This window comes from Ktedonobacter racemifer DSM 44963, from assembly GCF_000178855.1.
GTDB classification, from domain to species: domain Bacteria; phylum Chloroflexota; class Ktedonobacteria; order Ktedonobacterales; family Ktedonobacteraceae; genus Ktedonobacter; species Ktedonobacter racemifer.
This window is the reverse complement of sequence record NZ_ADVG01000004.1, coordinates 2,075,992-2,191,334: the sequence shown is the minus strand read 5'-3', so window position 1 is coordinate 2,191,334 and position 115,343 is coordinate 2,075,992. Positions and strand designations below refer to the sequence as shown.

The following is a 115,343-nucleotide window of genomic DNA, read 5'->3' as shown; positions in this document are numbered from 1 at the left end:
GTGGGGAGTGGCAGGAACGCGCGCAATTTCAGCCCGCGCAGAACCAGGATGTTTTGGAGTCAACGCCGATATGGCTGGGCATTCGTCTCAACCTGGCACCAATCATCTTAAACTTCATTCTCATTCTCCTATGTTTTGGGGCCATCCTCCTATTACTCTGGTCACTTTACTCCACCTGGGCCACCTTGCTGAACGACTATGGCGGCACAGCGACAGCACTGGATACCTGGCTCAGGTTTGTCGTTCTTGCAATCATCTTGTGGGTAGCCTGGACCGCCCTGGGAGTCTTTGTAAACTTGAGGATGCGTCGCTGGCTCTGTCCAGAGCTTGAAGCGACGGAGGAAGGCTTGACAGCCTGGTATCCTGGCGGGGAAGTGATTCTCCTATGGGGCGACGTTCGCTACTTCGCGCTTGTCAAACAACATAAATCATCATCAGATCCAAACAACTGGACCTACGAAATCGGCGATGGCGAGAAGAGTATTCGCTGGCAGCAGCCATACGTAGCAAAGCGCATGTACTCACTCTACGTCTCAGAGCTCCCGCGAGACCAGTATGAGCAAGAGTTTGCCAATCTCCTCTCACTGATCGCAACGCAAACGAGTCGGCCACTGCTTGACATGCATTTAAAGTAATATTATACAGATCAGGCATCCATGCGGCTAGTTTCTGGGGAGGGCAGGCCTTGCTCTGCTCCTCCCTGTTTCTGCGCAAGTTGAGCGTAGAGTTCCCGAGTCGTGACTGTTTTAGGGTGTTCCTCTCCCAAAGACTGTGAGCGAATCTCCAGGGCTCGCTCAGCAAAGGAGAGCGCTTTGCGCAAGTCGCCCTGCTTCTGCGAGAAGATGGCCATGTCATGCAATGTTTGCGCCGTCTCTGGATGCTGCTGCCCAAGCTGCTGCTCTCGGATGGAGAGTGTCTGCTGATAGAGGGGCTCCGCTTCCGCGTACTTGCCCTGATCACGTGCGAGGTTCGCTAGTTCATTGAGTACCAGAGCTACATAGGGATGATCTGCTCCCTGGCTCTGTTCCCAAATATGCAACACTCTTTGATAGAGCGCCTCCGCTTCTGCAAATTTGCCCTGATTTTGATAGAGTGTGGCCAGGCTATTAAGTGTTTCAGCAACACTAGGGTGATCAGGGCCATGAGCCTGTACACGAAGGTGAAGGACCCGTTGATAGAGTGATTCTGCCTCAGCATATTTCTCCTGTATTAGGCTGAGTTCAGCCAGGTTATGGAGTGCTTGGGCTACATCGGGATGCTCAGATCCCTTGCTCTGCTCCCAGATGTGCAATGCGCGCTGAAAAAGGGGCTCAGCCTCCGCATATTTGCCCTGTTCTGCATAGAGAATTGCCAGGTTATTGAGTGGGTAAGCAATATTCGGGTGATCGGGATTCAGAGCCTGCTCCCAGATATGCAACGCGCGCTGAAGGAGCGGTTCCGCCTCGGCATACTTGCCCATCTTCCAATAGAGAAGTGCCAGATAATTCAGCGTCGTGGCCACATCAGGATGATCCATATCCAAGGTCTTTCCCCTGATGAGCAATGCACGCTGAAGGAGCGGTTCCGCCTCGGCATACTTGCCCATCTTCCAGTAGAGGACTGCCAGATTATGGAGCACGCTGGCTGTTTCATAGTGATCTGGCCCTAGTATCTGCTCCCGGATATGTAATGCGCGCTGATAATATGGCTTTGCCTCTCCATATTGTCCACGTTCCCGCAAATACTGAGCTGTCTTGTAGGCTAGGGAAGCCAGAGCGAGAGAGTCTTCAGAGTCTCCAGCTCGATGTAAACAGAGCAGCACATGCGATATCAATCGATCACACTGCTTCTTCCAGGTGGTATACTCTTTCATCGGTTGCTCTTCTGGAAACACCGCGTCGAGCGCTTCAACAACGCGCGAGGCCCACTCTTTCCGCTCTGCCTCCGTCATAATATCCAGGAGGACCGCCTGCACGAGCCGATGGATGGACAACGCCTGCGCCTCTGGTTGGCGCAACAGCAAGGAATAGGAGCATGCGACGGCAACCACCTGGTTCCAGTCCAGTGCGTCACCACAGGCGGCCTCCAGCATTGCGCCAAGATGCCTCGCTCCCTGGCGAAAGAGTTCATCGGGAATAGCGTCTGGTTGGAGTAGCGCGCAGACTCGCAAAAGGTCCCATACCACCGGGTGGCGTTGAGCCGTTACCGTGATTGCCAGGGTAAACGTGGTGGAAACGGACGCCGGATGATCAAGCGCCCCCTCTCCTCGTTGTTGGAGCAGAATGGCACGCCGTGTGCGAAAGAGATCCAGGTAGGCTGGCAGACCGCACTGCGTTTCTTCCAGGTAGGCCCCCGCCTGATCGAGCGCCAGGGGCAATCCTCCCGTGGCTGTGACCAGTTCCACCCCCGCCGCATACTGAAGAGACATTTGCGTAGAGAGCTGACGCACCTGCTCGCTGGTGGCTTGCGCTTTCACTACTTTGGCGCGACGCAAGAGAAAGAGTATTCCTTCCTCATGCTCCATGGGCAACAGATTTATGCCTTCCGCAGATGTTCCCAGCGTCCGCAGGCGTGTCGTGAACAGGATTGCTCCTTGCCGTGCGGGCGGGAGGAAGCGCTTCAACATACCCAGGTCTTCTACATTATCGCAGATCAATAGCCACCGATCATGAGTCGTGAACCAGTGGTGGACTGCTGTGATCACCTGCTGCTGGTCCTTACCGTCTCGCTCAGGTACCTGAAGGGATTCAGCAATACGTAGCAGACCGAATATGATGCTCTCAGCAGTCTCTGCCCCGATCCAGAAGACCGCCTGGTACTCCTGCGCGTAGCGATAGGCATATTCCAATGCAATTTGTGTCTTGCCGACTCCACCAAGCCCCTGGAGAGCATACGCCTGAGTGAATGCAATCTGCTCAACGTAGAGGGACGTATGGAGTGTCGTGAGGATCTCTTCTCGACCCGTGAAGAAGGGGTTGCGCGGATAGGGGACGTTCCAGAGAGGCTCATGAGGGGTCTGCGTCTCCTCATCCTCAAAAAGCGCTTCGGAGCGAAGGCCGAAAAAGCGACTAAGCTGGAGCCGGACCGAGGCTTGAGGAAGAGCCTGCCCTTGTTCCCAACGACGGATACTTCTGGCGGAGATCGCCAGAGCCTCTGCTAGAGCTTCTTGCGATAAGTGAAGGCGCAAGCGCTCCTGACGCAACCGGTTCCCGAAGTGCATGGATACGTTTCATCCTTCCACATATGCAGCATGGGCTGACGACATTCAAGACTATTCATACAGTATAAACAAAGGAAATCGGCAAGTAAAGCTATTGGGGCAAAATGTCCAGAAGTGTCCTCCTCCTGTCCCGGTCAAAACCGCCCTTTCCCCATACACTTGAGATGTTACATGTTGGTTAATCTCTACAGAGAAAGGCAGGAAGTGAGTATGACTTTGAAGAATAAGGATCTCCGTGATGATTGTGATGCGTTCGAAGTGGATCTAGATCGAAGTGATGATGGCTTTGAATTAGACCTGCGGGTCTACGCTCACCAGGCAGTCGAGTGGTTAACGCAACCAGACAACCCGGTCATGCCTCTGGTCGTCCTTGGAGTCGCGATAGGATTAGGGATACATCACCCCAATATAGCCTGCTGCTAAGAGCCTGGAAATGAACCACTGTCTTCTCCCTTCTCTGTATCATCCACAAAACGCTGTGGCAGAGAGAAATTTCCAAAGCTCCCTCCTTCTGGAGATCTGGATGCAGAAATCGAGAGGACACCACCGCTAAACAAGAGTAGTGCCGCGTTCCTCATTAGCGCTATTATTAAAAATAAAGCGATGTGGCTCTACGAGTCCATCCCTTTTGTTATCACCAATGAGGAACATAGCAGTAGGCGTGGCAAGTCGCTCGCTCTTCGATGCCATTGAGCGCCAAGCGCTCAGCCCTCGCGCTTCCTTACGCCGCGACAACAAGCTGCTGCGCTATCTTATTCGCATGTCTACCCTACCTACTCCCTACGGGCTCTTTGCTGGAGTGGCTCTAGGAGACTGGGGGCTGCGACGAATCTGTCCATTGCTCATCCCCATGGCGCACCTTCAAGTAGGCCTGGATATGGGGTGGCTGATGCCTCTCGTCTGGAGGCTAGAGGCGAGCCCACAAGTGCGCTGCCATCTGCGCGTCTTCGCCAATTCTGCTGCCTACTTCCGCACCGGGCAGGTGTTTCTACATGAGCGAGGGACCGCTGATGCCTCAGACGAGATGCACGAAGTTTCTTTGCGCGCGACACGTGTCGTGAAACATACGCTTGAAGTAGCACGCCACTCTATCGCTTACACTGATCTCACAGCACCTTTGCTGGCATCAATCCCAGGGGCGACCGAGGAGAAAGTAGAAGCGCTCCTCACGCTCTTATGGCAACGCCTCACAGATCTCCGTCCGCCGCTCACAGGAGAGGCTCATCCAGCCTCTTATCTCCAGCGTCGCCTCGCAGCTCTTCCTCCAACGACCGCCCTGGCCGAGCAACTGGCAGCCATTCTTAAGCTGCTATTTGACACGCTGTATGAGAAACACTGGACAAGGCGACGCATCAGCTCAGCCCAGGCACGGGCTGTCCAGTAGCGATTCCAACTCTGCTGTCGTGTTGATCCAGAGAACCTAAAGCCGGGAAGCGAGGGGATGATCAGGTGGAAGGCCTGGTTTTTCTTCCCTCCATAAGAAGTGGAATGATTTCTGTTATTCGACATCACCCCAGAACCCTGATGTCATTTTACTTCCACGCTCAGATCTCTCTCGCTTCGCTGATATTGTGTGTTCTTCGGCTTAAAATGTGCAAAGTCCAGGTATCTTTTCGTCAACAAAACACCGACAGGCCTGATGATGTGCTCAACCAGTGAAGCTTCTCTGGATTGACCACCCCGTAGATCTGGCAGATCCGCTCTCCCTCGACCTCACACATCATGACTCCACAAGGGTGCCCATGGAGGTAGCCGATAATGGCCGGCTGGCCGTTGACTTCTTCAATACGGGCCTGTATCTCGGGGGAGAAGAAGCGCCGGCCACCTGTTGTTCCGCGAGCCACCTTATCGGGACCGTGAACGGGTTTAAGCGCAATAGGCACCTTGCCCCCCCCGTCGCCAACGAACACAACATCTTCCTTCAAGAGATTCAGCAGTCCTTGCATATCCCCACTCGTGCTGGCACGCAAAAACAGCTCTGTGAGGCGTGTCTGTTGTTCGCAGGACACATCAAAACGCTTACGGTGCTGATCCAGATGTTGGTGAGCACGGTGCAAAATCTGGCGGCAATTCGCCTCGCTTTTGTCCACTATCTCGACTATCTCGGCATAGTCAAATTCGAAAACTTCTCGCAGTAGAAATACTGCTCGTTCGAGTGGCCCCAGGCGTTGCAGCAGCAGCAGGAACGCAAAGGAGAGACTTTCGCTCTTTATAGCTGTCTCAGCCATCTCAATGTGGTGGCTGGTGAGGATCGGCTCTGGCAGCCAGGAGCCCACGTACACTTCGCGTTGTGCCCTGGCAGATTCTGCCTGATTAATGCACAGCCGTATCACGATGGTTGAGAGGTACGCTTTGGGCGATTGCACTCTCTCATCGCCTGCCTGAAGCCAACGTACGAAGGCTTCTTGCACGATATCTTCGGCGTCTGTCCCGCTTCCCAGCATTCGATACGCAAGCGCAAAGAGGAGTCCGCGATACTGATTGAACGCCTGTGCACTCTGTTCTAATACATTCACGCGAATATCTACCCTCGACACGTTTTGACTCCTTCTATTCTACACCATTAGAAACGTTGAGCTATCATTATCCTGGGAAGAACAAGGTCAGTATCTCTTCCTCTCGTGCTTCTCTGTTGCTTTTTTGAGGCTGGTACAACTGCGGGTAGCAAGTTAATTAACGTAAGCCAGATGTTGTCGTGAGCGAATGCTCATGTTGAATCAACCGGGCTACCTGGCGGGCACTTTCCATACAAGGATCAGCAAGGAAGCCTGTACCGATCCAATCGCCAGCAAGGTACAGGTGCGCGATGCCGGGTACCTCTGGTCCAGGGCGCCCAGCATAGCCACCACCGCTCGCTGTAGGTAGCATCCCGACAGCTTCGATGCGAGGCAGAAAGCTACGTTTTACCAGCACATTACGCCAGCCGGGTTGCGCCGTGTCGAGCAGATCTTCCAGGTCACGCTCATCCTGCTTCTGGTCAGTCAGGTGCAGAGGATCAAGCTGCTTGAACGTTGAGATCAATGCGCCATCTTCCGGTGAGACACGCGTGTAAACCGACTGTGCAGACATAAAACGTGGGTGATCAAGATCCTGGACAACCGGGTAGCGTGGATCTGGTAGGCAACTCAGGGCAACATCCAGACAGGCAACTCGTGCTGGCACCAGGGAATCGACAATTGTACGCAGAGGCGAGTAGGCTCCATTATCTATCAGTTTCACGGCCTCCTGTGGGCTAGTAGCCAGAACCACGCTTGAGGCAGCCAGCATGCTCTCATTGCTCAGTCGCACACCTTGAACGCGACCATGCTCATATGCGACAGAGGTAACGCGCTTACCAACCTCGATGTGTATACCGGCCTGCTCCACGACACGACGCAGCCCATCTACCAGCGTCTGCCAGCCGCCATCAACATAGTGAACAACCGGATGTTTGAGTGTATGTTGCAGTTTGGTAACGAATACCTCGGCGCTGACTAGGTCGAGCGCCGAGCTATAGACAAAGACACACGCGGTCGTAGCCATGAGCTGACGGACCAGAGGGCGCTTGATTGTTCGCTGCAACCACTCCTGCACACTCATAGATGCCAGATCTTTCGCATTGATCCGTGGAAGCGTGCTAAAGAGACGAACGAGTTCGAATTTGTCGCCAATTGTAAGTAAGCGATTCGTTAGAAGCGAGGATGCGCTCGCTGGAAACGGATACATCTGGCCTCGGTGCAGCAAAAAGGTATCTTTGGGAACGCCATAACGGTAGGTAATCCCCAGGTCCTGTAACACTTCTGAGAGGGCTCCCCCGGTATAGATGGCATGGATGCCACGGTTGAAAATGTAGCCATCGTGGTTCTGGCTGGCTGCACGCCCGCCCAGGTTTGTTGATTTCTCAAAAAGTGTCACGGACAAACCGTCTCGCGCCAAATAACAGGCGGTACTTAGGCCCGCTAATCCGCCACCAATGACAACAACATCTGTTTGCTTGAAATGCGTTTCCATTTCTGTCTCCATTTTACTCTCATTTTTCTCGTCAATGATCATTTGTACAAACAAGACAGAAAGGAACTGGCATTTGTGACACATTACAGAGAACTGCCATGCTGAAAAAGCCCTTTGTAAAATGTGGGTAAAAGACAGACTTAAAAGATGGAGGCTTTCTCGCCACGATCTCTATAATAAGCACGCCTCTCTCATCATATTCTCCATAGACCTCTTCGCATTCATGCCTTGCAGAACGCCAGCCCCAGCCTTGAGGAATTTTTTACAAATCTCTACCGCTTTTTTCATACTTTTACGCTACTATAGTCTTGGCAATTTGAAGCTATACTATTATCATCAACATTCTCATAATATCCATGCTTCTCTATATAAATTTACAATTTCGCTGGAAGGAAGCGGCAGACAATGAAGAAGCTCACGATTGCGGTCTTTATTATTGGGATCTTTATTTTGTACAGTTTCACGTATAACCAGGCGATAGCTCTGCTGCCCAATCGAACCAGGTATTCGATAGGTGTGGCTGGAAATGATAGTCTCCCCTCCACCAGTACGACACCTGCATCTACCACCACAAGCACAAATGGTACGCAGTATAAAGATGGCTCTTTTACAGGTGATGTTGAAGATGCGCACTGGGGCAATATCCAGGTCAAGGCCATCATTCAAAATGGCAAGATTACAGATGTGCAGTTTCTCCAGTTTCCCAATGAGCGGAATCGCTCTGTGGTCATCAATAACTATGCCGATCCCATTCTTACTAACGAGGCCATCCAGGCCCAGAACGCCAATGTTGATATCGTCAGCGGAGCAACTGATTCCAGCGAGGCGTTTATGCAGTCGCTCACAACGGCTCTCTCTCAGGCGAAAGCATAACTATGGAAGAAACACGTCTGATTATGGGCATGCCCATTACGATCGCCATACTAGATGCAAGTGCCACACAGGCTGACCTGGATACAGTGTTCACCTACTTTGTGGCCGTGGATAACATCTTTAGCACCTATAAGCCTGAGAGCGAGATCTCTAAGATCAACCGGGGCGAGCTTCTTCTGACACACGCTAGCGAGGAGATGCGCGAGATTTTCGCATTAAGCGCGCAGACAAAAAAAGAGACCGGTGGCTACTTTGATATTCAGCATAACGGAGCGTATGATCCCTCTGGCATTGTCAAAGGCTGGACAATTCGTAATGCCGCCGACATGCTTAAAACTTGGGGCTTTCAGAATTTCTATATCGATGCTGGTGGCGATATTCAAGTAGCTGGGGGGAAAAATGGTCAACCATGGCGCGTCGGGATTCGCAATCCCTTCAATCGGCATGAGCATGTCAAAGTGCTGGCCCTCACAGACCAGGGAATCGCGACCTCAGGAACCGCCATTCGCGGACAACACATTTATAATCCGCACAATGCCGATGAGCCACTGTCAGATATCGTAAGTATGACCGTTATCGGACCAGATGTGTATGAGGCTGACCGCTTCGCGACCGCAGCATTTGCCATGGGAAGAAACGGTATCCAATTTATTGAGAAATTGGCAGGTTTTGAAGGCTATATGATCGATGCACATAAGCGAGCAACCCTTACGAGCGGCCTTGAAAGGTATGTACTCCACCAATGATGAATAAAATAGATTATTACTTAGATCGCATAACCATGTATCGCCTGGTGTTGTATGTCCTACTGGGCTTTATTGGCCTGGCAACTATTCTGGCCTATATCAAGGTTCTGCCATTCTCCCCCCTGGCGCTACTTGCCTCAACCGCGTTCTTGCTCGTCATCTGCTGGGCGATGAATGTCATTATGGAGCGCGTCTTTAACGTTCCAGCAAACATCGAATCCTCTGCGATCACGGCGCTTATTCTGGCTATCATCATTGATCCCGCGCAGTCACCAACTGCCTATGCGTTCCTTGGCTGGGCCGCGATTATAGCGATATGCTCAAAATATATCCTGGCTATACGCAAAAACCATCTCTTCAATCCCGCCGCCATCGCGGTTGTGATCACATCGCTGGTGCTCGGACAGTCCGCTAGCTGGTGGGTCGGCACAGCCAGTATGGCGCCATTGGTGCTCATAGGTGGCCTACTGATAGCCAGGAAAATACGCCAGGTAGACATGGTCGTGAGCTTTTGTGCCACTGTAATCGTAAGTACTCTGGCTATTACTCTAGTCCAGAAGCAGTTGGTCTTTGTAGAACTCAGCCACTTGCTGCTGCAATCACCGCTCTTTTTCTTCGCCTGTATCATGCTCACCGAACCGCTGACCGCGCCTCCAACAAAGCAATTGCGAAGGCTCTATGCTGTGCTTACCGGTATCCTCTTTATCCCTCAGATTCACATCGGCCCCATTTATTCAACACCCGAACTGGCACTCGTCCTGGGCAACGTCTTCTCTTACCTGGTTAGCCCCAAACAGAAAGTCATTTTACGCGTAAAAAAGAAGCTTAAACTCGCGCCGAACACGATTGATTTTGTCTTCAAGCCTTCACAAAAGCTTGTCTTTCTCCCCGGACAATACATGGAGTTCACGCTCGCGCATCCTCGCGCCGACAGCCGAGGCAATCGCCGCTACTTTACCCTGGCCTCATCTCCCACCGAGGGTGAGGTTCACCTGGGCGTGCGCTTTTATGAGCAGGGAAGCAGCTTCAAACAGGCGATGGCAAGCATAGATGGAAGCGCGAAACTGATCGGCGCCCAGGTGGCCGGCGATTTTACCCTGCCACCACAGCCCCAGCAGAAACTTGTTTTTATCGCGGGTGGCATCGGCATCACGCCTTATCGAAGCATGTTAAAGTACCTACTCGACACACAACAGAGGCGCGATATCATCCTGTTCTATATCAACAAGAGAGCAGACGAAATTGTCTACAAGGATGTCCTAAGCGCAGCGGCAGCAAAGCTGGGTGTCAAAACCTTCTACACATTGACCGATGCCACTACTGTTCCACCCAACTGGCCGGGATTAGTTGGCAGAATCAATGAAGAGACCCTCGCGAGAGCGGTCCCTGATTTCCAAGAGCGCCTCTTCTACCTGTCTGGGCCACCCGATATGGTGAGAGCGCAGGAGCACATCCTGAAAAATATGCAGGTTAAAAGCGATCACATCAAAAAGGATTTCTTTCCCGGCCTCGTATAGTTCCTTTATGAGAAGCAGAGAACCCGTTCACGCTATAGCGTGAACGGGTTCTCTGCTTCTCATAACATTGAAGGATTATTTTAGCTGTTTGGCGGAGCTACCGGCTGAATAGCCTGGGCCTCTTCTACGGCGAAGCCTGCGGCGCGCAAGACCTGAAGTAGCTCTTCACACTGGGCGCGGTTCCTCGTCTCCAGCGTGATCATCGCCTCATGCTGCATAAAAGGCAACTGGGCGGAGACATGCTGGTAATGGACATCGATGATATTGACGCGCATGGCCGCGATAATGTTCAGCATACGCGCCAGTTCTCCCGGCCGATCAGGGAAGCTGGCACGTAGGGCAAAATGGCGGTTGGCATTGATGAGTCCATGTTCAGCGAAACGTCCCAGCAGATTAGTGTCGATATTTCCTCCCGTCAAGGGAATGAGCACTTCTTTGTCTGGCAGTTGCAGCGTACCGCTCATAAGGGCCGCAACGGCGGAGGCGCCCGCGCCCTCTACCAGGATCTTGTGCTTCTCCATCAGAAACAGGGCAGCATGAATAATCTGCTCATCTGTAACCAGCACAATATCATCCACAAGGTGCTGGATGATGGGGAAGGTCACTTTGCCAGGCTGCTTGATGGCGATACCATCGGCAACAGTCGCCAGGGCGGGCAGGGTTGTCAGATTGCCCGCGCGAATTGAGGCGCGCATGCTGGCAGCGCCATCAGCTTCAACGCCGATAATCTTGATCGAGGGCTTCATGGCGCGCGCCGCGATGGCGATACCGGCAATCAGGCCACCACCCCCAATGGGAACGACGATGGCATCCGCGCTGGGCACCTCGTTCAGCATCTCCAGACCCAGTGTACCCTGGCCCGTAACCACGTCGATGTCGTCAAAGGCGGGAATATACGTCGCGCCAAGCTCTTTCTGCATCTCCACACAGTGCTGGACGGCGTCATCATAGGTCGCGCCCGCCAGGATAACCTTCGCGCCATAACTCTGGGTCGCCGTGACCTTGGTCAGCGAGGCATTCTCGGGGACGACAATCGTGCATGGAATCCCGTATGAGGCGGCGGCGATAGCCACTCCCTGCGCATGGTTTCCGGCTGAGGCTGTGATCACACCCGCCTTGCGCTGTTCCTCCGAGAGCCGCGACATCTTATAGATCGCACCACGAACCTTAAATGATCCACCCCGCTGCATTTGTTCAAATTTCAGGTGTATCTTCGCGCCAGTCAGGGCGCTTAAGTCCCGCGAATAAACCAGGGGAGTGTGCTCGATAAGGGGGAAGAGATACTGGTTCGCCTGCCAGATATCGGCGAAAGCAACAGGCACCCGATAGGCTTCATGGGTTTCTTCAGAGACAGGTGCTATTTGGGCATTGAGAGATAGAGCATTTACATTGTTTGATGTTGAGTTTTCCGTAGCAGACATAAACGTTGATAACTCCTCCGTGGAGATTATACTTGTGGAGAGCGCGATGGGTAGAATTTTTTCTTCCAGGCTTCCTCTCGCTCTTCCTTGAGGACGAGATAGACAATGAAGAGGCCTATACAGCTCTTACGAGGCCTGGCCGCCTCTTCCTCTGATGTATTCTAGCAGTATTGGACCTTCTACGCTAGAATTTAGTGGCTATACTTTTCCAGGGTTTACTTCGTATTTATCCAAAACAAATAACATGTTTTTTTGAAGAACAAAGAACATTGCCGTGCCAGGATCACCAAAAAGCGTTTTAAAGGACTGGATCAACCGCCACACTATAAGCTCACCGACCGTGCAGTATACCTATGGACGCGACTACACCTTTCGGTGCAACCAGCAGATCAGTATTGGAACACTCAACGGGCGGATGGTATTGTCCTATCAAGGCTACGAGGAGCATCTCGCGCTTCTCCGACTACGCTTGATCCCGCCAACCAGAACCAGACCGACGACTTCACCGGCTTTATCGCGCATAGCTCCAACCTGGCAAGGGCATCCTGGGCATTGGGGCCATGGGCCAGGTGGCAACCTTTGCGGGCAACACCTCCGGCGCCCAGTACTACGCGGGGCAGGCCAGCAGCTATATTAGCCAGTGGGTCACCAGGTCACAGGACTCCTCAGGGCAGCATCTCAAGCTGGCCTATGACCAGGATGGGACCTGGAGCCTCAAGTACAATGCCTTTCCGGATAAGCTGCTTGGCCTTAATCTCATTCCCTCCTCGGTCATCCAGGAAGAGGATAGCTGGTATAGCGGCAAAGAGAACACCTATGGTATTCCGCTCGATAACCGCCATTCCTACACCAAGGCCGATTGGGAGATGTGGACTGCCGCCTCCGCCAGTAATCTGCAATTACGGCAGTTCTTTGTCGATCCACTTTACAGTTTTGCTAACACAACTAGTTCTCGCGTCCCCTTCACCGACTGGTACGACACCATAAGCGATACCCAAAACGGCTTCCAGGCCCGCCCCGTCATCGGCGGCCTCTTCTCCATCCTCGCCCGTCTCAAGAGTGGACACTAGCAGACACAAAGCCACATATGCCAGTAGCAGTCCTGCTACTGGCATATGTGGCTTTGGTTCGGTTTATTTGACATTGCCAACTTGGTGAGGCCATCTTCAAAAAATGAGCAAGATAGGAGAAGTTTTTTTGTTGATAAGAGATGATACTTAATATGGACATCTTTAGTGGTAAAGAGAGGTGAGCAGATATGTCTTCCGTCACAGTCATCTTCCCATCTGTGCTTCGTGCAAAAATCAACAACAATTCCTCCATAACGGTTATTGGTCACACAATTCGCGAGGTCATTGAGGCGCTGGAACAGTACGCTCCTGGGATGCAGTTCAACCTCTGTTATGAAACAGGTGAACTACGCCCCTATGTCAATATCTTTCTGGAAAAAGAAAATATTCGCTTCTTACAAGGCCTTGATACGCCGGTACCCGCTGGAGCACGTATCCGCATTTTACAATCGGTAGCTGGTGGTTAATACGAACATTCAAACAACCTTTCTCAAAAAGGAGCTATTCATGACACACCATCATAAGTACCCCGCAGGGACTGTTATTGTCGGACTGGGCACGAAGTGTGGATTATTTCTGCTGACCTCCCAGGATCGTGTGACCTGGAATATTGAAGCAACCTCCCTGAGCAAAGGGCGCATCTTTTCGGCTATCTTCGATCAACGTAACGGTTGTCGTCTCTTTGCCGCCGAGAATGGTGATTTTTTCGGCTCGTTCATACGTTACAGTGATGATTTTGGCCAGAGCTGGCAAGAGCCCAGGCAAGGTATCCAGTTTCCGCCTCAGAGTGATTTGAAACTGCAGAATATCTGGACTATTGTACCCGGTCGTACAACGGAGCCTGATGTGGTCTATGCTGGCGTAGATCCAGCCAGTCTTTGGATGAGTACTGATCAAGGTGAAACCTGGGAACCCAATCCCGCTCTCTTGTCCCATCCCAGCCGCTCACAATGGGGACCTGGTGCTGGCGGACTCTGCCTGCATACCATTATTGCCGACCCCACACGGCCCTCGCGCATGTGGATAGGTATCTCCGCTGTTGGTTGCATGCGCACAGATGACGGTGGAAGAAGCTGGGTCTTCGCAAATAAAAATACGCGTGCCGGTTTTCTTCCTGACCCTTATCCTGAGTTTGGGCAATGCATTCACCGCCTGGTCCAGCATCCTACCCAACCAGATGTCCTCTATCAGCAGAATCACTGTGGTATCTATAAAAGCCTCAATGCTGGGGAAGATTGGATCGATATCCAGCACAACTTGCCATCTGAATTTGGCTTCCCTATTGCCCTTGATCCACACCATCCCGAAACTCTCTTCGTCGTTGTGGAAGACCCCGAAGGTCGACATAACAGCGGAACACATTTCACGGTGTATCGCACAGAGAATGCCGGAGAGCAGTGGACTCCTCAGACCCATGGTTTGCCTGAGGGGCAAGGCGTGCGAATGGGAGTCCTGCGACATGCCCTCTGCACTGATAGCCTGAATCCATGCGGCGTCTACGCCGGCACCAAAACAGGTCAGTTGTTTGCCAGCAATGACCGTGGAGAAAACTGGCAGTTGATCGCTGATTTTCTGCCCCCCATCTACTCTGTCACAGCCACAGTCTTGCTATAATAAGAGAAGTCATCCTTATCCTGTTATGCATCCCATAGACAGAAGGTGAACTGACCCGGTTTTGGTGGAACACTCCACCAAAACCGGGTCAGTTCACCTTCTGTCTACTGCTCGATAAACTTTAGCCCTCTAGCCACATGTTCCATAAAATCTGCTGGATAGGTATGTATTAAGCCGGGCAGCAGTTGCAGCTCACAGGAAAGCTGGTGCTCGTTCATTAGCTCGGCAAGCCTGCGTGATACTTTCAGGTATCCATTTTGTATAAGCAACCATCACAAAGTATCATCATCTCTTGCATATCTCAAGCAGATAGAGTATACTTGGATGTATGAAGTTATCGAGTTATGCCAAGAAGATTGGGATCAGTTATAACAGCGCCTGGCGTATGTGGAAACGCGGCCAGATTCCCGGCTATCAATTGCCCACCGGCACCGTGATCATTGATCCGCCGGAGCTTCGCTCGGTTCCGGTCCACGCCGTCGCTGTGTATGCTCGTGTTTCAAGCAGCGAAAACAAAGACAACCTGGAAAGGCAAGCCGAGCGGCTGGTGACCTGGTGCAATGCCCAAGGCTGGTCGGTCAGCAAAGTCGTCAAAGAGTGCGGCAGTGGCATCAACGATCAGCGGCCCAAGTTTCTGGCGCTGCTGGCAGATCTCAAAATCGGGCAGATCGTGGTTGAACACAAAGATCGCGCTTCTCGCTTTGGCGTGGCCTATATTCAGACCTTGTTGGCTATGCAAGGACGGAAACTGGTCATCGTCAACACCGCTGATACTGCCGAAGATGATCTCATGGGCGATTTTATCAGCATCATTCCCTCGTTTTGCGCTCGTCTTTATGGTCGCAGACGAGCCAAACGCAAGACGGAACAAGTGCTAGCGGCTTTGCAGCAGAATGGACCCGCCCGTGAGCAAGAAGCCCCAAAAAGCCTCGCTTGATGAGAAAAAAAAGCGCAAGCGCAAAAAGAAGACGAAGCAGACCATCACTCGAGCGGTGACCCATATCCGTCTCATTGAGGCCAATCCTGGCAAACTTGAGGCGCTCGATCAGCTTGTGGCGGTTTACTTGCCGCTGTGCCAACAGTACACCACCCTGTTTTGCGAGGCCGAGACAAGCCCGGACAAGTACCAAGAAACCGTCTTCAAAACCGATCTTTCCGACCGCTTGCATCGAGTGGCAATACAGCAAGCCGCAGGCATTGCCAAAAGCGTTCGCACGAATCGAGCGAACGCCTATCAGGCGTACCTGGAAGATGTGGCTGATTACGCTCAGGCCAAGGCTCAGGCGGAAGGCCGGATGTCCGCCTTCAAACGCCGCGAACCGACCTGGACCGAATGGGATCTCCCTGTGCTGCGTGTGCCAGTCATCCAAGCCAATGTCAACGTGGTGGTGCTCGAGAAGTCGGAGGACTCCACGTTCGACTACTGGCTGCGCGTGTCCACCTTAGATGTCGGGAATCCGCTTCGAGTCCCAGTCAAACTCGCCTCCTATCACAAACGAGCACTCGAAGGCCGCACGCTCAATGCATCCACAACACTTCACAAGGCGCAATGGAGTCTGGTGGCTGACGCTCTCCTTTGACGAGGACGTTCCTCTTCAAACCAAGCCTGACGCCCCTACAGTAGGCGTCGATGTGGGCATTGCCCATTTCCTCACGACCTCCACCAATAAAGCGTATGGCAGTTTTCATGGCAAGATGGCCCGACAGCACAAGCACGATCGGGAAAAGCGTCGCCGCAAGGCGAAACTGCGAGCCTGTCTGGAAAAGAAAGGCGTCCCAAAGGGCAAGCTTCCTTCGACAAGTTCTGAAACGTCGCAACGCTTGAGCCGTCACGTCAAGCAAGAGATCAACCGGGCGGTCAATGCGTTGGTCAAAGATCATCGAGATGCCAGACTCATTTATGAGGACCTCAATGTGGCCTCGATGCGCTTCAAAGCAAGGGTGATGAACAGTTATCTGTATGCTTCTCACCTGGGGCATATCCCAGAGCAGCTGGCCTGGGCCGCCGCCAAACAGGGCATGGCAGCCCACACGGTCCGAGCCGCCTATTCCTCTCAGGAATGCCCCCGCTGCCATTATGTCGATCGCGCTAATCGGCCGAACCAGAAAACCTTCAAGTGCCTGGTCTGTGGTTACGCAGACCAGGCCGACCGCAAAGCCGCACAGACGCTCGCGGGACGCTGGGGGGATCGGAAACTGGCGGCATGTCGCTCGACCTCGGAGGTCAAGGCGCTCCTCATGACGCGGCATGAAGCGTGGAAACAGCAGAATCAGCAGAGGATCCAGGATGCCGGGCCTCCCGTCCAGTTGAGCTTCTGGGATCCCCCAGAGATGTTCCTGGAATCATCTCACGAGTGAACATCTCTCAGTAGAGAGAGGTGCATAGGATGCTCGTAGTGCATCCTCCCGCCTAGTCCGCTGTTTGGTAAACAGGCGTAGGTTAAAGTGAGAAGGATAATCATTGCAATAGATGGTTATGCTTTGATCAACTATACACTATCCTCCTGGCCGACGATAATATAACCGCGCAATCCAGTTGGTTGCTGCTGTGCCAGTATAGCGGGCAATTTTTCGAGTTCTTCATCAGTCAAATAAGGTGCCAGAACGACAAAACCACAACATGGAATAGCTTGGGTGAGCGCCACCCAGACTGCCAAACCTCCACCCATCGAGAAGCCACCAAGCACTACACGTTTGGAATCAACCTCATGTTCGCCATTCAACATGGTCAGATGTTGATATATTTCTCTCCCACCAGCTTCTCGATCATTCCAGATAAAGCAACCTGGGCCATCAATTTGAGAAGAGGTAGGCACGCTCAGAAGCCATCCCTGAGCGGTAACGCCTCTCCATTCCCCAAGCGACTCGTAAGCATTCCCTTGATTACCATGAAGCGCTATTAGCAGAGGCAGAGGCCTGACCTCTGCCTCTGGTTTCACGATATGTAATTCGGGCTGCGCCTTGTCCTTCGCCTGTACCAGGCGTTGACGACATACCTCTAGCATCTCCTGAAATTCCGCCAGTGGACGCAGTTCAACCAGGTCCAGGTCTTGCTCTAGCATAGAGGGTCCAAACCAGTCACCTCGGTCCAGAGTCTCGTGGAAAATCTGGAGCGCCTCCTTCTGCTTGCCAAGCAAGGCATGAAAGCAGAGCCGCCAGTAGGCAATTTGAGCTGATTGCTCAGGGAAGTCAGCATACTTTTCCTCAATAAGTGCAAAAGCTTGAACATACTCATTGGCATAATAGAGTCTATTGACTTGTTGCTGAAAGGTGTAAAAAGCTGTTTTGCTCATGTCGCTGTTCCTCAATTTCTGTATGGCTTCATCAATGCCTGTATGCCTGCCAGTATAGGCTATAATGGTGACAAAGAGTGGCGCTATTTTGAGGAGCGAGATATGTCACGAACGGAACGCCTGCTGGAGCTGATGCTGCGCCTGCGCACGATGCGCCATTTTACAGTACAGGAGTTAGCGCATGAGTTACACGTTTCCAGGCGCACGATGCTCAGAGACCTACAAGCCCTGTCCATGATGGGAGTGCCGCTTGCCGCGACTCCTGGGCCTCATGGCGGCTACTTCTTGCTGCAAAAGCAGCTCCTTTTACCACTGTCACTCACAGAAGACGAAGCTCTGGGCATGCTCCTCTCTTACGAGGCACTTGTGGAATATGCCGATACTCCCTTCGCGGTGCAGAGTCTCTCAGCCATTACCAAGCTCTGCAACGCCTTGCCTCCAGACGTCGTCCGTCGTCTGGAACGTTTGCGCGCACACCTCGTAATATCTGGTACACAACGCGACTATACAGCCCCGCTCCTGACCGAGCTACTACAGGCAGCCATCGACGAGGTTCATCTAAATATAAAGTATGAGTCGCGCTCCCAAACGACTGAGCGCCTGATTTATCCCTATGGATTGTATGCAACTGATGGCTTCTGGTACTGCGCCTGCTTTGATCACAGGCGCCTGCTGCATGTCTCGCTGCGCGCCGATCGCGTGCTATCGCTCCAGCGTGTAGAGGGACTTACGCAACCCGCTAAAATGTCGCTACGCGCATGGCTCCAGGTGAACGATCCCGATGAAGAGCCTCTGCTTGAGTTATGTGTGATAATCAATAAACGAGGGATGAAACGCCAGGGCTTGTGAATTATTGCTGAGAGCAGGAGACTCCAAGATCTGCTACGATAGACATTCCAAACCGATCTATCGAGAAGAAGGAGCCTCCGATGTCTTATTCTACTGCATTGTCACTGACCTTGCCTTCACTGACGAGTGATGCTCGCCACCAGTTATTGGAAAAGCAACCATTGCTGAGTTTGTACGAAGTGTTTGCCACCATCCCAGATCCCCGTTCCAAGCATGGATTGCGCTATGAATTGGCGTACGTGCTGACCTGCCTGGTAGCGGGCTTCCTCTGCAATTGTGACTCGACCCTGGCAGTTGCAGAGTGGTGTCGTGATCAACGTCTTCTGCTCATCCGACTCTTCGGACCACGTCGCTTCCTGTGCCCCAGTGATTCACTCTACCGCAAACTCCTCCCGCGCCTGGATGCCGAACAGATCGAGTGCGCCCTGGCGGACTGGATACGTCGGACTCTGCAAGCCACCCTCGATGATCCCATTGCCTTAGATGGCAAGACGGTTCGTGGGGGAAGATCGGACAAACATTCTGCTCCCCATCTGCTCTCCTTTCGCACACATCACAGCCAGGAAACACTGCTGCAAGTTGCCGTTTCCGAGAAGACGAATGAAATCCCAGTCGCACAGGCCCTCTTGCCCTGCTTGCCTGTCGATGGACGCGTCTTCACCGCAGACGCTTTGCACACGCAGAAGGATTTCATGAGGTGCGTGGATGCCTTGGGTGGCAAAACCGTTCTCACCGTCAAAAACAATCAGCCGACCCTCTACGCAGATCTCACCGCCTATTTCGCCGATCCACATGCTTCTTTTGCGCAAGACTCCACGCTTGATCAGCATCGAGGACGGATTGAAAAGCGTTCTATCCGTGTGAGCACCGAAATGAATTCCTACCTGGCTGACTGGCCACTCATCGAGCAAGTGGCCGAACTGACACGAACCGTCACGGTTCGCAAAACGGGAAAAACCAGCCACGAAGTGGTCTATCTCATCACGCCTTTGACTGCTCTTGAGGCCAGCCCCCAGCGCTTACTTGCATTAGTACGGGGACACTGGAGTATCGAGAACTCCTCCCATTATGTCCGCGATATGACCTTTGGTGAGGATCGTTCTCGCTTGCGCTCTGGGCAGGCACCTCAGATCCTGGCAACGTTCCGCAATTTGGCGATCACCCTTATTCATCGTCAAGGGTCTTCTCAGATTGCTGCGACCAGACGCCACTTTGCTTCTCATCCTCATCTTGCTTTTCGCTTCTTGCTTCCCAGGAGCGTCGCTCAGCAATAATTCACAAGCCCTGGATGAAACGCCTCAACTGGCGCGCCTTTCTATCCAACCTTGCTCTCGATAACGACGGCAATGGCATCATTCAGCAACATATACCGCTCAAAGAACTTGATTTCTATGCCCGCCAGTTCCTCCCTCTCGGCAGTGATGCAATCATTACCTCCCCTCCAGAACTTATTGAAGCTATCAAACAAGAGGCACGCACAATTCTAGCCTGCTATGAGTAAATAAGAGTAGCGTTGCGTGCTGCCTGCTGCGGACGCATGTCCGCAGCAGACAGCACGCAACGCTACCCCCTGAGTACCGCAAGTGCGAAGATACAAAGAGAGAGGGCACGCCTCCTATATCTTGCCTTCGGCTATGCACGTATTGACAATACGATATATCTATATTAAACTAATAGATAGGTTCCCTAATAAATTAGTTTCCAATCTTTTAGCAGCACCTTCAAAGGCGGATAACCTCTTATGGATTCAGACACCAATGCGACAGCAAGGAAGCTTGCGCAGTCACTGATGCGGTTCAATAAGACCTTTATGCAATTCCATCGTAGCGAACTGCATCAAAACTTTACCGGGTGCAAACCCAGCGAGGTGGGAGTGTTATTCGCGATCCGGCATGGAGTACAGGGCAATGGTCGCCCAATTAAGGTCTCAGAGATCAGTAAGCATATGCATGTGACCTCTCCAACGATCACACAATTGCTGAATAGCCTCGAAGCCAATGGCCTGGTTGAACGCCATACCGACCCGACAGATAGGCGTGCCGTAGGTATCGCGTTAACAGAACATGGAGAACAACTTGCGCAGAAGGCCGAAAGTGTCTTGTTCGAGACTTTTCAAAACCTGAGCGAGTACCTGGGAGATCAACAGAGTAATCAACTTGCGGACTTATTGATAAAAGCATTTCAATACTTTAATGAGAGGGACACTAATGGTTACTTCTTTCCATGGAAGGGAGAAGAGGCATGATTAAATTGCTACGGTTTATGAAACCGTTTAGATTGGCCATCGTTCTCATCTTGATCCTTGCTTTTGCCCAATCTATGGCAAACCTGTATCTACCAACTCTTATGGCGGATATCGTGGACAATGGTATCGCCAAAAGCGATACAAACTACATCTGGAGAATCGGCGGCCTGATGCTGCTGATCACGCTTGGTGGCACAATCTGTGCCATTATCGGTAGCTTTTTCTCCTCCAGGGTCGCGACTGGCTTTGGTAAGATCATCCGCGGCAACATCTTTACGCGAGCAGAGGCATTCTCGCTGCATGAGTTCGACACGATCAGCACCGCGTCACTGATTACACGCACCACCAATGATACGACTCAGGTCCAGCAAGTCTATGTCATGATTCTTGGCATGATGATTACCGCTCCCATGATGGCTATTGGCGGCATCATTCTGGCCCTGCAACAGGATGTGGGCCTCTCCTGGATCCTTGTCGTCGTCATTCCTATCCTGGTCGGAACCATTCTATTGATCATGACCCGGGCCATCCCGCTCTTCCAGTCGGTGCAGAAGAAGCTGGATAAAATCAATCTGATTGTCGATGAAGGACTGACCGGCGTCCGCGTTATTCGCGCCTTCGACCGTGTGAAGTACGAGGAGAAGCGCTTTGATGACGCCAACCTTGATTTGACGGATGTCTCAATCAGGGTCAACCGAATCATTGCCTTCTTGATGCCTGTCATGATGCTGGTGCTTAATGTCTCCAGCGTGGCCATCCTCTGGTTTGGCGCCATTCGCATCGATAACGGCCAGATGCAGGTGGGAGCGCTCATCGCCTTCTTGCAGTACGCGATGCAGATTCTCTTCGCCATGCTGATGGTCTCAATGATGTTCATTATGGTACCACGCGCCGCGGCCTCCGCTGACCGCATCAATGAGGCGTTAGCCATTAAACCTGAGATCAAGGATGCAGAGCAGGTAAAACTGGCCAACGCTCAAAGTGGTTACGTCGAGTTCCAGGATGTCACCTTCAGCTATCCTGGCGCGGAGGAGCCTGCGCTCTCTCACATCTCCTTTAGCGCAAAGCCCGGCCAAGTGACCGCGATCATCGGTGGCACCGGCTCAGGTAAGTCAACCCTGGTGAACCTGATTCCGCGCTTCTACGATATCGATAGCGGTAACCTGCTTGTCGATAACGTCGATGTACGCGAGATGTCCCAGGAACACCTGCGCGAGAAGATTGGCTTTGTGCCACAGAAGGCAATCCTCTTCTCGGGTACGATTAACGAAAACATCCGCTTCGGCAAGCGCGATGCCACCGATGATGAGATTCGCCGTGCCGCCGAGGTCGCTCAGGCCAGCGACTTCATTCAGGACATGAAGGATGGCTTCGATTCAGCCATCGCCCAGGGTGGTACTAACGTCTCTGGTGGCCAGAAGCAGCGTCTCTCAATCGCCCGCGCCCTGGTCCGTCGACCAGAGATCTACATCTTTGATGACAGCTTCTCGGCGCTAGACTTCAAGACCGATGCCCGGCTACGCGCCGCGCTCAAACAAGAAACTCAGGAAGCGACAGTCCTCATTGTTGCCCAGCGCGTCAGCACCGTTATGGATGCCGATCAGATCATTGTCCTGGATGAGGGTCGTATGGTTGGTATTGGTACACATCACGAGCTGATGCAGAGCTCCGAGGTCTATCGCGAAATCGTCACTTCTCAGCTCGCTCTGGAGGAAATCGCATGAGCCAGGCACGCAATGGACAGCGACCCGGTGGGGGACCCATGGGTGGCGGCCCAATGGGCGCTATGGGACGACCAGTAGAGAAACCAAAAGATTTTCGAAAAACCTTTAATCGCTTACTCGGTTACTTTGCGCCCTATAAAATCCGTTTATCGATTATTCTGATAGCAGCCATCATTGGTACGGTCTTCAACATTGTCGGACCGAAAATTATGGGCCTGGCAACAACAAAACTCTTTGATGGCCTTATCGCGAAATACCAGGCATTTCTCAGGCATCAGCCTGCCCCTGGTATCGACTTCACCTATATCGCGCAGATCCTTCTGCTCCTGCTCGGTCTCTATGTGATCAGCGCCATCTTTACCTATATCCAGCAGTACATCATGGCCACAGTCGCGCAGAGGACTGTCTATCGCCTGCGCCGCGAGATTGAAGAGAAGCTCTCGCGCCTACCGCTGAAGTTCTTTGACGGACGCACACATGGCGAGATTCTCAGCCGCGCCGTCAATGATATGGATAATATCAGCACAACGCTCCAGCAGAGCATCACTCAGTTGATCACTTCAGCAGTTACGCTGGTGGGCGTCATTGTGTTGATGTTCTCTATCAGCTGGCTGCTGAGCCTGATCGTATTGGTGACGCTTCCTTTGAGCTTGCTGGTGACGGTGGGCATCGCCAAACGCTCACAAACCTACTTCCGCAATCAGCAGCGAGCGCTGGGGCACCTCAATGGCCATGTTGAGGAGATGTACTCTGGGCACAAAATTGTCAAAGCCTTTGGCTATGAGGATGAGGCCCTTACTCAGTTCGCAGCATTAAATGAAGAACTCTATGAGGCTGGCTGGAAGGCGCAGTTTATGTCGGGCATGATCATGCCCCTCATGCGCTCGATTGGTAACCTTGGCTACGCCTTTGTGGCCGTGATTGGCGGCATTATGGTGACTCAGCGAGGCATCACCATTGGTGACGTACAGGCTTTCATTCAGTATGCCCAGCAGTTTACCATGCCAATCACTCAGCTCGCGAACTTCGCTAACGTGATTCAATCCACGATGGCCTCGGCCGAACGCGTCTTCGAACTCCTCGATGAGTCAGAGGAAATTCCCGATGCCATGCCTGCTGCGGTCATCGAGGAGCGTCAGGGCGCGGTCGAGTTCCAGCATGTACGCTTTGGCTATAAAGAAGACGCGATCCTGATGGAGGACATGAATATCCATGTCCAGCCTGGACAGATGATCGCCATCGTTGGCCCCACGGGCGCGGGCAAGACGACCCTTGTCAATCTGCTGATGCGCTTCTACGAGGTCAACGGCGGTAGCATCCTGGTCGATGGCGTGGATATCACACAGCTGAAGCGCGGAGATCTGCGCCGTACCTTCGGTATGGTGCTCCAGGATACCTGGCTCTTCAACGGTACCATTCGCGACAATATCGCCTATGGACACGAGGGAGCCACGGAGGAAGAGATCGTACGCTCGGCCAAAGCGGCCTACGCCGACCACTTTATCCGCACCCTGCCCGAGGGCTATAGCACGATCCTTAATGAAGAAGCCAGCAACATCTCGCAGGGTCAGAAGCAGTTGCTTACCATCGCACGCGCCTTCCTGGCCGATCCCGAGATCCTAATCCTGGACGAGGCCACCAGTAGCGTCGATACTCGTACCGAGATCCAGATTCAGCGAGCCATGGGCGAGCTGATGAAGGGCCGCACCAGCTTCGTCATCGCGCACCGTCTCTCCACGATCCGCGATGCCGACCTGATCCTGGTTATGAATCACGGCACGATCATTGAGCAGGGCACCCACGAGGAACTGCTGACGAAGAAAGGCTTCTACGCCGATCTCCACAACAGCCAGTTCACCAGCCAGGCCCCCATCAGCGAAGCAGTATAGTTTGAAACAGAAAAGAGGGAGAGGAGGGCAAACTTGCCCTCCTCTCCCTCTTTTCTGTTTGTCATATTGTATATTTGAGGCAGCACCCATTTCTTCTCTCTTATGCTGCTATCTTCTTTAACTCAGGCACTGCGCAATGGCGCACCAATCAGGTGTAAGTATTGGAGAATCTCTTTGAAGGACTGGGTGATATTCGTTTCATGATAGGGGATAGCACGCTCCTGGCAGAATGCTTTCACAATCCCCTGTGCTTCTTTCAACTTATTACGCGGCATGGCAGGGAACAGGTGATGCTCAATCTGATAATTTAAGCCACCATACACAAAATCGGTAAGTGGATGCGCATGGATGTTACGCGAGGTCATCACCTGGCGCTGCAAGAAGCTGGCTTTACTTTCTTTTTCAAGGACAGGCATGCCCTTATGGTTGGGAGCAAAAATCGATCCCAGGTAAAATCCGGTGGCAGCCTGGTGGATGGCAATGAAGAGGATACCCGCCCAGAATGGTACATGCGAGAAGACAAATGCGAAGTAGAAAACATAGTGGGCAACCAGAAGAAGCCACTCGAGGCCTTTGTACCTGGCCTTCTGGTGCAACAGAAACTTAATACTATTATATTGCAGGCCCCCTGCGACCGTCATCAAGGCTGGAAAGAAGAGCAAGGCCTGGTGTTTGACCAGAAATTGTCTAAACTTGCCCATCTGCCGCACATCTTCCATGCCTGTAAATTCAAGAAAAGGGATTTCAATATCTGGATCCATATCCACTTGATTGGGATGGCTATGGTGCTTATTATGCTTATCAAGCCACCAGCCATAACTCATGCCGATCAAGAGGTTTCCTCCCACCAGGCCCAGAAGATCATGTTTCCATGAACGAGCAAACATCTGGCGGTGGCCTGCCTCATGGCTTACTAAGCCAACCTGAGCAAAAACAAAGGCCATGTAGACCGCGTCAAGAAGTTGTAACCAGAGCACATTAACAAGCAGGAAAAACACAATGCCAATGAGAAGGAGCCCCAGAAGAAGGGCAACTCTATATGTATAGTAGGCGGGCTGCTTTTCCAGAAGCCCCCTCTGCTTCATCAGATGTTTAAGCTCGGCATACTCATTACTGGCTTCCTTTGGCGTAGTAGGGCGTTTGACAGGGGACGGCTTGAAGTCATCGTTTGATAACACCATCGTGGTGGATCGGTTCACTGTCATAAAATGCGTTTCCTTACGGAGAAGTATACGTTCTCCTTATTTCTTATTACCTGCGCCTCAGTGACGCATGGGATATAAGAGCGAAGTCAGGGGGAATTTGTTTCAGAGTGGTACTTTGTCTTCTAGCAGTACTAGCGAAAAGGGTCCATCACTACCAGACGAGGGGTATCTTTCTCACTATGTGTTATCGACAAGGACTGAATACAGCTTTAAGCGTCTTTCATAGGTCCTCCCCAAAAAACGCCTGCCCTAGCTGGTCATATAGTACCCAATACCTGGCTCGGTCATGATATGCGTTGGGCGAGAGGGATTGGCCTCCAGTTTGCGCCGCAGGCGTCCAATATAGACACGCAAATATTCGGACTCGCTGCGATACTCTACTCCCCACACCCGGCGTAATAGTGCCTCATGAGTAAAGATTTTCCCTGGATGCAGGGCCAGTTCCTGCAGCAGGTGAAACTCGGTTGGCGAGAGCTTGACGGGATCGCCGTCGCGCCAGACCTGCTTCTGCTCAAAGTCGATCTCCAGGCCGCCAAAGCGCTTCACGCCAGCCGAGACAGGCACTTCATCAAACGCCCAGTGACTTCGTCTGAGCACAGCCTTCACTCGTGCCATCAATTCGCCCACGCTAAAGGGCTTCGTCAAATAATCATCGGCGCCCTGATCCAGGGCCGCGATTTTGTCGGCGTCCTCTCCTAACGCGGTTAACATGACTATGGGAACAGTGCTCTTCTGCCTGATACGGCGACAAACTTCTAAGCCATCCATGTTAGGCAACATGATATCCAGGATCACCAGGACCACGTTAGCCTGGTCAAAGTGCGCCAGGGCCTCTAATCCATCGCTGGCAAGCAAGACCTTGAAGGCACGCAATTCCAGGTTGCGCCGGATAAAATTGCGAATCCCCGGCTCGTCATCAACGACGAGAATATATTTCTCCTGTGGCATACAGTAACACCTCTCTGGGTTACAAAATATTGAGCAAGGCAAACGTGTCTGGCTGCGCGTCAGGAGGGTAAAGCACACGAGGCGGCAACCAGATATGAAAGGCTGCGCCTGTTGCTCCATCGGCCCGGTTCTCGGCCCAGATTCGCCCTCCATGTGCCTCGATAAAGCCACGACAAATGGCCAACCCCAGCCCCACACCACTGCTGCTACGTCTACGTCCACTATCAACCTGGTAGAAACGCTCAAAAATACGCTCGGTCAGATCCGCTGGAATACCGGCGCCATTATCAATCACACTCAGATAGAGTCCGCCCTTTACCTCGCCATCTTCCTGTTCATACCTGACCACGATCTCGATGAGCGCATCGGCGCCAGCATAGCGCCGGGCATTCTGGAGCAGGTTACGCAAAACCATCTCAATCCTCTTCCCATCTACGTCAATCAGAGAAGGTTTCACTGGCAGCCTGATTCGTACCTTTTCTCTTTCCTGTTCTGGCAGAGCGTGCTTGATTAATACATCGAGGGGATAGAGACCGGATGAGAGCTTGAGCGTCCCAGCCTCGATTTGCGACATATCCAACAGGCTCGTTACCAGCTCCGCCATACGATCAGTCTCAATTACAATCCCGCGCAGAAAATCCTCCTGTATAGCGCTCTCCATCTCAACATCGGTTTCAAGCAAGCTCGTAGCATAGCCTTTGATAGACGTTAACGGCGTTCTCAACTCGTGCGAAACGATGGCGAGCAGGTTCTTCTTGATAAGCTCCGCCTCGTTGGTACGCGTCACATCTTGAAAGACCTTTCCGCGTCCAATAAGCGCGTCTGCCTGGTCGCGCACCTGGAACACGCGCAGGCGAACAGCCCTGCGCACAGGTATATATTGTCCAATTGGATTATGGTAGCCGCGTACATAAAATTCAATCACATCGGGTCCGCTCCTGGTCTCGGCTGCATACACAGCTTGCTGGTACACATCGGGATCTTCAATCAGCGAGAGCAGTGCGTCCTGCGCCTTATGCTCATCGAAAATAGGGGGTAGGAGATCATTGGGCGAGAGACCCACAAACTGGGTAAAGCGCTGATTGGCATAGATGATATGCCCATCGGGAGCTTCGAGGAGCAGGCCTTCATTCATACTATGCATAATGGCGTCCAGGGTGTACAGGCGCGCCTGGCTTGTCGCATCGCTTTTGCGAAAGAGGTCATGTACCTCGTCCTCCATGGCGGAGAAGGCCGCGATGACCTGCCCAATCTCGTCGATACGCTCCCGCTCCCTGACAAGGAGTTTACCATCCATGACCTTCGCCTCCTGATCTGGCTTGATCATGATGACCGCCTGCGCCAACTTCTTCAGCGGCGCGACCACTCCCCCATGCATCGCGAACCAGAAAAAGCTGGCCCCGATAAGCACCATAAAGAGCGCGATACCCAGGCTATTACGAAAGCTCACGACTGTGGCAAATGTGCTGTCAGTTGGCCTCTGGATCACCACGGCCCAGTAACCACCGTCCAGACTGACAGGCATATAGCTATAGAGCCAATCGCGGTTAGACTCCTGCGCGATCAGGCTCCCCTGCCTCCCCTGTAAAGCCTCCTTCACTCCAGGCAATGACACGCGCGAATCGGCCGCGAAAGGCCCCTGTCCAGGCTGTACTATGGGATGGCCTTCGCGGTCGACCACCCAGGTACGCAGCTCGCCACTTGTATTCCATTGCTTCTCCATCGATAGCAGGCGCGCCGCCAGTTGCTCAAGCTGGAGGGTCACCAACATGGTCCCGACCACCTTTCCTCGATCATCACTAATGCGCCGTGCAAGCACGACCAGAGACCCACCTGAATTGAGACTAATACGACTGATAGAGATAAGTGATCCATTTGTCTGCACCGAAGGCAGGAAGTGGCGGCACAACTGGCTTTCACTCAAGTTGTGGGCCTGGCTCTCTGGCGACACAAGCAGCAGGTTTCCAGATACATCGCAGACCGCATAGAGATTGCTGGAGGGCTGCGAGAGTGCTGCCAGGGAGAAGGCAGCAGCGAGTTGCTGCCGATCAAGCCTCTTGGCTTCCTGGCTATAAGATAGGGTGGTATCAATATTTATCGCGGGGCCAATAATCGATTCGACATCAAGGGCAACTGCCTGGGCAAGACTCAAATCCGCGCGCGTGGCATTCTGCTGGAGCGCGTTGCGCTGAAAGAGATACAACTCGACACCGCCCAACAGCAAGGGTAGCAAAAATAAGCAATAGAAGACAAGTAGTTGCAATGTGATGCTTCGTTCAAGTAATCGCAGCATAATCATCCTCGCCAGGGCTGGCCCTAAACATCCCGCCTCAGTATGCTTAGTATGCCGGAAACATCTATGTATTGCAATCCTCTCCCTATAGTCACCTTCCAACTTGTCAGGGTATTTCATTGATCTTATCAACTATTGACAATATCAATAGTTGATGATATAAATACTTTGACCGCAGTTAGTTTCTTCTCATAGGAAGCGCGTTGGATTAGTGCTTGGAGGTAACGCAAGTTATGGATACTCTTGAGGATACTCTCTTTCGACAATTGTCATACGCCTGTTCTGAAGCCAAGCAGACCTTCGCTCAACATCTTGGTATGAGTCAGGCACGATGGCAACTCCTGATGCTTTTGGAGCGTCAGGGCGAGATTAGCCATGCTGATCTCCAGCAACATTTATTGCTTGATGGCGCCACGATTACCCGCCTAGTCAAGCAGTTTGAGGCAGAAGGAGTACTCAGTCGTCGCCTCGATCCACAGAATAATCGCTACACGCTCGTCTCTTTGACTCCTTCCGGGCATGCGATCACCGCTGGAATTCGCGCAACACACAGCGAGTTTCAGACACGATTGCTCGATGGCATCACCAGGGAAGAGCGGGAAGCCATGTTGCAAGCCCTTGAACGGTTGCGTACAAACATACGCCTTATCCAGCAAGAAGACCTAGGGCATGAATGAGTTCTCCTTTCTGGATCTGATGTTAGGAGAAAAAGACATCGCTCAAACGTCAAAACGACGGGTGCAACACAACAGACTTTACAGAGAACATGGCGAGAAAGCCCCGGTCTTGATGCCTGTCTTTTACCCACAATTTACAATCGTATAGAATGGAGAGATGAAAACGCAAGAGATTCTGGACCCAGAGCAATGGGCAGAAGCTACCTTTGGACAGACGCAACTGAAAGACATGCGCCGCACGAGGCGGGCCGTGACGACAGCGGCTCACATGGCCGAGGAGCCCGCAGCCTCGCTGCCAGCCCAGGCGCAGACCTGGAAAGATGCAAAAGCCGTGTATCGACTGCTTGATGAACCCAATGTCACCTTTGATGCGCTGATGCAACCCCATTGGCAACAGACACGCCTGCGCATGGATACCTTGCCACTTGTGTTGCTGGTACAGGATACGACGGACCTGGATTTGAGCCATCGGCGCAAAATGAGCGGCTTGGGAGAAATCGGCAATGGGAATGGGCGTGGGATGTACCTGCAAACCGTCCTGGCCGTTGAACCGGACAGCCGGGCGGTGCTGGGGTGTGCCTATCAATGTCCCTTCATTCGCATTCCTGCACCCAAAGGCGAAACTCGAGCGCAGCGGTGCAGGCGCGAGAAAGAAACCGATATCTGGCACCAATGTGTCCAGCACATTGGACCCTCTCCCGCATCGAGTGTGCGGGTGCAGGTAGCAGATCGTGGAGCCGATATCTTTGAGTTCCTGCACGTTTGCCGAAGCATCGATACGCACTTTGTTGTGCGTGCGACGCAAGATCGGCGTGTTCAAACCCAGGAGGGAACGCTCGGGTATCTCTTTGAGCAGGTCCGTTCGCAGCCAAGTTCGGACGTGCGTCCGTTTGATCTTCCCGCTCGGCATGGGCACCAGGCTCGTTCTACCACGTTGTATCTGTCGTGGACCTCTCTTGAACTGCTGCCACCGCGCAATGATAGCCGTCTCAACAAACTTCCTCCCTTGCCTGTCTGGGTCATTCGGGTGTGGGAAGAAGGGGCTCCAAAAGGCGAAGAGCCGCTCGAATGGATTCTGTTGACCTCTCTGGTCGGGACAACTTGTGAGCAAGCCTGGCAACGGGTCGAGTGGTATCGCGCTCGCTGGCGGGTGGAGGACTATCACCATTGCCTCAAAACGGGATGTCGTATCGAAGAGCGGCAAGTCCAAAGCGCCGAGCGCCTGATCCGCTTGCTGGGAATGCTCTCTCCTCTCGCCGTGCGTTTGTTGCAAGTGCGTGATCTCTCCCGTCAAGCGCCAGAAAGCCCGGCCCATGAGGTCATCGAGCCAGAAACGCTCACGATCCTGGCTGCTCACGTCGGTCTCTTGCCTTCCACCATGACGGTTGAGACCTTCTGGACAGAGATTGCGCGCATGGGAGGGTTCTTGGCGCGTCGAGGTGACGGGCCTCCTGGCTGGAAAACCCTTTGGAAGGGCTGGCTCCACTTGCAGGCACTGCTTGAGGGCGCTCATTTGGCTTTTCACCTCCGTTTGTAAAATGTGGGTAAAAGACAGGTCTTGATGCCGGGGATGAATCGCCACTCCCGCGTGAGCGTGAGGGCCGGAAAAAGCCAGCCTTCTAGAACTTGTGTTCTTCCCGACTCTCTGGTACAATAGCCGTGTGAGGATCGATCGCACGTATGAGATTGAAGGAGGAGCGGGTATGCCAAAGACATGCCGGGGACAACGCAAGAAGAAGGAACAGCAGGAGAAACGGCCTGCCACTCCCACCTTCCTGCTCGAACTGCCTCTGGTCGTCGATGCAGGGCAAGCCTCCCGCTTGCGTGCCCATTTGGAAGCTGCTCGTCAACTCTACAATGCCATCCTCTCCCAAGGCCAAAAGCGCTTGCGTCGCATGCGCGCTGACCCTGCCTGGCACGTGGCTCGTACCATTCCTCGCACCCAGAAAGCCGAACGGGCCGCTGCCTTCTCCGCCTTGCGCAAAGCGTATGGCTTCACCGAAGCCGCGTTGCATGAAGCCGTCAAAGGATTACGCGTCGGCTGGATTGCCGAGCATATCGAGGCGGTCCTCGCGCAAACCCTGGCGACCCGTGCCTATCGCGCCCTCAACCGCGTCTGCCTGGGCCAAGCCAGGCGGGTGCGTTTCAAAAGCCGAGGACGCGGCTTCTCCAGCATCGAGAACAAACGCAACGATACCAGCCTGCACTTTGTGTTGCAACCACCCGAGGAGGGAAACGCAGGGTCTCTGCTCTGGAACGGAGACCAGTTGCCCGCTCTCATCGATTGGAAGGATGAAGTCGTGACCCATGGGCTCAGGCACCGCATCAAGTACGCTCGCCTCATCCAACGTCCCGCCAGCAGCCCCAGAGCGGCGGGCGCTGATGCCCAGGGCTATCGCTACGTCGTGCAGTTGGCTCTGGAAGGCAAACCCCACCGAAAGAAAAAACACACGGTTGGCAAGAGTATCGTTGGCGGTGACCTTGGTCCCTCCACCCTGGCCCTCTTCCCCCAGGAGGGAGAGGCGAGCCTGGAGGTGTTCTGCGCGGAACTGGCTCCTGAGGCCTGTGCCATTCGTCGCTTGCAACGGCAAATGGAGCGGCAACGAAGGGCGGCCAATCCTGAGCACTACGACGAAAAGGGGCGCATCAAAAAGCAAGGCAAGAAGAAGCTGCGGTGGAAACAGAGCAAGCGCTACCAGGTCACCCGACGACGCAAGGCGACCAAAGAGCGCAAGTTGGCAGCGCACCGCAAGAGCCTGCATGGGCGCAAAGTGCATCAGGTAGTGAAGCTTGGCAGCACCATTATCATCGAAAAGATTTCCTACAAGGCATGGCAGAAGCAGTTTGGCAAGAGTGTGGGACTGAGATCACCTGGGATGTTTGTAGAGCTGTTGAGACGCACCGTTGCAAGCACGGGCGGCATCCTCGTCGAAGTTCCCACGCGCACGACGGCCCTGAGCCAATGGTGTCACGGATGTGGCAGACGGGTCAAGAAGCCGCTTTCTCAGCGCTGGCATCACTGTGCATGTGGCGTGGGGCCCGTGCAACGCGACCTGTATTCGGCGTTTCTTGCCGCCTCCCTCGATCCAGCAGATCCCATTCCCTCGTGTGCCCGATACCAGGAGTATTGGGAGGGTGCGGAGGCGCGCCTGCGGGCAGCACACGAGCGTACAGCACAACGCGCGAAAGAGGGGCAGATCTTGCCCCGAAGCTTGGGGGTGACTCGAGCCAGAGCGCGTCTGCCGAAAAGTCTGAGGGAACCCACACAAGAGCCAGCCTCTCTAGGAAGGCTGGAAGCGTGAACGGAACGCTCAGACCCCCCGCTGCTTTCGCACGGGGAGTCTTCAGAGGAAGGGCTTATCCATCTCTTCCACAAAGAAAAAGGTACAAATGGAAGATCTTACAGCAGAACACCAACAAATTACTCGTGGCGCCACCACACTGCACTATTGGCTGGCAGGACCGACTGATCGCCCGTTAGTGGTTTTTACACAAGGAGATTTCAAATGACAGCAGCAGACACCAGGGCTTTAGGATACCGTGTCTATGAAGCCATTAATGCGAGAAACATTGCGGCATTGGAGGAACTCTTTGATCCACGCGTCATCAGGCATGCAACAGGAGAAATAGGCATCGAGAGCGTAAAAAATGCTGTAGCGCATGCCTTTCCTACAACCTTTCCTGATAAGTGCTTCGTGGTCGAAGATGTACTGGTTGAAGGTGACAAGGCAGCTCTTCGAGTGACTGTTCATGGCGTCCCGGTGGCTTCAGGACAGCCTCAGCCCGTCATCATAGAGATCTTTCGGATCGAAAACGGACGTGTTGCTGAAGTATGGGGTGCTGGTACCTCGCGTTAGCCCAAGTCTAATTCATTCCCCAGATAACAGAGTGCCAATCGTGGAAACGCACCAGTGATGCCTTGCCTACCCTGTTGTGGATGAGATATCTCTACACATACTTCATGATTATGAGACGGCTTATCCACAGCAGAGTTATGCTGTTTTCTCCGTTGCCATTTCAATGTTTATATTTTTGTTTATATTCTCTTGCCTTTGTTTACGTGATATTTACCCTCCGGCCTCTACACTTAGCATAATCAAGTACAGTGTTGTACAGCAGAGCTTATTTATTCGCACTGGAGGGAAATATGGCGACGGCCAATGACAACATCGCACGCTCACGCATGGGACCTGTTATCTTTTCAAGCACTCTGGGCACAGCTATTGAATGGTATGATTTCTTCCTCTATGGAACGATGGCGACCCTCGTCTTCCCTAAGCTTTTCTTTCCTGGCTCGAACCAGGTAGTTGGTACCCTCCTATCTTTGTTCACCTTCCTGGTTGGCTTTATCGCACGCCCCTTTGGAGGTGCGCTCTTTGGCCACCTCGGTGACCGCATCGGTCGCAAATCCACACTTATCGCGACGCTCTTGTTGATGGGTATCTCGACGCTGCTCATCGGTTTCTTGCCTGGCTATACGGCGATAGGCATTGCCGCACCCGTGATCCTTGTGCTGCTGCGCCTGGGTCAGGGTCTGGGTGTAGGCGGCGAGTGGGGTGGCTCGGTCCTGCTGGCGCTTGAATATGGTCATAAAGAACGCAGAGGCTTCTGGGCCAGCTGGCCACAGATGGGCGCCCCCCTTGGCCTGGTGCTCTCCACTGTCGTGGCCAACATCGTCCAGTCCTCTACAGGAGCCAGCTTCCTCGACTGGGGTTGGCGCATCCCCTTCTTTGTCAGCGCACTCCTGATCATCGTCGGCCTCTACATCCGCTTAAGCGTGCTGGAGACCCCGCTTTTCGCGCAGCTCAAAGAGCAGAAGCGTGAAGCCAAAGCTCCGCTCGTCGAGGCTTTCCGCTACAGCACACCCGAGATCCTGCTCAGCGCGGGCTCCCGCTTCATTGAGCAGGCGCCTTTCTACCTGTTCGTAACCTTTGTCATCACCTATGGCCTGGATAAACTGGCCCTGGATAAGACGTTTATCCTCAACGCCATCACAGTCGGCTCCATTCTGGAGATGATCACCATCCCACTCTTTGGTCACCTCTCCGACCGCTTCGGGCGGCGCAAATGGTACCTGATCGGCTGCGTGCTTATGGCGCTTTTTGCCTTCCCGTACTTCTTGTTGATGAACGCCGGAACGGTTACCTTCTTCATCGCGGTCGTTCTCTCTCTCGCTATCTTCCACTCCTGGGTCTATGGTCCACAGGCGGCGCTCATCGCCGAGCGCTTTGGCACCCGCTCTCGCTATAGCGGTGCCTCGCTTGGCTACCAGCTAGCCGCGCCCTTCGCTGGTGGCCTGGCTCCGATCATCGCCCTCTTGCTCTTGACCGGTAAGAACAACCTCTCTGCCCTTGGTCTGAGCAAAGTCGTAGTCAACATCGGAACGGGTTCCTGGCAGGCGGTCGCAATCTACATGGTCGTACTTGCCGTCATCTCCTTTGCCTCGGTTCTGGGCCTTAAGGAAATGACAAAATCAGATATCTCAGGTGCCGAGGCGCCTACAGCCAATGAGCCTGAGATAACCCTGGCTCCCGCCGATTAACATTACCACGTCCGGCATAAGTTTTCGCGCCTGCGGCGCTCATAGGTAAGCGATGGTGGTGTGATGGATGGGCAATTGCCCATCCATCACACCACCATCGCTTACCAGAGGCGAGCTTGCGAGCCAAGAAGCCCAGTTGACGCAGACACAAGTATTGACGAAATGCATGTACCTCTGGTATGAATGTCATCAAGAAGACGTATACGAACTATTTCTAGCCGGAAGAAGGTGCAGCACAGTGGCATTACCTGCGAAAAACACGACGCCTATCACCTTTCGTGAGATGCTGCCCCTGATCAGCGCCAGCACTATTGGCGCCTCTATCGAGTGGTTTAATTTCTTTCTGTATGGCTTCCTGGCGGTGACGGTCTTTCCCCAGCTTTTCTTTCCAACACTCGATCCCTCTGCCGGCGCCATCGCGGCCTTCACGACCAACTTTGTGGGCTTTGCCGCCCGCCCTATTGGCGGAGCCTTCTTCGGCTGGTTTGGTGACCGCATTGGTCGCAAGTCTACCCTGGTCGCGACCCTCTTGCTCATGGGCACAGCTACGATCTTGATGGGCATTTTGCCAGGTTACGCGGAAATCGGGATCGCGGCCCCCATCCTGCTCTCGCTGCTCCGCTTCCTTCAAGGTATGGCCCTTGGTGGAGAATGGAGCGGCTCAATCCTCCTATGTATGGAACATGGTGATGATCAGAGGCGCGGCTTCTGGACAAGCTGGCCGCAGACAAGCGTGCCTATTGGCCTGGCCCTCTCCGCGCTCGCCGTGCTGCTCTTTCAGCAGCTCTATCCAGGTGAGGCCTTCACCAGCATCGGCTGGCGCATCCCCTGCCTCATGAGTTCTGCGCTGATAATCATTGGTCTGTACATCCGCTTGCACATCCCAGAGACTCCAGCCTTTCAGCGTATTAAAGGGGCGCAGCAGATCGCTAAAGCGCCCCCGCTTGAGGTTCTTTATTATCACTGGCGCGTGGTTTGCCTGTGCGCCCTGCTCCGTTCAGCCGAGAATGCTCCCTTCTACCTCTTTACCGTGTTTGTACTCTCTTATGGGGCCAACGTCATCCAGCTAGATTCCAGCCTTCTCTATACCGGGATCTTCTTTTCGGCAATCATTACCTTCGTCACCATCCCTATTTTTGCCCTCATCTCTGACCACATTGGACGCAAGCGCTGGTTCATGTTGGGCGTGATTCTTATGGCACTCTTCGCCGTTCCTTATTTTGCCTTGCTTCAATCTAGAAATCCGCTCCTGGTGGTCTTCGCCATCGTCTTCTCCATCGGCATCTGCATTAGCTGGCTCTATGGACCGGAGGCAAGCTTGATCGCGGAGCACTTTGGCCCCCGTTTGCGCTACAGTGGCGCCTCACTGGGTTATCAACTGGCTTCTATCACAGCGGGGGGGCCAGCGCCTATCATCGCTACCTACCTGCTCTCACTCCACAGCCCGCTTACTGCTGACCTTCCACCCTATATACTCATTGCCTTCTATATAATGTGTATGGCAGTCATCTCACTTCTGGCCGCCCTCTCACTCAAAGAGTATGCTGGCCAACAACCTGCGGATGACTGAGACACGAAACAAGCTTCTAGCCCACACGCTACCTAGTGGAGGTCTGGTGTCGCCTCACGCGCCACCGAGAGAAAATTTTGGATAAGCCTGGAATGGGCATCGCTCCGCCAGGCCACAGCCACCTCCGTTATGGGCGCCTCACCCTCCAGTTCGCGATAAACCACGCCCTGGCTACGAATATTTTGCGTCGAGAGGGGCACCAGGGAGACGCCAATGCCAGCGGCAACCATACCCACAATGGCATGCATCTGCGTGACCTCCTGCACGACATTGGGCGTAAAACCATAGCCCAGGCATAGCTTCATGAGGTACACATGATAGCCCGATCCCTGTTGACGAGATTGCAAGACAAAGGGCTCCTGCGCCAGCAAAGTGCCTGGAATTCGCTCATGGGCTGCTAACGGATGCCGCTCTGGCAGAACACAGACAATGGGTTCGCGCCGCACAACCTGTACGCTTACCCATGGCGCGTTAATAGGCAGGCGAATAAGTCCAATCTGGATGGCGCCCTCCTCTAAAGCACGCAATTGCTCATGCGTCGTCAATTCCCGCAGGGCTACCTCAACCTGCGGGAAGCGCTCACGAAACAGACGCAACATCAAGGGCAAGACATCATAGGTACTGGAGCTAATATAGCCAATAACGAGCCGCCCCGCCTCGCCACGGTGTGCCCTCTGGGCAGCCTGCTTCGCCTCCTGTACCTGGAGAAGCACCTTCCGTGCCGCATCAAGAAAGACGCTACCCGCATCCGTTAATTCTACCGAGCGCTTCGTTCGCCGGAAGAGTGGGAAGCCCAGCTCATCCTCCAACTGCTGAATCTGCTGACTCAATGATGGCTGCATAATTGATAAGCGCGTTGCGGCCCGCCCAAAGTGTAGCTCTTCAGCAACAGCCACAAAATAGCGTAAATGCCGTAGTTCCATTCTTGTAAATTCCCTCTCATAGATTTTACCTATTAATCTTACCAGATTTATCTATTGGACATATACATGCTGAGAATTTTACACTTAAATAACCACAGCGTATGCAAAAGCACCTATTAAAACACACATGGGAGATCTCTATGCCCTATAGCTATGAACAAGATACTGTGGATCACATATGCATGTTAAAGCATCTTCGCCTGCGACCCCAGTCCAGGAACCGCCTTATACAGCCATCGAGACCAATAAAGACCTTGAGACATCATCCCCTTCAGTCAATAAATGGATCATTCTGGCTCTGGCCGCATCGTCCAGCTTTATGACAACACTTGATGGCTCTATTATCAATATTGGTCTGCCTACTATCGCACGTACCTTTCATACCGGCATCAGTGGATCTACTGAGTGGATCATCATCGGTTATCTCGTCATCATTGCCGCGACCCTGCTTACCTTTGGTCGCCTGGCTGATATCCTTGGACGCGCAAGGCGCCGGTACGGTACGATTCTGGTCGATCTCGAAACGCATCGGCTCTTGGGGCTCTTAGCCGACTGTGAGGCAGACACGGTGGCTGCTTGGTTCCGTCAGCATCCAAACGTGCAGATCGTCACGCGCGACCGCAGCCCAACTTTCTCTGATGCGATTCGACGCGGAGCTCCCCATGCGCTTTACATTGCTGACCGCTTCCATCTACACATGAACGCGATGACTTGTCTGGAAACCGTCCTGATGAGGGAACAGATCACACTCCGCTGGGTAGCTGCCACCCTGCGAGCGGAACGATGAATGACCGTTAGCTCCTGGCCAGTGCGCACAATAACCCATCGTGAAGGAATGTCTGCTGCGTTCACTTCTCTGTACAGCACAATGGGGTGGCACAGAGAAGTGAACGCACGGTGGGAAAAGCACGGGCACTTTTCGTCCTTCTTTATAGTATGGCATGTAGGTTATCATTGATAGCCTGCTGCGCGCTATCCGCCGGTTCTAGGTTGACGACAATCGGCTCCTGGCCGGTGCGCGCAATGACCCATTGCGAGGGGATGTCGCCGGCATTCATCTCTTTGTGTGGCACAAAAGGCGGCACGTAGATGAAATCGCCCGCTTCAGCATTGGCCTGGAACTCCAGATTATCGCCCCAGACCATCTGAATGCTCCCGGTGGCGACATAAATGACGGTCTCCTGCTCACCATGATGGTGTTTGCCAGTTCCGACGTGTGCCCGTACGTTTGTGACACCTGCCCATATGCCTTTGGTATCAGCTAACTTCTTGGTAACCGCTGCGACGCGCCGCATTCCGGCTGTCTGCGGTGTATGGCTATCAAACTGGTCGGGCTTGATGATACGCACTGCCCTTTCCCAGGGTGATTGTTCGGTTTGCTGTGAACTCATCTCTCTACACCTTCTCCCTTGCTGATTTCACACGCTGTCTGATATGAGACGGTTTCTGTCTGCTCGGTGGGTATTGGGGTGTAGCGCCAGGCACCTGGCGACGAGTTGCAGGCCTGATCCATTGGATGAGCGGGAAACTGGACTGGGCCGCCAGCGTACTGGTTGACTCCTCCCTCTGTGCGCCTCAAATGACGACTGGTTGCTTCTGTTTGTGCAGCGCATCCATGACCGTCTGGTTGAGATGCAGATGGTCCTGCACCAGGGCAGGGGTGGTCAACGCCATCCACTGATTCAGCGACACGTCAGCAAAGCGATTACTCTTGAACATCTCCAGGAAGCGCAGCGGCGTTTCACCCGTATTCTCAATATAGTGCCCCATGGCGAATGGGACATAGCCCACGTCCCCAGCCTGATAGTCGAACGTGCGAGCCTTGCCCCCGGACGCAAACACGGTCATACGCCCCTGGCCTTCGATATAATACTGCCATTCATCATTATTGGGGTGCCAGTGCAACTCCCGTAACCCGCCCGGCTCAACTTCCACCAGCGCCGTAGCAATCGTCGTTGAGGCGGGAAAGTTGGTCGAGTCAACGATGCGTACCATCCCACCCCTACTGCGAATCGGCTCCTGCTCCATCAACCGATAGGTGAAGCTCTGTGGTACAGTGCCGTTGGGTGCAGAGACCTTATCGGCAGATAACTCACCAGGTACGTTCCTCTGAAAAATATAGCGCTCATGCGCCGGGATGCTGGCAAAATTACTTTCTGCTACACCAAAGTTCTTTGCCAGGATCTCTTTGGGTGTGTGTGCGAACCAGTCCGTGATCAGGAAGGTCTCATTCTCGGAGAAACTGCCGTTATCGAACACTAACAGGAATTCGCAGCCCTCATTCAGACCCTGGATCGAGTGCGGGATGCCCGCGGGGAAGAACCAGAGGTCCCCTTCGCTGACATCCTCGATGAAGTTGCGCCCATCCTGATCCACCGCCGTCAGGCGGGCGCGACCGTTGAGCATGAGAGCCCATTCAGATTCCTTGTGCCAATGCAACTCTCGTACCCCGCCTGCGGTCAAGCGCATATTCACGCCCGCCATCGTGGTCGAGATGGGCAGCTCCCGCACCGTCACCTCGCGCGCCCAGCCTCCCTCAGAGAGCCGATTGTGCGCATTAGAAAACGAGAACTTCAGATTAGGAATCGTGCCAGCGTCAGTACGGGGCGGGGTTAGCAAATCGGGGTTCTGGAGGTCCAGCAAGACATTGCGCGGACCTGGATCGGTTGCTCCAGCTCCGTCTATCATCGGTTGGGGGACCTCATTGGTCTCTAAGGCGAGGTTCAGCGGTTGTTTCTTCATGCCTCTTATCCTTCCATGATGCGGTATCTATTGCTAGTAGCCCAAATTACATTGAGTGTATTGTGCTGCTGCTCGAGCACGGAAGTCAGATGCCAGAGGCCAGGTGCAAAATGTCTGCTCTCGTGCCTGAGTAGTGCCAGGTCTCTCACCCGCATGTACTTCTACTATACCTGCCCACCCAAAGCGTTGCGCCTGATACCCCTTATTTTGAATTCTTCAATTCACGCAAAGTGATACTGCAGGCTACCCCCTGAAGCAGGCTGCTCAGAGGGGGTAGCCTGCAGTATCACTTTTGGTGGAGCTGGTAATTGACCCGAAACCTTAGCTGGTTTTGCCTTCAAAGGTGGCTCTGGCCCAATTTAGGTGAATGATGAGCTTATCTTTCTGGCTTCTCGCATTTTTCGAGCTCGGATTCATGACATCGGCGAGCTTATTGAAGACCTTATCACCTAAATTGGGCCAGAGCCACCTTTCAGGGCATTTACCAGGAGCGGCAGTGCTTCAAAGCAATGGTGTGGGATGAATCAGCTTCTTTTGAGCTGTTCCTCGTTGTCTCCTGAGATCTGTTGAGGTTTTCCACCGAAAGTGAGCAAGACTCTCAAATCTGGCTCATGTTTCAGCTAATTTACCACAACCTTCCAAGTTTACTCACATTGTTAGGCCGATTTTCGGCCATTATCGGCGGGCTCCAATCAAGCTGCACGAGCTAGATCATGTCCACGATCACATTTATTTTTTTTCATGGCATCCTGGTGCTCAGCGGTGAGGTGATAGTCGGTATGGTCAGGGCAGCACCAACACCGACCATCACCTCACCGCTGACAGGTATTGTCCCCGCTGGCTGCCAGGAATGGTGAGCGGGTACTCAATACAATTCGCCAAGTTGGAGGCTCTTTAGTGGTCACGAACTTCTGGGCACGGCTCGCGCACCGAGAAATTTTCCTCGAGGGCCTGCAAGCCAGCCTCGTAATCGCGGCTCTGCTAGTAATCGCGACGGCGGCTATTACCTCAACATGAGGGAAACGCTCGCGAAAGAGACGCAGCATCAAGGGTAAAACATCATAGGTACTTGAGCTAATATAGCCGATTACCAATCGCCCCACCTCGCTACGGTGCGCCCGCTCGGCCTTCTGCACCTGAAGAAGTACCTGTTGGGCTGAGACGCTTCCCGCGTCTGTTAACTCGACCGAGCGCTTCGTTCGCCGGAAGAGTGGGAAGCCCAGTTCATCCTCTAATTGCTGAATCTGTTGGCTCAACGATGGCTGCATAATTGCTAAATGATTCGCCGCTCGCCCAAGGTGTAGCTCTTCAGCAACAGTCACAAAATAGCGTAAATGCCGTAGTTCCATTCTTGTAAATTCCCTCTCATAGATTTTACCTATTAATCTTACCAGATTTATCTATTGGACATATACATGCTGAGAATTTTATACTTAAATAACCACAGCGTATGCAAAAGCACTTATTAAAACACACATGGGAGATCTCTATGCCCTATAGCTATGAACAAGATACTGGATCACATATGCATGTTAAAGCATCTTCGCCTGCGACCCCAGTCCAGGAACCGCCTTATACAGCCATCGAGACCAATAAAGACCTTGAGACATCATCCCCTTCAGTCAATAAATGGATCATTCTGGCTCTGGCCGCATCGTCCAGCTTTATGACAACACTTGATGGCTCTATTATCAATATTGGTCTGCCTACTATCGCACGTACCTTTCATACCGGCATCAGTGGATCTACTGAGTGGATCATCATCGGTTATCTCGTCATCATTGCCGCGACCCTGCTTACCTTTGGCCGGCTGGCTGATATCCTTGGGCGCAAACCTATTTTCCTGGCGGGACTGGCTATTTTTGTCCTGGGATCAGCGCTCTGCGGACTGGCGCCCTCGCTGCTCTTTCTGATTATTGCGCGGCTCTTCCAGGGTATTGGGGGTGCGCTGATATTCTCCGTCAATATCGCTATGATTACCAGTACCTTTCCTGGTAACAAGCGGGGACTGGCCCTGGGGCTGAACGCGGTTGTGGTCTCGCTAGGAGTCGCCCTGGGGCCTACCCTTGGGGGCATTATTACGCAGTACCTGACCTGGCGCTGGATCTTCTATGTCAACGTTCCCGTTAGCCTGCTCATTATCCTTGCTGGCTGGCGCTTTTTTTATGAGCCACACTCCGAGAGCAAGCGACACGAGCGTTTCGATCCCCTGGGCGCACTGGTACTGGCTATAGCTCTTGCTTCACTGACCCTGGGCCTCTCCTTCGGCCAGGAGTGGGGCTGGACCTCTACCGCTACCCTTCTCGCCTTTGGCACAGGCGTTGTTATGCTGGGCCTGGGCGTCCTGGTCGAGTCACACGTAGTTCATCCCATCTTAAACCTGGAATTGCTGACCAATCGCACTTTTGTCTTCGCCAACATTAGCTTCATGCTCTGTATGATGGCCCTCTTCGCACCTGGCTTCCTGCTCCCCTTTTACTTTGAGCAGTTGCGCGGCTTCTCGACGATCCAGACTGGCCTCTTGCTTACGCCACTGCCACTCACCTTCGCCTTCGCGGCTCCCCTCAGCGGCACACTGGCGGACCGCCTGGGATCACGCTGGCTCTCGCCCATTGGCCTGACTATCGCCTGCTTTGGCCTCTTCTTGCTCAGCCAGATTAATGCGCAGAGCTCCCTCTGGGATATTCTCTGGCGCCTCGCCGTGACCGGCATTGGCCAGGGCATCTTTCAGTCGCCTAACACACGCACCATGATGGGCGCCGCGCCACTCCACGCGCAGGGTGAGGCATCTGGCCTACTGGCGACTGGACGCGTGATCGGCCAGAGCCTGAGCGTTGCCCTGACCGGCACGGTCTTTGCCGCCCTGGGTGGTACACTAGCGGGCACACTGCTCTCCTCGCCTCAGGCCCACAACTTCTCGCCAGCCCACGTCGAGGGCCTACAACACACCTTTGAGCAGGGCTTTCACGCAGCCTTCCTCGTCTGCGCTGGCTGCGCCGCCATCGGCATCTTCACCGCCCTTGCCCGTGGCAGCTATACCGCCAGGTGAGTTTATAAAGGCAGAAGCGGGAGGGCTCCCGTGCATGTAACAATCGGTTTTTTTGTGCTATTCGTGGTTCCTCCGCGAAAGAAGAGATACTGTGATTTGCCATTGATCTCGACCAGTTTGGACAAGATAGCCTCTTGTCCACTCTTGGTGCATATTGCCTGCTAGCTATGTGCCCACTTTTCCAAGATAGAGATCAGCAATCAAGCAGCATGCCCCAAGAGTGGACAAGAGGCGATTTATGGGCTCTCGGACTGGTTTGGTGGAGAACTGGTGTTCAAAAAATATGACTGATGTGAGAAAACAAGAGAAGGAAGATCTTTCTTGCTTCCGCACATTTGTCTTTCTCGGCTCTTTTCACATCACACGAACCTTCCAACTTCTCTCGAAATGGAAAGGAAGCAGTCCGAGCCAGGGACCTCAACGCTCCAGTGACGTCGTTTTCACCTGAAGAACTTTCTCCACCATTGTTGCCACAAGCTGAAGTTTTGGTGCCAAGTCGGGGACTTGCCATATCCTCCGTTCTATCCCGATAATCTCCTCATCCATGTTGAAGCGCTCAATCCAGCAATGCAGCCGCTTCATATGCGGGCAATAACGGTGTTCGGCAGCGAACCAGGTAATGTAGGCGTCTCGCAGGAGCTTGACCAACGGTTCGTGGAACAGCCAGCCATCGCCACGATGAACGCCCGCAGCCAATTCGCCTTGTTAGAAGGGGAAGTTGCGCGCGAGCGCCTCATGCGTCTTGTGAATCAACGCGTCGGGAAACAGCGCAAGCGCTGCGTGTGCCAAAGCACCGTCGCCATGAGCGTCGTCGAGAAGGACCCCATAGAAGAACCCGGAAACGGCGAAAAGCGGCAACGGCCAGACCGACTCTTGCCAGCCATCGCCGCGATGGATGTGCTCAAGCCAATTGTCGAACGTTTTCCTTGAGTGATGGACCACATCGACTTGACGGCCATCCACCCATAATTTGTCGAGCGCCAGGGACGCTTCATCGAATTGGACCGGCTCATGCCCCGAGTCGCACAAGAGAACCACCGGACGCTCCGAGCGTTGTGGTGGGCAGGCACGCTCCCAGACGAGATTGATGTCGAGGTCTGAGTCTTGCGAGAACCCAACAAATACCGACCCCTGCCCGTAGCCGAACGCAAAGCCTCCGATTCGACGATACTCGGCGATAACCTTGTGGGCTATGTGGCTTACATCTGTGCGGGCATTCCCTCTCGGCACATTCATTCCACGCTCATGCATATTCAACCCTCCTTTGCTTCGATGTGCTCCTTTTGTCGGTCAAGCAGCCGGCAAGAAGCGGTGTTGCAGGTAGGACAGCCCAGATCGGCCATACGCCTCCCGTTTGATGAGTTTCAAGCGGTTAATGTGTCCTTCTACAGGTCCCGTACTGTAGGGAAGAGTGAGTCCAGCAAGAATCGCGGCTTTGTCTCGCTCGATGCTACGGGCAAAAGTGAGGAATTGCCCAACCGAGGAACCCCGTACGTCTTTGAGCCAGTTCTCGAGTCCCTCGCCACTGTGGTGGCGAATGAGGTCTAAGAAGCCCCGAGTCAGCTCTCGTGCCTGTGCGAGGGTATCATCCATTTGCGTGATCTGATCCAGCCGCGCCTCGGCCTGCGGACTCAGCGTCCCTGGACGGGCCAGCATCCATCCGATCATCTGCCCAGGGGTCACATCTTCTAGAGGCTGTTATGAACAATAGTTAGACTAGGAGTATGGAAAGAAAAGCATACCCCAGCGATGTAAACGATGAAGAATGGAGTTTCGTGCCTCCTTACCTGACCTTGATGACCAAAGAAGCGCCATAACGAGAGCACGACCTGCGTGAGGTGTTCAACGGCTTGCGCTGGATTGTGCGCACCGGAGCGCAATGGCGCATGATGCCTCACGACTTGCCGCCTTGGGCTGCGGTCTATCAACAGACGCAACGCTGGCTCAGAAATGGCGTCTTTGAGGCCATTGTCAACGATCTGCGCGTCATCTTGCGCTTGGCCCAAGGGCGTCACGAGGAACCCTCGGCTGCCATCTTTGATAGCCGAACACTGCAATCGAGTCCAGAAAGCGGGCATCGAGCGGGCTACGATGGAGCCAAACGACGCACAAGCAGTAAAGTTCATGCGGCGGTCGACACCCTGGGCCATCTGCTGGCACTGCATGTGACGCCTGCTGACGAGCAGGATCGTACCCAGGTTGGCAAGCTGGCTACCAAGGTTCAAGACGTGACGGGTCAGCATGTGGAAGTCGCCTTTGTCGATCAAGGATACACCGGCGAGAATGCCGCCCAGGCCGCCCAAGACCAGGGGATGCGCCTGGAAGTGGTCAAGTTGCCCGAGGCCAAGCATGGCTTCGTGCTCTTGCCCCGCCGATGGGTCATGGAGCGCAGCTTTGCCTGGATGACTCGTTTTCGTCGCTTGGCACGCGATTATGAACGCTTGCCTGAGACGCTGACCGGTCTTCACCTGCTGGCCTTTACCGTTCTCATGCTTCATCGCTTTACTCTCTTGATGAGTCACTGCTCTTTCTGTTCATAACACCTTCTATGCAGCTGATAAGTCGAAAAGATGAAGCGATATACGTAGCCTTAAAAGGATAATGTCTATGGTAAACCAGATTTTGCATATCAATATACAGACACCTAGTGGGTATCTTGAAAGCATACTCAAGCCCGTAGATGATGGCCAGAAGCCAGCTTATGTCGGCATTGTTTGCCATCCTCATCCTCTATTTGGCGGCACGATGCATAACAAAGTCGTTTTCAAAGTAGCACAAGTCATGCAGGCCAACGACATCCCTTCACTCTGTTTCAATTTCCGTGGCGTTGGCCATAGCAGTGGGACATATGACGAGGGGCGCGGCGAGATGGATGATGTGCGCTATGCTCTCGATTTTATGAGCCGCAAGTATCCTGGCGTGCCAGTGATCCTGGCTGGTTTCTCGTTTGGTGCATTTGTTGGACTCAAGGTCGCAGCCATTGACGACCGTGTCCAGGCCATGATGGGCCTGGGCGTGCCCGTGCGCTGGTTCGGCGCTACCAATCCCCTGGCCGGTTGTCATAAACCCAAGCTGTTTATCCATGGGACCAGGGATGACCAGGCGCCTTATGAGGCTGCGATGCAGTGGTTTGAGCAGGTGCCAGCCCCCAAACGCATCGTCACCGTGCAGGATGCCGACCACTTCTTCCAGGGCAGGTTAGACGAGGTGCAGGCCATCATCGCAAATTTTTTTACCACCTTGGGGGAGTACAAGGATTCCTACAAAATTGGGCCATTTGGCAGAAGTTCCACCTCCTCGCATTGTTTATCGCACCTAACGTGTAAAAAATGCTGATTTTGGGGTTGTGTTGCAAGAAGTAAGCGGATCTGCTAAATTTGAGAGAAAGAGCAAAAGAGAACTCATCATGACCGAGCTGCACCCGTTCAAATGGCGTCACTTTCAAGCCGACATTATTCTCTTGTGCATCAGGTGGTATTTGCGCTATTCTTTAAGCTACCGCGATCTGGAAGATATGATGCTGGGGCGAGGTCTGTATGTGGATCATACGACGATTTACCGCTGGGTTCAGCGCTATGCTCCTGAGCTCGAACGACGTTGCCGCCCCCATTTGAAACCCACATCTGATTCCTGGCGTGTTGACGAGACATATATCAAGGTCAAAAAGGAATGGATGTATCTGTATCGGGCTGCTGATTCGCAGGGGAACACGCTCGATTTCTTTTTCAGTCCAACCAGAAATGGTAGTGTTGCAAAAAAATTTGAGCTGAGAAAACGGAGCAAGTAATTACGGCATAAGAATCATTGTCGCAGAGAAATGGTGAATGTCTACATCTTTTCCTCGTGGAATCTACTCATCTATGCTCTCGATTTGCTGCGCTTTAATTTTTTGCACACTACCGCCCAGAGAAACCATCACACCAAGAACAAGGAGAGACACTATGCAGCCCAAACACATGACACAGACCACACAAGTCTATCACCTGCCACTCGTCGCCTTACTTGAGCAGATGCGCACCGCGCAAGCAACCCTCTCCCTTTCTACTATCCTCCTCCTCGGGACGCGGGAGGAAGCGCGCATGCTTCGGCCACGACTGCGAGGAGGACAGTTCAAGGTCACGCATCTGGTGCATCTGGGAAGTAGTGCCTCCGCCATGACGGTGCGGCTGATGCAACACGATGTCTGGCTTGCCTGCTGTACATGCTCACGTGAGGTCCAACAGATTCGTCAGATCACACCTCGCACACCGCTGGTGATCTGTTCCGATCAGGAGGAGGAAGCCCATATTGTCAGCATGCTCGATGCTGGAGCCGACGATTATGTCTTCTTTTCCTGCGGCAAACAGGAACTGTATGCCCGCTTACACGGGCATGCCAGGCGCTATCGTGCGTCTCTGGCGTCCTCGTGTGATGTCTCAAGACGGGTTGGCCCGTGCTCTGTGCTTGAAAGCGAGGATCAGCTAATTCGCTTACTGTGCAAAGAGCGATGTGTCGTCGTTCGTGGGCAGATGCTGCGTCTGACGCCCATAGAATGCACACTGCTGTTCACTCTCATGCGCGAAGGGGGGGAAGGTGCTCTCCCATCAAACGCTATACACGCCGTCTGGGGCACAGGGTATCACGAGGAAGTGGATTATATCCGCGTCTACTTGCATACCTTACGCCTCAAGTTGCAGGATGATCCCAAACGTCCATCCTATCTTGAAACGATTACGGGGGTAGGATATCGGTTCTCTCAGCAATGCGTCTCTGTGTGGTAAGCATGGAGAACATCGCGCATTGTTGTTTTCACATACTGCTATTAACCCCACAATGAGACGATAAGTTGCGCACCTGCCTGATCCGGTTGGCGTCGTACTTTCGCCGCGATGCGTGTTCCTCGTACCAGGACATCAGCCTCCAACTCCAGCCGAGCCTGTCCGCTTGCCAATCCTTTGGGAGCCTTGACGAGCAGATACATCCACCTGGTCCCCAACACACCTGACGTTGAATCGCTTCTATAATCCCAACTCGGGTCAAAGCTTGTGCCGAGGGCAGCACTAATAATGGGAACGTGTGCAGGGTTCTCGAACCCAAATTCTGCGCTGCCAAGGCTTGCCTCCAGTTCTTGAAACTTGAGTAAGGGGCTCAGTGTCACTTTGATCTGGCGTTTTGTCTCCTCTCGCATCACCTGCTGGGGGTAGAAATCAAAGGCCATCGGATGTGCTCCGGTCGTCGGATGGGGAAGAAGGTTCACACAGAAACGAGCCCACTCCACACGGCTCTCCTCGTGAAGAGGGCGAAAAGAGCAGGAGAAACGGACCAGGTAGAAATCTGCCTGTTTGAGCTTCGTCCGAATAGGGCGAGGCAACGTCTTGGGTGCATACAGGTCATTGAGAGGCCAGGTCTCGGGCTGGCCGATGCTCACCACCGGCAGGATGCGCAACGCATCGTGAGAGGTGAGCTTCACTCCTCGACTCCGCCAATCACGTGCAGACTGCTGAAGAGCATCATCGCTTACCGGTTCCAGTTGGCCCTCAAGCAGGATCTGCTCAATTATTTCAGGGGTTGTTATCCACATGAATCATCTCCTTTGCGTGTTCACACTTCTGGGAAAGAACTGTTATAGTGCACCATCAATACTTAGTCCCAGTCCCCTACCAGGGTAAAAGCGCCCCAGTAGTACGGGTGTGACCAGCGTGGGTCCCGTTGGATCTGTGTCATGGCCTCTCGAAGTGCCTGCGCTTTATCGGCTCCAGCCTGCCGAGCAGCATAGAAGGCTTGCATAAGAGCCGCCGTTGCCGGATCGTTCACCTTCCAAAGGCTCACAAGAAGAGAGCGAACACCCGCCTGTAAGAAGGCCTGGCTTAATCCTGCAAGTTCCTCACCACCCAGAAAACCAACCCGACCGCTTTCACAGGCAGAGAGAACGAGCAAATCAGCTTGCAGACGATGCCGGAGGACTTCCCGCGCGGTCAACACGCCATCAGCCAGGACAATGCCTGATTCGAGCGGGTCTTCCGGCTCAAAGCGTGCATGCGTGGCAAGATTCAGATCTACCATGTGTTTACTGGCCTGATACTGATTGAACGCTGCCATACCTGCATCACGAAAGACAGTAGGATCAGAAAAAACAGGGTGAGCCGCCACTACTTCCTGATCAGCATCTTGTACGATGTTTGCCAGAGGCAGTGCTTCCTGATTTTCTTCTGGAACACTTGCGTTACTGCTTACTCCAAGCGCTGTATCTGTTTTGGGTGCCTCTTGCCCTGCATATTTATGCGAGTGTTCCAGACTCATGAGAACGTCCTTTCTTCTACGGGCCCGGTTTCCTTTTCCTTGCGCTCGCCCACTCAAGACGATGTATTCCTGAGGGTGAATTGCAATCAAGCGTGAAGTGTGAGCAGGAGAAGGTAAAACGCTTACTTCAGATGAGGATACGATACACAAATGAGATGATCATGGGTAGCAATGAGAGCATGGCAACGATTATCATTCACAAAGTCATATGCCACTATATCGACAATGCTTGCATATGATGAGGATGGGAAGAGTTTCTCTAGGGGTTTATTGTGTCCAGAACGCGAGTAAAGATAGGTATAGATTGCATTGTCCTTGGTATAAACAATGACATGGTGGTCTTTGCCATTTGGCGAGTAGAATGCAGCCACAATGCGAGGTGGAGAAGCAACGTGCATCAGATGATGCGCTGATGCACACGATGGTTTTTGTTATTATAATTGACATCATAAACGCAACCAGACTCCAGGCTTGTAATGATATGACTGGATGTATCATCGAGCGAGAAGAAGCCGGAAAGACTCGTGATTTTCGCATTGAAAAGAAATCCTGCCATGCCTACACGCTGAACAGCCGCCGGAAGGCGCACAAGGAGACGAGGTTCGGTGAGTTGTGGCTGTTTGAAAGCAATCTCAAAGAGAGATCCACTCTCCCCTTCACTTCTGGCAACAATTACGTGCTGGTAACCATCATCGCAGGAATACACACCTGCCAGACAACTGAGAGGCTTGAATTGGCATAACTTAATAAGAGAGCTCGTAGAAGGAAAGGTCCTAATATCCCATTGAACTCCGTAGAGTCTCCCTTTCTTCGTCGCAATAATTGCATGCTGCATACGATCATTGTCCGTAGAGTACCTGGCTACACCAAAGATGCCTTCAAGAATAGAGAGATTCCAAGACGGCTGCATCCTTGCCATAAAGTTCTCCTATCTGTCTAGAAGTAGCCGCTACTTGCATACACGGCTACTGGGCTACTATGACGGTGACCAGGGTTCTGGCAGTTCGCTTGCTCCAAGTACGCGGAAGGTGGCCTTGACCGACCCAAAGCTGACTACATCACCATCCTGGAGTATTTCTGGCTTGTGCGGGGTTAGCACCAACTCGCCCAGGCGTGTCTTATTTCGGCTGTTAAGATCTTCGATAGAAAAGCGGGTCTGTTCGATGCGAATCTGCGCGTGCTGGCGCGAGACGCCGCTCGATGTATCAAATGACGTCAGGTCTATCCCGGGCGTGATATTATGTTTGGGATCCGCCCGTCCGACAACGACAAGATCCCCTTTGATGGCGATGCGTTGCTCGGCTTGCCCGTTGTGCTGCATATCCAGAAATGCATACGTTTTTGCGCTCTCTGGCGCTACTGGCCCAATGCGGAATTTCGGCCTGATGAGAGTCTGCTCCCCTTCTGCCAGATCGTGTTGAATGCTGGATCTGGTCCTGAGAATGGTCCGCTCCCCTCCCGCTAATTCCTCATCTCTTTTGAGCTTCTCGCTCGTCTGGCTGAGCATGGTTGGGAAAGACTTCATTACCGCGAGCAGGCTAGCTACATGCTCAGGACGCTGCAGAGGGTGCTCAGCCTCAAGTTCTGGCAGGACCGAGAGTACCCTCCCATTGCGCACGAATAGTCTTCTCCAGTTAGATGGATCGAGGGGGATGAGGGCATGGCGCTGGCGTCGAGCGGCGTCGATTGCGCTGGCACGCGCACTTATGTCGATACCACTCGCTTTACTGATCTGTTCGATGCGTTCGGCGCCGAAGTTAATCGGGGCCGCCTGGCTGTATTCCTGCGCGCTCACCTGAAGCCAGGCGTGCGTGTCCTCTTTAATGCGCTCAGCGAGCCGACGAATGGCATCAGTTGGTACGGTACCCCTATCCCGAGCCTGCCAGTATTCAAGGACGCGAGCGCTGTGCCCAATCATCCCGGTCATCGCTCCACCGCTGGTCAGGAAGTGACCATTGCCAAAGGAATCGCCGGCGACCACACCGTTAACCGCAATCAATGGATCATCGCCAACCCGCTCCACGAGACTGAACAACGTGGGGCCATAGATCATCTGGACCTTCTTCAGTTCCTGCCTGGGAATGTCGAGAATTTCTGCCGCTTGCTTGATGTAATAGTCATAGATCAGATGTTGGTAGGAGCCGAAAAACTCGGGCGAACCAGAGTCCGTTCCCGCTGGAAGGAGTCCCGCTTCGATGGGATCAAAGGTTGTAAAGTCTGGCACCTGGACCAGCACCCAGCCGACCTCTGGATCATTCTCATGACCCACAGCGATCTGCCGCACCCAGTATTCCTTCCCATTCTGATCGAACGCTGAAGAGATTCTCCGCCGTAGGCGACCACCCACAAGCACCTCGACCAGACCCGCCAGGAAATCCGCCTGCGCCACCACTGGCCCATACCCGTCTCCATGATCAACCTCGACATCATGTTGCTCAAACCCTAGGCGTTTCGCATCAGTGCTATTAAATCCCTGGGCAACCATGAACAGCTCAGGTACACCCAGGTCAATGATCTCACTATTTGGCTCCCTCACACGAACGAACTGCCCCTTGAAGTCGAATTCCTTGAGGGCCTCAATGCGAATCCGTTTCCGGCCATCGGGACCGTCAATAAAACCCTCGCCCTCCTTCGGAACCACTCGGTGATGCGTAAACAGCTGAACCCGGGGCTTGCTATTCGTCTCCCGATCTTTCTGCTCGATCAGTTCCAGGTAACGACGCAGCAACTTCTGAATGGATGCAGCCTCTGCCTGGAACGTCGACGGGCCGTCGAGCACCTCCACCATCGAGGTGCGGATCTTGCGAGGGTCTGGCTGCTCTGGCGGCTTGGGTGGCTCTAACACTGTAATGACACGGTTCGGCAGGCCATCGCGCCAGCGATCGTCAATAAATTCGACATTGTGGATGGTTCCCACAATGTGCTGATCCGCGTCGAAGCCATCGATAATCTCATCAGCGACGATATCTCCAGCGGAGGTATGGGGGCTGTAGAAGCACTCTGCGAGGCGAAATAATCGTCCATCTCCCCGCCGAGGCAACCTGGCCTCGCCATGTCGTTCAAGCATCAGTTGATCAATCAAGCCAAGTTGGTGATAAAAGTCTTCACGGATATTCCAGTGCACACCAAGAAAAGGATCACCACGCATCTCAACACCTATAGCAGTCCGCCCCATAGCCACAGCCCACAACATGGCCATCATGTTCGTACCGCCCAGGCCCAATGCCAGAAAGTCTGGATCGTGTATCACATCACTCATAGGTCGCATTGCCCTCCTCATGAGCACCTATCAAGGGTATGGCATCTTCTTTGGTTTATTTCATTGACGTTCTTATTCATCAGTTTTTGGTCACAACCTTCTAGTGAGCTTGACTCGTTTTCGTAGAGCCGAGGAATGTGGAGAACGTCTGAGAGTTCCACGTCTGATGGATTTGCTCTCGATAAAGAAAACGTGGAGAACGTTACGTAAACGTTTAAACGTACTTTTACTATATCAGAAAAAATACATTACTTCAACGTCTTAAACGTTCGTTACAGGCTCCTTTCTGTTCTGCTCTTCATAGGTCACAGGACTGAGATAGCCGAGCGCAGAATGCCGACGTTTGCGGTTGTAGAATGTTTCGATGTCGTCAAAAATGGACTGCCTGGCCTGGGTCTGGGTCTGGTAGTTTTGTCGATGAGTCCATTCTCGTTTGAGTGTGCCAAAGAAACTTTCCGTTGGTGCGGAAGAACCGTTTTTGTAGAGCCTCCAGAGGTTGGAGCTGAGGAGGCTCGTCACGCACACGACCTGACTACCCACGGCCCTTTCCGGCTCTTTCGCTTACCGTGTGCGCCGCTCCACCGGACCCAATACCACCACTTGCCGATCCTCAATCTCCACGCCAGGCTCCAACTGGATCTCGCGCGACTGGCTGTGAATCTTGCCCAAAAACCGCATCTGCTTGCCCGTCCCCATGCTCGAAAAGGGCACCCACTCCCTCCCTTGCGCCCCCAACGCCGCCAACTCCTCCCGCTCCCACGCCATGATCGAAAATACCGTCACCCCCGCTGCCGTCTTCCTCAATCGCATGATGCTCGCATACCTTCCTTCGCTACCAAAAATATGCCTCTATTGTACCCCATCTCGTCTCCCTCCTCATCCCCCCTCTCTCCTCACACGCATGCGCGCACACTCACGCACCTCCTCCTGGTACACAGCACTGCACTCACCAGACCAAGCCTGCCCTGCTGGTGGAGCAGGGCAGGCCGCTCCAGATATGGGTTTTCAAGGAGGTGGTTCTTGACAAAGTGAGAAAAAAGGAGGAAACTGAGAGAACATAAAAAACGAAGAACATGGATGTATCGCATATATGTCAGGCAGAATCCCCCCTTATTTGAGAAAAGTGTTGAACCAGAAAAGGGGAGAATTCTGCCCGTTCTTCACCCGTTTCCCTGCTCTCGTCCTTCCTACGTTGTTCTTTTAAGGAGAAAAACACATGCCTTTTTGGTGGAAGCGAGCTGTACGTCGTGAACCCCCTGCAGACCTCTTTCCCCAGCAGGAACCAGGACCGCTAGCCTCTTCTGCGATCATGGATGATCGAGAACGCCTGCCTGATGCTCCGTATTTTTTGCCCAAAGACGCCCAGGAGCAGAATCGTCTAAACTTCCAACATCGCTGTCTCTACAGTGCCATTGGCAATCATTATTTGGTTCCGCTCCGCCCCGATGTCACCACGATCCTGGATGTGGGAACCGGCACGGGGATCTGGCCGGTGGAAATGGCCCGGCTCTTTCCCCAGGCGCACATCGTTGGCGTGGATATCTCTGCTGCTTCGCTGGAATTCACGTCCTCATCTTCTTATACATTTTGCCTGGCGGATGTGCTCAAGGGTTTGCCATTTCCTGATCAGCAGTTCGACTATGTTCATCAGCGCTTGCTGGTCGCTGCGCTGCCTGCCACCCAATGGCCATCGGTGATTCAGGAATTAGTTCGCGTCACCCGTCCTGGTGGCTGGATAGAACTGCTGGAAATTGGGGTCACCATTCAGCAGGCCGGGCCGGAAACCACTCATTTGCTCACCTGGATGGGGGAGAGAAGCAGAGAGCGTGGTTTCGACATGGGTCTTATGTCCCGCTTAGGGGAAATGCTTGCCCAGCAAGGGCTGGAAGCCATCGAGCGTCAGGATATCCCCGTTCCCTTGGGAGAATGGGCAGGCCATGTGGGAGCCATGCTCAAAGCTAATGTGCTCAGCGCCTTTGATGCCCTCAAAGGCGTCTACTGTACTCAGGCGAACATGCCACTGGGACAGTTCGAGGCCATGGTCAACCGCGTTGCTCAGGAATGGGAGGAGCATCACGCATCCTATGTCTTCCATGCAGCGTATGGAAGGCGAGGGAAGCGGTGACGGGTTCCCCCCCTCCTTTCCAGCTGGGCCGCGAGCAGGCTGAGCGTTTGCTCCAATACATGCAGGACTATCGCAGGTCCGCGCTAGCGAGCATGCCTCCCACGCACGAACGAAATACCACGCTTCGCTTGGTGCAGGCTCTGCAGGGGAGGCTTCTGGCACAACTCGATCACGAGCAGGCGCAGATCCAGCTGGCCCTGGACACAGAAGAGGTGACCGCCTTGATCGCCATGACCAACAGCTTGCTCGTGCTCTATGGGGAAAAGCTGGATGCAGTGGATCGAGCGAAGAAGATCACGGATCTTGGGACGCTGTACGCCTATCTGAGGCGAAACTATGGATGAGTAATGGATCGAGGGGAGCCAGACCCTCCTGGCACCTCCTCGAATAGAAAGACGAGATACCCGCTTCATCCGTTTCCCTGGCTGAAAAGGAACTGCTATGTTGCGACATTCTTCCGCAACATAGCAGTTTTATCATACCGCCGTTAGCTCCCTAATGGCGCTGGTGACGCTCACACGCTCGCTAATCCTACCTTCACAGCAAACGAAGTGATCTTCTGGGAAAATCAATCTTCTTTCCCTTTAAAAGCACCTGGTTCGCACCGGACCCACCGTACCTTCCTGACCCGCATACCACGCCTCCCTGCTCCCGATCCCTTGTGCTGTCAAGGCCGGTGGGATGACGAGCCGATTTGGAATTGGCCGCCCAGAGAAAACGAACGCCAAAGAACAATAATCGATAAGTGCCGACGAATAAACGCTGACAAAACAAAGCCAAGATCAGGTGATCAGTAGGCCGATGAGCCAACGCCGGTTTACCGAACGCCAGTGAGCCTGCCGCCGGGTGTGCTCAGAGCCGCTTCTGGCTCGCTCGTGCGATCCATCTGGCGCTCTTTCATACGGTAGCTGCGTCCATTGATCGCGATGACCTCGGCATGGTGGAGAAGCCGGTCGAGAAGGGCTGTGGCAAGTACTTCATCTCCCAACAGAGCGCCCCATTGGGCAAAGCTGGTGTTGGAGGTCAAAATGATCGAGCTATGCTCATAACGCGCTGTCACCAGCTCAAAGAAGTGGCGTGCCTGTTCCTGCGAGAGCTTGGTGTAGCCCACCTCATCGATCACCAAGACGTTTGGTGCAATGTAGCGTCGCAGGCGCTGACGCATTAAGCCCGGATGAGAAGCGCTCTCCAGTGCTTGTGCTAACTCGGCCAGCGTCGTAAACAATACCGAATGTCCAGCGGTGAGCACTCGATCTGCCAACGCCAGGCTCAAATGCGTTTTCGTCCATCCATCAGAATGCCCTCCTACGAATGAGATGTATAGCGTGTTGTATCATATCGACGAGAAGCAGTTGCTTCCGCACGAAGTCGCGCTAAGAGGTCAGGATCATCGCGGATTAAGTATACACGATACCCGGGTAGCCGTTAAATATCCGGCTCGGTCAGTTTCCCCTGATAAATCCGCTGGTAGAGCCACTTCTATCCGACGCCCAGTTCTCGTGTCAAGCCTGGTAGGGTCCAGAACCCATCGATCATGGAGACCTTCCGATGCCGATGCAGGGAACTGACCTGGCCGTGATTCTTCCGCAGTTTGTGAATGGTGCCAACCGTGACGGCCAGTCTGCGCGCCGTGTGAAAGCCCTCGGCAGTGAGTTGTTCAGCAATCTCTGGATCGGTGAGTCCCTGTCTGGTTAACTCGTCGAGACGAGTCACCAGTTCCTCGTAGTGGCTTGCATCCGCTTGCCGATGGATCGGAGGGATCACCTGGGTCATAGAAAAGTGCCAACTGATCCAGACAATCTTAATTTCGATGCAGTCAGCAGCAAGCCGAGTGGCAATGACGCGGCTAATGAGTGAGCGCAGCAGACGTTTCTTGTGCTCATTGCTGATGTTTCCGCTAGCCCACAGTGTTGGGAGAGCGGGGCCAATCTGCTCAAGAGCCTTTCGTAATGTGCGTGGACGTCTGTGATCACCTCATGTGTGTCGTTGTTCGCGCTCAAAAATCGGCGCACGAGTTCATCGAGGCGTATCTGTTCGGGACCAGCCACCTCAACCGTGCCGTTGAGAGGCGCCCAGAGTGTGACGTCGGCCAGTGAAGCCACAACATCATCCGACAAGATCGGCTGGAGAAAGGCCGGCGACAAGCGAATCGTTTGTCCATCGCTGGCCTGCTGGGCGATGCCACCGACGAACTCGAAGAACTGTGTTGCACGAAGGATGGTATAGGGAACCTGCGAAGCCTTGATCAGGTGTTCTTGGGCCACCTTCGCACGTAAGTACCCACTCTCGGGAAGACGGTCGGCGCCGACGACCGAGAGGGCAACGTGATGTCCCACACCAGCAATCGCTTCTGCCGCCAGGAGATTGCGACCTGACGTCTCGAAGAATTCCAAAACTGCCTTATCTTCCCACACAGGCGCGTTCGCCACGTTGACGACCACCTGAGCGCCAACAAGCGCTTGCGCTAGCCCCTCACCCGTAATGGTGTTGACGCCTGTGCTCGGTGACGCCGCCATGACCTGATGGTCACGCTCACGAAGCTGCTTCACAAGCTTTTTTCCAATAAGCCCGCACCCACCAATAACGACAATCTTCATATGAACCTCCTACTCATATCAAGAACAACAGCGACAACTGCTCAGGAGTGCTGATTCCCTCGTTCTCAGAACCTCTTTGACCAGCATGCTCTGAAGCATTTCGTCTTTCCTGCTGCAAGTATAAAGAACTTATCCGAAAACTGAGAGACGTTCACAATGATGGAAACACATGAGAGCACAGGCCAAACGCAGGAAGGCATCATAGGTGCGGTCCAGCTTTTCCCAACGAATGATGATTCGACGCCAGCGATTGAGCCAGGAGAAAAGGCGCTCGACCACCCAGCGCCTGGGGACTTTGGTCGTTTCCAGAGCGTTGGCAGGCTCCTGGGTCTCTCCTTGTTGCGAAAGCGCTTGCCAATACCACGCATGGTTATGGCGATTAAGGCGAACATGCGGCTCATACCCCTCCTCATAGAGCAGGCTGTAGATGACATCATAGTCATAGCCAGCATCCAGGCACAGATGCTGGGGATGCTCAATGGTGGGTTCAGGGCGTGCAATCGCGTGATGCTCCAACGTCGCAGCGACCAGTTTCATATCATGGCGATTGGCCCCATCAATGACCAATGCCAAGGGCAGACCTCGGCGATCACAGAGAATGCTCCGCGCGGGTTCCCTGCTTGCCGCGATCGGTGGGAGCGGGTCCGACCGCGGCTTGGGCAAAAGGGGCTTTGCTCGTCGAGCTATCCAGGCTCTGCCAGTCCCAGCCAATGCCTTGCAACTCGTCGTAGAGGTGCAGACCTGCTTTCCACAGGCGAGCGAAGACGCGCTTCCGCTTCCCATTGACGGAACCGGTCATAGACGGTAGAACTGGCACCCATTTCACGGGGCAAGGCATTCCATTGAATGCCCGTTCGCAGAATATAGACGATGGCTTCAAACATCGCTCGATCATCGGCGGCTGGTCGTCCTCCCTTGGGGTGAGGAAGGCGAACAGGAATCAGAGGACAGACGTGTTCCCACAATTCATCGCTGACTTTCCATGGATGGGTTCGAGCCATATGCTTGTTTCACCTCGCTTGGTTTTCTTTTCATTGTACCAACCACAGTTTTCGGATAAGCTCAAAAGCGTGCGCAGAAGAAAGCACTGTTCATCACCGACCATCTCCCTTGCCATCTCACCTTGCTTTGTTGTAGAAGTAAAGAGTATTCGAGTGAAGTGAAAGACTCGTTGTTGAGAGGCACATCTGTTATTCCATTAGCGTTGAGACGAAATTCTTGTGAAGCTAGGCGGGAAGCGGTTCATACGATTCATGGCTGTGTTGCAAAAACACTGGAAGGAAAAAATGAAAATGCCCGCTCTATTGCTGGGTTTAGAGAGCTACTCCAAACAGTTCAGCGATGAATATCGCTTGGCTTCGAGTCTCTCCTTTGTCTACACCTTGCATCTGGCCTTTTCTGAGCATATTGATGATCTCATACCCTTGCAAGGTTCTTTGTGCAGTCTCAAAGGAAAAGAAGCCCATCCCTGGTTTCGTCAGCCGTTTGATGAATCGATGGTCTTGTTCAATCTGGTTGTTGAGATACTTACGTTGCCGGAGTTCACAAGAGGCTGCAAGAATCCCTTCGGCTTTCAATTCGTTGAAGGCTTTGGGATACGCCGCGTTTTTATCCTACTAGATGAGGTTCTTATTTTGCAACACAGCCTATTATGGTGCGATGCACTAAAGGTCAGGAGAATAGCTGCGCTTCTGATCTCTGTCTGCCATTGTGAACAGATCGACGCGGAGGGCCCTCCGACTCGTCGGAGGGCCCTCCGCATGCTCGCCTGCAAAGGTGTGCGTGAGAATGGGTCAAGCCTTTGACAGAGCAACCGAATTTACAAGTCTCAAGAGAAGGAGACCAGATGTGGTGCGGGATGACGAGACGGTTTCACGAGGATTCCTACAATTCGCGCCGATTTCCTTGGTTTCGCCTTAAAATCGGTCGATGTTTCGGCTCTTACACAATCTCGGTGAAAGCTCTTCTGTATACTAGCAAAGCGCATCAGATTTGTGCTCAAGGAAAACATGCTTTCTGCTCAAAAAACTCATTCTTCACCAAGATTGATACTGCTGGCGAACCCCCATGAAAGGCTTTCCCATGGGGGGTACAGAAAACCAACCGAAACCGACGCAAGAGAAACCGTGCTGCGCTTTTCTTTGTCTGCGCGACCACGCTCAGAGGTGCGCAACAGCCCCGCTTGTTCAAGCTGGAGGAGTGGCCATCTGGTCGATCACATCGGAAAGGTCTTCTCTGCTTGTCGGTATTTCCCTGCCTTCCAGGGTTCGCCAGCAGTATCAAGATTGCGTAAGACCCATGTTTCAGCTTATTTACCACCTTGCCCGGCTGATGGCGCGCCCAGATATTACTGCACCCATCGCCAGCGCCACGTCGGTCGAGCAAGTCAGCGATTTGATGAAGGCCGTTGAACTCAAGCTTGATGCTGCGGCGATCAAAACGCTAGACGATGCCAGCGCCTGGCAGTAGCGATCTAAGGCTATGATACTCCTGCTTGTACTATTCGTATGTACCTGACCAGACCTTAAGCTATTGCGTGGTTGTGTGTTCTGGCTTCACATACACGATCACACGCTCCTCACCAGGCTGGTTATATGGGTACTGGTCAACACCCATATACTTTTTTGCTAACAAGTCAATAAAGCTCTTCCTAGGATCTTCTTCTATGTGATCAACCTCGCCACGCACCTCAAGATAGTGGTATGGGTTCTGCGGATCCGTAATTGAGAGGGCGATACGCTTATCTCGTTGAACGTTACGGTACTTCTGACGCCCCTTTGTCTGGCTAAATCTGATGTAGTTTCCATCCCAATCGAACCAGACCGGCGTAGATTGTGGTTCGCCCTTTGGTCCAAGTGTCGCTATATGGGCCAGCCCGTTCGCCTTCAGTATGTCCATTGCGTTCTGCGGAATAACGCTCATTTTCCTTTCCTTCCTTTGCCTGCCTGCCTGCATAGCTCTCTTGCCATACAGGCAGGCAAAAAAATTCATGCCTACTACAATTTTAGCAAGCCCTCTACCATCCTTTTCTCCTTCCATCTGGTGGATACATCACTAATGCAATGAGGTTATATTGTAAATTTCCTCTGAAAACCTGGCACGAGAGACAAAAATCTCTCCCTCAGATCTGAACCTTCCGTATCAATTGTTCAGATGATGTAAGAGTGCTTAGGCAGGGGTTGTCTTGGCTTAAGGCTGCAAGATGACCGTATTACCTAGGCGTTCCAATGGGCAAACGAGCCGTTGTTGAATCTTCTGTTTATTTGCGATGGGAAAGGAGTCAGTTCCTCTCTTACGGCTCACCTCCATTGTGGGGACACGACTTCCAGAGATGTTCCTCCTGAAAACTGATTCGACGCTTGCTCTGAAAGATCACCAACAGGGCGTCTTTCCACATGAGATTTTCCTCTACGTGCTTCCCTGATGGGAGCAACAATGAGTGGTTCTTCCAGACACCCGAAGACAGCTTCGTCTTCAAGCTTGACTGCCTTATTATTTCCATCGTTTTTAGTATTGGGATCTTTCCTCCGTAGTGTACCAACTTCGTCCATCGAATTCTTTTTCATTCTGAATGGTGCACCTACGGTGCATGACGCTTCGTCTGGAACTCCTGGATAGCAAGAGCTTTTTGTCGTCTCATCCTCAGCTCCATGCCGGGTGGTGCGGCTGCGACGCATGGTTTCTTTGAAATTCCGTGGGATCTGTCCCACTTTTGATGATAAGCTCTTCTTTAAGCAGGAACGAGCGGAATTCTTGAGCTCAAGAAGTGGGTGTTGCCAGGGGAATAAACCCATCCTTCACCAAAAGTGAGACAGATCCGAAGAGGAGTGAGCAATCGACATGAAGCATGAGCACTGGTGTGGAGTCGCCTGGGAAAACCGGTTCCAATGCGGCTTCTTCCATCGACACGCGCGTAAAATAAAGACCGAGGTGTCTTTCCATGCATCAATCTCTTTCCGTCATTTTCGCTCTTTATAGGGGTAATGCTTGGTTTTATCGCCTTCCCAGTTTTCATGCAATCCCGGAGTTGCCAGGTCCCAGTCAGGGCGGATCTTACGCGTTACTTCCCGCAAATCTTTTCGCAAATCTTCAGGTGATGGACGGCCCCAAAACCAGTAGCCGTTATAAATCTTGTAGATAAGCAGGCCGGGTTCAAGTACAAATGTATACGGTATCATCGGGTTATGAAACGGGTCTGTGTACTCCTGGATATCCAGGTCTTGCTGTATTTTGCGGCCTGAGTCTGAAAGAAAGGTCCACTGCGCCCCTACGGAATCACGGAACTCACGTGTCTCCAGGATATTACCGGTTGAAATCGTCACAATCCTGGTATAGGCCACAGCAATCTTCGGATAAAAGGCGGCAAGTTCCAGGTGCTGCTGGTTATCCTTTGGGCAATAGTGCCCACGCGAGAGGATCAAGATCATCGGATCATTCCCCTGCAATTCACTCAAGCGGCGGCGCGTGTGTGTGTGATCCGTCAGTTCATAATCAGGAAAAGTCGCTCCGGGTACGATATCTGCACGCATGTTGTTTCTGCTTTCTTTTTTGTGAGAGCATTTCAGAACTTAAAGGCCGGCCCGGAGGGAGTTCGGACCACTCCCACCCAGCTGATGCGTCTCGCCCTCTCTGATACGAATAGAAGGAGAAAGTGTCATGAAAGCGCCATGAGCATCGTCATGACACTCTGATCCACAGATGAGCCAGAACGTGCTCAGGCCGGAAAGAACACTAACCAGCCCGAACTCTGACAGAGCAACAGGTGGACGCGCACACCAGCGGTGACATCCTGAGCTGACCTTCAGGAGAAAGGAGTGAGCCTGGTCTAGAAGATCAGCTCATCTCCCCCTCTTTTTGCCATTAGGAAATGCCCTTGAACAAGAGGGTTGTGTCATCTCGTGTCAGAAGAGACAATTTGTATTCTATGCTTGAGGTGCAAGCTGTATGGTGTTGAGCCATATGGTAAATAAGGCGACAAGTAGCTGATCCCACGGGATGCGCAACAAGATGTAGCTCAGCAGTGATTTGGCTTGAGAGCGTTCTTCGCTGCTCTTCCCGTTTTCATAAGGCAGAGGTTTTTCTGATCCTTTGCCTGCAAAAAGCCGGAGCATGAAACGGGCCTGTGAAGACACCTCAATCAAAAACGCATCTCGTTGCGCATCCCGTGGGCTCAGGAGAGCAGTGAATGAGCTCTTCAATAATACAGATGGGATTTGAGGGTGACGCATGAAGAACCCCTTGCCAACAGGATTTTACCGCGGAGGAGGATGAGGAGGAATCAACATTTCTCTTTCTAGTATACCGTAAAAATTGCCTAAAATACATCGCCCAAAGGGCCGGTGTGTTTTTTCGCTCTTTCCCGTATGATATGGGCCGTCATATGCTCCTCAATTCACCGAACCGGCAGGATCTCATCCTCTGTCGCTCCGAGAGCGCAGAAGCCTGCTTCAAGGAGGCAAACTTATGCAGATTCGACGTTTCAGCCCCGATCTCAAAAGCAAAATCCCTGGCAATCATCCTGGTCTCTACGGTGTGCCTATCCAGTTCCAACGTGCGCAGATCCCCCCTGAAAAACTGGAAGCGTTTGCCAGGCGTGTCAATGGCATGCCTCTGCTGCTGGATGCGGAACTTCAAGTGGAGGTGATGTACTTTGATCCGCATGCCTCAATGGAGGAACATGCAGCAGATCATCCGATCCTCTTCCTGGTCATCAACGGTCAAGGAACAGTGCGTATCGGTGGCTCCACGGGGGAAAAGCGCGAGGTCCAGGCTGGCGATGCCGTTCTTTGGCCTGCTCACACCGACCACACGGTCTGGACAGGGAACGAGGAACTCCATGCGATTGTGATCAATGCCTTCCAGGACAAGGCTTCGCGCTGACGTGCTTGGCAAAGTTCTTGCCTTTCGTCTCAATGGCAGTTTTGTGGCAAACTTCGCCGACTCTCTGGGACAAAGGTGTCGGCGAGGTTCCCTCTGACCTGCCGCGGCAACCTCGCGTCCCGAAAGCGCCACGCTCAAGTCCCATTTGTAAACAACCTTGTTGTGCAATTCGTGGGCTGAGCGAATGTCGTGCGAACCTGGATGTTGAGCTTGTCAAGGCCGCAAAAAACAGAAGAAAGGAGAGCGAAAGAGCGAAGAGGAGAGCAAGCGAGAAAAAGCCAGGAAAAGAGACAGAAGGTCCCACTCGGAAGAGGAGGGCTGTCCGAGGAGAGAGAGAACACCAAGGCGCGCGCGATCCGCTCGGTTCAAGGCGTCATCAGGCCGAGCGAGGTAGCAAAGCCTGCCGGGACACCACACAGTCTGATCATCACCTGGCTCGCCGTTGGAGGGCGCGCATTGCGAGCCAGTCGTTCTGTCCATGAGAGCCGATAATGTGCACGTTGTGCACGGGAAAGGGTCGCAGGCTTGACTGCCAGGCTGGCAGAGATGGGAGGCTCGACCTCAACCTTGACGCATTGATGGCGCAACAACTGGATGCACGCGCGTCGATGCGACCGACAACTCCAGTCTCTCCAGAAAATGGGTTCAGAACCGATGATCAGTGGATGCAACAGCACACTCACCTGGCGCGGCTTTGCGGTAGCGCTGCCCTGCCATTGGCACTGCTCCCGCAGGGGACAAGGGCGACAACTGCGGATACTGGCCGCATAGACCACGCGCAGGCTCCCGTCGGCTTCTCTGCGCCGCTCATGTGCAACCAGCGATTGGCCAGCTTGACAGCACAGCGTGCCATCCGGTTGAAGGGCAAAGTCTCGTCCAGAGAAGCGGCCTTGTTTCCAGGGCAGGGCCACGACTGCTGGTCCATACCTCTGTGAGGGAGAAGGAGAATTGGCCGTCTCTTCTTGAGCTGGGGAGAGAGCAGGAGCAAACTCAGTGGTGCGCACAGGATCAGGAGCAAGCTGCTGTCCTAACTCCAGGCGGAGGTTCCACACCCATTGCGAGACGATCTGCCAGCACTCCTGGCCCATTGCGGCATGGCTTGCCCAGCGGTCGGGGTCCTGCTCCTGGTCTTCGTCTGCCAGAGCGTTTTCAAACGCGCCGCGATGCAGATAGAGCGCTACCACATCGGCAGCCGTAAAGGCGTTCTGCGGCAAATTGGTCAAGAAGAGTTCATAGACCACGCCGGAGCGGGTCACACCAATCCGACTCTTGGTTGCCGAAGCCTGATGGGTCACCACGACGACCCGACACCGCATGCCCTCCGGCCCCAGAGGCAGATCGGGACAGTCGTAGAGGGCACGCACCATCACGTGACCGAACACCAGCCTCAATCTCTCGCTGCAAACGCCTTCGCTCCTGCTCCTTCCCTAGAGTGGAATCTGCTGCGCCAGTGCCAGCACCAGTTTCTCGTCAAGATCAGGATATGACTCCCCTCTTGCTCGTTCAAACCATTCGCTCGTTGCCACGAAACGCTCGATGCTCCTCCAGTTGCTCCAGATTGCTACGCCCAGAATCCATGAGCCGCGTAGGTGCGTACGTCAGGAGCGCTCATCTTCTACCTCCCACTCCGCCAGCCAGTTTTGTGCCTGGTGGTCACGTGCGCGAATGCGGATCTTGTGGGGATAGATCTGGATGGAGAACGTTGCCTGCACATCGGGGGTATCTCTAAGGAACTCCAGTTCCTGGAGTTCCTGGTTGTACTTCGGTCCTGTAAAACCCGTATACCAGGGCGACATGACGTTCAGATGCGTGATTGCGTGAGCGCCCAGGCTCTCTGTAAAGACAAGCCGTGGCGAACCCCAGCCCGAATGGGTGTGACCAGTGATATAAAGGGCCGCCTTGCGATGACGGGCCAGAATTGCACGCACCTCCTCTGAATTGCTCACGAAGAAATAGGGAGCCAGCGAATCGTCATCGAGATTCTGCTCCGGATCACGATCCAGAACGGTATTGTACAGCGGGCAGTGGGCGAGAATGATAGCCGTGCGCTCAGCATGCTCAGTCAACGTCGTATCTAGAAATGCCAGCGCCTCCGGTGAAAGCAGTATCAGCGGCATTCCATCCACAGTCCACTGCTCCAGTGGCTGCTCAAGCATCATACAGACCACGTCGCCTACCGTCCAGGCATAGCTGAGCGACCTCCCCCAGGCTGTGCTATACTCCTCTGCCGTATGCCACTCCCCCCCTTGTTCCGTCGGAAAATACTCATGATTGCCTATGCCTGGATAAAACGGCACCGGGGCCAGGTTGGCCAGAATCTCCCGCTTCGCCAGCGCGTAGTTAGCAGGGGCACCATTCTCAATCACATCCCCTGGCGAGACACAGAAGGCTGGATAGCCCTCTTCACGCCAGATGCTCTGAAGGTCACGAAACATTTGCTCCATACGCGGTAGATGCAGTTTCTTCCATGGTTCGTTTTCGTAATAGTGCATATCGCCAATTACCCAGAACGAAAGCAGCAGCGCAGCAGACCGTGCTTGCGACATAGTATCCATCAAACGTTTCTTTCCTCTCGACAACATGTGACAGAAAACATTCCCTGTCGTAAATACTAGGTTGAACAATGAGCGCGCCCAGGCGCTGCATGATGCCGAAATCATTGCCACCGCCTTCGGCGCACAAGAACGCCTCCCCTGAACGAGACAACGTCTGCTTCGCGTTCCTCCCTCCTTCCACCATTGCCTCTCACGAGGCAGACCGCTTCCAGCTCTCCAACGGAAAGGAGGGTGCAAACCAGGATAACGTGCAAGTTCGTTTGTGGCAAACAATGCAACCGACCCTGGTGGCAGCACGCAAAGGGGGATGTATCGCTCGAGACAACATGATGCAGACGCTACGTTCATTGGCGCATCGATTTTCCCATGAAACCGCTTGAAAAGCCAATTGATTCTTCCAGCATCGTCATTTTCTGCATAGGTGAGGCCTCTTTCAACAGCAAAGAACACCCCATCCTGAGTACCTTGCTGCACGTCCCCTCGAACCAGAATCATCGCGTTCTTTCCAGCCTGCCTCGCTCTCCTCGCTCACACCAATGTAAAGAGACACCCACTTCAGCACACAATTCACGCGACCTCTCTGCCCCCTCTTACGCCAGCGCTCGCAACAAGGAAAGAAGCTAGATCCTTTTTATTCCTCACCCCAAAAAACATCGCTGCCCCTGCCATACCATCATTGCCAGGGCAGCCCGACCGCTCACCACGAACAAGAGGAAAAGGGGACCATTGCTCGATCATAAGGAAGCGGCAGCACCACCGACTCACTCACGCGCATATGGTCTTCTTCACGCTCCTTCCCTGTGTTTTCTCACCTACCATAGCACATCCCTCGCGACACAACCACCCTCGTGCCTCCACCAACGTCATGTGCCCTCACCAAACAACACCGCCATCAACAACGTCCCTGCAACGGCCCACCCTCTTCTAGGGGTCCCGCTACGTAAGATACGGTATTGTTTGTCAAGAGGGATATTGCTCTGCTTCCCAAAAATAAAAAAATATGTGGGATATGAAGAAGAAAACATTTTCTTCTATTGATGTGTCAAACTATCAAGCCGTTTTTTGTGCTCTGGCTGCATACAACGGATCAAAGTCCGCCTCGTTTTTGACGACCGCAAAGGCAATGTGTAAGAGCTTTCGTGCCGCAGCGCAACGAGCGACCTTCATGGGTTTGCCTGCCGCTCGTAAACGATCATAAAATGCCTTGATGACGGGGTTGTATTGAGCGGCACTCAAGGTTGCCAGATACACAGCCGTACGAAGTGCAGCATTTCCTGTATGCCCAATGTTTGCTCGCCCATGGACACTGGTTCCCGATTGGAATGGATGAGGAGCCAGCCCAGCATATGCCGTCAGTTCTTCCACCGTGTTACACAGCGTAAAATTGAGCGTCGTAACCAGGAGCCAGGCGGCAGTCAGTAGCCCGATCCCAGGAATGGTCTGGAGCCTGATGGCAGATGCTGTCCATAAGGAGTCAAGAGAAAGAGCCTTATCAAGCTCGGCCTCTCCTTCCAACATCTGTTCGGTCAGTGACTCTATCAAGAATTGCATGCGTGTGTGTACGGAAGCAATCACGCGCGGGACAGTGACTCAATGCATGGAATTGGTTGCGGAGCTGTTGACGCATTTGCATGAGGCTCTCACGTTCGTTCAATCGGTGATAGCGTTCAACAAAAATGGCCGGAGGAGGGGTCCATACGGCTGGCTGAAGCAAAGCGGCGAGTTGCGCCAGCGCTTGAGCATCGATGGCATCCGTCTTTGCTTGCTTAAGTAAGGCTTTGGCAAAATGGTGAGCCTGAGCTGGGTTAATGACACTGATGGCGAAGCCAGCTTGAGCCAGGGTGGTTGCCAGCGTCATCCAATAGGAACCAGTTGCTTCCATCACAACAAGAATGCTCTTAGCAGAATGCCCTGTAGCGAGCAAGCGTTGCTGGAGCGTCTGGAAGCCTTGAGGGGTCTGATCAATGGTGAGCGCGCGCCAGATCTTCCGGGAGGGCTCCTTCCAAGCGACAGATGCCGTCGCCGCTGCGATGTCAATGCCAACGAAGAGGTCATACAATGGTTCTGGAGAGGATGTCATAGCGACTCCTTTCGTCTGATCGAGAGAGAAATTCATTCCTGTCTCGGACCTGGGGCAAGGCCAGTCTTAGCTCGTGATACGTGGTCAAAGCCACACGATACGGTTCAAACTTGGGCCAGCCCGAGATGATGGGGGACAGTCTTACGTTCGCGGTCGAACCGAGGCTCGTACCTCGCCCTCAGCATCATCTTGGAACCGATGCTCCTAGTATACGAGCTGTCACCAGGGGCAGAGTAGCGGGCAAGGCAAGCATCTATCCCTCTTTCTGCTCAAAAATGGGCTTCTGTTTCTCTCTCCAGGATGGGTCATGCTCCATGATCAGCGATGATGAGCCAGAGAGTCCCAGCATCATGGAAACCAGGCTTCCTTGTTGTCTACGAGGCTCCAGTGACGGAGGTCGAGCCCGTGCCGGAAGCCGCAAAGTGGCGCTTGTTTTCCCAACCGGTCTTTGCCCTCTCCCATCCGAATCCAGGGATGTCAAATAAGGAACAGAGAGCTGGTTTAGCAAATAAAGTATGACCACCGAAACAATACCTTGACAATCATAGTAATATGATGTACACTCCAACCACGAGGTAAAGAACAGCGAGCTGGTTTATCGAACAAAGTATGACCGTTGAAATATTACCTTGACAATCACAGTAATATGGTGTATACTCCAACTACGAGGTGATGAGATGAGTGAAAGCAAACTGACCTCCGACCTGCTGCGCGGACATACCGATACGATGATTTTACGGCTCTTATCGGAAGCTGACCGCTACGGCTACGAGATTGTCAAGCTGATAGCTGAGCGCTCGGGTGGTGACTATGAATTAAAGGAAGCCACCATGTACTCCAGCGTCCGGCGGCTTGAGATGGACGGGGATATCGAATGGTATTGGGGCGATGAATCGCAGGGCGGAAGGCGGAAATACTTCAGGATTACTGAAAAAGGGAAAGTAACGTACGATCGCAACAAAAGGAATTGGGAGTACGCGAAGCGCGTGCTCGATAACCTCTTGTAAAGGAAAGGTGTTGTTATGAATCAGAAATTGACCAACTATGTCAACGGCGTTTTTGCTCCTTACGATGAGGTCAAAAGCGTCGCCGAATTAAAGGCTGATCTGCTCTCCGATTTGCAGGAGCGGTTCCGTGAGCTCAAAGCCGAGGGCAAGGATGAGGAAACCGCCTTGACCATGACCATTGAGAGTATCGGCGACATTGAGCAAACCGTCCAGGAGGTCGCCAACCTCTCCCACTCGCTGGAGCGGCAGGTGGCCATCAACTTGAGTGCGAGCCATCTGCCACAGAGCGACTTTGCGGGCGTGATCGCGCAGAAAGGAAATTTTAAAGGGAGTGCGTTGCGTGGCTCGGACTTTACGGGCGCGGACTTAACCGGGAGCTCGTTTCGGGGCAGTGACGTCCGTGAAGCCACCTTTGCTGGCGCCAATCTGACCGATTGCGACTTCTCCACCCTTGACCTGACGGATGCGAACTTCCGTGAAGCCATCCTTGTTCGCACCAACTTCAACAAGTCGGGGCTGGTCGGAGCAAAATTCATCGGCGTCACGCTGACTGATGTCAACTTCAAATATACCGACCTGAGAAAAACAACTTTTGAACGCTGTACCTTTCTCGGCGTGGACTTCAAATATTCCGACCTGAGCAAACAGCGACTTGATGGGCAGACCTTTCTTGGCGTCACGTTTGACCTGCCGGCACTCAAGGATGTGTCGTTTCAGGGTGCGACCCTTAAAAATGTGTCGTTCCGCCAGGTGGGGATCTGGTCTTTGAAGCGTGCCATTCAATCCATTCACTTTGACGGCGCGATGATGGATAAGTTAACGTATGCCGCGCTCAAAGGCCTGGGAGCTGATGTCTCGAAGGTGACTGTTCTCTCATAAGGAGGAGATTGTGCCAAACACTGCAATTCAGGTAGCAGATCTACACAAATCATACAAGAAGCTCGATGTCTTAAAGGGCGTGAATTTCAGCGTGGAGCGGGGCAGCATTTTTGCCCTGCTTGGCTCCAACGGCGCGGGCAAGACCACACTGGTCAAAATCCTCACCACGCTGCTCAAACAGGACGGCGGCACGACCATCGTCAACGGATGGGATGTGGTGTCAAAGCCACACCATGTGCGGCAATCCATCAGTCTGACCGGGCAATTTGCCGCCGTGGATGAGATGTTGACTGGGCGAGAAAATCTGATCATGATCGCCAGGCTTCGACACGTCACACAACCGCGCCAGGTGGCCGACGAATTGCTGACCCGCTTCGGTTTAACCGATGCCGCCAACCGCCGTGCGTCGACGTATTCCGGCGGAATGCGCCGCAGGCTGGACCTGGCCATGAGCCTGGTGGGAACACCGCCGATCCTGTTCCTGGACGAGCCAACCACCGGGTTGGACCCCGAGGCACGCATCGAGGTGTGGAAAATGGTGAAGGAACTGGCGGATGGGGGCATCACCGTCTTCTTGACTACGCAGTTATTGGACGAGGCGGAACAGCTTGCTGATCGCATTGCCATTCTCCATGAGGGGAAAATTATTGCCAGCGGCACACTCGTGGAGCTTAAAAAGCTGTTTCCAGCGGCTTCGGTGGAGTATGTAGAAAAACAACCAACCTTGGAGGAAATCTTTCTGGCCATCATTGGCAAAAAGGAGGCACACTAAATGGAAGTAACGACTCAGGTCCCTGGTTCCCAGGAAATGGAAACGAGACAGAACCACTTTTTCAGCGATATGAGCGTGATGCTTGGTCGTTCCATGCGCCATATCTTCCGCAGTATGGACACCATCATCACGGTCACGATCATGCCGATTGCGATGATGTTGCTGTTCGTGTATGTGTTCGGTGGCGCCATTCAAACCGGGACCGGGAATTATGTGAATTACTTATTACCTGGCATCTTCCTGATTGCGATTGCCAGTGGGATCTCCTATACGGCGTATCGGTTGTTTACCGATGTGCAACGGGGGATCATTGAGCGCTTTCGCTCCATGCCGATTGCCCCGTCCACCATGCTGTGGGGACACGTGCTGACCTCGCTGGTCTCCAACGCGATTTCGGTGGTGGTCATCATGCTCGTCGCGTTGCTGATGGGCTTTCGTTCGTCGGCGGGCATCCTGTCATGGCTGACTGTCGTCGGCATCCTCGCGTTGTTTACGCTGGCGTTAACCTGGGTTGCGGTGATTCCCGGACTGACCGCCAAATCGACAGACGGGGCAACCGCATTTTCGTATCCGATTACCTTCCTGCCCTTTATCAGCTCGGCGTTTGTGCCAACGAAGTCGATGCCGCTGGTCGTCCGCGTCTTTGCCGAAAACCAGCCAGTGACGGCGATTGTGAATACCATCCGTGCGTTACTCTCTGGGCAGCCAGTGTCTCACGAGATCTGGGTTGCCCTTGCATGGTGCGTCGGCATTCTGGTTGTGGCCTACATCTTTGCGATGAGGGCCTATACAAAGCGCGTGTCATGAACCCAGTTTGGAAAACCGGGGCGTGGCCGTGAGGCAACCCGTCTCAAGCCCCGATGGACTGCGCAAGACATGACCAGACTCAGCCCAACCACGGAAATGCTTCCAGAAGACCTGAGAGAAGACGAGCCAACACGCGGCCATGTATCCCATCACAGCAGAACACATCATGGTTTTCTGCGGTATATGACCAGATTTCCTGTCGTCATCTCGTAAGGAGGATCTGTCGTCATGAGAGAGCGCTCGCGCCGCGCGAGATCGCCAGCGCGGATCGAGCAGAAAAGCACACCTGCTTGACGCAAACAGGGATCACGCGCACGACGACAGTGCTCAAAACTCCTGGCACTCTTCCACGTTTGCGGGCCAGATCTGCCCACGCGCGTGGGGCATTTACTTCCAATCGAGTAGAAGATACAAGAAAGAGAAAGAAGAACTATGCAGACACATTCCAATCGAGAACAGCTCACTGCCTCGTATGACTGGTATCGTCAGATGCGTGAGACGCAGCCCGTTTTCTTCGACCAGAAGATTCAGGCATGGCACATCTTCCGCTACGACGATGTGGCACGTGTGTTGAGTGATCACGCGACGTTTTCTTCCGATGAGAGCAGCTTCCTGCCACCCGAGTACCGCAATGCCACTCCGATCAGTTCGAGCATGCTACGTATGGACCCGCCGCGTCATCGCCAGTTGCGCCAGCTCGTTTCGCAAGCCTTCACGCCGCGCATGGTGGCTCACATGGAGTCGCGCATCAAGGAGATCACCAATGGATTGCTCGACCAGGTGCAGAATGTGGGTGAGATGGATGTGATCAGGGATCTGGCTTATCCTCTGCCTATCACGGTCATTGCGGAGTTGTTGGGCATCCCTGCGGAGCGGCGTGAGGAGTTCAAGCAGTGGTCTGATGCTTTCGTCTCGGGAGACGAGGAAGCGACGGAAGAGGCCAGGCAGGCGGTCATACAAGCCACAGACAGCATGAGTGCCTACTTCACCCAGATCTTTGAGGAGCGGCGTGCGCATCCCCAGAACGACCTGGTGAGCGCACTGCTGCTGGCGGAAGTGGATGGGGAGCGCCTCTCGAACGAGGAATTGCTGGGGTTCTGTGTGCTGCTCCTGGTCGCAGGCAACGAGACCACGACCAATCTGCTTGGCAATGCCATCCTGTGCCTGGATAAGCATCCTGAAGCGGTGCAACGTCTGCGTGCCAATCGCGAGCTGGTGCCGAGCGCTCTTGAAGAGGCACTGCGCTACTACTCGCCGCTCAAACTCACGATACGCGGGACCACGACCGAGACGACGATTGGCGATCAGCGCATAGAAGCTGGCAAGTTACTCTTTGCCTGGATTGCCTCGGCGAATCGTGATGAGGCCCAGTTCCCCGATGCCAATCAGTTCATGATCGAGCGTGAGCCAAATCGGCATCTGGGCTTCGGGCGTGGCATCCATTTCTGTCTGGGCGCTCCCCTGGCGCGTTTGGAGGCGAAGATTGCGCTGAGCGCGATGCTCGACCGCCTGCCTGGCTCCTGGCATGTGTCCGATGCGCCGCTGTCTCTGATCAGTAGCATGTCCGTTTTGGGGGTGAAGAAGTTGCCCATGACTTGGGAGAAGTAACAGAACGTGAGTCCTGGCGAGCAGATCCCTCTCCGATGAGCGATGATAGGAGCCCTCCAAACGCTTCTCTCAGTCATCGGAGGGGTCAGCCAATGCGTTTGACGGCCGTTGTTGTGTTCTGGCGAGGATGTGTGGCGCGCGCTTTCTTACAATCAGGCAATGGAGCATTTTTCAGTGCAGTAACGGCTGAAAGCAGCCTCTTTAGAAGCATGTACCTGTATTACCCGCTACTCTGCCCCTGGTGACAGCTCGTATACTAGGAGCATCGGTTCCAAGATGATGCTGAGGGCGAGGTACGAGCCTCGGTTCGACCGCGAACGTAAGACTGTCCCCCATCATCTCGGGCTGGCCCAAGTTTGAACCGTATCGTGTGGCTTTGACCACGTATCACGAGCTAAGACTGGCCTTGCCCCAGGTCCGAGACAGGAATGAATTTCTCTCTCGATCAGACGAAAGGAGTCGCTATGACATCCTCTCCAGAACCATTGTATGACCTCTTCGTTGGCATTGACATCGCAGCGGCGACGGCATCTGTCGCTTGGAAGGAGCCCTCTAGGAAGATCTGGCGCGCGCTCACCATTGATCAGACCCCTCAAGGCTTCCAGACGCTCCAGCAACGCTTGCTCGCTACAGGGCATTCTGCTAAGAGCATTCTTGTTGTGATGGAAGCAACTGGTTCCTATTGGATGATGCTCGCAACCACCCTGGCTCAAGCTGGCTTCGCCATCAGTGTCATTAACCCAGCTCAGGCTCACCATTTTGCCAAAGCCTTACTTAAGCAAGCAAAGACGGATGCCATCGATGCTCAAACGCTGGCGCAACTCGCCGCTTTGCTTCAGCCAGCCGTATGGACCCCTCCTCCGGCCATTTTTGTTGAACGCTATCACCGATTGAACGAACGTGAGAGCCTCATGCAAATGCGTCAACAGCTCCGCAACCAATTCCATGCATTGAGTCACTGTCCCGCGCGTGATTGCTTCCGTACACACACGCATGCAATTCTTGATAGAGTCACTGACCGAACAGATGTTGGAAGGAGAGGCCGAGCTTGATAAGGCTCTTTCTCTTGACTCCTTATGGACAGCATCTGCCATCAGGCTCCAGACCATTCCTGGGATCGGGCTACTGACTGCCGCCTGGCTCCTGGTTACGACGCTCAATTTTACGCTGTGTAACACGGTGGAAGAACTGACGGCATATGCTGGGCTGGCTCCTCATCCATTCCAATCGGGAACCAGTGTCCATGGGCGAGCAAACATTGGGCATACAGGAAATGCTGCACTTCGTACGGCTGTGTATCTGGCAACCTTGAGTGCCGCTCAATACAACCCCGTCATCAAGGCATTTTATGATCGTTTACGAGCGGCAGGCAAACCCATGAAGGTCGCTCGTTGCGCTGCGGCACGAAAGCTCTTACACATTGCCTTTGCGGTCGTCAAAAACGAGGCGGACTTTGATCCGTTGTATGCAGCCAGAGCACAAAAAACGGCTTGATAGTTTGACACATCAATAGAAGAAAATGTTTTCTTCTTCATATCCCACATGTTTTTTTATTTTTGGGAAGCTGAGCAATGCCCCTCCTGACAAACAATGCCGTATCTTACGTAGCGGGCCCCCTTCTACAAGTGAATGGGTGGAAAGCAGGAGCCTGGCCAACATCAGACGTACCCAGTTCCTATTCGCCTCAGCCCCCTCCACATCGCCTACAATCAGTACATCTCGTTCTTCATCTGGACCAACCACGCTGGCCCACCCCGGAATCTGACAGAGTTGACCCGTTTCAATGGCGACATGTCCCCGAACATAGAGATAGCAGCGGTCGGCGCCAAACTGCCGCTTGAACGCGTCCACCGCTCTGCGAATCACACCTGCCGACAAGGGCAATCGTAATTGTAATTGTACACATTCGTCCCTCATCACACTTCTCCAACCTGCAACACTTCTGACCATCGGGTTGTAAAGCGTTGGGAGCGCCACGCCTGCCGCATAGATCAAGTCCGCCGCGTCCCCTGCGCCCCAAAGCGCAGCGTCTCACGGCCCCATTGTGCGTTCACCTGGTCCACTAGAGACTGTATGTAAAGCGGTAAAATTGAAAGGGAGAGGAGTGTCAAAGAAACTGAGCAGGGACGTTTATCTCAAGCAGGAGGACTTCCATGAGATGGCGTGCCTATCCCGCGCGATATGAGTGATGAGGAATGGGCAATCTTGGAACCCTTGATCCCGCCCGCCAGGCTAGGTGGACGACCACGAGCGGTGAACATGAGGGAAATCGTGAATGCGATTCTGTATATCTTGAGAAGCGGTTGCCAATGGCGCATGCTTCCTCGTGAGTTCCCGCCCTGGTCAACCGTCTGGACCTACTTCCGTACGTGGTGCAGGAACGGGAGTTGGGAAAGGATGCATACTGTTCTGAGAGAGGCTCAAAGGAAACAGCAAGGGCGAGAACCTCCCCCCAGTGCCGCCATTCTCGACAGTCAAACGGTCAAGACGAGTCAAAAAGGGGGGCCCGTGGCTATGATGGCGGCAAGAAAATAAACGGGCGAAAACGTCAGGTTCTCGTTGATACGTTGGGATTGATCCTGCATCTGAAGGTTCATACGGCAGATGTGCAAGATCGAGCAGCGGTTGCGTTCCTACAGGGGGTTCAAGCTCGCTATCCTCGCCTCGAGCACGTCTGGGTTGACCAAGGCTACACGGGAAGTGGGAAAACCTGGATAGAAGAGCATTTGGGGTGGAGCGTTACCGTCGTCCAACATCCCCCTCGTTCCCGAGGAGAGTGGGTTCCCATAGGCGACATCAATGATCTGGCTCATCTGCGCTTTGAGTGGCGACGACTTCCTCCTTTGCATACCGGTTTCCGAGGAGTCCTTCCGCGCCGCTGGGTGGTCGAACGGACCTTTGCTTGGCTCACCTTCTGCCGTCGGCTCTGCAAGGACTACGAGTTCTTGCCAGAAAGCAGCGAAAGTTGGATTTACGCGTCTCAGATCCGCTTGCTTCTGCGTCGCCTAGCGAGAGCCCCATCTTGAAGCCTTTACATACAGTCTCTAGTGGGTCACTTCCAAACCCGCAAGAACGTCTCCAAAGGGTTGCGAAGCGCAAGGGTCGTAAGCTGCGAGAAAGCACCGTCAAACGGGCGTGTTGGATCATTCTGGTGAGCACCTTCCCAACTGAGTATTCGGCAACTGAATTGTTCTGGTTGTATCGCTCTCGCTAGCAGATCGAGCGCTTGATCAAAGCCATGAAACAGGTACTTCCTCTAGTCCAGTTGTGCAGTGATCAGCCGCAGTTGATCCGCACCACCTTGCTCGCCTGGTCAGAGTCCTCTTTCCTTCATCTATGTGCATGTGCCTTGACAAGAAGGTAGGATATGTTGCAATTTATCCGGATTCCCAATCACGTTGACCTCACAGATCTTCTGTTGTGCTATGTCAAATACCATCACAGAAAAAGGGTGGTCTTTCCGATATTTGATGATTCCTGGCTGACCATTGATATGAGCAAGACGGTACGCGAACAGCTCCGACGCTTTTTGCTTGACTGCCAGGAGAAAATGCGCCGTCTTGAACGCTCCATAGAGCGGCTTGCGAGCGGCTTTGACTTTGCCGCCGCCATCAGTATAGAGCGCCACATCGTGGGTAAATAATGAGAGAAGACGCTCCATATCATCACGCTGATAGGCATCAAGAAACTGGTGGACAAGGAGGGTGTGTTGCTCACTGAGAGGGCCGTCTTGCTGGAGATGAACATGCATGGCGTGTCGCGCCTGCCACATTAACTGACGGCAGTGGACCTTGCTCTTCTGCACAATGTGAGTAATCTCGGCATAATCATAGTCAAAGACCAGCTTATCCCTCGCAAGTCAGCCCTGTTGAACTGTGGCAGTGCCGCATACAATTGGGTGAGCTCATCCTTCTCCGTCTGAGAAAATAGGGTCGATTCATACAAAACACCTTTTGCCATGTATCGCTCTATTCATTCCTGATCAATTCTTCATACTGCTGAGTCCTCTCTCAAAATTGGTCCATTTTTGTCTAGACAAACGGTACCACCATAAACGCAACGTCTCCACTGTCTCCAGCAAACAAGCAAACAGAAGAAAGGTGATTCCTCAATTTCAGCGCTTTTTGGCGGTCTTTTTTCTTCAATCAATGATGAAGCAAACAGTGTTTTCCATCAAGTGCAGGAAAGGTGGGGAGAGCCTGCAAAGCCACTTGCATTCCATACTGGGGAAAGAAGAGGTTAGTTTTTCGACCTCACAGAATTCACAAAAATATGGGCTCATTTAAATTTCCAATCTACACCTCTTGACTTATCACTGTGTTTTTTGCTAAATTAGTTATACGTATAGCGAGTGAAATATTCGATGTTGTTTTGAGAGTGAAGGTGAACATGAACAATCAGGGGAAAAGCACCCGCAGAACGGAGGCTGCCGAGGCCAGCAAACAAGCGATTTTGGATGCCGCTGAAACAGTGTTTGCGGAAAAAGGCTATGATGCTGCGAGTCTTCAGGAGATTTGTGACCTGGCGGGAGTGACACGTGGTCTGCCCAACTACTTCTTTGGTTCGAAGGATGGCCTCTATCGCGCTGTCCTGGCACGAACCTTTACACACGCGCAAGATCTGGTCACGTTTATTCATGAACAAGCACATGCTCCTGGTGTCAATGCGCAGGAGATTCTACGTGTGGTCATTGAGCGCCTGTTTGATGACCTTACAACGCATCCAACTTTTGTGCGTTTGACCGAGTGGGAAGCCTTGCATGGTGCCCGCTATCTGGGCAATCTTCCATCTCAGTTCCAGCTCTTGCGCGAGGCCATACAGGCGTTACAGGAGGATTTAGGGTGGCAAGGTAATGCAGAGCAATTTCTCATTGCCCTCACCGCTCTCTGCTGGTTCCCCACAGCCCATGCTGAAACATTCCTCAGACCATTGGGCGTCGATGTCCATGATCCCAACTTCCATGCCCGATATAAACAGCATGTTGTGCATTTGCTGCTTGGAGACATCCCTGACCATCCCAATGCAGACTAATTGATCCATCCTTGTAAGATAGGGCTGTTTTTTTGTTATTCACATTCGCTATGCGTTCAGCGAATTTTTGGCTGTCGATAGAAGAGAGAAGCATATGAAACATTTCTGGTCGAAGCACAGGTGGTTACGTCGAACGACTTATAGTTTTGTCGCTTTGTTGCCACTTTGCCTCGTTGCCTTATTATTCGTTGCCTATGTCTACATGCCTCCGGAGGATCATACACATGTACCTGCCTATTTGACACAAATTCAGGAGCAGCACCTCGATCACTACATCGATGCGGGCAACTTTCGTTTGCATTATCTGCACGAAGGGAGTGGAGAGCCGGTCGTACTCATGCCAGGTGGTGGTGCCTGGATCTATGAATTTCGTTATATCGCCGCCGCTCTGGCACCGCATTACTCGGTCTACATCATTGATCCGCCAGGTGATGGGTATACAACGCCGACCGCAAAGAATCCCAACTTTACAACCATTTACACGCTGGACTCGATTGACCAGTCATTGCTGACGTTTATGAATAAGCTGCACGTCCCCAGGGCCGTATTCGGCGGTAATTCCTGGGGCGGTGGCATGGCTCTGTACTTTACCGAGAAACATCCTGAGCGGGTAATCAAATATGTTGGCATGGACAATACAGGTTTAGATCTACCCGACCCCTGGTTTTATGAGCTTGCAAAGTGGCCGGTAATTGGCGAAGCCATAATGAAGCTCTCTATGCCAACAAGCGTTGATGCGACGAGGCAACTGTTGGAGGGACTCCTGTTCGATAAGTCAGAGGTGACAGCTGATATGGCACAAGAACTCTATCCCCCGCTGACTTTTCAGTGCAACCTGGTCTCGCAGTGGGTGCTAGAACGCAATCTTGATTGGAGCGTGACAGATCAACTCATTCCAAAGATGAAGACCCCGACCCTGGTCATCTGGGGCAAGCAAGATACGATTGAGGACTCATCCAGCTATGTTCAACGCTGGCACCAATTGGACCCACAGGCCACCATTGTTGTGCTCGATCATGCCGGACACCTCGTTTATGATGATCAGCCTAAAAAAGTGAAACAGTTGCTCTTGAGCTTTTTAGCCGCATAGGGAAGAGGAGGAAATAATGGATCAATATGTAAAAGAACTTGCAGGCATACTCGTAGCAATAGTGCTTGTTGCAGATGGTTTACTGCATGCCTACTGGGCGACAGGTCGACTCTGGCCCGCACAGAATAAACTCTCACTGGCGAAGGCGGTACTCAACATAAATAAAACCCGCTCTTTCAGGCCAGCGGTCCTTGTTCCACTCGCCTGCCTGCTGTTTTGTGGTGCCTTGATTATGTTAGCTCGGGTCCATTATCTTGGGATGTTTGGACAACTCATTCCCAGTCCGTTGCTTCAACTCGGCGTTCTGTCCGTTGCGGTAGGACTCCTACTACGTGGTCTAGCAGGGATTGTGTGGGCACTACGCCTGGCCGCATCCAGGAGTGAAATGTTCTACAAACTCAATCTCATAGTCTATACACCCGTCTGCCTGGTACTCTTTGTCGCCGCCGCGGCGGCAGCGTCTTTCTAATGTTTGAGTAAAACAGCTTTGTGTATCTTCCTGCTTCACCCGGAGCCTGTTGGATGGGGCAGGAGGCGTCTCTTTTCTTCAGAGCCTTCAGTGGAGGCGCAACGCCTTTTCTTGTGACAAAACCCGGCCGCTATTCGTCAGAAGAGTAAGCGGTCGGTAATGTGTGGAACCGCTCCCCCTTTTGAGACAGTAATGGATGGTTTCTTCTATGCCAATTCTGGTCCACCTAACGCCAGCCAAAGATGTAAAACGCATTCGCAAAGCTGGTATTCGCAAAGGGCGTGGAGTCTATTGTATGCCCGTCATGCAAAATTACTATGTCTCTCATCAATGGCTGCGCGAACTCAAGCGTCGAGGCCAGCGTACCTTTATGGGCATCTACTTTCACGTGCCAGATGAGGAAATGGTCTGGTTTGGCCGTTATGCTCGACCGCATGAGCACCTACCTGTTGCCCAGGCTATCAGCGAACTTATGCAGCAAGATGACCCGCAAGGGTTTGAGCTGATCATTCCGCGCTCAATTAGCGCCAAAGATATTCGCAAAGTTCAATCTATTTCGCGAGTGGTGGGCTGGCGCTATATGCCAGGTGTGCGTGAACGCGCCTGGTGTACCTGCCCTGTTTGTGTCTCACGTGGAGAATTCAATTCTCAAAAGAAACGTCTCCAACATACACGCCGCCCGAAAAAAGCCAGCCAGGAATAAGTGGGAAGATTGCAGCTTCCCACTTTGTTCATGTGTATATCCACATATTTTTCTTAAAATACTATGAATTGGAGCATCAATGTCTTCTCGTGTGCAGATGAATCCTAAGGTGGCGGTTAGTGTGGTCTTCGTCGCGGCAATGTTTATGAGTATTATGGACTCGACGGTCGTGAACGTGGCTCTCCCCGCTTTGAGCCGCCAGTTTAATGTGACTGGTACGGCTATTGACGCTATTGTTGTGGGCTACCTCGTAAGCCTGGCGGTGATTATTCCTGTCTCGGGTTGGCTAGGTGATCGCGTGGGAACCAAGCGGATCTTTGTTAGCGCGCTCGTCCTCTTTACCGTCGCCTCTGCCCTCTGTGGCCTGGCGACGAGTCTGCCTATGCTGATCGCGTTTCGCGTCTTGCAGGGCCTGGCGGGTGGCGCCCTGACCCCTGTCGGCACCGCCATTCTCTATCGGACCTTTCCGCCCGAGGAGCGCGTGCAGGTCTCGCGCATCCTCAATATCCCGACCGTGATCGCGCCGGCCACGGGTCCGATTATCGGAGGCCTGCTGGTGGATAAGCTCTCCTGGCGCTGGGTCTTTTATATTAATGTCCCCCTGGGCATCCTGGCCAGTATTTTCGCCCTGTTCTTCCTGCATGAGTATTACGAAAACACTAATAAGCGCTTCGATATCCTGGGCTTCCTCCTGGCGGGTATCGGCCTGGCACTGACCATGTATGCGCTGAGCGAGGGACCGGTCTATGGCTGGACCAACGGTACCATTCTGGGCACGGGTATCGTGGGCCTGCTTATGCTGGTTGCCTTTGTGTTTGTCGAGCTCAGGTCGACGCATCCCATGCTCGATCTGCGCCTGTTCAATAACAAGCTCTTCCGCACCTGTAATCTGGTCACAGTCTTCTCGGGCGCGGGCTTTATGGGCTTACTCTACGCTGCCCCGCTCTTCCTCCAGGAGGCGCGTGGCGTCTCCGCGTTCACCTCGGGCCTGACGACCTTCCCCGAGGCGCTCGGAGTTCTCGTCTCAACCCAGATTGTGGCACGCCTCTATCCCAAAGTGGGGCCACGCCGACTCATCGCTGGCGGTCTGGTTGGGGTTACGATTATTGAGTTGTGCATGCTTACCATAGGCATGGATACCAACCTATGGGCAATGCGTGGGTTAATGTTCCTAACCGGGGCGGGCATGGCCTATGCCTTTATCCCTGTGCAGGCCGCGGCCTTCGCGACGATTTCGCCTGCTGAGACCGGCCAGGCCTCGGCGCTTAACAATGCCCAGCGCCAGGTTGGTGCCTCGCTTGGCGTGGCGCTTATCAGCACCGTCATGAGCACGGTCGGAATGACGCATATTGCTAATGGCAGCATGCAGCCAAACCTAACGGCCTATCACGCCGCCTTCATCACCTCGGCAATTCTCGCGGTCATCGCGGTCAGTTTCGCCCTGCGCGTGCGCGATAAGGACGCTGCCTCCACCATGCGTCAGCGCGGGAAACAGGCCGAGCCTGAGCAAGTGCTGGAGCCTGCGCTCCAGGTCGAAGCCGGAATATAGGGATGTTGTGTGGAGACCCAGCGTCTTGACCTGGAAACAGATCAAGACGCTGGGTCTCCACACAACGAGTTTTACTACGCGCTGGGCCAGGTCCCGCCCCATTCCTCGGGGTCAGCGTCGGCGACGGATTGTGAGAAGGTCCAGCAATGCCCTCCTGGATCTTCGACAGTATACTGTCTCTCTCCATAAGGATAGGTCGTTGGTGGTCGCAAGATGTGCGCGCCACGTCCGCGCGTAAATTCATAGTGGCGGTCCACATCCTCTACACGTACCAGCACTGAGTGATTCTCGGCGCGAGAAGGCGCTTCTGACTTCCCCTCATTTACAATAACCGCAGCATCACCAACCGCAAGCTGAACGCGATGGCGGCCTATGCGCAGGCGCTCTTTAAAGTCAAAGGTTTTACAAAGCCATTCCGCCGCCTGCACCACGTCTTCATACGCTAGTACAGGAATAACTGTGCTCGCTGGTACAGAGCGATTCGTTACCAATTTGCTTGAGGCAAAATACATATCCTGACTGCCTTTCTAAATCCACTCAAATGTGCTTATACACACTCGAATAGATTCAATTGCTACACTTGGCCCTCACAGGAAGTCTCCATGACTTCTACGCCGCTTTGGGTCGCCTGCAGCACATCGCACTCAGGACGAGCCTGAGTGTATGGCCCCCGCCGGGCAAAGAACCTCGTCAAGATGTTGTGAGCACTGTTCTCATCTCGATCCATGACGAGTCCACATTCCGCGCACTGATACGTCCGCTTCCACAGTGGCATGGCTTGCAGATTCCCACAGCCACTACACTGCTTGGACGTGTTACGCTCATCTACCAACTGAAGCTCTTTCCCATACAACTGGCATTTATAGGTGAGCATTTGGACGAAGGCATACAAGCCCCAGTCGTTGTAGACCGCCCGATTGAGCGCCTTGTTTCGCTCCTGATGCTCTTTCATGACCATGTGCCGTTGGGAAAGATCGCCCACGACGACAGTTCTCTCAACCAATCGCCGTGCGATAAGATGCGATGCCTTGTGCAGGCTATCGCGCTGTTTGTTGCGCTTCCTCTGCGACACGCGCTTGTACACCTTGCTCAGATGAAGATAACGACGCGACTTCTTCTTGCACTTGCTGCGTTTCGAGCGAAGCCGATCCAACTGTTTGTTGTACCAACACGAGCCTTTGAACCCACCGATGTGATAGATCCGGCCCTCTTGCGTGACCCCAGTTGCCAGCGTCTTGATGCCCAGATCGAAAGCCACGGTGTTGCCATCGCGTTTGGCCTCCTCTTGCTGTCGATAGCTGAAGGAGGCGTAGTAATTGCCTCTGCCATCGCGACTGATGGCAACCTCTCGAAAGCCCTCTGGAGGCAGTTCGGTGAGTGCGGCACGGATGGCAGGAAAGCGTTTGTGCTTGCCCTTGCCCCCTGTGGGCAAGATGAGGGTGTTTCCCTCAAGCGTGAGATACATCGCCGGATAACAGAGGGTGAAGAAGCCATGGCGAGGTCGCACGCGGGGAAAGCCTGGGGTTTCCCCATTGGCGACCCGACGAAAGAAGGCTCGCATGGCCCCATCCAGGCGATAGTACACTTCCGCAAGCAGCTTGCCATACACCTGATCGAGTTCAGGATCATAGGCACGGCTCTCGGACAGGGTTTTCTTGCAGTCGTTGAAGTGCCACTTCTCCCCGTCTCTGAGCCTCATGACCCACCAATTGTAGAGCCCTCTGCATTTTCCTTGCATGAACTCAAGGGTGGCCATGTCTTGCTCGCTGACGTCAAGTTTGATCTTTTTGCAAAGGAGCATGAAAAACCCTTCCTTTTCAACACTCCACTAAAAGATAGATTTCGCCTCTTTCGCTAGAAACATCAAATACCATGGTTTAGAACACTTTTTCTCATCTGATGCGTGTATCATACCATGATAGCGTCTCTCTGTCAACGCCTCCAAAGGTGTACAATAAGCACACCTTGAAGCAGAGTCGCGCACATTTTTGATTGCTGTTCTTACGCTCCTTCGCCAAACTATTCATCCTTCTATAGCTCAGTATACACAAAAAGAACACGTGTTCAATATCAATGCTCTTATGGCAGCGATGGGCCACCACGGCTGTATGTTGTTGCGTCCAGGATGGCCAGCCAATGGAGGGTTAAATGACACGAGAATGCCATCCCATGATATATAGGCGCGTAAGGCTTGCCCCCGAATGGGGATTAGCAGTGTCGGCCCCAGTTGATTCCATGTGATATAAAGAGACATGTAAATACGAAAAGTCTCCACATATATCTGAGGGTTTTACATGGTACTTCACGATTCTCTGCGCACCATTGACCTGGCCAGGGCCACAGGGATCAGTGTTCAGCAGGTACGCAACTATGAGGCCTGGGGGCTGCTACCAGCGGCCTCGCGCAGCAAGAGAGGCTATCGTCTCTATACCCAGCGCCACCTTGCCGCGCTCAAGACCGCTCGCGGCATGATCGGTGGCTATAGCTGGCAGCGGACGTTGGCGATTATGCAGGCCCTTCACCAGGGGGACCTTTCAGCCTCGCTGTCCCTGATAGACTCGCGCCACGCCGAGCTTGCCAACAAACGTCTGCAAGTTGAGCAGACGCTTTCGGCGCTGCATGCATTAGCCGCGCAACCCGCTTCTCTACAAAGCGCCCACCCTTCCCAGAGTCTCCGCGTGGGAGAGGCAGCCAGACAGGTGGGTGTGCGTGTCTCGGCCCTGCATTTCTGGGAGCAGCAGGGCCTTCTGCACCCAGTACGCGAACAGGATAGCCGCTATCGCCTCTATAACGAGCAAGAGATGCATCGCCTACGCGTGATCGTCCTGCTCAGGGAGGCTGGCTATAACTTCGATGTGATCCAATCGGTCCTGGACGAGCTGGCGGCAGGTCGGCCGGAAAAAGCCATTGTGATGGTAGAGAAGAGGCGCGAGGAGCTGACGCGGACAAGCTGGCTGTGTGTTGAGGCCATGGCCAATTTTCAGCGCTATGTGCATGAGTTTTGTGGGGAGCTTCTCTGAGATATCATTGCTGTGATATCGTTCTGTAAGTTATCGGGGCTTCGCTTCTTAGAGGGAGGAGAAGGCATTGGGCGGCATTGGCCGACTTCAATGTGATATGCTTGCAGTAAAGTAGAAACAAAGGATGGACCCTTGCATGCCACGATCTGTAACGACTGGTTGGTTTACTGTTCAGGCGCGTACAACTATCCAGGCGCCAGTAGCGCGTGTCTAGTCGATTTTGACCGATCTTGAAAAATATCACGAGTGGAATAGCTTTGTCCCCTCGATGCAGTCCGATTTTCGGGTCGGCTCACTGTTGACGATGCATGTGCAGATGCGCGAAAACCTTAAGACCACCAGTATCGAGACGATTACCGCCATTGAGCCAGAGCACCTTCTGTCTTGGGAGACACGCTCATCCGCCTGGTTCTTGCATGGTGAACGCATTCAGGAACTCGCGCCCATTGATACTGACACCACCGAATATTCTACACGTGAGACATTTATCGGGGTCTTTGCGCCCGTGCTCCAGCTTATGTATGCACGCGACCTACAGCGTGGTTTCGACGCTGTGGCACGAGACCTGAAGGCCCGCGCCGAAACCACATTGGCACAACCTTAAGCTATCACAGCATTAAACTTTCTAAAACCAATTATTATGGGGCAGGACATTGAACTATCACTATTTAGAGTTAGCAGCCAGTAACATCCTCGCGCGCCTTACTGGTCCAGGAGAGCCGCTGAAGCCCCTCTATCTCCAGCACGACCGCGCGATCTTCCTGGCTGAAGGGGCGCATATCATTCTCAAGGTATATAGCGATGTGCAGGCGCTCAGGCATGACTATGAGATCGCGCAGCAGGCAGCTTCAGTTGGGCTGCCAACACCGGAGATACTGGCATTTGAGGCAGGGCCGCCCGCGGTCTTTGCGATGCGCCAGGTGATTGGCATTCCTCTCTCCTCACGCTATCCAGACGCCGCCAGGGAGGCTGGAGTGTATCTGCGATGCTTACATGGGTTGGGTGCGCAACCGCCATTCTCAGGGGGCCAGCACCGCTGGGAAGAGTTTATTTTGTGGTGGGCCAACCTGGAGATCGAGCATGCCAGGCAAGGAGACGTGCTCAACGCCTGGCATGCGAGTGAGCTACGCGAACGTTTTGAGCGCCTCCGGCCTCTTCTGGCACGCCGACCAATTGGACTGCTTCACGGCGATCTTCAGAATGAGCATATTCTGCTCGATCCCCAGAGTCAAAAGGTTCTGGCTTTTCTAGATTTTATCGACGCACAGCCTGGCGATCCGCTCCTGGATATCGCAGTCCTCACGTTATGGGACCAGGAGCTCACAGATCCCCTATTAGAAGGCTATGAGGGCTATGGCACCAACGCCAACAACGCGGAGACGCAGCACTTGCTGACCCACTATCGCCTCCTGCGCCTGCTGGGTTCTATTACATGGTTACTCAACCGGGGCTTTCACGATCTCGCCGCGAAATACAGGAACGCGTTAGAGCTCGCTATAGAGGCATAGTTAAGCTCAATCCGCGATGTGGAGCACAATGCGGCCGCGTCCGTGACCCGTCTGGCTAAGCTCATGTGCACGTCCTGCCTCGCGAAGAGGAAAAGTTCGCGCAATAACGGTTCGCACCTGACCCTCGACGATTAGTTGCGCTATGTCTCCCAGGAGGCGGGTTGATGGATAGGGAAGCGAGGCTGTGTTCTTCGTGGCGCGAATGCCTAACTCCTGCGCCTGTTCCTGCGATGGCGAGACCAGAAGCGATACCAGTATCCCCCCTTGCCTGACTACACGCAAAGAACGTGCCAACACGTCGCCGCCTATCGAATCCAGCACGACATCTACATCTTGCGCCACCTGCTCAAATGGCGTCGTCGTATAATCCACTACTGACTCGGCACCAAGGGAGCGTACAAAGTCTACATTGGCCTTCGAAGCAGTTCCGATAACTCGCGCACCCTTCCAGCGAGCGAACTGGACGGCGAAAAGTCCCACGCCACCTGCCGCACCATGAATCAGGATGCTTTGTCCAACTCGCAATTCAGCTGTCTCAAAGAGTGCCGTCCAGGCGGTTGTTGCTCCACCTGAAATCGTCGCCGCTTCATCGAAGCTGAGTGCTTCTGGCTTAAGTGCCAGGTTCTCTACTGCAGCGGTTGTGTATTCGGCATAGCTTCCCTTATTGCTACGACCAAAGACTGCCTGCCCCTTCCGAAACTCACTAACGCCAGGTCCAACTGCCTCTACCATTCCAGCAACAGCACTACCTGGAACATAAGGGAAAGATGCTGGCATAACGTCGTGAAATGCTCCTTGACGAATTTTCCACTCAATTGGCAGTACACCAGTGGCGTGGACGCGTATCAGCACCTCGCCTATGCCTGGCTCTGGCTGTGCTACTTCCTCAAGCCTCAGTTCTCCTGGTCCACCATACCGCTGAACTTGTATCGCTTTCATTGTCTGTTGTGACACGAATACAACCTCCTCTATTACTTGCCATCAATAGTAGCATAGGAAGTGGAACGAGATCGTGAGGCAAATGGCCAGTATCTCACCTGTACTAATGGGCGAGAGAGGAGGTTCCTAAATCTATTATCGAGCAGTCCTGATGGGTGATTTCATCGCCTTCTTTGCTTGTGTTGCGGGCGAAACAAAGGAAGCCTGCCAGCGCAAGTTACATCCGTATATGCAGTAGGAGGAAAGGGAGAATTTGTCTCCCCCAAGCTCATCCAGCACTTTGCCATTCTCTGGGCCATCCTCGGTGATGGTGAGGTGCTTTGAGATTTGCACGAACAGAAAAGTCTCTACGGTGCTCAAGCTACCTTGGATAAGACAACGATTCTGGCGTCGGTTCCCGAACTGATGTTATACTGTTCGGGAACTAACCAGAAAGAAGACCAGTCCTCAATGAAATACGTTGTACAGGAAGATGCATACGTCTATGTCTCTACACAACCTTCTTTGATTCCATTGCTGGCTGTTGAGACTCCTGCTTGGTATGCCTGGGTTGAGGAGGTGGCGCAATTCACCTTTCGTAGTCAGTATGGAGCATTTTCCGCGCGCAAAGAAAGGGTATCTAATGGTCGTGGTGGCTCGTACTGGCGGGCGTATCGCAAAAAGCAAGGGAAGCTCTATCGAGTCTATTTAGGCAAAAGCAACCAGTTAACAATGGCCCGACTCAAGGCTGTGGCTCAGGAACTGGCTCAACGTCTGGAGCAGGGAGACGATAAACGTAATTCATGGGTGACAGAAAAAAACGAAAAACCAGCGACCCCTGCGGTGTTAAACGTGAGTAAGAGCCACAAGATAGTGCACGATCGGACTACTGACCATTTGTTGCATACAAAATTGCACATCCCCGTGTTCCAGGCACATCTGGTCGCGCGCGCGCGCCTTGTCCAGCGCCTCAATGTGGGTCTGCGGTGCCGCTTGATTCTGCTCTCTGCCGCGGCGGGGTCTGGAAAAACGACGTTGCTCAGCGAATGGGTGCGCCAATCTTCTGCGCTGATCGCCTGGGTCGCGTTGGATAAAGAAGATAACGATCCCGCGCGTTTCTGGTCGTATATTCTTGCTGCTCTGCAACGAGCCTCACTTGAGAAAATCACACCTCTCCTGGAAATGGTGCGCTCCCAGCCGCCTGTGTCGCTCGTACCAGCGGTACGCGAATTGCTGAATATTCTAGGCGAAAAGGACAACGAGATAGTGATTATCCTGGATGATTATCACCTCATTGATGTGCAGGCCATTCATGACTCACTGGTGTTTTTCCTCAACCATCTCCCCAAGCACGTTCACCTTGTGCTCGCCTCGCGTCACGAGTTGCCTTTCTCTATTGCCTCACTCCGTGCCAAACGCCATCTCGTTGAGCTACATTCCACTGATCTCTCCTTCACATCCGCCGAGGCCGAGGTCTTTTTTGCGCAGACCGAACATCTTGCGCTGGCAAAGGCTGATATAGAGATGCTGATGGAACGGACCGAAGGGTGGATTACCGGCTTGCAACTGGCCGCTCTTTCATTGTATTCGCTACAGGATACTGCTCAGTTTATCTCTTTATTCAAAGGGAGCCATCGTTTTATTCTGAGTTATTTGGTAGACGAGGTGCTGGAGCGCCAGCCAGAATATGTGCAACGTTTCTTGCTGGCAACCTCGGTGCTAGAACGCTTTACGGCTTCCCTTTGTGATACTCTGACTGGCGAGAAAAATGGGACAGCCATGTTGGCCTACCTGGAACAGAAGAATCTCTTTCTCTTTCCTCTGGACAACGAAGGCCGCTGGTACCGCTATCATCATCTCCTAACGGAGGCCTTGAGTAATCGTGTGCGCCAAGAGCAACCAGAGTATTTTGGCACACTCCATCGACTGGCCAGTACGTGGTATGAGCAACATAATTTGCTGGAAGATGCGATCCGACACGCGCTGGTCGCGACGGATTTCGTACGTGCAGCAGATCTACTCGAGCGTCTGGTTGAGACGATGCTCAAACAGAATGAGTTTGCCAGTGTCACACTCTGGAAGGAACTTTTGCCAACTGATTTACTGACAGAACGCCCCTGGCTATGCCAGGCTTTGGTCAGATTGTACATTGCAAGTGGGCGTCTGGACCAGGCGGAAGAGATCTTGCGTGATTTGGAACACGTAGGCATTGAGAAGATAGCTTCCAACATGGTTGATACATTTCGTGGACGCGTAGCAGCGCTCTACGCACATCTGTATAGCTCAAGAGGAGAAGCGCAGAAGTCTCTGGCCTACGCGTTCGAGGCTCTGGCTCTCCTACCAGAGGATGACCTGGAGTGGAGGACCAGCGTGCGAGCCGCTATGGGCGGGGCGTACTTGCATGCTGGCAATCTGGTTGAAGCTGAGCAAGTGTTGCGCGAAGTCGTTCACCCTGACCTTCAGAGGCATGATCCTTATCGCGCACTCACTGCTTTACATCTCTTGGGGCAGACACAGGTTTTGCTGGGTCGACCTGGTCTGGCAAATGCGACGTATCGACAAGGTATTCAGCTCGCTACCCATCATGGTCTGATGCATTCCGCCGTGATGGGGCATATCCATGCGGGATGTGGAAATCTGTTGTATGAGTGGAATGATCTGGAGGGCGCGCAGAACCATCTGGTCGCAGGCCTTGAACTGGCCAGGCGTGGCGGAAATAGTATCCAGGCGCTTGACTGCACGCTGACACTGGCTGATGTCAGACTGGCTCAGGGCAGGATGCAGGACGCGCACACGCTCTTACAGCAAGCCCAGGAGCTGGCCCACCAGACCAACGATCCGTTCTTTCTGGATTTTGTCACACGCCGCCCCGTTGTTGTCTGGCTGGCTGCACATGACATAGATGCTGCTGTTCGCTGCGCCCACGCTACAGGGCTCTACTTCTATGGTGAAGTGGATACAATTGCCTCGCTGCCATCAACCTATTTTCTGCTGATTGAATTGTTGGTCCTGATCCACCTGTACCTCGCACAGGGCAATCTCCCTGGTGCAAAGAGATTGCTCGCGCAACTTCAGAGTCCTCTCATGAATGGACCGAATAAAAGGCGTCGTATCCAATGGCTGATTCTTCATGCTCTCGCATTGTATGCGGAACAACATGTTCCTGAAGCAACAGGAGAACTAGCGCTGGCGTTAGAACTGGCCGAACCTCTGGGCTATAGCCGTACATTTATTGACATGGGTGAAGCGCTTCTACCTCTTCTCAAGATTTTGCGCAATCTCAAGCCACTAGCGAACTATTCTCCAAATTACACCCGACAACTCCTGGCTATGCTAGACAAGCAAGATATGGCAGAGAAACCTGCCGAGAACAGCGCAAGCACAGAACTGCTGAGTGAACATGAATTTGTCATCTTGCGCTGCCTGGCGGAAGGATACACAGATCGGGAAATAGCCCGACGTCTAGTACGGGCTGAAAACACGGTCAAGACACATACCAAACACATTTATGACAAACTCAATGTCCATAGCCGTACGCAAGCAATTGCCCGCTCCAGGGAACTAGGCTTGCTCTAACATCTCCCACTTCTCGATAGTCGCTCGATTGATCTCATCTTTACACATTGCAATACCTCGTTTAGGTGATGACACAACCCCTTTTTATCGGCTACAGTCGTGGAAGGTAGGGCTCATGGCATTACATACGCCGCACATATCGACTTTCCTTACTAGTAATGCGACGGAGGAAGGCCTTGTCGCGATTTACCCAAATATTATTGTTTCTGTTCTAAAAATAAAGGTAGAATGAATGAATAAGCAACAAGATACTGCAAAAACACACCAGAGGGATATCACTCCAATGCATCTGATCGTTCGTGTCGTCATTGGAGGATTGTTATCGGCGATTGTGCTCACCGTGTTTGCGTCTCTCTTGTCATCGGGGAAACCATCGGCTACATTCACCGCACAAAATATCATTATTCGTGTTATTTCTGGTGTGTTCTATGTGGCAAGTATGACTCCTCTGGCCCGTCGGGTCTTTTACCGCCGTTTTCCGCGTTTTCTAGCGATTTTTGTGCCACTCTATATCACCGGCACACTTACCGATATGATCGAGGCATATTTTTATACGAGCCTGTTAACCCCGTTTTCCCTGGTTGCGGCGCTGATTATCGAAGGACTGCCTCTGCTATTCATCACTGGTATCATCGCCTGGCTGATTCCGGCGAATGAGGATGCACGGAACACTCCACGCTTTACCCAGGTGATGCGTGAGCGTAGTTTTTTCTCCTGGATCTGGCGCATCGTGGTCGCAGGCGTGCCTTATGCAGCGATTTACCTGTTCTTCACGATGCTGGTGACACCACTTGAACACGCGCATTATTACGATTCAGCATTTATTGCCTCACTGCATACAGTAGTGCCTTCCACTGCAACCACACTCGTCTTGGAGGCAGTACGTGGCATGCTCTTTGTGCTGGCAATGTTGCCTATCATCGCCGTGATGCGCAAATCACGCTGGTCCACAGGCCTATATATCGCGCTGGTTGGGGCGGTATTGGAAGCCTGGATTCCTTTACTTGGGCAGACCTCATGGCCGATGATGATGCGCGTAGGCAATGTGCTAGAGCTCACTGGAGATGCCTGTGGCCGTGCGCTTCTGATGGCTCTGTTGGTGGTTCTGCCCTCACTTCAGGCAAGCAGATCAGCGCACCAGCAACTTGCGGCAGATGTCTGATCACTGGGGATTGACCTGAGATCGTCAGGACCTGAGGTTTGGCAAGAATTTGGTCTGTCGGTGTTAAACTTCAAAACACTACCAGGAGGCCATTGTTGTTAAGTGAGAAAAGAGCAACAATGAGGCTACAAATATAGTAACCCCGTTGCTCTTTTCAAGGATGGCTCTCAGCTCCTGTGCTTAGCGCACGCCAAGCAGGAGTTCAACGGTCAACTGGTCGAGCTTCTCGTATTTATAGCCCCGTCGCGCCAGCACGTCGGGCTGGAAGTCGATCGCCTTGATCTGATCCGCAGCCGCTTTGCTGTATCCACCACTGAAGAGGGCGGCGTGGACAGAATCGCCGCTGTTGATCTCCTGTAACAGGGCCTGGATTTCGGGGTCGGCGTTGAAACGACGCGCCTTCTCTTTGAACATGTTATAGGTGCGCATACAACCAGCGGCGAAGTCCCAGACGCCCTGCTCGTCCTCGGTACGATAGGCATGGGCATCAAAGTGACGTGGGCCTGTATACCCCTGATCCTCTAATAATTTGACCAGGAAGAACAGGCTCTTGATGTTTTCACTCCCGAAGCGCAGGTCCTGATCATAACGCGGGCCCTTCTGGTCGTTGAGGTCAATATGAAAGAGTTTTCCAGCCTCCAACGCCTGAGCAACGCCATGGACGAAATTGAGTCCCGACATGTGCTCGTGGGCCACTTCGGGATTGACACCGATCATTTCGGGATGGTCAAGAGTGGCGATGAAGGCCAGCATATGACCGATGCTCGGAAAATAGGTATCTGAACGGGGTTCGTTGGGCTTGGGTTCCAGGGCGAAACGCAGTTGATAGCCGTTGTCAAGGACGTACTCGCTCAGAAAATTAATGGCATCGCGCATGCGCTTGATGGCGTCGACAGGATTCTTGCTGGCCTCGGCATCCACTCCTTCGCGTCCTCCCCAGAAGACATAGGTGGTCGCACCCAGTTCTACACCCAGGTCGATGGAATGCATGGTCTTTTGCAGGGCAAAGGCACGCACACTAGGATCGACCGAGGTAAAGGCACCATCTTTGAAGACGGGATGGTAGAAAAGGTTGGTTGTAGCCATAGGGACGACCATGCCATAGTCGTTGAGTGCCTGTTTAAAGTCGCGTACAATCCGGTCGCGCTCCTGAGGCGTGGCGTCAAAGGGGACAAGGTCGTTATCATGCAGGTTAATGCCCCAGGCTCCCAGTTCTGAAAGTTTTTTGACGCTGTGCGTTGGGAGGAGTGCAGGTCGTACAGGTTCGCCGAAGGGATCACTCCCCCGGTTCCCGACGGTCCATAAACCAAAACTAAATTTGTCTGCCTTCGTTGGTGTATACTGATCACTGGTTGCTTCTTTGATCTGAGTCATGATGTTTCTTATCCTCTCTGAACTATGTTCTGCAAAGTTCTTCCATCGAGCTTTGCCGGGTCATGCCCGTATGCGGGCCACATGTGGTGGACTCTGGACAGACGAAAACCAGCCTGCCGCGTTGCTACGCAGAGAACGTCATGATGCCGGCTGATAATGGGTAAACAGCGCGTCTATGACAAGACTCGCCGCGCCAATTACGCCGACATCCTGGGCAAACGATGAAAAGATGATGGTACACATGTCGCGTGGGCGCCTCAGGGCGCGCTGACGGACAACAGTGCGCACGGCTTCCAGAAAGAGGTTGCCCCCCTTCATTGAGTCGCCCCAGATAATGATGCATTGTGGGTTGAGGGTGTTAATAATGGTGGCAAGTCCTACACCAAAGTGCATGGCATGCTGACGAACAAGATCAATGGCCTCTGGGTGTCCCTCCTGCGCAGCGCGAAAGATCGCGTGCGCAAGTGTATTCATGACATCAGGTTCTCGCGTTGTCATTGCCCAATCCTCGACGTGTGCGCCGGTGGGCAGGGGCAACCACGTGGCCTGCCCAGACTGACATGCCTGCTCTACCATCCAGGTGGTTGCGGCCAGGGTCTCCCAACATCCTCGATTGCCACACTCGCACAACGGTCCATCCTCCTGGATTGTCATATGGCCGATTTCACCAGCCGTTCCCCCGACGCCACGATAGAGGGTATCCTGTAAATAAAAGGCGGCAGAGATCCCGATGCCACTTTCGACCGAGACAAAGTCTGTGCAGGATTGGCCAGCGCCAAAATGACGTTCAGCCAGTGCCTGCACGTGGCAGTCATTATCTACCCACACCTCGATGCCCAGCCTGGCCTTTAGCAGATCTCTTACTGGTACATCTTGCCACTGCGGGAAATGTGGCGCAAAATGTACCACTCCTGTCGCGAACGAAGTCAAACCTGGCATTCCAACCCCTATACCGAGCAGTTGAGAGAGCGTAATCTGAAGAGAGGTGAGAAGTTCTTGCAAGGTCTCAACGATCGCATTTATGACAGGCTCTGGTCGCCGATCCAGCCCCAGGGGACATTCAAGACGACCTAACACGCGCCCGTTCCCATTGACCAGCGCGACGCGCACGGTATCTACTGTGAGAAAGACCCCTGCACTCTGCACCCCCTCTGCGTTAAAACGATACAGCGCACCAGGTTTACCGCCGCTGGCGGTCGGCGCGGTTATCCCAACACACTCCGCCAGACTCTGTTCTTCCAGTTCGTCGACCAATTTGGTGATAGTTGGACGACTAATCCCACTATATTCTGCCAGCGCGGGTTTGGTGATGGGGCCAAATTTGCGCAACAAACGTAAGACGGTCAGTCGATTCATCTGCCGCAAACTGCCGGGAACCGCCGGGATCTCAAGAAACGATGTCACTGCTCTTCATCTTTCACTATGGCCTTGAGGGCGAGCAGTTAAGTAAAGAAACTTACTTAACTTTGCTTCTAAAAAGAAGTATAATTGAAGGCGATCGTTCCCGTCAAGGCTCTGCCCTGCTCCAGGCTCACTTACATCTTGACAACGGCTCTCCTGTCAACTACACTCTCTCTATAGATAAACCGTTTGTCGGTCTAAGAAAGAGAGACATGATGACCCGAAGTGTCAAAGCCCACGAATACGCCGAGAAGCGCAACGCCATTCTGGATGTGGCAGCGCGTTACATTACGACCAAAGGCTATGAGCAGATGACGACCCAGGACATCCTGGAGGCGCTCCAAATTTCCAGGGGCGCGTTCTATCACTACTTTGAGTCCAAGCAAGCTTTGCTGATGGCGCTGGTGGAACGCATCGGGGAGCAGGCCGAACAACTTGTACTTCCCATCGTCTCTGATCGCGAGATGCCCGCCCAGGACAAACTGCTGCGCGTCTTTGCCGTGCTCGATCAGCACAAACAAGAAAACCTGGACCTGGTCTTCGCGTTTATGCGCGTCTGGTATGCCGATGAGAACGCCCTCTTTCGCCAGAAACTCTACCTGGCCAGGATCAAACGGCTCGCTCCCTGGCTCTCGCAGATCATTCAGGAGGGAATCGCAGAAGGCGTGTTCACCACTCCCTACCCCGATCAGGCAGCGAGAATGATCCTCGCCCTGCTTGAAGATCTTGGATATGTCACCGTTGAACTTCTCTTAGTGGAGGAGGGCGAGCATCTCGACATTCCTCGGATGGCTCAAATTGGCGAGGCGACGATGGATGCGCTGGAGCGTGTGCTGGGCATGAAGTCGGGTTGCTTGCGGCAGTTCTGGAACGAAGACTTCTCGCGATGGCAGGCTCTCCTCGCATGATTCGAGAGCAAACCCTTTTCTCATTCACACCAAACGTTAAAGATAGAGAGGATGATATATATGAACTCATATGTACTTGGCTTTCAGGAAATCGATAAAACAAAGCTTGCGATGGTCGGGGGGAAAGGCGCCAACCTGGGGGAGCTGTCCAGAATTGATGGGATAAGAGTACCGGAGGGCTTCTGCGTCACTACCGAAGCATATCAAAGAATCATCGGACAAACACCAGCGTTTGATGCTCTGCTGGAGCAACTCTCTCTTTTCAAAGTGGAGGACAGGGAAAGGATTGGTGAAATCGGCGGAAAGATACGCAGCGTCATCGAAGGGACGGCAATTGCAAAGGATATTGATGAAGCAGTTACTAGCCATCTGACCAAACTGGGAGATACAAATGCCTATGCTGTGCGTTCCAGTGCTACAGCGGAGGATCTGCCGACGGCATCCTTTGCGGGTCAGCAGGATACGTATTTGAATATTATAGGAAAAGAAGCCATACTGAAACACATCAGCAAGTGCTGGGCGTCCCTCTTTACGGAGCGGGCGGTGATTTACCGCATGCAGAACGGTTTCGACCACAACAAGGTCCTGTTGTCTGTCGTCATCCAGAAAATGGTTTTCCCAGAGGTCGCGGGGATTCTGTTTACCGCCGATCCGATCACGTCGCACAGGAAGGTTGTGTCCATCGATGCCAGCTTCGGTCTTGGTGAGGCGCTGGTTTCAGGCCTGGTGGACGCTGATATTTATAAAGTACAGGAGGGCAAGATCGTCAGTAAGAAGATATCGACGAAAAAACTGGCAATCTATGCGTTAAAAGAAGGAGGCACGAAGGAACAGCAGATAGAGCCAGACCAGCAGAATATGCAAACGCTCACGGATGAGCAGATTTTGCAGCTTGAGAAAACAGGCAGAAGGATCGAGGCGTATTTTGGCCGCCCCCAGGACATTGAATGGTGCCTCTACGAAGGTCAATTTTATCTCGTTCAGAGTCGTCCCATTACCACCTTATATCCTGTGCCCAATGTGAACGATGGGAAAAATCATGTCTATATGTCGCTCGGTCATCAGCAGATGATGACAGATGTCATCACACCATTAGGCCTGTCCTTCTTCCCGATCTGGCTGAGCAAGCTTGGCGCGTCAACGGTCGAGGCTGGCGATAGGATGTATATGGACGTTTCCCATGATCTTGCTTCGCCGGTGGTAGGAAAGATTTTTGTGAAAAACGGTCTCGGTTCGGTAGACATTTTGATACAGAAAGCTCTCTCCAATGTCCTGAAAAGGAAGGAGATACATACTAGGTATTGACAACGTGTGCGAAAGTAAGTGAGAATAAGTAGATGTACGCAGTCGTACCGTTTGCCAAGCAGGTGGATGTCAGCGTGAAAACAGTGCAGCGCTGGGACCGAGAAGGCAGGCTCAAAGCCAAACGAACGCTTTCTGGGCGTCGCTCCTCTCATGAGGTCGATCTGACCACGGCGCTCAACCTTCCGAAGCTGCCAGCCGCTCGCTGAACGATCGCCACTTGCCGGGTGTCGAGTCCTGCTCAACTGGAATTCCCGCAAAGCGGGAGAAAAGGCGCTCAAGGATGAAAACCGCGCACAAGATCCGGATGAACCCCACCCCTGAACAGATGGAGTATCTCAAACGAGCCTGTGGCACGAGGCGGTTTATCTACAACTGGGGACGGGAACAATGGGAGAAGCAGTATCAGGCGTATAAAGCTGAGCAGGAAACTGTTCCCCAAGAGCAGCGCGTGCTCAAACCGCCACATGCCCTCGCACTCAAGAAGCAATTCAACCAGATCCGGGAGCAGGAGTATCCGTGGACCTATCAGGTGACGAAGTGTGTGGTGGAGGGTGCGTTCGATGACCTCAAGAAAGCGTATGACAACTTCTTTGCGGGCCGAGCGAACTACCCGCAGTACAAGAAAAAGGGGAAGTCGCACGAGTCGTTTTATCTCTCCAACGATAAATTCACTGTTGGCAGTCACTGGATCTCGATCCCCGGGCTTGGCCGCTTCATCCTCGATCAACGCCAAACGAAGAAGGACCAAGGCAAGCTGCTGCGCAAGCTAGGAACGGTCAATCTGGCAGAAAAACTGCGCTTCGTCGAAAAGGGAAAAGCAAGCGTTCCCACGAAGAAGCGCAACAAGCGCAAGCACGTCGTGTGTGAACGAGTCAAAATTCTGGGGGGGACCGTCAGCTGTGAGGCGGGCCACTGGTACGTCTCCGTTCACGTCGAGATCAAGAGAGAGTGCCCTCCCAAACCTGTCCCAGTGGTGGGGGTGGATGTGGGCTTGAAGCACGCTGCTGTGGTGAGCGATGGACGCAGGCTTGAGAACCAAAGGCCATTGGCGCTCCATCTTAAGAAACTCGGCAAGCTGCAACGCAAGCTGTCAAAGAAAGAGAAGACGAAAGACCCTCAAACCAAGCGAACCGTGTTCAGCAAGCAGTATGAGAAGCAACGACTCAAGGTCGCGCGCAAGCATCAGCAGATCGCCAACATCCGGCGGGATGTCCAGCACAAGTTCACGACCGAACTGGCGCGCACCTGTGGGGCCATTGGCATCGAAGACCTCAACATCGTGGGGATGATGGCCAACCGGAAGCTCTCGCGTGCGGTGGCCGATGCCGCGATGGGGCAATTGTTGCAGTTCCTCAAGACCAAAGTGGCCAACGCCGGGGGCGATCTCTTCATCGCCTCTCGCTGGTTTGCTTCGACCAAACGCTGTTCGTGCTGTGGGCAGGTCAAAAAGCGCATGCCGCTCAAACACCGCACCTATGAGTGCGTGGCCTGTGGGCTGGTGATCGACCGGGATCTCAATGCCGCCTTGAATTTGCTGTGGTTCGCAACAGAAGAGCTTCGCCAGCTTCACGCGTAAAGCTGGCCGTCCTGGAGAGTGGCTACCGCCGGACGTAAAATGCCTGGGGAGTTGATGTGAGACCGAAACGGGAGGGCTGATCCAAAGGTTCCCGTGCGCTGGCTATCGACGATGAAGCAGGAAGAACTGACCGCTTGAGGGTGGGTTCGCGCACGTTCGAGTATGAGAAAGGTAGCAGTGATTCAAGAGCCGGAGGATATCTATTATCTCACCTTTGAGGAACTCCGCAAGGTTGCCAGCACGTACCAACTGGATTACCATCTCATCACGCAGCGCAAAGGGGAGTACGAGGCCTTTGAGAAATTGACGCCTCCTCGTGTGATGACATCCGACGGTGAGGTCATCACCGGTGAGTACGACACCGGCGAATTCCCCAACGGCGCTTTAATAGGAGTCCCTGCTTCATCAGGGACCATTGAGGGCGCGCGCGGATCGTTTTAAAACTGGAAGAGGCCAACATTGAGGAGGGCGATATCTTGGTCACAGCCTTTACCGACCCCAGCTGGACATCGCTGTTCGTCTCGATTAAAGGCCTGGTGACGGAAGTAGGCGGGATGATGACCCACGGCTCCGTTGTCGCCAGGGAGTACGGTCTGCCCGCGGTCGTGAGCGTAGAAAATGCGACCAGGCTGATTAAAGACGGACAAAGGATCCGGGTAAACGGAACGAAAGGATATGTGGAAATCCTGGAAGAGTCATGAACCCCGGTTTTTCCTGCACCGGAACGTGTACCCCAAAGAGGAATGAAGCACACGTCTGGGGAAAGGGGCGCTCTCATGAGTTTTACGAGTCTAGCAGGCCTGGGGGGCATCGGGTTTGTGCTGGTGGCGATCATCATCAATGTCATCTATATCCGCGCGGGGCTCCCCTTGCCGATGTCAGGTCAAAGCCTTGACGCGGTCACGGACGCCTTCGCCGCCACCAGCAATGCGTCGAAGGGGCCGTCGGTGGTCGCCCCCAAATGGACAGCAGCATCCTATCCACTCACTTGACCTCTTCCTCAAGCATGGGGAACTCGGGGGCGTGGGTCTGGGCCCAATCGATGAGCGCACACAGCGTTGGAAGCAGCGTTTGAGCCAGCGCCGTGAGCGCATACTCGACACGCGGAGGCACGGTTGGGTAGACCCTACGTGTGACAAAGCATTGTTTCTCTAACCGCCGCAACGTTTGACTGAGCATCTTGTGCGAGATCCCACTCACATCGCGCTTCAACTGACTGTAGTGCCTGGGCCCGTCCGCCAGGGCGACGATCACCAGCGTGGTCCACTTGTCGGCAATCAGGTCGAGCAAGCGCCGGGATGGGCAGCGCGCACTCCAGACGTCGGACCCACGAAGCTTCCCAAGCAATTCTCCTGTTTCCATGCCACTCACCTCCTGGTAAGTCATACACACAAAAGTGCGTTCTTGTCGAAAGGCTTTTACTCTCTTATAGTGAGTATAGCACGAAGAGAGAGCTGCTTCTCTACTGGCTAATTAATCCGCGCGTTTGACCGCGTAGCAACGTTGCCAGAGGCTCGAAAAAAGCGACGGAAAAAGTCCAGAGAAACGAGTGTAAAAACGACATAGTAAGTGGAAGTCATAAGTCCATTCTGAATAGGAACAAGAGGTGAAAAAGTGAATATCTATCCCCGTATTTTGGTGATCTTTGGGAGTACGCGGCAGGGCCGCAGAGGTGAAGTTGTAGCAAAATGGCTCATGGACCGCCTGGCTATGCGCACCGATGCCACCTTTGAGCTGGTTGATCTGCGCGATGTCTCACTTCCTTTCTTTGATTCCCCTACCTCACCAGTGCATGGACACATCGCTCCTGAAGCTGAGCAGTGGGCAGCACAGGTTGATCGGGCTGATGGCTTTATCTTTGTGACCCCCGAGTACAATCATGGCTATTCGGCAGTGCTCAAGAACGCCATCGACCATCTGTACGCCCAGTGGGCACATAAGCCTGCCGCTATCGTCAGCTATGGTGGCTTCGCCGCAGGCTATCGGGCGGCGGAGCAGTTGCGCCAGGTGCTCATCGAGCTCAAAATGGTTCCCATCCGCGAGCAAGTTGGCATCTCTCTGGTCCCGAACTGGATTCCCAGCGTCTCTGACGCACCTGATTCGCCAAGTGGAGCATTTCTCGACCGATCTTTCAATGGAATGATGACCGAGTTGCTGTGGTGGGTCACCGCCCTCATACCGGCCCGCGAACGTGATCGGCTGTCTCAAGATTAGCAAGGCATTCGAGCACTATCAGCTCAGAATTGCCAGTGTCATCAGGGGCGATGGAATGGTTGAGCATGAGCGGGACTAAGCCTTCATCAGACAGCCTTCAGATTTGAAGACTCGCTGCGTCGAGGCTGGATATTGCTCTAAGAGTGCATATTCTCTCCTTTTCCCCTGACAAGAGAGACTCCTGTTCTATGGAAGGGGAGACTGAAGCATCAACGTGCTCATCCAGGCGACAAAACGCCGCTCTCATGGTTTCATGCTTTGTTAGCTCAATCAGCTACAACGGCTGACTCTTCACAGGATGTGAGAGCACTCGATGTAGATCTGCGTATCACTCCAAGCCTCGAATCTCTCGCCTCTAGTCTAAGCAAGAACAGGCTGGCAAAGAGGGTCAGCCCAATAAGGACGATCCAGGGATAGGCGGGTCCCAATGTGAACAGCGACGCGAACAGGGTTGGTGCGATAGTCTGGCCCAATCCCCAGGCCGCGAATTGATATGTTGCGATGTAACGGCCACGTGAGGGCCCTGGTCCCATTTCAGCGACCAGGGCGTTCATTGCCGGGCCATAGAGCAGTCCTCCACAGGTATAGATCCCAACGACCAATAAGATGTAAGGAATCAGCCAGCCTGAAGGGAGGACAAGCGCCAGGAGAAACAAGCCACCTGATCCAATCCACACCCATCCAGCAAGGATCAGAATGCGTGTCCTCCTCAAGGAAACAACGAGCCGTACGATCAATGCTTGCAGCGTGAGGAGGGTTGCGCTGAACGTTGCTTCCACACCAACGATCCAGGAAGGTAAATGCAGCACGTTCACCAGGTAGTAGGGAACAATATCGGAGAGCATGATTAAGCAAAGCACAAAAACAAAACTGCTGACAAGAATACCCAGAAACGTTTTGTCGCACAGGACCGCCCGATAGCCACCCGACCCTGTGGGGACATTCAGAGGTTGATATTCAGATACCGCTTGCTCGCTTACAGGCAGGCTCCAGATACAGATCATTGCGAGTAGAAAACTCGCAATATCGATGTACAATATCGCCTGATAGCCGATGGTGCCTCCAAAGGCGACGAGGAGCCCTGCAAGTGCGCCCCCAATGCAATTGCCTGCGTTTTGCGCCACGCCTACCAGCCCGTACCAACGATCTCGCGCCTTCCCCTCTGTCGAAATGCTTGCGATAAAAGTGGGTAAGGCTACCCAGAACAGGCGGCCTGCGATGGCTCCTGGCAATGTCGTCAACGCGAGCAGCGGAATGGTACGCACAAATAGGTAGCCCAGACAACTCAAAGCGGCAAGCGCCATGCTGATGAGGATGACCCGGCGTGCTCCCACGCGATCCACCAGCGTACCCGCCAGTGGAGTCATAGGCAAGCTCAACAACATGCTGATGGTGATCACGCCTCCTACGGCAGCAAGAGGCAATCTGGCGACATTTATGAAGTAAAGCAACGAGAAGGGAAGAAATAGCCCTGAACCCAGAGCATCAATCCACATCCCAAGAAGGAACTGCCATTTGTGTCTTCCCACAAGATCCGTCCTGTTCAGTGTATTCATGGTGAGAGTATCCTTCATTTGCTCCAATCAGATTGGAAAGAAAGAAAACCTTGGCGGCAGACGAAGCCGCCGCCAATGATGATCCGCATCAAGCAAGTCGGCTATTTGCCGAGTTGGTCAATGAAATCCTGGAGGTCGTTTGCGTACAATGCGGGTTCCTCCCAGGCCGTGAAGTGCCCACCACGAGGGAAGTCGGTAAAGTGCTTCAGCTTCACCTGTCGCTCAGCCCATTCACGGGGCAGAGGAGCATCCCAGGGACAATGAGCGACGGCTGCGGGAACAGATGGACGTTCTTCCGCGTTTGCTTTTGGAGTTGCATGAGCCATCTCATAGTACCAGCGGAACGAGGAACCAATCGTCTGCGTAACCCAATAAAGTGTGATATTGGTGAGTAACTCATCTCTGCCAAACCGCTGCTCAATGTCCTCCACCGTTGAGCCAGTACAAATGAAGCTCATGATCCAGGCCGCCAGAGCGGCAGGGGAGTCATTCATGCCGTACGCAAGGGTTTGTGGCTTGCTGGACTGGACCATGTTAAAAGCCCCCTCTTTCATCCACCACTGCCCGATGAAGCCCGCGAACTCCTGCTCAGCAGGTGAGAAGGGCGGATCGTAGGTCTTGGTGAAATCTGGATAGCCAGCATCCGTCAGGTGGATGGCGGTTAACGCCTCCGGGTAATTGCGCGCGAGCGACATGGTGATCAGCGTCCCGCCATCACCTCCTGCGGAGACAAATTGGTCGTATCCGAGAACATCACGCATCAATTTGACGAACAGGTCAGCGTGCACATCGTTGTTCATCGCTTTGCGGTCTGAAAATCCGGTTCCAGGGATGGACGGAACGATCACATCAAACGAGTGGTTTGGGTCACCACCAAAGCGGGCGGGATCAGTCAGCATGGGAATGACCTTGTGATAACGATAGAAGGAATCGGGCCAGCCGTGGAGGAGCAGCAGCGGTGTTGGGTTTGGTCTTTTGCCGCGCTCATGTATGAAGTGGACGCCTACACCATCAACATCGGCTTTGAAATGCGCAAAGGTATTCAGTTCCGCCTCGTGTTTCCGCCAGTCGTACTCGTGCTGCCAGTAGTTGGCTAGCTCTTTCATGTATTGCAGATTCGTACCATACTCCCAACCCGCGCCTTCGACCTCATCGGTCCAGCGGGTGCGAGCCAGGCGCTCACGCAAATCGTCAAGGGTGGCTTGTGGGATCGCAATGTGAAATGGTTGAATGCTCATAGATTCGTCGCTCCTTGCGTCTATCTTGCTTTTTCTCTGCTTACAAAGACAATATAGGGCCGAAGGAGGGCAAAATAGACCCCTACTTTGTAGTCAATCGCTTTTATCCCTGCTCTCCTTTTTCTTTATGTGAAAGATGCGCGCTCGTCGAGAGGTCGAGCAAGCTCAAACCGAGACGACGAATGGTAAGCAGCACACCATAGAGTGCCGCCTGATCTGGAAGCTCCCCTGAGAGCAACGAGGTACCATCGCTTTGATGTGCAATGCATAGGTCCTCAAACCTGCTTTGCCAGGAGAGGTCGAGATGTTCCTTCACACGGATCTGTACACGCATATGCGTTCTCCTTCCTCTGCTTCCTCTGGCACGTATGCTGCGGTGCTTGAAGAGAAGTATAGGGGAGAAAGCAGGGTGAATCATCACCCTTGTTCTTGATTGTGAAGGGTGATAACGATGGTATTTGGGGAAATATAGATGACCCAGAAAAAGCACTGATGATGTGGAAATGAGAGTGTGCTAGAGCAAAGACAAACGTTGGGCCAACGCGATAGCTTCCGCGCGACGGCTCACGCCGAGCTTGCGATAGATACTGCTGACCTGAGTCTTAATGGTATTGCGGGAGACAATTAAGGTCTGCGCCATTTCAACATAAGTTTGTCCAGCTGCGAGCAAGCGTAACACCCGTTGCTCCTGAGTTGTGAGCGGGTCCAGGAGTGCAGGTGTTGAAGGGGAACTTGCTGTACGGTTCTTTTGCTCTTGCGCTACTTCGGGCTGCACCGCCCCCCCAAAGCCTGCCTCTGTTCCTCCTGTTCGAACACTGTCAGCAATTTTGCCACAAAGAGCCGAAATGCCGTAGGTGCGACATTCGTTTTGTGTTGCGGTTCGTTCAGGAAGCGTTGGAGCGAGTGGCGCATTGGTTTGCCAGCATCCAGGAACACGCGAACATTGTCCTCTGGTTCTGTCAGAGTGAGTAGACGCATGAGGGTGGTTCGCGCGTGTTCTCTCTCCCCTGTCTGGTGTAGCGCGACCACATAGAGCGCCAGAAAAGAAATTGTAATTTCGACGTCCTCTTGCTGGTCAAGGTGCTCGCTGAAACGTTCCAGGGTTTCGCGCGCAGCATGGTACTGCTGTTGCGCTAAGAAGACACGAACCAGCATCAGCAACTCCCCTTGGCGCTCATTCTCCCAGGTGTCCTGAGAAAATGACGCTTGTGCTGCCCAGCGTGCGGCCTGGGGCTGATCTCCTGTCGCTAACCAATACCTTACCTGGGTAGAGATGAGCAGAAGATGATGCCGCGAAAACCCCTGGCTCTGGATCAGGGCTTGTGTCTGTTGTAGTACCTGGGTAGCGGAAGCATGATTCCCAGCCGCAAGTTCTATGTCTATCAAGCGTAGACGCCCAATGACCTGCAGATCTATCTGCTGCCAGGTCTCTGCATCCTGGATCAACGTTCTCAGGAGGCAACGGGCCTCTTCCAGATGATTCCATTGATACAAAATGCACGCTCGCCAGTACGAAAAGTACCCTGCCAGGAGAGCATATCCATCAATCTGAGCGATCAGGTTGAGCGCCGTGACGCTTTCCTGGTGCGCTAGACGTAGTTGTCCCGCTCTCAGAGCGATTCCGGCCAGCCATTGTATGACTTTGATGATTGCGAAGTGGCTCCCAGACTGCAATGCTTGCTGCTTTGCGTCCACAAACCGCTGGACCAGGGAGGTTCCTTCTCCCAGCAAGGTCCAGTGCAGAATGAAGGTGACGGAGAGCGGGATCATCTGCCAGATCATCTCATCTTCCTGGTCTATGTGCTGCATACGCTGCTCGATGAGGCGATACTGGTCACGATCACCTCGTGTCATCTCTTCAATCGCGTCGCTCCAGAGACGTAGCAGGAACAGACGCTGTTGGAGGAGTGCCACCTCCTGAGCGTCTAGCATCTCTTCGCCTTGCTGCCTGAGCACTGCCTCTACCCGTGCCATCAAGTGTTCCACCTGCGTTCGTGTTTTCCCGCGTTGCGCGGCGATGATTGACGCGCTGGCATTCAGCAGATAGAGTGCCGCAGTTAGGACAATGCGAGCATGTTCGCGTACTTGTGCCTCGGGGAGCGCCATGACCCACTGGTAGAGCGTCTGGCTCTCACCATGGAGCCAGAACTTCTCGGCTGTCTGCTCTATCAGTGTTACGGCATATGCAAAGTCTGCCCCTGCTAGTGCGTGTGTTATGGCTTCTTGCCACGCTCCTCGCGCTTCATACCAGTGTGCTGCCCGTTGATGGAGTAGTGGTACCAGTTCCGGCTGAGTGACCTGTAAACGCGCGAGTAGCGCTTCACGAAAAAGATCGTGCATGCGGTACCAACGCCGTTCTGTATCAAGGGGAACCAGAAAGAGATTGGCGTGCTCAATCGTTTCTAGCATTTCCTGGCTCCTCGCTTCTGTCGTGACGGCCTGGCAGAGAGAGGCGGTTAAGCGGCTCAGAAGTGAGGTTTGGAGCAAAAAGACTTGAAGAGGAAGAGGGAGATACCCCAAGATCTCTTCCTGCACATAATCCAGCAGATAGCGGTGGCTGCCCGTAAAGTTTTGCACCAAAGTAGCATGATCCGCACGCTGTTGGAGACTGAGCGCTGCCAGTTGCAATCCCGCGATCCAACCCTCTGTACGGCGCGCCAGTTGGGTTACTTCTTCGTCTTCAAGCACGAGACCCATGGTATGTGTCAAAAAAGCAGCGGCTTCCTCTTTCAAGAAACGTAAATCGGCGTCTCGTAGTTCCAGCAATTGACCGCGAGCACGCAGCCGTGAAAGTGCTAATGGGGGATCAACGCGGCTGGCAAGCACCAGATGCAGGTGCATCGGGAGGTGTTCAAGCAGAAAGAGCAACGAATCATGAATAGCCTGCTCATCGATAAGATGATAATCGTCCAGTAGCAGGATGATTGGTTCTGTCAGAACACTCAAGTCATTCAAAAGTGTAGTTAAGGCAGTGGTGAGAGGCGTGGGTTGAGGCGAATGGAGCATTGCCAGGGCCACCTCTCCAATCCCAGGTAGACGGGTGCGTAGAGCGGCGAGTACCGAGACCCAGAAACGTATTGGATCATTATCCAGTTCATCAAGCGAGAGCCAGGCAATGGGGAAAGAAGCATGGGTCGCCCATGCAGAGAGCAGGGTGGTCTTGCCCCAGCCAGCGGAGGCAGAGAGCAGCGTGAGTCGATGGAGGGGCGTGGCACCGAGTCGTGTAAGCAAGTGTTCTCGCGCTACCAATGAGGAAGGGAGACGCGGATGAGAGAGTTTGGTTAGTAGCAGCATCGGCTTGTGCTCGGAATGATCTTGCGGAAACTCGGGTGGAAGAGTGGCTGATGCTGTCTTGCTGCTGAGAATTTGAGCCACTTCTTCTAAGCGCGTGAACGTCACATGAGGGGTTCGTCCAAGATAGTGTTTGTGAGTACGGCGAGCCGCGGTATGGTAAGCATACCAATATCCCTCGCCCCGTGAGCGAGCCTCTTTGAGAACGCTGAGACGACCAGAGCGGCCCTGGAAGGAGAAGGAGGAATGCGTCGCTAACCAGGTAAACCAGGAATCTTCATCTTCCGCCATCAGGAGTTGGGGCTGTTGCTCTGGAACATGAAGACGATAGGCATTGTTCTCGCTCGACCAGACGAGTGTATGTGTGGGTCGCTTTGGCATAGATTCCTTTCATACAATATCTTTCATCCCCAACTCCCCAACAGGGTGAGTATTGCAGAGATGAAGAGAACAAATAAGATTTGCAAACGGCAACACAAGCGGGTGTGGTGCAATTTGGACGCGTCAGCACTGAGAACAAGCCTTTCAACCGAGATTCCTTCTTGTCTCGCCAGCAAGGTGTTCAATTATCTCACAGAGGGCTGGAAGGGATCTGAACTTCGTCAATAATGAATGGGAGGGGAAAATGTTTCCCCTCCCATTCATCAGGAAATACACTTCAGCGAGAAGTTTGCTCCTGAGAAGTACTACTTGATTAGGGTTGCTTTGAGGTTAATGGGTGTGGCCGCGAGCGCTTTGGATACAGGACAATTTTCCTTGGCATCTTGCGCAAGTTTCTGGAAGGTTTCTTCGTCTATGCCTGGCACAACGGCATCGGTCTCCAGGTCAATAGGGTTGATGGCGAATCCGCTGGGCACCTGATTGAAGTGTACGCGCGCGGTTGTGTGTACTCTCGTTGGCGTAAAGCCAGCATTTGCGAGCGCGTTCGACAGCGCCATCGAGTAACAGCCGGCGTGCGCTGCGCCAATGAGTTCCTCAGGATTGGTGCCGACAGTCTCATCGCCCATGCGTGATTTAAACGAATAGCTGCCCTCGAAGGCTCCACTCCCCACACGCATGGTCCCTTTACCCTGCCGAAGATCCCCCTGCCATTCGGCGTCTGCTGTACGTGTTGGCATAATTACGTCTCCTTTATGACTCTCATCAATTAGCTTCAACAATGAAGTGGTCCTTTTCATTGGACCTTATTTCCTCATCAAAGGAACATGGGCATATTGTAATTCCGAAGCGGGTTAATGTGTACATGTCAAGATGAAATGGCTCTCGCCTGTTCGATACTGGCGTACAGGAGTGTCTCGCTAGTATTAAGCCGATCTTTGATATTGTCCTTCTCCTGCTGCTATTATAGCACTTCCTCCTGCGTAGACTTACAAAAATGCCCCTTTACCTCTCCGGCCCGCACAGGTTTTTCTGCGCGTCACAGAGAAGTGAGTCAATATAGGTATTCTAAGGGAAGAAGGAAAGGTATAACAAACAGAGAAAAAGACAGAACCCAATGCATTAGGTTGCGATATTTGGCTCATCCTCCAATAGTAGGCCTTGTTTCTGTGCCAGAGCGATAACTTCCGCGCGTGATTGTACGCCTAGTTTGCCATAGAGGCTGGTAAGATAGGCCTCGACCGTTTTAATGGAAATAGCGAGCCGCTGGGCAATCTCACTGTTGCGCGTGCCCTGGATAATCAGGCGTAACACTGCGAACTCGCGATTAGTCAATCGTTCTACCTGTATGAGAGCATGGCCTTCATACTTCTCCAGCACCTCGCGTACTTCCGGGTCCAATGTTCTTTTATTATCTGCTACATCTAGAACAGCCTGGCGGATATCACTGCTGCGGGCACTTTTGAGCCAGTAGCCCTTCACTCCCAACTTTAACATCGTCTGGATATAGGTAATCTGCTCATAGGCAGTGAGCACCAGGATCGCTGGTGGCTTCTCATGCGCCAGCAGCGAGCGCGCAACACTGAAGCCATTCATTCCTTTCATGGAAATATCCAGGATTACCACATCAGGCATGTATTGCTGGCACAAGGCGAGAGCTTGCGTTCCATCACCTGCCTCGCCAACCACAGAGAACCTGGGGTCCTCCTCCAATAACCGCCTTGTGCCTTCACGCATCATTGTGTGATCATCGACGAGCAAGATGCTAATGTTTTTTTTCATGGTCGCTTTCCTTATTACGCCCTTTTAAGAGAGCTGAAGGCATCATCTCTCTGGGAGAGTGTTTCGAGAATACTTTGTGATCTATATGTTGCACGAACAATGACGCCACGTCCAGGTTGTGTGCGTAGCTGTAACTGTCCCCCTACCGCGATCATACGTTCGTGCATACCGATCAGACCTAGCTGCTCATGCTCAGGTTTGCCTTTGAGGAAGCCACGTCCGTTATCATAGATAAGTAACGATGTGCCCCCCGTCGGGGTAGAGCGTAAGCGCAGCATCACGCGGCTGGCTTGTGCATGTTTGGTCACGTTGGAAAACGCTTCTTGCGCAATACGATAGAAGGCTAATTCAACCTCGGATGGCAGGCGGGTGTTGTCTGTTCTGGTACAGAACACGGTAATTTGCAGGAATTTGGTACGTTGCTCTGTCTGCTGAGCTAGCCAGCGTAAGGCCTCTTCTAACCCTAAATCATCGAGCAGCGGAGGGCGCAGTTCCAAACAGGTTCGGCGCAGGCTGCTCACCAGCGAGCGTGCAAGCGGCAATGGGGCGGCAACGTCGTTCGTGATGCTCGCATCTGATAGCTGTCGTACCAGGAGCAGCGCCTGTTGTAGTACCTCGTCGTGCAGTTCTAGAGCCAGGTGTCGTCGTTCATCCTCTTGCGCTGAGATGACACGCCGATTCAACGCGGTGAGCTGGCGTGCGTTCGCCTGGGTCTGTTCCAGGTAACGGCTGTTCACTTCCAGCACGGAAAGCTGGGCTGCCAGTGTTGCCAGGAAGCTTTTATCCTGACGGCTATATGGCTCATAGTTTTGCTTTGGCCCCAGGCAAAGGAAACCATTGAGTGTATCACCGTCAGAGAGTGCTAACAGGAGCACGCCATCGAGTAGAAGCGGTTCATCTGTGTGTGGCCTGATATGCGTGAGTGCCAGGTTCGCAATGGCTGCCAATCGCTCACCAGCCAGGAAAGGAGGCTCTGTATTGAGATAGATGTGCCATGGTAGTACAAGGTATTTGTGGTCAGCGCTGGTCGTCGCGTGGCCCTGCGTGCGTACCAGCAAGGCAACACAGGTGGCGTTTAGTAGCCTTGCCAGGCGTGGCAGAATAAACGCGCAAATCTGGTCAAAATGTTGTAAACGTGTGAGTTCAGCACTCAACTCGCGTAGCGAGCGATTATATTCATAAAAATCATGATAGAAAACCTGGTCGCCGAGATTGCGGATGGCATGCCAGGCCTGGGGAAAGAGACAGAGATTGACAATCAATAAGCCAGCATAACAGTAGTCTTGTACGACCTGTGACGCAATACTGTTTTGGATGGTTTCGATAAGCATAATGGTCGGAACAAGAAAGAAGCAAGCTAGCATGAGCCACATCAGGACCCGCATCACCTGGCGACTGAGCAGGCTGGTCAGACCCAAAAACTGATGACGGATCAGTGAGTAGCCGCAGAGAATGGGCAACAACATGAGGGGGGCAGGAAGCAGATGGGTAAAGCTGTTGAGTACGAATGAATTGGGAATGATCACATTATGCCTCAGTGCTTGCGCGAGCAAGAAAAAGGCAACGCCAGCAATCATTAATCGGCTGATTTGTTTTTCAGAGGAACTGAGATGGCGTAGTCCCCAGAACATGATCCCGCCAATAATCAGTACGCAGATTCCGGCGTATATCCCGATAATAAGCGCAGCCATTGAACGCGCCCAGGGGAGAAACAGGATGATGGGTAAATCGCAGGCAATGAGAACGAGGCCAATGATCAGGGGAGTATATGGTGAGAGGGGCAGCATTCGATATTTCTGTCCAGGCGGGATGCGAGGCAGCAAGCAAACAAAGGTAGCAGCCATGCCCCATGTCATCGACCCCAGAATATAGAAGACGATATTCGTCCAGAGTTGACTTTGGGCATTCATCAGGAAGAAGAGATAGGAGGCACAGTAGAACAGGCCGTATGCCATACGCGCTGCTGGCCGGTCAGTGGCCCGAAGATAGATGGTAATCCCGGTCAGGCTAAAGATGATGGCCATAAAGCAGGACACGACGAGTGATGAAAGGGGATATGTAGAGATAGTTGCGTTGAGGTGAAGGACGATGTTGTGGCCAATGACCTGCGCATAGATGGATGATGCCGTTGGCTGGCAATGCACCAGTGTCCCAGCCTCGGAATGATCAACAGGGAACGGTGCACTGATCGCATGCACAAGCATCCCCGGCTCAATGCCATTGATCCAGGCATCGGTAAACATTGAGACATGCACAATACGGCAGACATCAGAGCGTCCCGCAACTGGGACAAGCGTGATATCAGATTGAGCTGTTTGAAATGAACTGGTATATGCCAGTATGACCACAAACACCTGAATGATCAGACCGCACAGAATCACCAGCCAGCGATGCGTGAGGAAATAAGAGATTTTTGCTTTATCCATGCGATGCCCCTGCTTCTGAAGTTCTGAGCAACCGTTGCCTACAGTATTGTAACGGATTTGAGCGAGGAAAACATTAGGGGTTTCCCTGTAGACAGGTGCTCCTTGGTGCCGTTAAGCTGACGAAAGTACAACCATTGTAAGATTCTATAAATTTTATCAGGAGAGCACTATGTCTTCTCTTTCTCGCTTAAGTCTTGCCAATCGCAGCATCGCGGCATTGGTAACGATAGCGGTGATACTGGTTGGAGCGTTTGTCATTCCATCGCTCAAGCAGGAACTCATGCCATCGTTGTCCTTTCCCGCGATTTCTATTGTCACAGTCTATCCTGGCGCTTCACCCCAGAGTGTGGAGCAAGAGGTCACTAACCCACTTGAAAAGAGTATTCAGGGAGTGCAAGGACTCCAACAAATAACATCTTATTCCAGTGAGGGTGTCTCTCAAATTATTGTGCAATATGACTATAGTGTCGATCTGGATAAAGCCAATCAAACGTTGACGCAATTGGTGAATAAGGCCCAGACAAGTCTTCCTTCAAGTGTGACACCCCAGGTCAACACATTTAACATTGCGGATCAACCGATTATTCGCCTGGCTGTCTCCTCTTCCAGCAATCAGCAAGATCTAGCTGCGAAGCTGGACCAGGACGTCACGCCCGTTCTGGAAGGTCTGAATGGCGTAGGCCAGGTTCAGGTAACCGGCGTGCGCACTCAGCTTGTCCAGATTGCGCTTGATCTCAAGAAACTCCAGGCGAAGGGATTGAGCACGAGCCAGGTGCAGAGCGTCTTGCAGGCCAATAATACGACGATCTCGGTTGGCGAAGTGAAAGATAATGGGCAGACCGTTGCTGTCCGTGTCAATAACGCTGTCACAACGCTAGATGACCTGAAAAACCTTGTTGTGAGCGGGGGAAGCAGCACCTCCCAACAAGCATCGTCATCCATGCCAGGTGGCCAGAAATTGCCTCCTGGGATGACTTTACCAACAACGACAACCCAGTCTACCCCCTCGCAGCCAGTCAAACTCGAGGATGTGGCGACTGTCGAGCAAGTATTGGCTCCCTCCACCACGCTGACGCGTACCAATGGGAAAGATAGCCTGGGAATTTCCATTACAAAAAACTCGAATGCCAATACCGTTTCTGTTTCCCAGGAGGTGAAGAACAAACTGTCAGAGCTAGAACAAAAGCTCGGCTCAGGGGCAACGATTACGGTCATTGCCGATCAGGCCCCATCGATCCAGGCCTCAGTGAATGACCTGGTCAGAGAAGGGGCCATTGGGGCTGGATTCGCGATTCTCACCATTTTGCTCTTCCTGCTTTCAATCCGTTCTACCCTTGTGACCGCCATTTCTATCCCTGTTTCTATCATCATTGCTCTGATTGGACTGTGGGTGGGTGGTTTTTCACTTAATATCCTGACGTTGGGTGGTCTGACCATTGCTATTGGGCGTGTGGTTGACGACTCCATCGTTGTGTTGGAGAACATCTATCGCCATCTGCAATCCGGTGAAGAGAAGCGCGTCGCGGTTCTCAATGGAGTACGCGAGGTCGCAGGTGCCATCACGGCCTCAACGCTCACGACGGTTGCTGTCTTCTTGCCGATTGCCTTCACTACCGGCCTGGTTGGAGAGTTCTTCCAGCCCTTCTCAGTAGCCGTTACCATCGCGCTTCTGGCCTCGCTGTTGATCGCACTGACCATTATCCCTGTACTGGCCTACTGGTTCCTCAAAACGCCCAAACGGGTACAGCGGGCAGATAGCCACGAAAAGGTTGGTATTCTAGAAAAAGCCTATGTGCCGATGATCCGCTGGGTCACACGGTATAGGGTAGTAACCCTGATCATTGCGCTGGCCCTTCTGGTCTCGGCTGGCTGGGGTGCCACTAAGCTGGATACCAATCTGATTGGTAACTCTAACTCGAATAGTTTCACCATTAGCCAGCAATTGCCAGCCACCGCTGATCTGGATACCACAAACAAAGCAGCTCAAGAAGTAGAAGCGATCCTGAAAAACATTCAGGGTATCAAGAACTACCAGGTTACCATTGGATCTGGTGGTAGTGGTGGTGGTGGTAGATTCTTCGGATCGTCGGGTGGAAGTACGAATACCGCTACCTTTGCCGTGACCACGAATGATGGGGTTGATCAAACGACTGTGCAACAACAAGTCAGCGATCAAATAAAAACGCTGAGTAATGCCGGCACTATTACGGTTGCGAATTCCCAGTCTTCGGGCAGTAGTTCTACGTTATCGATCAATGTGCAGGCCTCCGATGAGGGAACGCTGAATCAGGCTACGCAAGAGGTGCTTGATTCCGTTACGCAAACCCCCAACTTGAAAGATGTGACCAGTTCACTGGTCAATGCTGCGCCATTAATCGATATCCATGTGGATGGAGAGAAGGCGCTCAAGTATGGGTTAACACCTTCACAGGTTGGACAAGTACTGCGCACTATATACAATGGCACAACTGTCACCAATGTGACGCTGAATGGGAAGACGCAGGAAGTTGACCTCAAGTTTGGAGACCCAGCAACGACCGTTGAGGGAATGAAGGACATGCTTATCCCTTCCACGACGGGTACCGTGCGCCTGGGAGACCTGGCTGCTGTGACGCAAGTCAACGGTCCAACTCAGATCACACATGTTAGCGGTTCCCGAACCGCAACGATCAGCGCAACCGTAACGAGCCAGAATGTTGGAGCGGTCAGTGCGAATGTACAGAGCCGCTTGAAAGCGCTTAGCCTGCCAGCAGGAGCGTCCTTCTCGTTGGGTGGTGTTTCGTCAATGCAGAGTCAAGCTTTCCAGAGCCTCGGCCTGGCCCTGCTGATCGCTATTCTGCTCGTCTACGTCGTTATGGTTGCAACGTTCCGCAGCCTACTCCAGCCATTACTGCTTCTGGTTTCGATTCCGCTGGCGGGTACAGGATCGGTCGCGCTATTGCTCATCACCCATACCGCGCTTGGTCTACCAGCGCTGATCGGCCTGCTGATGCTGATTGGCATTGTGGTAACGAACGCTATTGTACTCCTTGACCTGGTGAATCAATATCGCAAGAAGGGCCTGGACGCGCGTACGGCAGTCATCGAGGGCGGAAGGCGTCGCCTGCGCCCCATTCTGATGACCGCAGTAGCAACCATCCTGGCGCTGATTCCGATGGCGCTGGGCGTGAGCGGTTCAAGCGCGTTCCTTTCGGGTCCATTGGCAATTGTCGTGATTGGCGGTCTGACCTCATCGACCTTCCTGACACTGTTGATTGTGCCCACCCTCTATACTCTTGTAGAGGATATTCGTGGACGCTCAGGCTCATTGCCTTCCCAGGAGGAACTCCCGCCAGTTCCAGAGCCTCAGTCACAAATGGTCTAGTATGAGGCGCATACGCGGTTCTCTTGAAAGAGAACCGCATATACCCAAGAAATTGAGGCTTACTCTGCACGGTGAATGCCCGACGAGTAAGCCTCTGTTAGGGTTCTGTAAAATTCTTGTGCTATTCTAGCAGCAGGCTTAACGCATAGATGAAACTGGCCGATGATGTTGTCCCGCTTGGATGGAAGGTCGAAAGTAAAAGAAAAAGACCCATTCAAGTCAGGGGGCAACGCAACCACTTCGTGGGAACCAGCTCCCACCCGCTCACAGGCGCGAA

General features: G+C 53.2%; 101 protein-coding genes and 11 pseudogenes (2 of these 112 only partly in view). 63 read left to right on the top strand and 49 right to left on the bottom strand.

Annotated elements, in window-relative coordinates; all coding sequences use genetic code 11:
• On the top strand, positions 1-635 hold the 3' portion of the coding sequence (locus tag KRAC_RS51300; RefSeq protein WP_007920866.1) for a hypothetical protein. 277 nt of this gene lie to the left of the window's left edge; only the last 635 of its 912 coding nucleotides appear in the window; its start codon lies off the left edge, out of view; it ends in the stop codon at positions 633-635.
• Between the two features lie 11 nt (positions 636-646).
• Here KRAC_RS51300 and fxsT read toward each other — a convergent pair whose 3' ends face one another.
• Positions 647-3,199 (bottom strand): FxSxx-COOH system tetratricopeptide repeat protein, encoded by a 2,553-nt coding sequence (gene fxsT / locus KRAC_RS51295; protein WP_007920865.1) that lies wholly within the window; start codon positions 3,197-3,199, stop codon positions 647-649.
• Between the two features lie 210 nt (positions 3,200-3,409).
• On the opposite strand from fxsT, the gene KRAC_RS51290 reads away from it, so the two are divergent.
• The gene (locus tag KRAC_RS51290; protein ID WP_007920863.1) at positions 3,410-3,622 is read left to right on the top strand and encodes a hypothetical protein; all 213 of its coding nucleotides are present in this window, start codon (positions 3,410-3,412) and stop codon (positions 3,620-3,622) included.
• 217 nt (positions 3,623-3,839) lie between these two features.
• Positions 3,840-4,583, top strand: coding sequence for a lantibiotic dehydratase (locus KRAC_RS51285; protein ID WP_083815193.1), 744 nt, complete (start codon positions 3,840-3,842; stop codon positions 4,581-4,583).
• Here KRAC_RS51285 and KRAC_RS80430 read toward each other — a convergent pair.
• The 3 genes and pseudogenes from KRAC_RS80430 to KRAC_RS51275 form a co-directional block, all read right to left on the bottom strand.
• Positions 4,541-4,666: pseudogene (locus KRAC_RS80430) on the bottom strand (epoxide hydrolase); the annotation flags it as partial. The gene KRAC_RS51285 and the pseudogene KRAC_RS80430 sit on opposite strands and share 43 nt — an antisense overlap.
• A 149-nt stretch (positions 4,667-4,815) precedes the next feature.
• Positions 4,816-5,736 (bottom strand): RNA polymerase sigma-70 factor, encoded by a 921-nt coding sequence (locus KRAC_RS51280; protein ID WP_007920861.1) that lies wholly within the window; start codon positions 5,734-5,736, stop codon positions 4,816-4,818.
• A gap of 136 nt (positions 5,737-5,872) precedes the next feature.
• On the bottom strand, positions 5,873-7,189 hold the full coding sequence (locus tag KRAC_RS51275) for a phytoene desaturase family protein (RefSeq protein ID WP_007920859.1): 1,317 nt from the start codon (positions 7,187-7,189) through the stop codon (positions 5,873-5,875).
• 405 nt (positions 7,190-7,594) lie between these two features.
• Here KRAC_RS51275 and KRAC_RS51270 point away from each other — a divergent pair, with 405 nt between their 5' ends.
• The 3 genes from KRAC_RS51270 to KRAC_RS51260 are packed head-to-tail and all read left to right on the top strand — an operon-like array spanning position 7,595 to position 10,325.
• Positions 7,595-8,062, top strand: coding sequence for an FMN-binding protein (locus tag KRAC_RS51270; protein ID WP_007920858.1), 468 nt, complete (start codon positions 7,595-7,597; stop codon positions 8,060-8,062).
• Between the two features lie 2 nt (positions 8,063-8,064).
• The gene (locus KRAC_RS51265; protein ID WP_007920856.1) at positions 8,065-8,808 is read left to right on the top strand and encodes an FAD:protein FMN transferase; all 744 of its coding nucleotides are present in this window, start codon (positions 8,065-8,067) and stop codon (positions 8,806-8,808) included.
• Positions 8,805-10,325 (top strand): RnfABCDGE type electron transport complex subunit D, encoded by a 1,521-nt coding sequence (locus KRAC_RS51260; RefSeq protein WP_007920854.1) that lies wholly within the window; start codon positions 8,805-8,807, stop codon positions 10,323-10,325. Before KRAC_RS51265 ends, KRAC_RS51260 begins: the two co-directional genes overlap by 4 nt.
• An 80-nt stretch (positions 10,326-10,405) precedes the next feature.
• On the opposite strand, the gene ilvA is transcribed toward KRAC_RS51260, so the two are convergent.
• A complete protein-coding gene (ilvA, locus tag KRAC_RS51255; RefSeq protein ID WP_007920852.1) occupies positions 10,406-11,746 on the bottom strand; it encodes a threonine ammonia-lyase in 1,341 nt (446 codons plus the stop codon).
• Between the two features lie 274 nt (positions 11,747-12,020).
• Here ilvA and KRAC_RS75020 point away from each other — a divergent pair, with 274 nt between their 5' ends.
• The 6 genes and pseudogenes from KRAC_RS75020 to KRAC_RS68065 all read left to right on the top strand — a co-directional run bounded on the left by KRAC_RS75020 (position 12,021) and on the right by KRAC_RS68065 (position 16,788).
• Complete coding sequence (locus KRAC_RS75020) at positions 12,021-12,383, top strand: hypothetical protein (RefSeq protein WP_211221493.1); 363 nt, start codon at positions 12,021-12,023, stop codon at positions 12,381-12,383.
• Positions 12,316-12,816 (top strand): DUF1793 domain-containing protein, encoded by a 501-nt coding sequence (locus KRAC_RS51250; protein ID WP_211221492.1) that lies wholly within the window; start codon positions 12,316-12,318, stop codon positions 12,814-12,816. The genes KRAC_RS75020 and KRAC_RS51250 overlap by 68 nt, the downstream gene beginning before the upstream one ends.
• A gap of 188 nt (positions 12,817-13,004) precedes the next feature.
• Positions 13,005-13,283 carry a MoaD/ThiS family protein gene (locus KRAC_RS51245; protein ID WP_007920850.1) on the top strand — a complete coding sequence of 93 codons (279 nt, stop codon included), beginning with the start codon at positions 13,005-13,007 and terminating at the stop codon, positions 13,281-13,283.
• A gap of 40 nt (positions 13,284-13,323) precedes the next feature.
• Positions 13,324-14,430 carry a WD40/YVTN/BNR-like repeat-containing protein gene (locus KRAC_RS51240; protein WP_007920849.1) on the top strand — a complete coding sequence of 369 codons (1,107 nt, stop codon included), beginning with the start codon at positions 13,324-13,326 and terminating at the stop codon, positions 14,428-14,430.
• Positions 14,431-14,758: 328 nt separating this feature from the next.
• Positions 14,759-15,367: an IS607 family transposase gene (locus KRAC_RS51235; protein ID WP_007904842.1), complete on the top strand. Its 609-nt coding sequence runs from the start codon at positions 14,759-14,761 to the stop codon at positions 15,365-15,367.
• Positions 15,324-16,788 (top strand): annotated as a pseudogene (locus tag KRAC_RS68065) (RNA-guided endonuclease InsQ/TnpB family protein). Before KRAC_RS51235 ends, KRAC_RS68065 begins: the two are co-directional and overlap by 44 nt.
• Before the next feature lie 131 nt (positions 16,789-16,919).
• On the opposite strand, the gene KRAC_RS51220 reads toward KRAC_RS68065, so the two are convergent.
• On the bottom strand, positions 16,920-17,723 hold the full coding sequence (locus KRAC_RS51220) for an alpha/beta hydrolase (RefSeq protein ID WP_040447511.1): 804 nt from the start codon (positions 17,721-17,723) through the stop codon (positions 16,920-16,922).
• A 102-nt stretch (positions 17,724-17,825) separates the two neighbouring features.
• Between KRAC_RS51220 and KRAC_RS51215 the strand changes: the two genes are divergently transcribed.
• The 6 genes from KRAC_RS51215 to KRAC_RS51190 all read left to right on the top strand — a co-directional run bounded on the left by KRAC_RS51215 (position 17,826) and on the right by KRAC_RS51190 (position 24,430).
• Complete coding sequence (locus KRAC_RS51215; RefSeq protein ID WP_007920847.1) at positions 17,826-18,572, top strand: helix-turn-helix transcriptional regulator; 747 nt, start codon at positions 17,826-17,828, stop codon at positions 18,570-18,572.
• 80 nt (positions 18,573-18,652) lie between these two features.
• Positions 18,653-19,846 (top strand): ISAs1 family transposase, encoded by a 1,194-nt coding sequence (locus KRAC_RS51210; RefSeq protein WP_007912830.1) that lies wholly within the window; start codon positions 18,653-18,655, stop codon positions 19,844-19,846.
• Between the two features lie 14 nt (positions 19,847-19,860).
• Positions 19,861-20,073, top strand: a complete 213-nt coding sequence (locus KRAC_RS51205) for a WCX domain-containing protein (protein WP_007920846.1) — start codon at positions 19,861-19,863, stop codon at positions 20,071-20,073.
• Positions 20,074-20,313: 240 nt separating this feature from the next.
• Complete coding sequence (locus KRAC_RS51200) at positions 20,314-20,817, top strand: MarR family winged helix-turn-helix transcriptional regulator (RefSeq protein ID WP_007920845.1); 504 nt, start codon at positions 20,314-20,316, stop codon at positions 20,815-20,817.
• On the top strand, positions 20,814-22,541 hold the full coding sequence (locus KRAC_RS51195) for an ABC transporter ATP-binding protein (RefSeq protein ID WP_007920844.1): 1,728 nt from the start codon (positions 20,814-20,816) through the stop codon (positions 22,539-22,541). Before KRAC_RS51200 ends, KRAC_RS51195 begins: the two co-directional genes overlap by 4 nt.
• Positions 22,538-24,430 (top strand): ABC transporter ATP-binding protein, encoded by a 1,893-nt coding sequence (locus tag KRAC_RS51190; protein WP_007920843.1) that lies wholly within the window; start codon positions 22,538-22,540, stop codon positions 24,428-24,430. Before KRAC_RS51195 ends, KRAC_RS51190 begins: the two co-directional genes overlap by 4 nt.
• Positions 24,431-24,552: 122 nt before the next feature.
• On the opposite strand, the gene KRAC_RS51185 is transcribed toward KRAC_RS51190, so the two are convergent.
• The 3 genes from KRAC_RS51185 to KRAC_RS51175 all read right to left on the bottom strand — a co-directional run bounded on the left by KRAC_RS51185 (position 24,553) and on the right by KRAC_RS51175 (position 28,876).
• Entirely contained in the window at positions 24,553-25,635 is a 1,083-nt protein-coding gene (locus tag KRAC_RS51185) for a fatty acid desaturase family protein (protein WP_007920842.1), read from the bottom strand.
• Positions 25,636-25,884: 249 nt separating this feature from the next.
• Positions 25,885-26,583 (bottom strand): response regulator transcription factor, encoded by a 699-nt coding sequence (locus KRAC_RS51180; RefSeq protein WP_007920834.1) that lies wholly within the window; start codon positions 26,581-26,583, stop codon positions 25,885-25,887.
• Between the two features lie 19 nt (positions 26,584-26,602).
• The gene (locus tag KRAC_RS51175; protein WP_007920832.1) at positions 26,603-28,876 is read right to left on the bottom strand and encodes a sensor histidine kinase; all 2,274 of its coding nucleotides are present in this window, start codon (positions 28,874-28,876) and stop codon (positions 26,603-26,605) included.
• A gap of 233 nt (positions 28,877-29,109) precedes the next feature.
• Between KRAC_RS51175 and KRAC_RS51170 the strand changes: the two genes are divergently transcribed.
• From KRAC_RS51170 to KRAC_RS51145, 6 genes are all read left to right on the top strand, one after another.
• Positions 29,110-29,553: a MarR family winged helix-turn-helix transcriptional regulator gene (locus tag KRAC_RS51170; RefSeq protein WP_007920827.1), complete on the top strand. Its 444-nt coding sequence runs from the start codon at positions 29,110-29,112 to the stop codon at positions 29,551-29,553.
• Between the two features lie 157 nt (positions 29,554-29,710).
• Entirely contained in the window at positions 29,711-31,090 is a 1,380-nt protein-coding gene (locus KRAC_RS51165) for an IS4 family transposase (RefSeq protein ID WP_007904297.1), read from the top strand.
• Positions 31,091-31,256: 166 nt separating this feature from the next.
• Positions 31,257-32,855: a hypothetical protein gene (locus tag KRAC_RS51160; RefSeq protein WP_007920825.1), complete on the top strand. Its 1,599-nt coding sequence runs from the start codon at positions 31,257-31,259 to the stop codon at positions 32,853-32,855.
• A gap of 204 nt (positions 32,856-33,059) precedes the next feature.
• Positions 33,060-33,410 carry an ester cyclase gene (locus KRAC_RS51155; RefSeq protein ID WP_007920824.1) on the top strand — a complete coding sequence of 117 codons (351 nt, stop codon included), beginning with the start codon at positions 33,060-33,062 and terminating at the stop codon, positions 33,408-33,410.
• Positions 33,411-33,700: 290 nt separating this feature from the next.
• The gene (locus KRAC_RS51150; RefSeq protein ID WP_007920823.1) at positions 33,701-35,095 is read left to right on the top strand and encodes an MFS transporter; all 1,395 of its coding nucleotides are present in this window, start codon (positions 33,701-33,703) and stop codon (positions 35,093-35,095) included.
• A 238-nt stretch (positions 35,096-35,333) separates the two neighbouring features.
• Complete coding sequence (locus KRAC_RS51145) at positions 35,334-36,665, top strand: MFS transporter (RefSeq protein ID WP_040447510.1); 1,332 nt, start codon at positions 35,334-35,336, stop codon at positions 36,663-36,665.
• Between the two features lie 32 nt (positions 36,666-36,697).
• On the opposite strand, the gene KRAC_RS51140 is transcribed toward KRAC_RS51145, so the two are convergent.
• Positions 36,698-37,588: a LysR family transcriptional regulator gene (locus KRAC_RS51140; RefSeq protein WP_007920817.1), complete on the bottom strand. Its 891-nt coding sequence runs from the start codon at positions 37,586-37,588 to the stop codon at positions 36,698-36,700.
• Between the two features lie 178 nt (positions 37,589-37,766).
• Between KRAC_RS51140 and KRAC_RS64245 the strand changes: the two genes are divergently transcribed.
• On the top strand, positions 37,767-38,375 hold the full coding sequence (locus KRAC_RS64245; RefSeq protein ID WP_007920816.1) for a transposase: 609 nt from the start codon (positions 37,767-37,769) through the stop codon (positions 38,373-38,375).
• Positions 38,376-38,517: 142 nt separating this feature from the next.
• Here KRAC_RS64245 and KRAC_RS51130 read toward each other — a convergent pair whose 3' ends face one another.
• From KRAC_RS51130 to KRAC_RS51115, 3 genes are all read right to left on the bottom strand, one after another.
• Positions 38,518-38,979, bottom strand: a complete 462-nt coding sequence (locus tag KRAC_RS51130; RefSeq protein ID WP_007920815.1) for a cupin domain-containing protein — start codon at positions 38,977-38,979, stop codon at positions 38,518-38,520.
• Positions 38,980-39,163: 184 nt separating this feature from the next.
• Positions 39,164-40,330 carry an oxalate decarboxylase family bicupin gene (locus tag KRAC_RS51120; protein WP_007920807.1) on the bottom strand — a complete coding sequence of 389 codons (1,167 nt, stop codon included), beginning with the start codon at positions 40,328-40,330 and terminating at the stop codon, positions 39,164-39,166.
• An 812-nt stretch (positions 40,331-41,142) separates the two neighbouring features.
• On the bottom strand, positions 41,143-41,679 hold the full coding sequence (locus KRAC_RS51115) for a LysR family transcriptional regulator (RefSeq protein ID WP_007920804.1): 537 nt from the start codon (positions 41,677-41,679) through the stop codon (positions 41,143-41,145).
• 140 nt (positions 41,680-41,819) lie between these two features.
• On the opposite strand from KRAC_RS51115, the gene KRAC_RS51110 reads away from it, so the two are divergent.
• Both KRAC_RS51110 and KRAC_RS73030 read left to right on the top strand, forming a co-directional pair.
• Positions 41,820-43,379: an MFS transporter gene (locus KRAC_RS51110; protein WP_157508066.1), complete on the top strand. Its 1,560-nt coding sequence runs from the start codon at positions 41,820-41,822 to the stop codon at positions 43,377-43,379.
• 504 nt (positions 43,380-43,883) lie between these two features.
• Positions 43,884-44,309, top strand: coding sequence for a hypothetical protein (locus tag KRAC_RS73030; protein ID WP_157508064.1), 426 nt, complete (start codon positions 43,884-43,886; stop codon positions 44,307-44,309).
• Positions 44,310-44,669: 360 nt separating this feature from the next.
• On the opposite strand, the gene KRAC_RS51095 is transcribed toward KRAC_RS73030, so the two are convergent.
• Positions 44,670-45,062, bottom strand: coding sequence for a transposase (locus KRAC_RS51095; RefSeq protein ID WP_169461052.1), 393 nt, complete (start codon positions 45,060-45,062; stop codon positions 44,670-44,672).
• A 41-nt stretch (positions 45,063-45,103) separates the two neighbouring features.
• Here KRAC_RS51095 and KRAC_RS51090 point away from each other — a divergent pair.
• The 4 genes and pseudogenes from KRAC_RS51090 to KRAC_RS64240 all read left to right on the top strand — a co-directional run bounded on the left by KRAC_RS51090 (position 45,104) and on the right by KRAC_RS64240 (position 48,139).
• Positions 45,104-45,919, top strand: a pseudogene (locus KRAC_RS51090) (IS5 family transposase).
• A gap of 67 nt (positions 45,920-45,986) precedes the next feature.
• Positions 45,987-46,715 carry an alpha/beta hydrolase gene (locus tag KRAC_RS51085; protein WP_007920797.1) on the top strand — a complete coding sequence of 243 codons (729 nt, stop codon included), beginning with the start codon at positions 45,987-45,989 and terminating at the stop codon, positions 46,713-46,715.
• 70 nt (positions 46,716-46,785) lie between these two features.
• A pseudogene (locus tag KRAC_RS51080) lies at positions 46,786-47,142 on the top strand (IS6 family transposase); the annotation flags it as partial.
• 178 nt (positions 47,143-47,320) lie between these two features.
• Positions 47,321-48,139 carry a winged helix-turn-helix domain-containing protein gene (locus tag KRAC_RS64240; protein ID WP_007920794.1) on the top strand — a complete coding sequence of 273 codons (819 nt, stop codon included), beginning with the start codon at positions 47,321-47,323 and terminating at the stop codon, positions 48,137-48,139.
• Between the two features lie 41 nt (positions 48,140-48,180).
• Here KRAC_RS64240 and KRAC_RS51070 read toward each other — a convergent pair whose 3' ends face one another.
• Positions 48,181-48,939 carry a hypothetical protein gene (locus KRAC_RS51070; protein ID WP_007920792.1) on the bottom strand — a complete coding sequence of 253 codons (759 nt, stop codon included), beginning with the start codon at positions 48,937-48,939 and terminating at the stop codon, positions 48,181-48,183.
• Between the two features lie 62 nt (positions 48,940-49,001).
• On the bottom strand, positions 49,002-49,658 hold the full coding sequence (locus KRAC_RS51065) for a CHAT domain-containing protein (protein WP_040447507.1): 657 nt from the start codon (positions 49,656-49,658) through the stop codon (positions 49,002-49,004).
• Positions 49,659-50,037: 379 nt separating this feature from the next.
• Between KRAC_RS51065 and KRAC_RS73025 the strand changes: the two genes are divergently transcribed.
• Complete coding sequence (locus tag KRAC_RS73025; RefSeq protein ID WP_157508062.1) at positions 50,038-50,400, top strand: hypothetical protein; 363 nt, start codon at positions 50,038-50,040, stop codon at positions 50,398-50,400.
• Positions 50,401-50,634: 234 nt separating this feature from the next.
• Here the strand turns inward: KRAC_RS73025 and KRAC_RS51050 are convergent, their stop codons facing one another.
• From KRAC_RS51050 to KRAC_RS51040, 3 genes and pseudogenes are all read right to left on the bottom strand, one after another.
• A complete protein-coding gene (locus tag KRAC_RS51050; RefSeq protein WP_007920789.1) occupies positions 50,635-52,917 on the bottom strand; it encodes an FHA domain-containing protein in 2,283 nt (760 codons plus the stop codon).
• Positions 52,918-53,178: 261 nt separating this feature from the next.
• A pseudogene (locus KRAC_RS51045) lies at positions 53,179-53,385 on the bottom strand (IS3 family transposase); the annotation flags it as partial.
• A gap of 93 nt (positions 53,386-53,478) precedes the next feature.
• A complete protein-coding gene (locus KRAC_RS51040; RefSeq protein ID WP_007920788.1) occupies positions 53,479-53,727 on the bottom strand; it encodes a hypothetical protein in 249 nt (82 codons plus the stop codon).
• A gap of 406 nt (positions 53,728-54,133) precedes the next feature.
• On the opposite strand from KRAC_RS51040, the gene KRAC_RS64235 reads away from it, so the two are divergent.
• On the top strand, positions 54,134-55,042 hold the full coding sequence (locus KRAC_RS64235) for a class I SAM-dependent methyltransferase (protein WP_007920787.1): 909 nt from the start codon (positions 54,134-54,136) through the stop codon (positions 55,040-55,042).
• Entirely contained in the window at positions 55,039-55,386 is a 348-nt protein-coding gene (locus tag KRAC_RS51030; protein WP_007920786.1) for a hypothetical protein, read from the top strand. Before KRAC_RS64235 ends, KRAC_RS51030 begins: the two co-directional genes overlap by 4 nt.
• 473 nt (positions 55,387-55,859) lie before the next feature.
• Here KRAC_RS51030 and KRAC_RS51025 read toward each other — a convergent pair whose 3' ends face one another.
• The 5 genes and pseudogenes from KRAC_RS51025 to KRAC_RS68060 form a co-directional block, all read right to left on the bottom strand.
• The gene (locus KRAC_RS51025; protein ID WP_083815189.1) at positions 55,860-56,360 is read right to left on the bottom strand and encodes an ATP-binding protein; all 501 of its coding nucleotides are present in this window, start codon (positions 56,358-56,360) and stop codon (positions 55,860-55,862) included.
• 161 nt (positions 56,361-56,521) lie between these two features.
• The gene (locus tag KRAC_RS51020) at positions 56,522-56,815 is read right to left on the bottom strand and encodes a hypothetical protein (RefSeq protein ID WP_007920785.1); all 294 of its coding nucleotides are present in this window, start codon (positions 56,813-56,815) and stop codon (positions 56,522-56,524) included.
• Positions 56,812-57,639, bottom strand: coding sequence for an SDR family oxidoreductase (locus tag KRAC_RS51015; protein WP_007920783.1), 828 nt, complete (start codon positions 57,637-57,639; stop codon positions 56,812-56,814). Before KRAC_RS51015 ends, KRAC_RS51020 begins: the two co-directional genes overlap by 4 nt.
• A gap of 129 nt (positions 57,640-57,768) precedes the next feature.
• Positions 57,769-58,640 (bottom strand): annotated as a pseudogene (locus tag KRAC_RS51010) (IS5 family transposase).
• Between the two features lie 312 nt (positions 58,641-58,952).
• A pseudogene (locus KRAC_RS68060) lies at positions 58,953-59,252 on the bottom strand (DDE-type integrase/transposase/recombinase); the annotation flags it as partial.
• A 685-nt stretch (positions 59,253-59,937) separates the two neighbouring features.
• Between KRAC_RS68060 and KRAC_RS73020 the strand changes: the two are divergent.
• Positions 59,938-60,108: a hypothetical protein gene (locus KRAC_RS73020; RefSeq protein ID WP_211221490.1), complete on the top strand. Its 171-nt coding sequence runs from the start codon at positions 59,938-59,940 to the stop codon at positions 60,106-60,108.
• Positions 60,109-60,168: 60 nt separating this feature from the next.
• On the opposite strand, the gene KRAC_RS51000 is transcribed toward KRAC_RS73020, so the two are convergent.
• From KRAC_RS51000 to KRAC_RS50985, 4 genes are all read right to left on the bottom strand, one after another.
• Complete coding sequence (locus KRAC_RS51000; RefSeq protein ID WP_007920777.1) at positions 60,169-60,561, bottom strand: PPOX class F420-dependent oxidoreductase; 393 nt, start codon at positions 60,559-60,561, stop codon at positions 60,169-60,171.
• A 377-nt stretch (positions 60,562-60,938) separates the two neighbouring features.
• Positions 60,939-61,349 carry a hypothetical protein gene (locus KRAC_RS75015; RefSeq protein WP_211221488.1) on the bottom strand — a complete coding sequence of 137 codons (411 nt, stop codon included), beginning with the start codon at positions 61,347-61,349 and terminating at the stop codon, positions 60,939-60,941.
• 249 nt (positions 61,350-61,598) lie between these two features.
• Complete coding sequence (locus tag KRAC_RS50990) at positions 61,599-62,168, bottom strand: redoxin domain-containing protein (protein ID WP_007920773.1); 570 nt, start codon at positions 62,166-62,168, stop codon at positions 61,599-61,601.
• Between the two features lie 393 nt (positions 62,169-62,561).
• The gene (locus KRAC_RS50985) at positions 62,562-62,867 is read right to left on the bottom strand and encodes a hypothetical protein (RefSeq protein WP_007920771.1); all 306 of its coding nucleotides are present in this window, start codon (positions 62,865-62,867) and stop codon (positions 62,562-62,564) included.
• A gap of 235 nt (positions 62,868-63,102) precedes the next feature.
• Between KRAC_RS50985 and KRAC_RS50980 the strand changes: the two genes are divergently transcribed.
• The gene (locus KRAC_RS50980; protein ID WP_007920770.1) at positions 63,103-63,519 is read left to right on the top strand and encodes a cupin domain-containing protein; all 417 of its coding nucleotides are present in this window, start codon (positions 63,103-63,105) and stop codon (positions 63,517-63,519) included.
• 365 nt (positions 63,520-63,884) lie between these two features.
• Here the strand turns inward: KRAC_RS50980 and KRAC_RS50975 are convergent, their stop codons facing one another.
• The 4 genes from KRAC_RS50975 to KRAC_RS50950 all read right to left on the bottom strand — a co-directional run bounded on the left by KRAC_RS50975 (position 63,885) and on the right by KRAC_RS50950 (position 68,154).
• Positions 63,885-64,901 carry a hypothetical protein gene (locus KRAC_RS50975; protein WP_211221486.1) on the bottom strand — a complete coding sequence of 339 codons (1,017 nt, stop codon included), beginning with the start codon at positions 64,899-64,901 and terminating at the stop codon, positions 63,885-63,887.
• Between the two features lie 216 nt (positions 64,902-65,117).
• Positions 65,118-66,074 (bottom strand): metallophosphoesterase family protein, encoded by a 957-nt coding sequence (locus KRAC_RS50970; RefSeq protein ID WP_007920767.1) that lies wholly within the window; start codon positions 66,072-66,074, stop codon positions 65,118-65,120.
• Positions 66,075-67,124: 1,050 nt separating this feature from the next.
• Positions 67,125-67,592: a transposase gene (locus KRAC_RS50955; RefSeq protein WP_075164589.1), complete on the bottom strand. Its 468-nt coding sequence runs from the start codon at positions 67,590-67,592 to the stop codon at positions 67,125-67,127.
• Entirely contained in the window at positions 67,567-68,154 is a 588-nt protein-coding gene (locus KRAC_RS50950; protein ID WP_052569290.1) for an IS110 family transposase, read from the bottom strand. Before KRAC_RS50950 ends, KRAC_RS50955 begins: the two co-directional genes overlap by 26 nt.
• A gap of 677 nt (positions 68,155-68,831) precedes the next feature.
• Here KRAC_RS50950 and KRAC_RS50945 point away from each other — a divergent pair.
• From KRAC_RS50945 to KRAC_RS50915, 7 genes are all read left to right on the top strand, one after another.
• Positions 68,832-69,161 (top strand): PadR family transcriptional regulator, encoded by a 330-nt coding sequence (locus tag KRAC_RS50945; protein WP_007920762.1) that lies wholly within the window; start codon positions 68,832-68,834, stop codon positions 69,159-69,161.
• 15 nt (positions 69,162-69,176) lie between these two features.
• Positions 69,177-70,040 (top strand): pentapeptide repeat-containing protein, encoded by an 864-nt coding sequence (locus KRAC_RS50940; protein ID WP_007920761.1) that lies wholly within the window; start codon positions 69,177-69,179, stop codon positions 70,038-70,040.
• A 10-nt stretch (positions 70,041-70,050) separates the two neighbouring features.
• The gene (locus KRAC_RS50935; protein ID WP_007920760.1) at positions 70,051-70,812 is read left to right on the top strand and encodes an ABC transporter ATP-binding protein; all 762 of its coding nucleotides are present in this window, start codon (positions 70,051-70,053) and stop codon (positions 70,810-70,812) included.
• A gap of 36 nt (positions 70,813-70,848) precedes the next feature.
• Positions 70,849-71,619 carry an ABC transporter permease gene (locus KRAC_RS50930; protein ID WP_040448311.1) on the top strand — a complete coding sequence of 257 codons (771 nt, stop codon included), beginning with the start codon at positions 70,849-70,851 and terminating at the stop codon, positions 71,617-71,619.
• Between the two features lie 432 nt (positions 71,620-72,051).
• Positions 72,052-73,227 carry a cytochrome P450 gene (locus tag KRAC_RS50925; RefSeq protein WP_007920758.1) on the top strand — a complete coding sequence of 392 codons (1,176 nt, stop codon included), beginning with the start codon at positions 72,052-72,054 and terminating at the stop codon, positions 73,225-73,227.
• Between the two features lie 464 nt (positions 73,228-73,691).
• Entirely contained in the window at positions 73,692-74,279 is a 588-nt protein-coding gene (locus KRAC_RS50920; protein WP_052569289.1) for an IS110 family transposase, read from the top strand.
• Positions 74,254-74,721, top strand: a complete 468-nt coding sequence (locus tag KRAC_RS50915; protein ID WP_075164589.1) for a transposase — start codon at positions 74,254-74,256, stop codon at positions 74,719-74,721. Before KRAC_RS50920 ends, KRAC_RS50915 begins: the two co-directional genes overlap by 26 nt.
• Positions 74,722-74,733: 12 nt before the next feature.
• On the opposite strand, the gene KRAC_RS50910 is transcribed toward KRAC_RS50915, so the two are convergent.
• Together KRAC_RS50910 and KRAC_RS80425 are read right to left on the bottom strand one after the other, a co-directional pair.
• A complete protein-coding gene (locus KRAC_RS50910) occupies positions 74,734-75,144 on the bottom strand; it encodes a hypothetical protein (protein WP_007920755.1) in 411 nt (136 codons plus the stop codon).
• Positions 75,144-75,281: pseudogene (locus KRAC_RS80425) on the bottom strand (DUF4113 domain-containing protein). Before KRAC_RS80425 ends, KRAC_RS50910 begins: the two are co-directional and overlap by 1 nt.
• A 127-nt stretch (positions 75,282-75,408) precedes the next feature.
• On the opposite strand from KRAC_RS80425, the gene KRAC_RS64225 reads away from it, so the two are divergent.
• Positions 75,409-76,253 (top strand): IS5 family transposase gene (locus tag KRAC_RS64225; RefSeq protein WP_274532219.1). Its coding sequence is split into 2 segments (ribosomal slippage): positions 75,409-75,736 and positions 75,736-76,253, totalling 846 coding nucleotides; the frame shifts between segments, so codons are not numbered across the junction.
• A gap of 308 nt (positions 76,254-76,561) precedes the next feature.
• Here the strand turns inward: KRAC_RS64225 and KRAC_RS50900 are convergent.
• The gene (locus KRAC_RS50900; protein WP_157508055.1) at positions 76,562-77,032 is read right to left on the bottom strand and encodes a sigma-70 family RNA polymerase sigma factor family protein; all 471 of its coding nucleotides are present in this window, start codon (positions 77,030-77,032) and stop codon (positions 76,562-76,564) included.
• A gap of 584 nt (positions 77,033-77,616) precedes the next feature.
• Between KRAC_RS50900 and KRAC_RS50885 the strand changes: the two genes are divergently transcribed.
• The 5 genes from KRAC_RS50885 (at position 77,617) to KRAC_RS50865 (ending at position 82,069) form a co-directional block, all read left to right on the top strand.
• Entirely contained in the window at positions 77,617-78,258 is a 642-nt protein-coding gene (locus KRAC_RS50885; protein WP_007920751.1) for a TetR/AcrR family transcriptional regulator, read from the top strand.
• A 94-nt stretch (positions 78,259-78,352) separates the two neighbouring features.
• On the top strand, positions 78,353-79,348 hold the full coding sequence (locus KRAC_RS50880; protein WP_007920748.1) for an alpha/beta fold hydrolase: 996 nt from the start codon (positions 78,353-78,355) through the stop codon (positions 79,346-79,348).
• Between the two features lie 16 nt (positions 79,349-79,364).
• A complete protein-coding gene (locus KRAC_RS50875; protein ID WP_007920743.1) occupies positions 79,365-79,817 on the top strand; it encodes a DUF3995 domain-containing protein in 453 nt (150 codons plus the stop codon).
• Positions 79,818-80,025: 208 nt separating this feature from the next.
• Positions 80,026-80,520, top strand: a complete 495-nt coding sequence (locus KRAC_RS50870; RefSeq protein ID WP_040447500.1) for a hypothetical protein — start codon at positions 80,026-80,028, stop codon at positions 80,518-80,520.
• Positions 80,521-80,599: 79 nt separating this feature from the next.
• Positions 80,600-82,069, top strand: coding sequence for an MDR family MFS transporter (locus KRAC_RS50865; RefSeq protein ID WP_007920740.1), 1,470 nt, complete (start codon positions 80,600-80,602; stop codon positions 82,067-82,069).
• Between the two features lie 74 nt (positions 82,070-82,143).
• Here the strand turns inward: KRAC_RS50865 and KRAC_RS50860 are convergent, their stop codons facing one another.
• Positions 82,144-82,581, bottom strand: a complete 438-nt coding sequence (locus KRAC_RS50860) for a VOC family protein (RefSeq protein WP_007920738.1) — start codon at positions 82,579-82,581, stop codon at positions 82,144-82,146.
• Between the two features lie 62 nt (positions 82,582-82,643).
• The gene (locus KRAC_RS50855) at positions 82,644-83,870 is read right to left on the bottom strand and encodes an RNA-guided endonuclease InsQ/TnpB family protein (protein ID WP_007920735.1); all 1,227 of its coding nucleotides are present in this window, start codon (positions 83,868-83,870) and stop codon (positions 82,644-82,646) included.
• A gap of 493 nt (positions 83,871-84,363) precedes the next feature.
• Between KRAC_RS50855 and KRAC_RS50850 the strand changes: the two genes are divergently transcribed.
• From KRAC_RS50850 to KRAC_RS50840, 3 genes are all read left to right on the top strand, one after another.
• Positions 84,364-85,089 (top strand): MerR family transcriptional regulator, encoded by a 726-nt coding sequence (locus KRAC_RS50850; protein ID WP_007920733.1) that lies wholly within the window; start codon positions 84,364-84,366, stop codon positions 85,087-85,089.
• Positions 85,090-85,309: 220 nt separating this feature from the next.
• Complete coding sequence (locus KRAC_RS50845) at positions 85,310-85,693, top strand: SRPBCC domain-containing protein (protein ID WP_075164587.1); 384 nt, start codon at positions 85,310-85,312, stop codon at positions 85,691-85,693.
• A 49-nt stretch (positions 85,694-85,742) separates the two neighbouring features.
• Entirely contained in the window at positions 85,743-86,597 is an 855-nt protein-coding gene (locus tag KRAC_RS50840; protein ID WP_007920731.1) for a phosphotransferase family protein, read from the top strand.
• A 6-nt stretch (positions 86,598-86,603) separates the two neighbouring features.
• On the opposite strand, the gene KRAC_RS50835 is transcribed toward KRAC_RS50840, so the two are convergent.
• Positions 86,604-87,551: an NADP-dependent oxidoreductase gene (locus KRAC_RS50835; RefSeq protein WP_007920729.1), complete on the bottom strand. Its 948-nt coding sequence runs from the start codon at positions 87,549-87,551 to the stop codon at positions 86,604-86,606.
• A gap of 435 nt (positions 87,552-87,986) precedes the next feature.
• Between KRAC_RS50835 and KRAC_RS50830 the strand changes: the two genes are divergently transcribed.
• Together KRAC_RS50830 and KRAC_RS50825 are read left to right on the top strand one after the other, a co-directional pair.
• On the top strand, positions 87,987-91,091 hold the full coding sequence (locus KRAC_RS50830; protein ID WP_040447497.1) for a winged helix-turn-helix domain-containing protein: 3,105 nt from the start codon (positions 87,987-87,989) through the stop codon (positions 91,089-91,091).
• A gap of 232 nt (positions 91,092-91,323) precedes the next feature.
• Positions 91,324-92,253 carry a hypothetical protein gene (locus KRAC_RS50825; RefSeq protein WP_007920724.1) on the top strand — a complete coding sequence of 310 codons (930 nt, stop codon included), beginning with the start codon at positions 91,324-91,326 and terminating at the stop codon, positions 92,251-92,253.
• Positions 92,254-92,433: 180 nt separating this feature from the next.
• Here KRAC_RS50825 and xylA read toward each other — a convergent pair whose 3' ends face one another.
• Together xylA and KRAC_RS50815 are read right to left on the bottom strand one after the other, a co-directional pair.
• The gene (gene xylA, locus KRAC_RS50820) at positions 92,434-93,627 is read right to left on the bottom strand and encodes a xylose isomerase (RefSeq protein WP_007920722.1); all 1,194 of its coding nucleotides are present in this window, start codon (positions 93,625-93,627) and stop codon (positions 92,434-92,436) included.
• Positions 93,628-93,765: 138 nt separating this feature from the next.
• Positions 93,766-95,031 (bottom strand): ROK family transcriptional regulator, encoded by a 1,266-nt coding sequence (locus KRAC_RS50815; protein ID WP_007920720.1) that lies wholly within the window; start codon positions 95,029-95,031, stop codon positions 93,766-93,768.
• Between the two features lie 209 nt (positions 95,032-95,240).
• Between KRAC_RS50815 and KRAC_RS50810 the strand changes: the two genes are divergently transcribed.
• From KRAC_RS50810 to KRAC_RS50780, 6 genes and pseudogenes are all read left to right on the top strand, one after another.
• A complete protein-coding gene (locus KRAC_RS50810; protein WP_244422552.1) occupies positions 95,241-95,936 on the top strand; it encodes a TetR/AcrR family transcriptional regulator in 696 nt (231 codons plus the stop codon).
• Between the two features lie 60 nt (positions 95,937-95,996).
• A pseudogene (locus KRAC_RS50805) lies at positions 95,997-97,223 on the top strand (PEP/pyruvate-binding domain-containing protein); the annotation flags it as partial.
• Between the two features lie 50 nt (positions 97,224-97,273).
• Positions 97,274-97,444, top strand: a pseudogene (locus tag KRAC_RS80420) (MerR family DNA-binding transcriptional regulator); the annotation flags it as partial.
• Positions 97,445-97,521: 77 nt separating this feature from the next.
• Positions 97,522-98,817 (top strand): RNA-guided endonuclease InsQ/TnpB family protein, encoded by a 1,296-nt coding sequence (locus tag KRAC_RS50795; protein WP_007920715.1) that lies wholly within the window; start codon positions 97,522-97,524, stop codon positions 98,815-98,817.
• Between the two features lie 168 nt (positions 98,818-98,985).
• Positions 98,986-99,518, top strand: a pseudogene (locus KRAC_RS80415) (PEP-utilizing enzyme); the annotation flags it as partial.
• 75 nt (positions 99,519-99,593) lie between these two features.
• Positions 99,594-99,809: a hypothetical protein gene (locus KRAC_RS50780; RefSeq protein WP_007920712.1), complete on the top strand. Its 216-nt coding sequence runs from the start codon at positions 99,594-99,596 to the stop codon at positions 99,807-99,809.
• Here the strand turns inward: KRAC_RS50780 and KRAC_RS50775 are convergent.
• Entirely contained in the window at positions 99,802-100,179 is a 378-nt protein-coding gene (locus tag KRAC_RS50775) for a winged helix-turn-helix transcriptional regulator (protein ID WP_007920710.1), read from the bottom strand. The two genes, KRAC_RS50780 and KRAC_RS50775, sit on opposite strands and share 8 nt — an antisense overlap.
• Positions 100,180-100,431: 252 nt before the next feature.
• Between KRAC_RS50775 and KRAC_RS50770 the strand changes: the two genes are divergently transcribed.
• A complete protein-coding gene (locus KRAC_RS50770; protein ID WP_007920709.1) occupies positions 100,432-101,031 on the top strand; it encodes an NADPH-dependent FMN reductase in 600 nt (199 codons plus the stop codon).
• Positions 101,032-101,297: 266 nt separating this feature from the next.
• Here the strand turns inward: KRAC_RS50770 and KRAC_RS50765 are convergent, their stop codons facing one another.
• The 8 genes from KRAC_RS50765 to KRAC_RS50730 form a co-directional block, all read right to left on the bottom strand.
• Positions 101,298-102,587, bottom strand: coding sequence for an MFS transporter (locus KRAC_RS50765; RefSeq protein ID WP_007920708.1), 1,290 nt, complete (start codon positions 102,585-102,587; stop codon positions 101,298-101,300).
• A 101-nt stretch (positions 102,588-102,688) separates the two neighbouring features.
• Positions 102,689-103,825: an epoxide hydrolase family protein gene (locus tag KRAC_RS50760; protein WP_007920707.1), complete on the bottom strand. Its 1,137-nt coding sequence runs from the start codon at positions 103,823-103,825 to the stop codon at positions 102,689-102,691.
• Positions 103,826-103,928: 103 nt separating this feature from the next.
• Positions 103,929-104,159, bottom strand: coding sequence for a hypothetical protein (locus tag KRAC_RS50755; protein WP_007920706.1), 231 nt, complete (start codon positions 104,157-104,159; stop codon positions 103,929-103,931).
• 180 nt (positions 104,160-104,339) lie between these two features.
• Entirely contained in the window at positions 104,340-104,600 is a 261-nt protein-coding gene (locus tag KRAC_RS50750) for a response regulator transcription factor (protein WP_157508054.1), read from the bottom strand.
• Positions 104,585-107,497, bottom strand: a complete 2,913-nt coding sequence (locus tag KRAC_RS64220) for a winged helix-turn-helix domain-containing protein (RefSeq protein WP_007920703.1) — start codon at positions 107,495-107,497, stop codon at positions 104,585-104,587. The genes KRAC_RS50750 and KRAC_RS64220 overlap by 16 nt, the downstream gene beginning before the upstream one ends.
• 305 nt (positions 107,498-107,802) lie before the next feature.
• Entirely contained in the window at positions 107,803-108,234 is a 432-nt protein-coding gene (locus KRAC_RS50740) for an OsmC family protein (protein WP_007920702.1), read from the bottom strand.
• Positions 108,235-108,616: 382 nt separating this feature from the next.
• Positions 108,617-109,276, bottom strand: a complete 660-nt coding sequence (locus KRAC_RS50735; protein WP_007920701.1) for a response regulator — start codon at positions 109,274-109,276, stop codon at positions 108,617-108,619.
• A gap of 14 nt (positions 109,277-109,290) precedes the next feature.
• On the bottom strand, positions 109,291-111,702 hold the full coding sequence (locus tag KRAC_RS50730; RefSeq protein WP_007920700.1) for a sensor histidine kinase: 2,412 nt from the start codon (positions 111,700-111,702) through the stop codon (positions 109,291-109,293).
• 169 nt (positions 111,703-111,871) lie between these two features.
• Between KRAC_RS50730 and KRAC_RS50725 the strand changes: the two genes are divergently transcribed.
• Both KRAC_RS50725 and KRAC_RS50720 read left to right on the top strand, forming a co-directional pair.
• The gene (locus KRAC_RS50725; protein ID WP_007920699.1) at positions 111,872-115,066 is read left to right on the top strand and encodes an efflux RND transporter permease subunit; all 3,195 of its coding nucleotides are present in this window, start codon (positions 111,872-111,874) and stop codon (positions 115,064-115,066) included.
• A 149-nt stretch (positions 115,067-115,215) separates the two neighbouring features.
• Positions 115,216-115,343, top strand: partial view of a hypothetical protein gene (locus KRAC_RS50720; RefSeq protein ID WP_007920698.1) — the 5' portion only. Its footprint extends 64 nt past the window's final position; only the first 128 of its 192 coding nucleotides appear in the window; the start codon lies at positions 115,216-115,218; its stop codon lies beyond the right edge, outside the window.

Coding starts and splice junctions, on each gene's coding strand:
- fxsT (WP_007920865.1), bottom strand. CDS start 3,199: ATGCACTTCGGGAACCGGTTGCGTCAGGAGCGCTTGCGCCTTCACTTA.
- KRAC_RS51050 (WP_007920789.1), bottom strand. CDS start 52,917: ATGAGTGATGTGATACACGATCCAGACTTTCTGGCATTGGGCCTGGGC.
- KRAC_RS51160 (WP_007920825.1), top strand. CDS start 31,257: ATGCCAAAGACATGCCGGGGACAACGCAAGAAGAAGGAACAGCAGGAG.
- KRAC_RS50795 (WP_007920715.1), top strand. CDS start 97,522: ATGAAAACCGCGCACAAGATCCGGATGAACCCCACCCCTGAACAGATG.
- KRAC_RS50930 (WP_040448311.1), top strand. CDS start 70,849: ATGGAAACGAGACAGAACCACTTTTTCAGCGATATGAGCGTGATGCTT.
- KRAC_RS51245 (WP_007920850.1), top strand. CDS start 13,005: ATGTCTTCCGTCACAGTCATCTTCCCATCTGTGCTTCGTGCAAAAATC.
- KRAC_RS50775 (WP_007920710.1), bottom strand. CDS start 100,179: ATGGAAACAGGAGAATTGCTTGGGAAGCTTCGTGGGTCCGACGTCTGG.
- KRAC_RS51290 (WP_007920863.1), top strand. CDS start 3,410: ATGACTTTGAAGAATAAGGATCTCCGTGATGATTGTGATGCGTTCGAA.
- KRAC_RS50880 (WP_007920748.1), top strand. CDS start 78,353: ATGAAACATTTCTGGTCGAAGCACAGGTGGTTACGTCGAACGACTTAT.
- KRAC_RS50740 (WP_007920702.1), bottom strand. CDS start 108,234: ATGCCAACACGTACAGCAGACGCCGAATGGCAGGGGGATCTTCGGCAG.
- KRAC_RS50940 (WP_007920761.1), top strand. CDS start 69,177: ATGAATCAGAAATTGACCAACTATGTCAACGGCGTTTTTGCTCCTTAC.
- KRAC_RS50730 (WP_007920700.1), bottom strand. CDS start 111,702: ATGGATAAAGCAAAAATCTCTTATTTCCTCACGCATCGCTGGCTGGTG.
- KRAC_RS51165 (WP_007904297.1), top strand. CDS start 29,711: ATGAAAACGCAAGAGATTCTGGACCCAGAGCAATGGGCAGAAGCTACC.
- KRAC_RS51260 (WP_007920854.1), top strand. CDS start 8,805: ATGATGAATAAAATAGATTATTACTTAGATCGCATAACCATGTATCGC.
- KRAC_RS51130 (WP_007920815.1), bottom strand. CDS start 38,979: ATGAGTTCACAGCAAACCGAACAATCACCCTGGGAAAGGGCAGTGCGT.
- KRAC_RS50765 (WP_007920708.1), bottom strand. CDS start 102,587: ATGAATACACTGAACAGGACGGATCTTGTGGGAAGACACAAATGGCAG.
- KRAC_RS50985 (WP_007920771.1), bottom strand. CDS start 62,867: ATGCGTCACCCTCAAATCCCATCTGTATTATTGAAGAGCTCATTCACT.
- KRAC_RS51270 (WP_007920858.1), top strand. CDS start 7,595: ATGAAGAAGCTCACGATTGCGGTCTTTATTATTGGGATCTTTATTTTG.
- KRAC_RS50865 (WP_007920740.1), top strand. CDS start 80,600: ATGTCTTCTCGTGTGCAGATGAATCCTAAGGTGGCGGTTAGTGTGGTC.
- KRAC_RS51175 (WP_007920832.1), bottom strand. CDS start 28,876: ATGCTGCGATTACTTGAACGAAGCATCACATTGCAACTACTTGTCTTC.
- KRAC_RS51015 (WP_007920783.1), bottom strand. CDS start 57,639: ATGAAGATTGTCGTTATTGGTGGGTGCGGGCTTATTGGAAAAAAGCTT.
- KRAC_RS50810 (WP_244422552.1), top strand. CDS start 95,241: ATGATGACCCGAAGTGTCAAAGCCCACGAATACGCCGAGAAGCGCAAC.
- KRAC_RS51110 (WP_157508066.1), top strand. CDS start 41,820: ATGCCCTATAGCTATGAACAAGATACTGGATCACATATGCATGTTAAA.
- xylA (WP_007920722.1), bottom strand. CDS start 93,627: ATGACTCAGATCAAAGAAGCAACCAGTGATCAGTATACACCAACGAAG.
- KRAC_RS50780 (WP_007920712.1), top strand. CDS start 99,594: ATGAGTTTTACGAGTCTAGCAGGCCTGGGGGGCATCGGGTTTGTGCTG.
- KRAC_RS50855 (WP_007920735.1), bottom strand. CDS start 83,870: ATGCTCCTTTGCAAAAAGATCAAACTTGACGTCAGCGAGCAAGACATG.
- KRAC_RS51040 (WP_007920788.1), bottom strand. CDS start 53,727: ATGCGATTGAGGAAGACGGCAGCGGGGGTGACGGTATTTTCGATCATG.
- ilvA (WP_007920852.1), bottom strand. CDS start 11,746: ATGTCTGCTACGGAAAACTCAACATCAAACAATGTAAATGCTCTATCT.
- KRAC_RS51215 (WP_007920847.1), top strand. CDS start 17,826: ATGTCACGAACGGAACGCCTGCTGGAGCTGATGCTGCGCCTGCGCACG.
- KRAC_RS50825 (WP_007920724.1), top strand. CDS start 91,324: ATGAATAAGCAACAAGATACTGCAAAAACACACCAGAGGGATATCACT.
- KRAC_RS50885 (WP_007920751.1), top strand. CDS start 77,617: ATGAACAATCAGGGGAAAAGCACCCGCAGAACGGAGGCTGCCGAGGCC.
- KRAC_RS51190 (WP_007920843.1), top strand. CDS start 22,538: ATGAGCCAGGCACGCAATGGACAGCGACCCGGTGGGGGACCCATGGGT.
- KRAC_RS51085 (WP_007920797.1), top strand. CDS start 45,987: ATGGTAAACCAGATTTTGCATATCAATATACAGACACCTAGTGGGTAT.
- KRAC_RS50755 (WP_007920706.1), bottom strand. CDS start 104,159: ATGCGTGTACAGATCCGTGTGAAGGAACATCTCGACCTCTCCTGGCAA.
- KRAC_RS50875 (WP_007920743.1), top strand. CDS start 79,365: ATGGATCAATATGTAAAAGAACTTGCAGGCATACTCGTAGCAATAGTG.
- KRAC_RS51070 (WP_007920792.1), bottom strand. CDS start 48,939: ATGTGGATAACAACCCCTGAAATAATTGAGCAGATCCTGCTTGAGGGC.
- KRAC_RS50990 (WP_007920773.1), bottom strand. CDS start 62,168: ATGCGTGCAGATATCGTACCCGGAGCGACTTTTCCTGATTATGAACTG.
- KRAC_RS51120 (WP_007920807.1), bottom strand. CDS start 40,330: ATGAAGAAACAACCGCTGAACCTCGCCTTAGAGACCAATGAGGTCCCC.
- KRAC_RS51000 (WP_007920777.1), bottom strand. CDS start 60,561: ATGAGCGTTATTCCGCAGAACGCAATGGACATACTGAAGGCGAACGGG.
- KRAC_RS51275 (WP_007920859.1), bottom strand. CDS start 7,189: ATGGAAACGCATTTCAAGCAAACAGATGTTGTTGTCATTGGTGGCGGA.
- KRAC_RS50870 (WP_040447500.1), top strand. CDS start 80,026: ATGCCAATTCTGGTCCACCTAACGCCAGCCAAAGATGTAAAACGCATT.
- KRAC_RS51210 (WP_007912830.1), top strand. CDS start 18,653: ATGTCTTATTCTACTGCATTGTCACTGACCTTGCCTTCACTGACGAGT.
- KRAC_RS64220 (WP_007920703.1), bottom strand. CDS start 107,497: ATGCCAAAGCGACCCACACATACACTCGTCTGGTCGAGCGAGAACAAT.
- KRAC_RS51285 (WP_083815193.1), top strand. CDS start 3,840: ATGAGGAACATAGCAGTAGGCGTGGCAAGTCGCTCGCTCTTCGATGCC.
- KRAC_RS51195 (WP_007920844.1), top strand. CDS start 20,814: ATGATTAAATTGCTACGGTTTATGAAACCGTTTAGATTGGCCATCGTT.
- KRAC_RS73020 (WP_211221490.1), top strand. CDS start 59,938: ATGTTTCAGCTTATTTACCACCTTGCCCGGCTGATGGCGCGCCCAGAT.
- KRAC_RS50980 (WP_007920770.1), top strand. CDS start 63,103: ATGCAGATTCGACGTTTCAGCCCCGATCTCAAAAGCAAAATCCCTGGC.
- KRAC_RS50920 (WP_052569289.1), top strand. CDS start 73,692: ATGACATCCTCTCCAGAACCATTGTATGACCTCTTCGTTGGCATTGAC.
- KRAC_RS50860 (WP_007920738.1), bottom strand. CDS start 82,581: ATGTATTTTGCCTCAAGCAAATTGGTAACGAATCGCTCTGTACCAGCG.
- KRAC_RS50955 (WP_075164589.1), bottom strand. CDS start 67,592: ATGTTGGAAGGAGAGGCCGAGCTTGATAAGGCTCTTTCTCTTGACTCC.
- KRAC_RS50970 (WP_007920767.1), bottom strand. CDS start 66,074: ATGGATACTATGTCGCAAGCACGGTCTGCTGCGCTGCTGCTTTCGTTC.
- KRAC_RS50725 (WP_007920699.1), top strand. CDS start 111,872: ATGTCTTCTCTTTCTCGCTTAAGTCTTGCCAATCGCAGCATCGCGGCA.
- KRAC_RS51150 (WP_007920823.1), top strand. CDS start 33,701: ATGGCGACGGCCAATGACAACATCGCACGCTCACGCATGGGACCTGTT.
- KRAC_RS51265 (WP_007920856.1), top strand. CDS start 8,065: ATGGAAGAAACACGTCTGATTATGGGCATGCCCATTACGATCGCCATA.
- KRAC_RS51020 (WP_007920785.1), bottom strand. CDS start 56,815: ATGACCCAGGTGATCCCTCCGATCCATCGGCAAGCGGATGCAAGCCAC.
- KRAC_RS50915 (WP_075164589.1), top strand. CDS start 74,254: ATGTTGGAAGGAGAGGCCGAGCTTGATAAGGCTCTTTCTCTTGACTCC.
- KRAC_RS51220 (WP_040447511.1), bottom strand. CDS start 17,723: ATGAGCAAAACAGCTTTTTACACCTTTCAGCAACAAGTCAATAGACTC.
- KRAC_RS51170 (WP_007920827.1), top strand. CDS start 29,110: ATGGATACTCTTGAGGATACTCTCTTTCGACAATTGTCATACGCCTGT.
- KRAC_RS50910 (WP_007920755.1), bottom strand. CDS start 75,144: ATGAGGGACGAATGTGTACAATTACAATTACGATTGCCCTTGTCGGCA.
- KRAC_RS50925 (WP_007920758.1), top strand. CDS start 72,052: ATGCAGACACATTCCAATCGAGAACAGCTCACTGCCTCGTATGACTGG.
- KRAC_RS64245 (WP_007920816.1), top strand. CDS start 37,767: ATGCATGTTAAAGCATCTTCGCCTGCGACCCCAGTCCAGGAACCGCCT.
- KRAC_RS50830 (WP_040447497.1), top strand. CDS start 87,987: ATGAAATACGTTGTACAGGAAGATGCATACGTCTATGTCTCTACACAA.
- KRAC_RS64240 (WP_007920794.1), top strand. CDS start 47,321: ATGCAGCCCAAACACATGACACAGACCACACAAGTCTATCACCTGCCA.
- KRAC_RS51180 (WP_007920834.1), bottom strand. CDS start 26,583: ATGCCACAGGAGAAATATATTCTCGTCGTTGATGACGAGCCGGGGATT.
- KRAC_RS51235 (WP_007904842.1), top strand. CDS start 14,759: ATGAAGTTATCGAGTTATGCCAAGAAGATTGGGATCAGTTATAACAGC.
- KRAC_RS51185 (WP_007920842.1), bottom strand. CDS start 25,635: ATGACAGTGAACCGATCCACCACGATGGTGTTATCAAACGATGACTTC.
- KRAC_RS50735 (WP_007920701.1), bottom strand. CDS start 109,276: ATGAAAAAAAACATTAGCATCTTGCTCGTCGATGATCACACAATGATG.
- KRAC_RS51155 (WP_007920824.1), top strand. CDS start 33,060: ATGACAGCAGCAGACACCAGGGCTTTAGGATACCGTGTCTATGAAGCC.
- KRAC_RS51140 (WP_007920817.1), bottom strand. CDS start 37,588: ATGGAACTACGGCATTTACGCTATTTTGTGGCTGTTGCTGAAGAGCTA.
- KRAC_RS51240 (WP_007920849.1), top strand. CDS start 13,324: ATGACACACCATCATAAGTACCCCGCAGGGACTGTTATTGTCGGACTG.
- KRAC_RS50760 (WP_007920707.1), bottom strand. CDS start 103,825: ATGAGCATTCAACCATTTCACATTGCGATCCCACAAGCCACCCTTGAC.
- KRAC_RS51115 (WP_007920804.1), bottom strand. CDS start 41,679: ATGGAACTACGGCATTTACGCTATTTTGTGACTGTTGCTGAAGAGCTA.
- KRAC_RS51065 (WP_040447507.1), bottom strand. CDS start 49,658: ATGAGTCTGGAACACTCGCATAAATATGCAGGGCAAGAGGCACCCAAA.
- KRAC_RS51200 (WP_007920845.1), top strand. CDS start 20,314: ATGGATTCAGACACCAATGCGACAGCAAGGAAGCTTGCGCAGTCACTG.
- KRAC_RS50945 (WP_007920762.1), top strand. CDS start 68,832: ATGAGTGAAAGCAAACTGACCTCCGACCTGCTGCGCGGACATACCGAT.
- KRAC_RS50850 (WP_007920733.1), top strand. CDS start 84,364: ATGGTACTTCACGATTCTCTGCGCACCATTGACCTGGCCAGGGCCACA.
- KRAC_RS50950 (WP_052569290.1), bottom strand. CDS start 68,154: ATGACATCCTCTCCAGAACCATTGTATGACCTCTTCGTTGGCATTGAC.
- KRAC_RS51205 (WP_007920846.1), top strand. CDS start 19,861: ATGAAACGCCTCAACTGGCGCGCCTTTCTATCCAACCTTGCTCTCGAT.
- KRAC_RS64235 (WP_007920787.1), top strand. CDS start 54,134: ATGCCTTTTTGGTGGAAGCGAGCTGTACGTCGTGAACCCCCTGCAGAC.